The following is a 112,135-nucleotide window of genomic DNA, read 5'->3' as shown; positions in this document are numbered from 1 at the left end:
GGGTCCTCGATGTCGGGCTGGGCGCCCATCAGCGCCAGCTCGTCGAGGTCGACGGCGATGGTGTTGGTCGCGGGGCAGTAGGAGACCGGCGGACTCGGTCGCGCGTTCGTGCAGGCCGGGGGGTCGAAGCTGCGCTGCGGCGGGTTGGCGGGTGTGAAGAGGATGTCCATCGCGTCCATGACGGCCCCTACCGACTCTTCGGAGACGGGCCATTCGCCGGTCTCGTCCTCCTGCAGGAGCACCGGCAGATCGCCCCGGCGTTGGCCGATCTCGCGCATGTCGATGGCCGCGCAGGCCGACGGGCCGTCGGTGAAGCCGAACTGGAAGGCCGACAGGCGTTCGAACGCCGAACCGTGTTCGTCGACCCCGACTTCGGGGTCGTACTCGCTCAGCAACGGATCCCGGAACGCGATGACGGACGCCAACACGTTGTTGAGCCCTTCGCCGGTCGACAGCGTGAATCGCGGCGAGTCGTCTTCTGCGACCCAGCGCATGTAGGCGCCCGCCAGACAGTCGGCCTGCTGTTCGGACACCAGCGTCGGGGTGTCGTCGTCGACCAGGCCCGCCTGCCTCTGCACGGCGTGGCCGTATTCGTGGGCGAGCACCATCGTCACTCCCATGTCGCCGAACTCCTGCCGCAGACTGGGCAGGAGCTCGCCGCGATCCCATCCGATGGTGTTGTCGGTGGTGCAGTAGCCGGCGTTGACCAAGGCGTAGGTGTCGGTGTCGCAGAACCCGGTGCTGTCGAATCCGTTGGCGTCCCAGGAATAGACGCGGTCGACCGGCTCGAACCGGCCGTCGAACGCCGCGCCGTAGGCGCCTTCCCAGAACTCTTCGATGTCGCTGATCGCCTGGCGGGCCAGCTCGTCGGAGTCACTCCCGTTGGTGCCCACCACCACTCGCGTCGGATCGCGCGCGTCCGGCCGTAAACCGGTGGGGCCGTCGGTCGCAGGCATGCCCGCGACACGGAACGGATCGTTGAACACCGACACGGGTTCGCCGCGAAGGGTTGTGGTGCATCCCGTGATGACGAGCACCGCCGACATCGCGGTCACGGCGCCCCGCACGTGTCGTCGATTCATGGACGCCGCCTTTCACGTCGAGGCGGCCGCAGGGCGCGCACTGAACCGTTGTCAGAATAGAAAACAATCACCGCGCGCGGAGACGTTCGAGCGCCTGACGCACGCGGTTCGAGTCGGTCGTCGCCCAGAACGGTGGCAGAGAGGCTCGCAGGAATCCGCCGTAGCGGGCGGTGGCCATCCGCGAGTCCAGCACGGCGACCACGCCGCGGTCGTCGACGGTGCGCAACAGCCGACCCGCACCTTGGGCCAACAGCAGCGCGGCGTGGCTGGCGGCAACGGCCATGAAACCGTTGCCCCCTCGGGCAGCCACCGCCCGTTGCCGCGCGGTCAGTAGCGGATCGTCGGGGCGCGGGAACGGAATCCGGTCGATGAGCACCAGCGACAGTGACGGGCCGGGCACGTCGACGCCCTGCCACAGCGACAGCGTGCCGAACAGCGACGTCTCGGGCTCGTCGGCGAACCGCTTGACCAACGCCGACGTGGTGTCCTCGCCCTGGCACAGCACCGGAGTGTCCAGCCGCTCCCGCATGATCTCGGCTGCCGCCTTGGCCGCACGCATCGAGGAGAACAGACCGAGGGTGCGGCCACCCGCCGCGGTGACCAGCGTGGCGATTTCGTCGAGTTGTTCGGCGGACCCGGTGCCGTCACGTCCCGGCGGCGGCAGATGTGCTGCAACGTAGAGGATGCCGGACTTCGCGTGCTCGAACGGGGATCCGACGTCGATGCCCTTCCACTCGGTCTCCCCGCCCGTCAGCCCCCACGCCGATGCCATCGCGTCGAACGTGCCGCCGATCGTCAGCGTCGCCGATGTCAGAACGGTCGTGGTGTTCTCAAAGAGCCTGGTGCGCAACAGACCCGACACCGAAAGCGGGGCGACGCGCAGTATGGTCCGCACCGCTGCGCGCGTGTCCTCGCGTTCGATCCACACCACGTCCGTGCGGTCGGGGATGGCGGGCAGGAAGGAGTCGAGGACGCGGGAGGCGGTGTCGCCGATATCGGTCAACGCCGTGACGGCTTCGGTGCGCGCGGACGCGGCCGCCGGGTCGCTCGGCGCGGTGTCGATCGTCGACCGGGCCCGGTACGCGGCGTCGCGCACCGCGGTCAGGTAGGTCGCCAATTCGTCGTCGAGGACGTCGATGCGGCCCGGCTCGGTGTCGTGGATGGCCGACGACAGCGTCGCCGTCGACGCCTCCAGCCGTTGTGCCAGTTCCTGGTCGACCAGGCGCGCGGCCCGGCGGTGGGCGATGCCGAGCGAGGTCGCGGACAGCTCACCGGTGGCCACCGACGTCACGCGGTCGACCAACTCGTGCGCCTCGTCGACGACGAGCAGGTGGTGTTCGGGGAGTACGGCGGCATCGGAGATCGCGTCGATGGCCAGTAGAGCGTGGTTGGTGACGACGACATCGGCACGGCCGGCTTTCTCCCGTGCCTTTTCTGCGAAACAGTCGGTGCCGAACGGGCACCGGGCCACTCCGATGCATTCGCGCGCCGACACGCTGACCTGTGACCAGGACCGGTCCGGAACGCCCGGGGTCAGCTCGTCGCGGTCGCCGGTGTCGGTGTCCGACGACCAGGCGATGAGCCGCTTCACATCTCGACCCAGGGCACTGGTCGCCACCGGTTCGAACAGATCTTCCTGGGACCGGTCCTCGGGCTCGGTGACACCGCCGGCCGAACTTCCGTTGTGAATCTTGTTCAGGCACAGGTAATTCCCGCGGCCCTTGAGCAGGGCGAACTCGGGGGCGCGCGGCAGCATGTTGGCCAGCGATTCCGCCAGCCGCGGAAGGTCGCGGTCGACGAGTTGACGTTGCAGCGCGATGGTCGCCGTGGACACCACGACGGGGTCGTCGGCGTCGACGGCACGTGCGAGCGCGGGCACGAGGTAGGCCAGCGACTTCCCGGTGCCCGTCCCGGCCTGGACGGCAAGGTGCTCACCGGTGTCGAAGGCATTAGTGACGGCCTTCGCCATCTCGACCTGGCCCGCGCGTTCGCGTCCACCGAGGGCCGCGACGGCGGTGGCCAGCAACTGGGTGATGTCCGACGTGGTGCCCACCTACGCGCCGGGAGGGATCAGCCGCGTCGGCACGGCGGGTTCGCCGCGGGACAGTTTCAACCCGTCCCACGGCAGGCTCGTCAGGCCGTCTCTGACCCGGGCGCGGGCCGCGCCGAGGCCCAGATCGGCGACCGGTTCGCCATGCCGTATCAGTGGAACGGTCAGAACTCGCGCGGTGAGGCCGTCGGGGTCAGCCGGCGGGCGCTCGTAGGGGAAGACGACCTCTTCGACGATCGTGCCGGTCGCCTTGGCCATCCGCATCGCCTGTTTACGTCCGCCGTGAGACTGCTTGTGGCTGCTGCGCTTCTCCACCGGAAGGCCGTCCACCTCGGTCAGCTTGTAGACCATTCCGGCCGTCGGGGCGCCGGAACCGGTGACCAGCGACGTGCCGACGCCGTAGGTGTCGACCGGTTCGGCCCGCAGCGCGGCGATCGCGAATTCGTCGAGATCGCCGGAGACGACGATCTTCGTCTCGGTGGCGCCGAGGTCGTCGAGCTGAGCGCGCACCTGGCGCGCGAGCACGCCGAGGTCTCCGGAATCGATGCGCACCGCACCGAGTTCCGGGCCGGCGACCTCGACGGCCGTCGCCACCCCCGCGGTGATGTCGTAGGTGTCCACCAGCAGCGTCGTGTCCACACCGAGCGCCTCGACCTGCGCCTGGAACGCCGCACGCTCGTCGGGGCCGTCACCGGTGGTGTACAGCAGTGTGAACGCGTGCGCGCTGGTGCCGAGCGCCGGGACCCCGTAGTCGCGCTGGGCCTGCAGATTGGACGATCCGGAGAAGCCGGCCAGGTACGCCCCACGAGCGGCGGCGACGGCGGCGTGCTCGTGGGTGCGCCGCGAGCCCATCTCGATCAGGTGGCGGCCCTCGGCGGCGCTGACCATGCGGGCGGCGGCGGATGCGATCGCGGTGTCGTGGTTGAAGATCGACAACGCCAATGTCTCCAGGACGACACATTCGCCGAACGTGCCGTGCACCGAGAGCACCGGTGAACCCGGGAAGTAGAGCTCGCCTTCGGCGTATCCGTCGACATCGCCTCCGAATCGGTACTCGGCCAGGTACGCGAGCGTCTCGGCGTCGAGAAAGTCTGCGAGCGAAGCCAGCGCCGCATCGTCGAATTCGAACTGCGCCAAAGCATCCACGAACCGTGCGGTGCCTGCCACCACGCCGTAGCGGCGGCCTTCGGGCAGTCGGCGCGCGAAGATCTCGAAGGTGGTGCGTCGGTGCGCGGTGCCGTCGCGCAACGCGGCCGCGAGCATCGTCAGCTCATACTTGTCGGTGAGCAGGGCCGGGGATGCGGCGGTCACACCGTCACCGTAGTAGCTCGAAGTGCCGGATATGCGTTGGCTATCCTGAACGACATGGTTACGCCGGCGAAGGCTCGACCGGGGACTCGCGAAGAGCGGAACGTCAAGTCCGTCGCGACTGAAGACGCCGCCGTCGACACGCCCTGGGTGACCATCGTGTGGGACGACCCGGTGAACCTGATGACCTACGTGACCTACGTCTTGCAGAAGCTGTTCGGCTACCCCGAGGCGCACGCGACCAAGTTGATGCTCCAGGTGCACAACGAAGGCAAGGCCGTGGTCTCGGCGGGCAGTCGCGAGGCGATGGAGATCGACGTGACCAAGCTCCACGCCGCCGGGCTGTGGGCCACCATGCAGCAGGACCGCTGACAGACACGTGCGTAAGTGGAAGCGGGTGGACACTGCCGATGGAGCGCGTTTCCGGTCGGCCATCGCACCGCACGAGGCGGCCCTGTTGCGAAGCCTGGCCACTTCGGTGGTGGGAATGCTGGAGGAGCGCGAATCATCCGCGCCCGCAGATGAACTCGAAGCGATCACCGGCATGCGTACCGGCAATTCGACGCCACCCGAAGACGACACGATGAAACGGTTGCTGCCGGATTTCTACCGGCCGCAGACCGAGCACCCCGCCGGCTCCAGTGCCGCCGAGAGCCTCAACAGCGCACTGCGCGGCTTGCATGAGCCCGACATCATCGATGCCAAACGCGAAGCGGCGCAGACACTTTTGGACACCATGCCGGCGCAGGGCGGCAAGTTCGAGCTGAGCGAGGACGACGCGCACGCGTGGGCCGCCGCCGTAAACGACATGCGCTTGGCGCTGGGCACCATGCTCGCGATCTCACCGGAGGGGCCCGACGAACTGCCGCCCGACCATCCGATGGCCGGGCACCTCGACGTCTACCAGTGGCTGACCGTGCTGCAGGAGTATCTGGTACTGGGACTGATGGGGAAGTCGAGATGACCTCGATCACCGACGTGGCCGGCATCCGGGTGGGGCAACACCATCGCCTCGATCCGGACGTGACGTTGGGTTCGGGTTGGGCCAGCGGTACAACCGTCGTCCTGACGCCGCCGGGCACCGTGGGAGGAGTCGACGGCAGGGGAGGGGCGCCCGGCACCCGAGAGACCGACCTGCTCGACCCGATCAATTCCGTTCGGCACGTCGACGCCGTGGTACTGAGCGGCGGCAGCGCCTACGGGCTGGCGGCCGCCGACGGGGTGATGCAATACCTCGAGGAGCAGGGTCGCGGCGTCGCACTGGACGGCGGCGTGGTCCCGATCGTGCCCGCCGCGGTCGTGTTCGACCTCCCAGTCGGCGGTTGGCAGTGCAGGCCGACCGCGGAGTTCGGCTACCAAGCGGCCGCAAGCGCGGGGACCGAGGTGGCGACCGGCACCGTGGGCGCGGGCACGGGAGCGCGCGCCGGTGTGCTCAAGGGCGGTGTGGGCACGGCTTCGATGCAACTGGATTGCGGCGTCACTGTCGGCGCGCTGGTGATCGTCAACTCCGCGGGCGAGGTCTTCGACACGGCGACGGGCCTGCCCTGGCTGGCGTACCAGATCGAGGAGTTCGGGTTGGTCCCGCCGCCCGCCGACCAGATCGCCGCCTACGCCGACCGACACCAGGAGTTCAGCCCGCTCAACACGACGATCGCCGTGGTGGCCACCGACGCGGCAATGAGCCCCGCGGCCTGCCGACGGGTCGCCGTCGCCGCACACGACGGCTTGGCGCGCACCATCCGGCCGTGCCATACGCCGCACGACGGGGACACGGTGTTCGCGCTGGCCACCGGTGCCGTCGAGGTGCCGCTGGATCCCACGACCCCGGCGTCGATGACGCCTGAGATGCCGCTGATCACGCGGGTGGGCGCCGCCGCGGCGGACTGTCTGGCCCGCGCGGTGATGATCGGGGTACTGGCCGCCGAGTCGGTGGCCGGAATACCGGCGTACCAAGACATGTTGCCTGGAGCGTTCGAGTAATCGCGAAATTGCATTCCAGCAGCCGTTTACTCGATTTTTCGCTGCTGGAATACAGTTTCGTGCAGAAAGGGGTAGCTGCTGTGTTGGTGATCCGAGCGGATCTGGTCGACGCCATGGTCGCCCATGCCCGCGCCGACCATCCCGACGAGGCCTGCGGGGTGATCGCGGGACCGGAGAACTCGGACCGTCCGGAGCGCTTCATCGCGATGACCAACGCCGAGCGCTCGCCGACGTTCTACCGGTTCGATTCGATGGAGCAGCTGCGGGTGTGGCGGGAGATGGACGACGCCGACGAGGTCCCTGTCGTGATCTACCACTCGCACACCGGGACCGAGGCCTATCCCAGCCGCACCGACATCTCACTGGCCCAGGAACCCGACGCCCACTACGTGCTGGTGTCGACCCGCGACCCCGAGGAGCACGAACTGCGGAGCTACCGCATCGTCGACGGCGTCGTCACCGAGGAACCCGTCAAGATCGTCGAGCAGTACTAGAAAGGCTTCACCGATGGCAGTCAACGTTTCCATCCCGACCATCCTGCGCACCCACACCGGAGGGGAGAAGCGCGTCACCGCGTCGGGCGACACCGTCGCGGCCGTGATCAGCGACCTGGAGGCCAACTACTCCGGCATCTCCGAGCGCCTGATGGACAAGGACAACCCCGGAAAGCTGAACCGGTTCGTCAACATCTACGTCAACGACGAGGACGTGCGGTTCTCGGGCGGGCTCGACACCACGGTCGCCGACGGCGACTCGGTGACGATCCTGCCCGCAGTGGCTGGAGGGTAACGGGCGTCTGATGGCGCGATACGACTCGCTGCTCGACGCGCTGGGCGGTACCCCGTTGGTGGGCCTGCGCCGGCTCTCACCGCGCTGGGACGAGGCGTCCCATGTGCGGCTGTGGGCCAAGCTCGAGGACCGCAACCCCACCGGCTCCATCAAGGATCGGCCGGCGCTGCGGATGATCGAGGAGGCCGAACGGCAGGGCCTGCTGCAACCCGGCGCGACGATCCTGGAGCCGACGAGTGGGAACACCGGCATCTCGCTGGCGATGGCGGCCCTGCTCAAGGGCTACCAGATGATCTGTGTGATGCCGGAGAACACCTCGATCGAACGCCGCCAGCTGCTCGAGTTGTACGGTGCGCGGATCATCTACTCGCCCGCCGAGGGCGGCTCGAACACCGCCGTCGCCCACGCGAAAGAGCTTGCGCTGCAGAATCCTTCGTGGGTGATGCTCTACCAATACGGCAATGAGGCCAACTCGCAGTCGCACTACGAGGGCACCGGCCCCGAATTGCTCGCAGACCTGCCGGAGATCACCCATTTCGTCGCGGGCCTCGGCACCACCGGCACCCTGATGGGGACCGGGCGGTTCCTGCGCGAGCGCAAACCCGACGTCAAGATCGTCGCCGCCGAACCGCGCTACGGCGAGGGCGTCTACGCACTGCGCAACATCGACGAAGGGTTCATCCCCGAGTTGTACGACCCGGACGTGCTCACCACGCGGTACTCCGTCGGCTCCTACGACGCGATCAGGCGCACCCGCGATCTGGTTCAGGTGGAGGGGATCTTCGCGGGCATCTCGACCGGCGCGGTGCTGCACGCGGCGTTGGGCATGGCGGCCAAGGCGGTCAAGGCCGGCGAGCAGGCCGACATCGCGTTCGTCGTCGCCGACGCGGGTTGGAAGTATCTGTCGACCGGCGCGTACGCCGGTAGCCTTGATGACGCCGAAGACGCGCTCGAAGGGCAGCTATGGGCATGACCGGATATCCGGGGACCACACCGTCGCAACCGCGCAAGCGGCCCGCGTGGGTGATCGGCGCCGTAACCGTCTTCAGCTTCGTCGTGCTGCTGTGGGTCATCGAACTGTTCGACTCGTTGTCGAACCATCGCCTCGACGACAACGGCATCCGGCCACTGGAGTCCGACGGGCTCGTGGGCATCCTGTTCGCCCCGCTGCTGCACTCGAACTGGGACCACCTCATCGCCAACACCGTTCCGGCCCTGGTGCTGGGCTTCCTGATGACGCTGGCGGGGATGTCGCGATTCATCTTCGCGACCGCGATCGTGTGGATCCTCGGCGGTCTGGGCACGTGGCTGATCGGCAATGTCGGCATGCACTGCCCGTACGTGGGGGTGCGGTGCGAGGCCAACCACATCGGCGCTTCGGGGCTGATCTTCGGTTGGCTGGCATTCCTCATCGTGTTCGGGTTCTTCACCCGCAAGGCCTGGGAGATCATCGTCGGCGTCATCGTGATGCTGGTCTACGGCAGCGTTCTGCTCGGCGTACTGCCCGGCACGCCGGGGGTGTCGTGGCAGGGTCACCTGAGTGGGGCGGTCGCGGGCGTCATCGCGGCGTATCTGCTGTCCGGTCCGGAGCGCAAGGCTCGCGAGAAGCGCAAAAGCGTGACGTCGAACCCGTACCTGCCGTCGTGAACCCGGCCGTGTCGGCCGAGGCACCCGTCGGCGTCTTCGACTCGGGTGTCGGCGGGCTCACGGTCGCTCGCGCGATCATCGACCAGTTGCCCGCCGAGAATATCGTCTACGTCGGCGACACCGCCAACGGGCCGTATGGGCCGCTGTCCATCCCGCAGGTCCGCGCACACGCCCTGGCGATCGGCGACGATCTCGTCTCGCGCGGGATCAAGGCACTCGTCATCGCCTGCAACACGGCGTCGTCGGCCTGCCTGCGCGACGCCCGCGAACGCTATGCACCGGTGCCCGTGATCGAGGTGATCCTGCCCGCGGTGCGCCGCGCGGTCGCGACCACCCGCAACGGTCGCATCGGTGTCATCGGCACCGCGGCGACGATCGCGTCCGGTGCATACCAGGACGCGTTCGCGGCGGCCCGCGACACCGAGGTGATCGGTGTGGCCTGCCCGCGGTTCGTCGACTTCGTCGAGCGGGGGGTGACCAGTGGGCGCCAGGTGCTCGGGCTCGCCGAGGGATACCTCGAACCGCTTCAACGCGCCCACATCGACACGCTCGTGCTGGGCTGCACCCACTACCCGATGCTGTCGGGTCTGATCCAGTTGGCGATGGGCGAGAACGTCACGTTGGTGTCGAGCGCCGAGGAGACCGCCAAGGACTTGCTGAGGGTGCTCACCGAACTCGATTTGCTGCGGCCGCACGACTCCGCGCCGCCGCAGCGGATCTTCGAGGCGACGGGCGACCCGGATGCCTTCACCACCCTTGCCGCACGGTTTCTCGGCCCGACGCTCGACGGCGTTCGACCTGTTCAACGTCACGTCAGCGCGCAGAGATGACTTCGGTCGCTCAAACCGGCCATGTTTTCGTCAACTATGGACCGGGCATGGCAAGCTAGTGACTGTGCGAATCACCGTACTCGGTTGCTCCGGCAGTGTTGTCGGGCCTGATTCGCCGGCGTCCGGATATCTCGTCACAGCACCCGACACCCCGCCGTTGGTGCTCGACTTCGGCGGTGGCGTGCTCGGTGCGCTGCAACGCCACGCCGATCCCAACGACGTTCACGTGCTGCTGTCGCATCTGCATGCCGACCACTGCCTCGATCTGCCGGGCCTGTTCGTGTGGCGGCGCTACCACCCGTCGCCGGCGCAGGAACGCGGAATCATGTACGGCCCGGCCAACACCTGGGCCCGGCTCGGTGCGGCGTCGTCGCCCGAGGGTGGGGAGATCGACGATTTCTCCGATGTCTTCGAGATCCGCCACTGGGTCGACAACGAAACGGTCACCATCGGCTCGCTGAACGTGACACCGAAATTGGTTTGCCACCCGACCGAGTCCTACGGCATGCGCATCACCAATCAGGACGGTGCCACGCTCGTCTACAGCGGGGACACCGGCTACTGCGAGCAACTCATCGACCTCGCCCGCGGCGCCGACGTGTTCCTGTGCGAGGCGTCCTGGACGCACTCGCCGGACCGGCCGCCGAGACTGCATCTGTCGGGTACGGAGGCGGGCCGCGCCGCCGCCGAGGCCGGCGTCGGCGAGTTGCTGCTGACCCACATTCCGCCGTGGACGTCGCGCGAGGACGTCATCAGCGAGGCCAAGGCCGAGTTCGACGGTCCGGTGCACGCGGTCGTCTGCAACGAGACGTTCGACATCGTGCGCGCGACGGCGTGATGGTCTCAAGCGATGGGGTCGGAGTCAGCCGATAGGGTTGGCTCGTGTCCCGAAGAGAAGACGGCCGGCTTGACGACGAGCTGAGGCCGGTCCGCATCACCCGCGGTTTCACCACCCATCCCGCCGGTTCTGTGCTGGTGGAATTCGGCGAGACGCGCGTCATGTGCACGGCAAGCGTCACCGAGGGTGTGCCGCGCTGGCGCAAGGGCTCTGGAAAGGGCTGGCTGACAGCCGAATACGCGATGCTGCCCGCCGCAACGCACGATCGGTCCGATCGCGAGTCGGTCAAGGGCCGTGTCGGTGGCCGCACCCAGGAGATCAGCAGGCTGGTCGGCCGGTCGTTGCGGGCGTGCATCGACCTCGCCGCGCTGGGCGAGAACACGGTCGCAATCGACTGCGACGTGCTGCAGGCCGATGGGGGTACGCGAACGGCCGCGATCACCGGGGCCTACGTCGCGCTTGCCGACGCGGTGACCTATCTGTCGGCGGCGGGCAAGCTCTCCGATCCGCGACCGCTGTCGTGCGCGATCGCCGCGGTCAGCGTCGGCGTTGTCGACGGGCGCATCCGCGTCGACCTGCCGTACACCGAGGACTCGCGCGCCGAGGTCGATATGAACGTCGTGGCCACCGACACCGGCACTCTCGTCGAGATCCAGGGCACCGGTGAGGGCGCGACGTTCCCGCGCTCGACGCTGGACAAGATGCTCGACGCGGCGATGACGGCGTGTGAGCAGATCTTCGAGATCCAGCGGGAGGCGTTGGAGTTGCCCTATCCCGGGGTGCTGCCCGAACCGAAGGACCCGCCAAAGAAGGCGTTCGGAAGCTGACCGAGCTGCTGGTGGCCAGCCGCAACCCGAAGAAGCTGGCCGAGTTGCACCGGGTGCTCGCGGCGGCGGGGGTGTCGGGGCTGACGCTGCTCTCACTTGACGACGTGCCCGCCTTCGACGAGGCGCCCGAAACCGGGGCGACATTCGAAGAGAACGCGTTGGCCAAAGCACGCGATGCTCACCGCGCGACGGGCCTTGCGGCGGTCGCCGATGATTCCGGGCTGGAGGTCGCGGCGTTGAACGCAATGCCCGGGGTGCTCTCGGCGCGGTGGGCGGGCCGGCATGGGGACGACGCCGCGAACACGGCGCTGCTGTTGGCGCAGCTTTCGGACGTACCCGACGAGCGGCGCAGCGCGGCGTTCGTGTCGGCCTGCGCGTTGGTGCACTCGGCCGGTGAGGTCGTGGTGCGCGGGGAGTGGCCGGGCAGCATCGTGCCCTCACCGCGCGGGGAAGGCGGGTTCGGCTACGACCCCGTTTTCCTGCCCGCCGGGTCGACGCGGACCGCGGCCGAACTCGACGCCGCCGAGAAGGATGCGGCCTCGCACCGGGGCCGTGCCCTGAGGGCACTGCTGCCCGCGCTGCGGGAGTTGGCCGCCCGAACCTGATCTTGTGCGCGAGATTCGGCCCTGCGATCACAAGCTCAGGCTGCGCAAGGAAATTTTGTATAGCTCAACTAAGCGGTAGCATCCCCGGGGTGCGCCGCCCCTCCGCCCAAGCCGACGTCGGTAGGACGCGGCACCCGGCGATCGTCGTGGCGGTGCTCGCGGCGGCGGGCATCAGCGTGTCGCTGATGCAGACGCTCGTCATCCCGCTCATCCCCGAACTTCCCACACTGCTGGACACCAGCGCGTCCAACGCATCGTGGGTGATCACCGCGACGTTGCTCACCGCGGCCGTGGCGACCCCGATGTTCGGCAGGCTCGGCGACATGTACGGGCCCAAGCCCATCCTGATCATCTGCGCCGTACTGCTCACGGTGGGATCGTTGATCGCGGCGACGACGACATCGCTGGTCCCGGTGATCGTGGGCCGCGGGCTGCAGGGCTTCGGAATGCCGATCATCCCGCTGGGCATCAGCGTGATGCGCGCATCGGTGCCGGCTCATCGGGTCGGCACCGCGATGGGTTTGATGAGCGCATCGCTGGGTGTCGGTGGGGCGCTTGGGCTTCCACTGTCGGCGATCATCGCCGATCGCTTCGACTGGCACGCGTTGTTCTGGTTCGGCGCCGCACTCGGGGTGATGTCGGCGGTGTCGTTCGCGGCGCTGGTACCGCGGCTGCCCTCGGTTTCCGCCGACCGCTTCGACGCGCTGGGCGCGATCGGTCTCGCGGGCGGGCTCGTCACGCTTTTGCTGGGCATCTCCAAGGGCGGTAGCTGGGGCTGGACCAGTGCGATCACCGTGACGATGTTTACCTCGTCGCTGGTGATCTTCGGGTTGTTCGCGCTGTGGCAGTTCAGGACCGTCGCCCCCATCGTCGATCTGCGCACGACGCTGAAACGGCCGGTGCTCACGACGAATCTGGCATCGATCGCGGTTGGCTTCTCGCTGTTCGCGATGTCGTTGATCGCGCCGCAGATCCTCGAGCTGCCCGCCGGCTCGGGTTACGGCCTCGGCCAGTCGCTGTTGCAGACGGGTCTGTGGATGGCGCCCGGCGGACTGGCGATGATGTTGACGTCTCCGGTGGCGGCTCGGATCGCCGATGTGCGCGGTCCACGGTTCACCCTGTTCGTCGGGTCGACGGTGGTGGCCGTCGGCTATCTGTCGGGACTGGTCCTGATGAACAGCGCGTGGCAGCTGTGTGTGTTCAACGTGATGGTCAGCGTCGGCGTCGGTTTCGCGTTCTCGTCGTTACCCGCGTTGATCAACGCGGCAGTCCCGGTCTCGGAAACGGCCGCCGCCAACGGGATCAACGCGCTCGCGCGCTCGCTGGGCACATCGATTTCCAGCGCGGTGATCGGTGCGGTGCTCACGGTGATGACGACGACGGTGGCTGGACACGACGTGCCGTCGTTGGCCGGTTTGCGGGTCGCGCTGTTGATTGCGGCAGGTGCGGCCGTCGTCGCCGCGCTCACCGCGCTGGCCATTCCGAAGGCCGGTGCGGTGAACGAGTCAGCACCCGATCTGGTGCTGACTACAGGCCGTAGCGGTCCTTGATCTCCCTGGTCTGGACCTGCTCGACGATGATGCCGACGAGCGGGATGGTCCCTGCCAGCAGTACGCCGATCGTCTTTCCGATCGGCCAGCGCACCTTGACCGCGAGGTTGGCGGTGAAGAGCAGGTACACGAAATACACCCAGCCGTGGACGACCGCGATCCAGTTCAGGCCCTCGACGTGGTAGACGTACTTCATCACCATCTCGTAGCAGAGCGCGATGAGCCAGATGCCCGTCGTCCAGGCCAGCACCCGGTAGCCCAGAAGTGCCTTGCGGACGTTGTCGGCGGAGGTGATCGGCGGTTCGGTCATGTGGCCGGGTGTTCCTTGTCCTTCTCGGCGAGCTCGGCCAGGTAGGCGTTGTACTCGCGCAGTGCGGGGTCGTCGACGTCATCGTCGGATGGGGTTGTGGCTGAGGGCTTTCGCGGAAGCAGGTCCTCGGGGATCTCGGTGATGTCGCTTCTGGCCGGCTCGGGTGGTGCTTCCTCGTAGCGCACGAACTTGTAGTAGGCGTACACGACGAAGCCGGCGAACAGCGGCCACTGCATCGCGTAGCCGAGATTCTGGAAGCTGCCCGAGGCCGACTCGAAACGGGTCCACTGCCACCACGCCAGCGCAAGGCAGCCGACGGCGCCGACGATCACCAAAGCGATGAGCGCCGGCCTCCTACGTTGCGTAGTGGACACCTTCCAACGGTACCGCGACGTCCTTCGGCCCGACGAACTCATCGAGGCGGGCCGACCGGCGGCGGGTAGCATCGACACGCGTCGCGGGCGTGGCGCAATTGGCTGACGCGCCGGCTTTAGGTGCCGGTGTTCGAGAGAACGTGTGGGTTCGAGTCCCACCGCCCGCACCAGCTCACGTCGTGGCGAAGTACTTCTGTCCGCCGCTCGGTATGCGCCCGAATCCGGCTTTCAGCAGCGGCGCGAGGATCGCGACCGGCAGGCTCATGGCCCTCTTCGGTTCGATGGCGACCACCCAGGTGAAGCTCGTCTGGCCGCCGTCGGCGTCGACGATGTAGTCCTCGGCGAAGCGTTTGAACAGCGGCAGCGTCGACTCGTAGACGTAGAAGGACTTTTGATGGCCCTCATCCCAACCGAAGAAACGCTCGCGCAGGATGGCGCCGCCGGGAGCGGTCACTTCGCGGGTGGTCCCGACTCCGAACGGGCGCGGTGAGGTCCAGGTGACGTTCTTGACCGCAGGGCCCCACGCCGCCAGCGACTCGTCCGACGTCAGCGACTGCCATACCTGCTCCGGCGTCGCGGCGTAGCGCTTCTCGTAGCGGAAGACATGAGGCGCCGAGACCAGAAAGTCAGCGTCGGCGGACAGCAGCGGATACCAGCGGGCCATAAGTGGCCATCATCGCAGGCTTGTACCGGCGCGCGTCAGTCGTCTGCGCTCTGCTTGCCGAAGCAGACCAGGCTGGCGGTGAAGCTGATTGCGGCGACCGCTCCCGCGACGGCGGCCAGCGGTGCGTCGGAGGCGCCCCAGCTCGACAGGCTCACCGCGACCGCGATGATCGCGGTGAAGATGAGAAAGAGGCCTGTCGTGGCGATCGCCTCGGCGGACGGGTCGTCGGCGGGGGCGAGAGCGTGCTCGCGCATCGAGGTCTCCTGGTGGCTCGCGGAATCGGTTGCGCAGAGGTTGCCCACTGGCAACGCCGGTGAAACCCGCGGCTTCGAAGATGCGGCTCAGCCCGCCTTTTGGACGGTGAACCCATTGCGTTCGGCCAGCGACTGCAGTTGCCGCAGTGCGAACTGGCGTGCTCGGCCGGTGTCGGGAATGTAGATGCCGGCCCATACCCCGACCGCGCCGGGCGTCCGGCACGCCTCCTGGGCGCAAAGCCAACGACGGGGGCATGTCCGGCACAACTCCTTGGCGCCCTCGTCGGCCCCGAGGGCCCACCGGTCGGGGTCCTGAATGCAGGCGCCGAGTGCCGTGTTCTGGGGTGTGTTGACCGGAACGGGGTGCGCCGTCCGGCCGTTCGGCCGCGCGTCGACGGGCATCTGCGTTTCCTTTCGGTCGGGGCAAGTTCTCGTCGGTGAGACCGACAATACGCATGTATCGGTTTTTACGGTACACGCGTATTGGCTACTGTGAGGGGGTGGGCACTTTAGGCTTCGGGTTCTGATGACGGCCTTACAGTCAGATGAACAGGTCCCCGGCGCCGGGACGCGTTCGAGCGTCGACCGGATTCGCAACGCTGCCCTCAAGTGCTTTGCAGCGCGTGGCAGTTCTGCTACGTCGTTGCGCGCGGTCGCCGCGGAAGCCGGCGTCTCACTGGGACTGGTACAGCATCACTTCGCAACCAAGGCGAACCTGATCAAGGCGGTTGACGACCACGTGCTCGGTGTGATGGCCGAGGCGTTGACGCAACCGATTCCGCAACCGCCGGCCGACACCATCGCTGACGTCGGTAGCCGGGTGACATCGCTGGTCGCCGGTGAACCCGACGTAGTGGCGTACGTCGGCCGGGCGCTGACCGACGGGAGCTCGCTCGGCGCACAGCTGTTCGACTCGCTGGCGGCCATCGGTGCCGAACGGTGGAGGGTGCGCGCAGAGCAGGGTTTGACGCGACCGGACCTTGACCCGATATGGGGCACGCTGAACCCGCTGGTGCTGGCCCTCGGGGCGTGGGTGCTACGCGCCCATATCGAACGCCATCTCCCCGAACCGCTCGAGACGCCCGAGCAACTGCAACGGTGGCAGAACGCGACTGATTCGCTACTGCGTGACGGGCAGATGCGCCACGATTCGTGACGCTTCGTTACAGCGAGGTACTGCCGATCCGCTTTCGGTAGCTCGTCGGCGTCTCCCCGCAGAACTGGGCGAACGCCCGCGTGAAGGAGCTGAGGCTGTCGAAGCCGACCGCCGACGAGGTCTCCTGCACCGACTGACCGGGTGCGGCCAGCAACGCCATGGCTTTCAGCATGCGGGCGTGCAGAAGGTATGTGCGCCACGACAACCCGACCGAATCCTGAAACAGCCGCCGCAGCGTGCGCTCCGAAACCGAAACCGCCCTGCTCACCTCTTCGGCGGTCACACCGTCGAGATGCTCCTTGGTGTAGGCCATGGCGGCGGCGACGATCGGATGCTCGGACGTGGGCAGGCTCAACGGCGCCTCGTGGTCGAGCGCCTCGGCCACGAGATTGGCCAACGTGCGGAAGAACGCCTCGGAGACCTCCTCGTCCTCGGCGGGCCCCGGCCGCCGGTCGATCGGCCAACGCAACGCGTAGATCATCATCTCGCGGATCAGCGGGGACACCGCGAGGATGCGCGCGCGGTCGCCCGCGTGCGCGATCAACTGTGGATCGAACATCACCGCGACGGTCCGGACGTCTGGATTCATGGTCGCCTGATGTTCGAGACCCACCGGAATCCAGGCGGCCTGCTGGGGCGGCAGCAGGTAGTGCGCTGAGTCGGTCTCCACCTCGACGACCCCGCCGAGCGCGTACTCGATCTGGTGCACATCGTGTGAGTGCCAACCGGTGATCAGCGCATCGCCCTCGTACAAGTAGCTGCCCCCCAGCGCTCGCCCACCGCGCCGAAGGTCGATGATGCGCCGCTTCGCGCCGACCGCCAGGTTGGCCGGTTGGGCAAAACCTCTGTCCGATAGCGCAGAGACGGTCACAGGGCTAGACGGTACTACTGGGGTATGAACGTTGACGACTTGATCCTGGTGAGCATCGACGACCACGTTGTGGAACCGCCCGACATGTTCCTTCGGCACGTGCCGGCCAAGTACAAGGACGAGGCGCCGATCGTGGTCACCGACGACAAGGGTGTCGACCAGTGGATGTATCAAGGTCGGCCCCAGGGCGTCAGCGGTCTGAACGCCGTGGTGTCCTGGCCGGCCGAGGAGTGGGGACGCGATCCCGCTGGCTTCGCCGAGATGCGGCCCGGTGTGTACGACGTGCACGAGCGCGTGCGCGACATGAACCGCAACGGCATCCTCGCGTCGATGTGCTTCCCGACGTTCACCGGCTTCTCAGCGCGCCATCTCAACATGCACCGCGAAGAGACCACGCTGGTGATGGTCTCGGCCTACAACGACTGGCACATCGACGAGTGGGCGGGTTCGTATCCGGACCGGTTCATCCCGATCGCGATCATGCCGACGTGGAGTCCGGAGGCCATGTGCGACGAGATTCGCCGTGTCGCGGCCAAGGGCTGCCGTGCGGTGACAATGCCGGAACTGCCGCACCTCGAGGGTCTTCCGAGCTATCACGACGAGGAGTACTGGGGTCCGGTGTTCCGCACGCTCTCCGAAGAGAACGTGGTGATGTGCCTGCACATCGGGACCGGCTTCGGTGCGATCAGCATGGCGCCCAACGCCCCGATCGACAACCTGATCATCCTGGCCACCCAGGTGTCGGCGATGTGCGCGCAGGACCTGCTCTGGGGGCCGGCGATGCGCAACTACCCGGACCTGAAATTCGCCTTCTCCGAAGGCGGTATCGGCTGGATACCGTTCTACTTGGACCGCTCTGATCGGCACTACACGAACCAGAAGTGGTTGCGGCGCGACTTCGGCGACAAGCTGCCGTCCGACGTGTTCCGCGAGCACTCGCTGGCCTGCTACGTGACCGACAAGACGTCACTGAAGCTGCGTCACGAGATCGGCATCGACATCATCGCGTGGGAATGCGACTACCCGCATTCCGACTGCTTCTGGCCCGACGCGCCCGAGCAGGTGCTCGCCGAACTCAACGGGGCAGGCGCATCGGACTCCGATATCAACAAGATCACGTGGGAGAACTCCTGCCGGTTCTTCAGCTGGGATCCGTTCAAGCTCACACCGAAGGAGCAGGCGACCGCGGGTGCGTTGCGCGCCAAGGCAATCGATGTCGACGTGTCGATCCGGCCGCGCAAGGAGTGGGCTCGGCTCTACGAGCAGAAACAACTCGCCAAGGCGTGAGACCGGGCGTGCACGCACACCGCTGGCGTTTGGTCAGCGGCGTGCGTCACCGTCACGCGGCGGGTCGCCCAACCGCAGCCTCAGCACCGAGGCGATTATCGACGCCGCCCCGATGCCGACGAAAAGTACGCTCAGTATGAGAAATATCAGGCCACCGTGCGCGAAGAACGCGTATCCGCGCAGCACACCGAGCACGAGGGCAAATATCCCGCCGAGGATCAGCCACCGCGCCTGACGGACAGTGGGCGGTACGAGGCTGTTCACCAGATCAGGCCGCGGACCATCTCGGCCGGCGGGATCTCCTCCATCGAGATCAGACCCGCGGGGGCCCGGCACACCCAGTCGATGACGTTGACGACGCGAGCAGCGGTGGAAACGCAACCCGCTTCGGTGACGTCGAGCACCGGGTGCGACAGCAGCGTGTTGACCTCCACGCGCGGCTCACCCTCGATGATCACCTTGTGCACGCCGCTGTGTCCTTCAGGCGGGTACTCCCAGTCGGGTGCGGCCGCGGGGGTGAGTCGCGTGGTGTGTTCCACGGTGATGAGGGGCGCACCGTTGCGGAAACCTTCGGCGGCGAAGCGCACACCTGCCAGCCCACCGGGTTCGACGGTCATCATCTTGCACTCGATGCGCTGATCGGTGTACCAGGGCTCGAAACGCTCGGTGACGTCATCGAGTTCGAGGCGGAGATGATCGGCGATGTTGCGCACCAGCCCGCCGAACATCGTGGTGACGACGCCCGGCAGGAAGGCCATCGCCGGCTCGTCGCCCGGTTTGCTACCGAATCCCATTGCGGTGCCGGTGTACTCGTAATCGTCGTAGTTCCCGTAGTCGAAGACTTCCTGGACGGTGACCGACTCCGCACGGGTGACCAGGCTCAATGCTGACAGGACCGCGGTGTCACCCGAGTACCCCGGGTCGATTCCGTTGACGTACAGCGAGGAATTACCTTCAGTGCAAGCCTGTTCCAACGGCGTGCGCAGCCAGTCGTCGATCTGGTGCGGTGTCACCAGCCACACCATCGACGTGCCGACGACGTTGATTCCGGCGGCCAGGAAGCGCGACATCTGCTCGATCGCTTCCATCGGCCGGGTCTCGCCCAGCGCGGTGTAAACCACGCAATCCGGCTTCAGGGCGATCAGCGCGTCGATGTCGTCGGTGGCGATGACCCCGGTCGGTTCGGGCAGGCCGCACAGTTCGGCGGCGTCGCGCCCCACCTTCTCGGGGTTGGCGGCGTGCACCCCGACTAGTTCCAGGTCGGGTCGCCCGATGATGGCTTTCAGCGAATGCTGTCCAACATTACCGGTTGAAAACTGGACCACTCTTCGCATTTCAAGCCTCGATCAGTAGTCGGGTATGGGCAGCGGCAGATTGTTCGAGTCTATTCCGCCGTCGACGTGGAAGATGGCGTTGGTCGCATAGCAGTCCTTGGTCGAGAGGTAGACGCAGAGGCGACCGAGATCCTCGACGTCGCCGAGCCGATGCAGCGGAGTGAGCGAGAGCATCGTGTCCAGTGCCCCTGGCATCATATCGAGGCCGCTTTGCAGTCCCTCGGTTGCGAATGAGCCGAGTGCGATGGCATTGACGCGGATCTTCGGTGCCAACTCCTGGGCCATCGCCCGGGTGAGCGCTTCGAGCCCACCCTTCGCGACGCAGTACGCGGTAAGCGCGCGGATGCCGAAACGTGCTGATCCCGAGGAGATGTTGACAATGTTGCCATGTCCGGCCTCGATCATGTGACGGGCGGCGAGTTGACTCATGATGAACGCTGACGTGACACACCAGTCGAAGGTGTGCCGGAAGTCCTCGTCGGTGATATCGAGAAACGAGCCGAACGTCGAACCACCCACATTGTTGATGAGGATGTCGATGCGCCCGAACTCATTCATCGCCGTGTTCACCACACGTTCGCCGTCTGGACGGTTGATCGCGTCGGCCACCAGGGCGAGTCCTTTACCGCCGCTTTCCTCGATGCCTTTGATCGTCGCGACGATGTCGGATTCGGTGCGTGCGGTGCCGACCACTGTCGCACCCGCTTCGGCCAGCACCCTGGCGATACCTTGGCCCACGCCCTTGCCGGCTCCGGTGACGATCGCCACCTGCCCATCGAGATTGAACTGCTCCAACGCCATTGAGCCTCCTCCGTCAAACTGACCGCAGTCAATCACAAATGTGAAGCCAACGAAAGTATTGATATCGTCGACGTATGGCAGTGGTAGACAAGCCATCGGCGCGCGAGGCCAAGCGACTACAGACGCGAGAGCGACTGATGGGCGCGGCCATCGCCGAGTTCAAGCGGGCGGGAATGGCCGATGCCGACGTGGGAGCGATCGTCGCTGCTGCCGGAGTTGCCCACGGCACCTTCTTCTTCCACTTTCCGACCAAACAACATGTGCTGCTCGAGTTGGAGCGCCGCGAGGAAGAACGCATCGCCAAACAACTCGGCCGGTACGCGGATTCCAAACGCACCCTGCCCGCGATTCTCAAAGAGGCCGTCCGGTTAGTACTCGGGCTGGAACGTCGTCTCGGTGCTGAGTTGTTCAAAGACTTCATCGCACTGCACTTCTCGCAGAGCCGACCGGCCGACGAGAGCCAGGAACACCCTGTCATCGTCAGGGTGGCCCGCGAGATTGAACGCGCCCAAAAGGCCGGCCGAGTGGCCCCCGACGTCAATCCGATGAACAGTGCGGTGTTCTTCCTGCTGGGCCTGTACGCACTGCTGACCACCACGACCCAGTGGCCGACCCAGAGCGCGATGCTCGACGACTACATCGCCAGGACATTGCGCGGTATCGAGGTGCGCTGACTGGTTGACTTGAGTCAGCCCCACTGACAAGCTCATGGGCACTTACCGGTTTCAGGAGGTGCCTGTGAATTCGCCCGCAATGACCGCAACCGCAAGCGGGCTGGACGAGCATGCGGAGGCCTCGCGGCTGGCGCAGCGCCAGGCCGACAAGTGGCTCATCTCGGGCAGTGTGCTCATCGGCACCGCAGCGCTGGGAATCTTCGGGCTGCCCCTGTTCCTGCGCGGAGTGTGGCTGCTGCGCAGGGCGCACCGAAACGGGCTGTCGGTGCGGCCGATGTTGGTGACGCTGCTGGGATACTGCGTGATCGTCGACGCCGCGATCAACGTGTTCGGCTGGGCCCTGGACCTGGTAGCCCACCACACGATCCTGGCCCGAGTGTTGTTGAACGGCTGGGGGGCGATGTTCGACGCCGGATATTTCTGGCACTACAACGAACTGTGGATCGGCGGTGCGGCCGGACCGGGGGAGAAGGCGCTCGAAGTCGGCCTGATCCTCACGGTGTTCTGTATGCGCATTGCCGCCGGCATCGGCTTCTTGCAGATGAAGCGCTGGGGCCACCAGTGGATGATCATCACCTGCTGGATGGGCGTGGTGATCTGGTGCGTGTACGTGTTCAACATGACGATGTATGCCGACGTCCGCTACGCCGGGGTGATCCTGCCGGTCGTGGGTTGGTGGATCTACGACATCTTCTACATCACCCCGTTCCTGGCGATTCCGTACCTGCATTCGGTGAACAGGGAAATCTTCACCGACTAAGGCTCGGCTGACTGAACTCATTGACTTCAGTCAGTGCATGGGATACAAAGAGCGAACCATGACATCACAGGTGAAGGTGTCGGCGCGTCAAGCTCAACGGCTGCAGACGCGCGAACGCATCCTCGGCGCGGCGGTCACGGAGTTCACGAAGTCCGGAATGGCCGGCGCCGACGTCAACATGATTGCCGCGGCGGCCGGTGTCGCGCACGGCACGTTCTTCTTCCACTTCCCCAGCAAGGAGCACGTGCTCCTGGAGTTGGAGAGCCGCCAGGAGGCGCGCATCGCCGCGGAGTTCGCGGAGTTCCTCGAACACCGCCACGATCTGGTGACCACGTTGACCGCAGTGGTCGACCTGGTGACCGATCTGGAACACCGCTTCGGCCCAGTGCTCTTCAACGAACTGCTGGCGCTGCACTTCTCGCCGACGAGGCCGCACAAAGACGATTGGACCGACCATCCGGTGATCGTCCTGCTGGTGCGCGAACTGGAACGCGCCCGCGGCGACGGCGAAGTCCATCCGGAGGTCGACGCCTTCTACAGCGCGACCTTCTTCCTGCTCGGCATCTACGGCGTGCTGACCACCACCGACAACCCGAAGACCCGAGAGATCATGCTGGCCAAGTTGGTCTCGACCGCCATGCGCGGCTTGGAAGTGCGATGACGGGTTCGTACAGGCAACGACACAACAACCGAGGAGTTCGACGTGTGGGCTTGGATATGGGAGATCTTGCGTTACGTAGGTGCGTGGGGCGGCGCCGCGCTGGTCATCTGGTTCTGGTATTGGATGTTCTCCAGCCTCGGCACGTTCTAGGGCAGCGATGACTGATCTGTCCGACGCTCACGCACTGGCGGTCGAACGCAGTTGCGCCGTCACCGCTGTCGCACTGAGCGGCCAACGCCGCGAGGGGGTGCGCCTGGTGACCGGTGAGCATCGCCAATTCAGCTTGAACCCGGGACTGGATCACGTGCTGGTGCCGTACCCGTCTTTGGCCCGCGACTGGACCCGCAGAACGCTGACATGCGGTGTGGCGCTTCAGTGTTCACCGTCCAAGGAGCGTCTCGCCCACTACCGGCTCAACGAACTCACCGCGCGCGAGCTTCGTGCGCTCACGCTGGTCGAAGCCGGCGTCGCATTGGGCTGGGTCGCGGCCAACTGGCCCGGGCTGGTGGTCGAAGCGCGGCGATTGCTGCCCGATCTCGAAATGCTGCCCGACGATATGACGGCCGACGCGATGCTCGAACACGCGATCTCGTTGTCGCGCAACGGTCAGCCGGTCGGCGACGTCCCGGGTGTGGTGGGCAGGCTGCCGCTGGCGTACACGGTGCCGCAGGGCCTGTCGGACAAACTGCGGCGCAGCTTCGGCCGGATGCCGTGGACCACGACGCAAAAGCGGCTGCCGCGTCCGTACTCCGTCCCCGTCGGCGGCGACGGGGGGGTCCGCAACCCCAACCTGCCGCCGCCCAGCCGCCCCCAGGACAACGACCTCGATCTCACCCCGGATCACCGGCCCGGCATTCCCTACCCGGAATGGAACGAATGGACAAAGAGTTTCATGCGCGACCACGTTGCGGTGCTCGAACGCGCTCAGGCCAGCCGCAACCGCCAACCCGGAACGGTGTCGGCCGATCTGCGCAAGTGGTTCAGCGAACACACCCACCGCTCAATGAAGAACCGTCTCGAAGACGGTTCCGACCTGGATGTCGAGCAGTATGTGAGCCACTACATCGACCTGACCACCGGAGAGGCCGTCGAACCGCGCATCTTCCGCGAACTGCTGCCCAGCAGCCGCGACGTCACCACCGCGCTGCTGTTGGACGGCAGTTCGTCGCTGGGCGTGCACGGCGGCCGGATCTTCAAACTCGAATTGGCCTGCGCCGACGCACTGTCGCGCGCGATGACGCTCGCCCGAGAACGACATGGCATCTTCGTGTTCACCGGCAACACCCGGCACCGGGTCGAGGTCAACTGCCTCAAGGACTTCGAGGATCGGCGCTTCGTCCCGCCCAGCCGCCTCGGCCTGTCGACCGGTGGCTACACCAGGCTCGGTGCACCGCTGCGGCACTTGACAAGCCGCCTGCTGGCGCAGCCCTCCGAACGTCGCCTGCTGATCGTCATCGGGGACGGCCTGATCTCCGACGAGGGTTACGAGGGCCGTTACGCGTGGGCCGACGCCGCCCACGCTGTCGAGGAGGCCAACGACGCGGGCGTCTCGATGTATTACGTCGGTGTCGGACCCACCCGGGTCGACCCGCTGCCCGAGGTCTTCGGACCTCGCCGCTCCCAACGCATCCGGCGCGTCGAAGACCTGCCGCGGGTGCTCGCCCACGTCCACCGCGAACTTGTCGCCGCCTGAGCGCACAACCAACCGAAGGAGCTCGAGCACCGATGACCACCGACACCTACTACTCGAACAGCAACGAGGTCCAGTTGTTCGAGCAGGCTTACCACCAGCGCCTGCCCGTCATGCTCACCGGGCCGACGGGTTGTGGTAAGACGCGGTTGGTCGAGCACATGGGGGCGCTGCTGCGCCGCCCGGTCGTCACGATCAGCTGCCACGACGACCTCACCAGTTCGGATCTCGTCGGCCGGTTCATGGTCACCGGAGGTGATGTGGTGTGGACCGACGGACCGCTGACCCGGGCGGTCAAGGCCGGTGCGATCTGCTATCTCGACGAGGTCGTCGAGGCGCGCCACGACTCACTTGCCGTGCTGCACTCGTTGACCGACCACCGGCGCACGCTCTACCTGGACCGGGCCGACGAAGTCGTCCAGGCGCCGGAGACCTTCATGCTGGTGTGCTCGTACAACCCCGCCTACCGAAGCTCGCTCAAGGAACTCAAGCCGTCGTTTCGGCAGCGGTTCGTCACGCTGCCGATGAGATATCTCCCGCCTGACCGTGAGGCCGAGGTGATCGTCGCCGAAACGGGCATACCGCTGCCGGCGGCGAGCCGGCTCGTCGCATGCGCCACTGCGATCCGCACCGCCGACGAAGCGTTTCACTTCGAGCCGCCGTCTACTCGCGTGCTGGTCACCGCCGCGCACCTGATCGCCGCGGGCGCAACCGAATTGGATGCCGCCGAAGCCTGCATTCTCGCACCGCTGTCCAGCGACGGTGCGGTCACCGAAGGCCTGCGTGAAGTGGCCGTGGCCAGCCTGGCCGCCGCCAACAACTCGAGCAACCCGAACTGAGAAGGGAGTTCAGATGGACCCCAAGGAGAAGCAGCGCAAGAAGGCGCTCATCATCCTGCAGATCGTCATCTACGGCTATCTGCTGGCGATGTTCCTCATCCAGCTCTACATGTCATTCGACCGGGGATGGTGGTCGCTGTGACCGCGACCGCCACAGTCAGTCTCGAAGACCACCACGAAGAATCGCGGGTCGCGCAACGCCGGGCCGACAAGTGGATGATCGTGGGCGCCGCGCTGATGGGCATGTGGGCGCCGGGCCTGATCGGTTTCCCCATCTTCATGCGCGGGGTCTGGCTGCAACGCCAGGCCGCACGCGCGGGCCTCTCGGTGCGACCGATGATCGTCACCCTCATCGGATACCTGGTGTTGATCGACGGCATGCTCAACAGCCTCGGCTGGGCGCTGGACTTGGTGGCCAACCACACGCTGATCAACCGGGTGTTGATGATCGGTTGGGGTCATATGTTCGACGCCGCCTACTTCTGGCACTACAACGAGCCGTGGGTCGGCGGTTCCGCGGTGCCGGGCGAGAAGGCGTACGTCGCCGGCCTGATCCTGACCGTCTTCGCGATGCGCTGCGCCGCGGCGATCGGCTTCCTGCAGATGAAGCGCTGGGGCCACCAGTGGATGATCATCACCTGCTGGATGGGCGTGGTGATCTGGTGTGCCTACGTGTTCAACATGACGATGTATGCCGACGCCCGGTACGCCGGTGTGCTGTTCCCGGTCATCGGGTGGTGGCTCTACGACATCTTCTACATAACCCCGTTCCTCGCGATCCCGTATCTCCACACGGTCAACCGCGAAATCTTCTCGGACTGAACAAAAGGAGCACGTCATGACACCACCTGCGAGCCCATCGACAACCGATGAGAAAGACCCGGCCGAAGACCTTCCCCCGGGCACCACGCCGTACTACGCGCGGATGCACAAGTACATCAAGCGCGCGGTCCTGGTGTGCTTGATAGCACTCGTCATCGAGGGCGCGTTCACGTTGCCGTTCATGGCGGTGTGGTACGGGTACCCGACCCTGAGCCTCACCGAGATCTGCAGCGGCCTGCTGAAGGTCCGCTACTCCGACGACACGCTCGAGTGCAAGGTTCCCTATCCGCCGCTGGGTCCGCCTGAAGGCGCCGAAGGCAAGGACACCGCACGCGACGAGTGGGGGATCCAGCCGGTGCCGAAGTACGACCGGATCGGGTTCCGCGAGCTCGTGCGGATCCACGAGGAAAGCGAAGCCCGCAAGGCCGCCCAACAGCAGCAGGAAGATTCGGCTCCGTGAGCGGTAAGTCGGCGGCCGAACACGCGGACAACTGGGATCTTCGGCACGAGGATTTCAACAACAACGCCTTCCTCTACGACGTCTACGCCGTGATGCGGCAGAAGTCGGCGTTCGCCCATACCGACCACCCGTTCCTCTCCGCGACGCCCGGCGGCGCATGGGTGGCGGTGCGGTACGCCGAGTGTTACCGGATCCTGCAGGACTGGCAGCACTTCTCGAGCAATCCGACACCGGAGGCGTCCGAGCACCTCGCGGGCGATCTGGTCATCACGCTGGATCCGCCGCGGCAGCAGAAGTTCCGCAGGGTTCTCAACCCGTACTTCTCGCCGGCCCGGATGAAGGCGCTGCGACCGCAGATTCGCGAGGAAACGGACCGGTTGATCGACGGCTTCATCGAACGAGGAGCAGGGGATCTGGCCGAGGTGGCATGGCGGCAGCCGGGCATCGTGTTCTTCAAATATCTCCTTGGGATGCCGATCGATGACGTGCCGCTGTGCATCGAGTTGACGGACACCGCTCTGAACGGGGTCACCGAGGACTCGCGGATGGCTGCCTGGGGCGGGCTTTATCAACATATTTCCGACGCGGTCGCAGCGCGCAGCACTGTTGCCGCGCAGGACGACATGATCGATGTGCTGCTGTCGGCCGAGATCGACGGGGAGAAGCTGTCGTTCGCCGACGTCGTCTCCAATGCGATGTTGCTGGTGCAAGCGGGTCTCGAGACCACCGCGAGTGCAATGTCATTCGCGTTTCACTATCTGGCCACTCACCCCGAGGAACGCGACCGGTTGGCCGGGGATCGCGAGAGGCTGCCGCGTGCTGTCGAGGAGTTCATCCGGTTCGGGGGCTCGATACACGGGATTCCGCGCACCGTCGCGAAAGAGGTTGAGCTGGGCGGACAGACGTTCCGGCCCGGCCAGTCGGTCATCGTCAACTACGCCTCCGCGAATCGGGATGAGCATGAGTTCCCTGATGCCGGCCGGTGTGTCCTCGACCGTCGCGAAAACCGCCATCTCGGCTTCGGTGCGGGTGTCCATCGATGCCTCGGCTCGAATCTGGCACGCTTGGAGTTTCAGGTCGGCCTCGAACAGGTGCTGGCGCGGATGCCGGATCTGGCCATCGACCCGGATGCCTCGCCACACTTTCACGGAAGTTCGGTCACGCGCGGTTTCCGTTCGGTGCCCGTGGTCTTCAGCCCCGCCGAACGGTCGGCGGCATGACGTATCGGATCGTCCAATGGACGACGGGAAACGTCGGCAAGCGATCTGTCCGCGCCGTCGCGATCAATCCGCAGCTGGAGCTCGTCGGCTGCTATGCGTGGTCGAAGGACAAAGTCGGTCGCGATGTGGGGGAGCTGTGCGGCATCGACGCGCTCGGCGTGTCCGCGACCGATGACGTCGACGCCCTGCTGGCGCTGGATCCGGATTGCGTTGTCTACAACCCGATGTTCGCCGATGTGGACGAGATGGTCCGGATTCTGCGCGCGGGTGTCAACATCGTCTCCACGTCCGAGTTCATCACCGGACACTTCTTCGGCGACGACCGCGACCGCATCGTCGAAGCCTGTCGGGACGGCGGCTCGACCATCTTCGGCAGCGGAATCAACCCCGGGTTCATCCAACTCTTCGCCGTCGTTTCGGCCGGGCTGTCCGAACGCGTGGACAAGGTTTCGGTCGTGGAGGCCATCGACACCACCATCTACAACTCGCCCGACACCGAGAAGCCGATGGGCTTCGGGTATCCGATCGACCATCCGGACCTCAAGTCGATCACCGAGAAGGGTTCGGCCATCTTCCGCGACGGTGTCCTGCTCGTCGCTGACGCACTCGGCGTCCAACTCGACGAGGTCCGCTGCGACGTCGCATACGCCCAGACCACCGCTGACCTCCAACTGCCCGGCGACTGGTTGATCGCCAAAGGCTGTGTCGCCGGAGTCGATGTCGGCTGGAAAGGAATCATCGGCGGCAAGGAGGTCATCGAAATCCGCGGCCGGTGGCGCAAAGGCCAGACACTCGAACCGGATTGGGAACTCGACATGGGCTACACCGTGGAGGTTCAAGGCACACCCACGATCAAGACCACCCTGAGTTTCCTTCCTCCGGAAGGCTTCGCCGGTGAGACCATCGACGACTACATCATGCTGGGCCTGTCGATCGTCGCGATGCCCGCGATCACCGCGATCCCGGCCGTCGTGGCCGCGCCACCGGGCATCGCGACCTACACCGATCTGCCGCTGCTGCTCCCGAGAGGAGTCCTCAATGTCTAACCGGAAGTATCGCGTGATCCAGTGGATGACCGGCGACGTCGGCCAGGTCGGAGTTCGACACTTCGCCCAGTGCCCGGTGTTCGAACTTGTCGGTGTGCTGGTGCACAGCAAGGACAAGGTCGGCAAGGACGCGGGGGAGATCGCCGGCATCGGGGAGACCGGGGTCATCACCACCGACGACGTCGAGGCGGTCATGGCTCTCGATGCGGACTGCGTCTTCTACACCCCGGTGATCATGGATGTCGACACCGTGTGCCGGCTGCTGCGGTCGGGCAAGAACGTCGTCACCACAAGCGGATTCTTCCATCCCACAGAGCATTTCCGCGAAGCTGGCGACAAGATCCGCTCCGCGTGCGTGGACGGCGGCACGTCGTTTCACGCTGGCGGCATCCACCCCGGCTACGCCGGTGACATCCTGCCACTCACGCTCGCTCGGGTCGCCTCCCGCGTCGACAGGGTCGAGGTGTGGGAGGTCGTCAACGTGCTCACCGATGCGCCGATGGACCACATCGACTGGATGGGATTCGGCAAGGACAGGGACAAGTTCCTCTCGGAGCCGACGATCCTCGGGCTCGGCGTACCGTTCTTCGCCCAGTCGATGCACATGGTCGCCGACGGTCTCGGCGTGACCATCGACGACGTGACCGCCGACGTCAACGCCGCGACAGCCACCCGCGATATCCCGCACGACGAGGGCGCTATCCCGCGCGGAACCGTGGCCGCACAACACCATACGTGGACCGCGATGGTTGACGGCGCGCCGCTGATCGTGTTTCACGCCATCTACCTGACCGGCGGACCCGACGAACTCGATCCGCCGTGGGACTGGGGCCGGACGCGGTACCGCATCGTCATCGAGGGAGATCCGCCGACCGAGCTGACGATGCACGGGCGGGTGGCCGCGGACGGCACCATGACCCACCCCGGATACACCTGGACGGCGATGGGCGCGATCAACGCCATCCCCGATGTCTGCGACGCGGCGCCGGGTTGGCTGACCCATGTGGACCTGGGCCTGATCCAACCGCGCGGGCTGGTGCGCAGATGACGGCCAGTGCGGAGCCGCGCTTGCACCACGTCGTGTTCGCGGTGGCGCCGGAACGTCGCGCCGAGGCGGCCGCGTTGTTCACCGAGCTCGGGTTCGCCCTTCAGGAGGCCGAACTGACCGAACTCGGTGTGCGCGTACATCTGGACTGGGATCGCGGCATCGAATTGATCAGCCCGGTACCCGGATCGACCGCTTCGGTGGCAGCGCACGTCAACGAATTCCTCGAGCGTCACGGCGACGGGGTGTACACCGTCGTGCTGCGGGTGCCGGATGCCGCGGAGGCCGAGTCCGTCGCGCAGCGCTACGGATCGAGTATCCGTTTCCGACAGGGATTCTCGGGAGAGGGTTCATATCTCGACGAGATCGATCTGTCGGTTCTCGGTCTCCCAGTGACGCTTCTGGCCACCAACGTGTCATGACCGAGGTACCCGGCTTGACGCAGGTCCTCTACGAGGATCTGCCGATGGCGCGCGACCGCGGCGAGGGTTGGGCCAAGCTGCGGGGCCTCGGGCCGGTGCTCTACGGCGAGGGCTGGTATTACTTCACGCGGCGCGACGATGTGCTCGCGGCACTGCGCGATCCGGAGACGTTCTCGTCGAGGACCGACTACGACGACATGATCAGCCCGGTGCCCCTGGTACCCCTCGGGTTCGATCCCCCCGAGCACACCCGTTACCGCCGGCTCCTGCATCCGTATCTCAGCCCGCAGACACTGAGCGCGCTGCTGCCGTCGCTGCAGGCGCAGGTGATCGACATCATCGACGAGATCGCCGGGCGCACCGAGTGTGAAGTGATGGCCGATCTCGCAGTCCCGTACCCGTCGCAGGTGTTCCTCACGTTGTTCGGCCTTCCGCTCGAGGACCGCGAACGCCTGATCGCCTGGAAGGATGCGATCATCGCGGTCAGCCTGGCCACGGATCCGACCAGTGTGGATCTGACCCCGGCGGCCGAGCTCTTCGGCTATCTCACCGAAGCCGTTCAGACACAGCGGGAGTCGCCACGCAACGGCATACTGTCCGACGTTCTACACGGCGAGGATGCGCTGTCGGATGCCGAAGCGACGGGGATGTCGCTGGTGTTCGTCCTCGCGGGCCTCGACACCGTCACCGCCTCGATCGGTGCCGCGATGCTGGAGCTGGCCCGGCGCCCGGAGCTGCGTCGGCACCTTCGGGACAACCCCGACGACGTCGGCGCCTTCGTCGAAGAGGTGATCCGGTTGGAACCCGCCGCGCCGGTGCTCGGGCGTGTGACCACCCGGCCGGTGACGGTCGCGGGGGTCGCGTTGCCCGCAGGGGCGCAGGTGCGGCTCTGTGTCGGCGCCATCAACCGCGACGGTAGCGATCCGCTTTCCGGCGACGATCTGGTGATGGACGGCAAACTGCACAAGCACTGGGGTTTCGGCGGCGGCCCGCACCGGTGCCTGGGCGCTCACCTGGCCCGGATGGAGCTGCGACTCGTCGTGACCGAGTGGCTGACGCGCATAACGCAGTTCGACCTCCGCCCGGGCTATGTTCCCGAGATCGCCTGGCCCTCGGCGACGTGCGCGCTTCGCGAACTGCCGCTCATGATCGGGAAGACGCCGTGACCGTCGAGGCCGGGCGGCCCAGCGTCTTCGACGCCGGGTTGCCGACGCTGACCTACGACATCACCGCGACGCCTCAGGAGATCTACCCGCAGTTCCAGGCAGCGCAGAAGCAAGCGCCGGTCGCGCTCGGCCCGATCGGACCGGAGGTGCTGTCCTACGAACTGGCCAGGACCGTTCTGCGCGACCCGCGTTTCGGGATTCCGCGGGGCATTCACCTGTCGGCGCACGGCATCACCTCAGGGGAGCTGTGGGACAGGGTGACTCGCAGCATCCTGAACATGGACGGCGATGAACACCGCCGGTTGCGTGGTCTGGTTTCCAAGGCCTTCACACCACGGGCGACCGCTCGCATGGACCCGACGATCCACACCGTCGTCAACGAGCTCATCGACCGCGTCGCGGACCTCGGCCGGTGCGAGTTCGTCGACGACATCGCGAGGCCCTACTCGATCCCGGTCATCTGCGCCCTGCTGGGTGCGCCCAGGCAGGACTGGCAACGGTTTTCGCGCTGGGCCGAGGACATCTTCAAAATCGTCAGCTTCGACTGCGATCTCGTCGAAGAGGAACCGACGATCCTGCGGGCCTGGGACGAGTTCGACGGCTACATCGACCAGATGATCGCCGATCGGCGCGACGACCTCACCGATGATCTGCTCTCCGAACTCATCCGCACCGAGGACGACGGCGACCGGCTCGACGCCGGCGAGCTGCGCATGCTGGCCTTCAGCGTGTTGATCGCCGGCACCGACACCACCCGAAGCCAGCTCGCGGCGTCCATGCAGGTGTTGTGCGAGCACCCCGAGCAGTGGGAGCTGTTGCGGGACCAGCCCGGCCTCGCGATGCGCGCCGTTGAGGAGACCATGCGCCACTCCCCGTCGATGTGCAGCACCGTCCGAAGTGCGCTCGACGACGTCACGGTCGGCGGAGTCACGTTTCCCGCCGGAACGTTCATCATCGTCAACACCTACGCCGCCAACCGCGATCCGACCGTCTACGACGACCCGGCCCGCTTCGACGTCACCCGTAGCGATCCGCCGCCCATCCTCACCTTCGGTGGCGGCGCGCACTACTGCTTGGGGGCCAACCTCGCCCGGCGCGAGCTCGGCGAGGCCTTGGTCATCATCGCGCGACGCATGCCGAACCCGCGCATTGCCGGACCGGCACCGTGGAAGCCGCTGCTGGGTATGAGCGGACCGACGAGCCTGCCGATAGAGTTCGGTTGATGCGGTACAGGATCGATCCCGACGTGCTGCACGGCGTCGCCCAGCAGGTCGTCGGATTGCCCGTGGACAGCGGCGAACTCACCACGCGCGCCGTCGAACTGCTCGCCGACGCGTACCCCGACCTCATCGATGCGACACCGGGACGATGGGTGGCGAGCAAAGCGGGCGGCATCCTCGGCAAGGTGCGGTTCGTGTACTTCAGCCCACGTGAGTACATCGTGATCTTCGGTTCACCGACGGGCACGCAGGGTTTCTCCGGTCGCTACAAGCGGGTGCAGATCCACAAGTTCCTGATGGCGGGCCGGATCGACTCCTACGACCTCGAATCCGACGACAACACCGCAATGGCGTTGCTTCCGGGTGAGCGGACATGCTTGGAGAAGGGGCAGGCGCGGGGCCTGACCATCCATCCCGGGTCGTGGCACATCGAATACGGGCGCGGTGCAGTAGCGACGACTCTGCCGTTCGCGATGGTCGACACGCTGCTGGTGTCACTCGAATTGGACTCGGTCCGCCGTTCGACGGTCGAGTTCTCGCGGTTGATCCGTCGCCGGCCGCGTCCACGCGCCCGGTAGGAAGCAGGCCGGTATCGCCGAGATCACCGAAACCGCAACGAGATAGGCCACAATCGAGTTGCTCGTTCTGGTCGCCGTGTACAGGGCAGTGGCGATCGTCGGAGCGAACGCCGAACCCACCACCTGGGACAGGGTGTAACCGATCGACACGCCGCTGTAGCGGACGTCGGGATCGAACGCGAGGCTGAACAGCGAGCCGGTCACGCCCGCGGCCGGCGCCATCGCGAGGCCGAAGACCAGCAGGAGCGCGGCACCGAAGAGCACCGCGCTGCCCGTGTTGATCAGCGCGAACGCCGGGCCGATCGAGATGCCCATCAGGATCACGCCTGCCAGGAAGACGGGTTTTCGGCCCAGCCGGTCAGAAAGCGCCCCGAACATCGGGTAGGTCGCGACCGCTACCACCGCCGCCACGGCCACCCCGAAAAGCGCTTGCGTGCGGTCGATCCCGGCGACGGTCGTGCCGTACGACACCAGGTAGGCCACGCAGATGTATGCGAACACTCCTTGAGACAGGTACGCCCCGGCGACCAGCAGTATCTGCTTCCAGTGCCTGCGGAACGCGTCGGCGATCGGCATGCGCACCACTTGTTCGCGCCGCCGCAGAGCCGCGAAGTCCGGGCTTTCCGATATGGAAAGCCGGATCACCAGGCCGATGACGATGAGCAGCGCGCTGGCCACGAAGGGGATGCGCCACCCCCACGCCAGGAACTGGTCGTCGGGGAGTCGTGACACCGCCCAGAAGGCCAGCGTCGCGCATGCCGTCCCGGCGGGCGCACCCATCTGAGGGAACGCCCCGTAGAGCCCTTTGCGGCGGTCCGAGGCGTGCTCCACGGCCATCAGCGTCGCACCGCCCCACTCGCCTCCGACCGCGAAACCCTGCGCGAGCCGCAACACGGTCAACAGGATCGGGGCGGCGAGGCCGATCTGGGCGTAGGTCGGCAGAAGCCCCATGAGCACCGTCGCGGTCCCCATCACGAGCAGCGAGTAGACGAGCATCTTCTTGCGCCCCAGCCGGTCCCCGAAGTGACCGAACACCACGCCACCGAGCGGGCGCGCGACGAACCCGACGCCAAAGGTGGCGAACGACAACAGCAATCCCGTGGCAGGGGATACGGCGGGAAAGAACAGTTTCGGGAACACCAGCGCGGCGGCGGTGCCGTAGATGAGGAAGTCGTAGAACTCGACCGTTGTTCCGATGAAGCTGGCCAGCCCGACGCGCATCGGCGAGACCGGTGAAGACACCGTCGACATGCATCGATTGTGTGCCATCCCCGATTTCGGTGCACCCGGTTGCGATGAGCGCGACCAAATACGCCGAAATCGCCCCACTTGTGTGCGTTATGTGTGCACCGTTGCCCGCAACGGCTGCCGCGCGGTTTCCCGCATCGTCAAAAGTGTCGCAATGCTGATCACGGCCGCGGCGATCACGTAGTAAGCCGGGGCGATCTGGTTGCCCGTGCGGTCGACGAGCCATGTCGCCACGTACGGCGCGGTACCGCCGAAGACGGCCACCGACATGTTGTATCCGATGGAGTAGCCGCTGGAGCGGACTCTGGTGGCGAACAACTCGGCGCCGGCGGCCAGAGATGCGGACACAAACACCGACTCCAGCGCCGCCAGGGCGGCGTGGGCGGCGACGGCAGCGGCCAGCGAGCCCGAATTCAACAGCAGGAACAGCGGATACGCGAAGACGGCGAAACCGATTGCGCCCGAGTACAGCAGCGGCTTGCGTCCGATCCGGTCGGACAGCGCGCCGAGCGGCGGGATCAAGATGATCGCCACGATGCTCGCGACGGCGATCGAGACGAAGGCGTCGACCTTGGTGAACTCGAGAGTCTCGGTGAAATACGTTGGCAGGTAGGTGAACACGATGTAAAAGCCGACGTTGTGAATGACGACCAGGCCGGCGATCTGAAGGATGGGGCGCCACGAGGTGCGCAGCGCCTCGCGCAGGGGCGACGTGGCTACCTCGCCTTTCTCGCGCAGGCTTTCGAACTCCGGCGTGTCGCTCAACTGCAGCCGGATGTAGAGGCCGACGACGCCGAGCGCACCGGCGATCAGGAAGGGGATCCGCCAACCGTAGGAATCCATCGCCGATTCGGACAGGACGGTCTCGAGACCGGTGACCGTCAGCGCCCCCAGGAGGAAACCGACGACCACCGACCACACCAGGAACGACACGATGAAGCCGCGGTGTCTGTCGGTGGCGTACTCGGCGAGGAAGCAGGCCCCGCTGCCGTACTCGCCGCCCGCCGAGAAGCCCTGCAAACACCGCAGAAACAGCAAGATCAGCGGTGCCGCCACGCCGATCGACTCGTAGCTCGGGACCAGGCCGATGACCAGAGTCGAGGCCGACATCAACAGAATGACCAGCGCGAGAACGCGTTGGCGGCCGATCCGGTCGCCGAGTGGACCGAAGACGAAGCCGCCCAACGGCCGCATGAAGAACGCGGCGGCGAAGACGGCGAAAGTGCTCAGCAGCGCGGCGGTCTCGTCACCCGGGGGGAAGAACTTCTCGGCGATATAGGTCGCCAACAACCCGTAGATGGCGAAGTCGAACCACTCCACGGCGTTGCCGATCGACGCGCCGGTAACCGCTTTGCGAACGGCTCGGGGTTCCGCGGTGCGCACAGCCATGCCGCTGTATTCCCCACCGGTCCACCTCTTTAACCAGGGTCGGCGATGGGTGTCCACAGGTCGGTGGGCGCGGATCGACCGCGCAGCGTTTCCGACCCGCGCGCCTCCCAGCACCGTCGTTCCGGTCCGCCGGCGCGCTCGAGCGCGCGGCCCGAGCACAGCGCTCGCGTGGGAAACTCCTTGGCGCGGTCGGCCAGCCGTGCCGCTTCGTTGACCGCGTCCCCGACGACGGTGTATTCGTACCGGTTCTCGGCGCCGATGTTGCCTGCGAACACCGGGCCGGCCGACACCCCGATCCCGAAGTCGAGCTGCAGGCGTTGCAGGTCGGTGACCAGCACGCGTGCGGTCGTCAGCGCCGCCGCCGCCGGATCATCGACGCGCAGGGGAGCGCCGAACACGGCCAGCGCCGCGTCGCCTTGGAACTTGTTGATCAAGCCGTGCCGCTGGTCCACGGCCGCGACGACGACGCGGAAGAACTCGTTGAGCAGTTCGGCGACCTCGGCCGGCTCGTGGGTGACCGCCAACCGGGTCGACCCGACCAGATCGATGAACAGGACAGCGACGTCGCGTTCGTCGCCTGACAGCGATTCGTTCTCCTCGACGGCTCGCCGGACCACGTCCTCGCCGACGTGGCGGCCGAACAGGTCGCGCAGCCTGTCACGCTCGCGCAGCCCGGCCACCATGCTGTTGAAACCGCGTTGGAGGCGGCCGATCTCGGACCACTCATAGACCTCGACGGATCGCTCGATGTGGCCGCGCTCGACCTCTCCCATCGCGGCGACGACTTCTTGAACGGGGTCCGAAATCGACATCGAGGTCAGGATCAGCGAGCGCAGACCGAGCACGACCGCCACCAACGCGAGCACGATCAGCGCCAACTCGATCGGAGCCGTCTCTTCGATCAGCCATCCGTTGTCCCGCATCACCAACAGCGCGGCGATCGCCACACCCGGAAGCGCCGTGCACACGGTCCACATCAGCAGCAGCCGTGCCCGAACGCCGGGAGCTGTCAATCGCGATGTGCTGGAATCCGGTGCCACGCTGGCCAATACGGGTCGTAACGTCCGCAGCGTGAACAGGAAACCGGTGCACACCGTGGCGATCGTTCCAAAGAGCATCGCCGATCCGATCACCGCCAGCGCCTCGGATCCGGCGTTGAGGTTCAGCGGGACCAGGACCGCGGCGGTGAGGATCCACGGTGCCACCGTGGCCGCGGCCTGGCGACGCATCATCCTCAGCGTCGAGTGCCGTTCGTCGGCGGTGGGACGGCGCCCCTCGCGCAGATACCGCAGCGCCGGGCGCAAGATGTAGGCGGCGCTGAAGCCGACCGTGGCGGTACCGACGGTGAGCAGCGCTGCCGCGGTGATCGCATTGCCGAGGGTGACCACGCTGCGCCCGGCCAGCAGCCCGACGATCACGATGACCTCGATCGCCGTCAGTAGGTAGGCAGACGCAAGGCCGGCCACGTACCGGGTGAGCAGGCGGCGTGGCCTCACCCAGGGAAGGTATCAGTCGCTCGCAGGTAGCGGCTTGGCTTCCTTGAGAGACAGCGGCGTGGTGCCCACGCTCAGTGTTCCGGTCCCGGCTTTGGTCACCAGGACCTCGGCGCCGTTCTCGTCGACGTAGCGCTTACCCATCGCGTTGCCGCCGGACAGTTCCGGGTCCATCTGGGCGTCCGCGGACTTCTCGGCGTCCAGGGGCACCATCGGAACGCCGCCCGCACGCAGGTCGTCGAGGCTGTCCGAGCTGCGCACGACGATGACCTGGGTGTCACACACCTGGCTCTGCAGTCGCGTTCCGTTCTTGATCATGCTGGGCTCCTTGCTATTTGGTGGCTGTCAACTCGGCGATCAGTTCTCGGCGCAGCACCTTGCCGGTCGCGTTGGTCGGCAACTCGTCGCGGAACACGACGCGGTCGGGCGTTCGCGATCCACGCAACTGGCGGCGCACATGCTCACGCAGTTCGTCGGCGTCCGGGGTGGCCGGGCCGTCCGGAGTGTCGGCCGGGACCACGACCGCGACGATGATCTGTCCCCACTGCGGGTCCTCGGGCCCCACCACGGCACAATCGCGCACCGCCGGATGCTCGACCAGGACGTCCTCGATCTCGGCCGGTGCGATGTTCTCGCCACCGCGGATGATCGTGTCGTCGGAGCGCCCACCGATGAACAGGTAGCCGTCCTCGTCGAGCATCGCGATGTCCTTGGTCGGGAACCACCCGTCGGCGTCGAGCACCGATCCGATCTCGGTGTAGCGGCCGGACACCTGGTCGCCGCGGACGAAGAGTTCCCCGGTCTGCCCGGGGCCGAGCACTTCGCCGTCGGCGTTGCGGATCTGAACCTCGATCCCCGGCACCGGCTGGCCGACCGAGCCCAGCCTGCGCAGCACGGACTCGACGGACGAGGCGAGCGCCTCGCGGTGGTCATCGGGCCCGAGCACGGCGATGGTCGAGCTGGTCTCGGTCAAGCCGTAGGCGTTGACGAAGCCGACCTCCGGCAGCAGCGAAAGCGCCTTGCGCACCAATGGAAGCGGCACCTTCGAGCCGCCGTAGGCCAGGCTGCGCAGGGTCGGCAGCGACACGCTGTCCGACTCCAGGGCAGCCACGATGCGGTCCAGCATCGTCGGCACGACCGTCGCCGACGTCACGCCCTCATCGCGCACCAACCGGATCCATTCGTGGGCGTCGAACTGCGGCAGATACACCATCTTTCGGCCGGCGTACAGGTTGGACAGCGCCGCGCTGACACCGGCGATGTGATACGGCGGAACACAGATCAACGCGGCGTCGCCGGCTTCGGCGGAGTCGAACTCCACCGTGCCGGTGATATAGCTGGTGAGGTTGCTGTGCGTCAGCTCAACGGCTTTCGGCCGCGACGTGGTTCCCGACGTGAACAGCACGACCCCCACGTCCTCGGGGTCGGGGAACTCCGCGGCCGGCTCGGCGGTACGCGCGGCGTCGAGGAACTCGTCGGACCCGATCACCTGCTTGCCCGCGCCGGCCACCATCTCGCGGTACTCGGCGTCGGCGACGACGAGGGGCTGGGGGAGGCGATCGATGAGCTCACGAAGCCCGTCGGCGGACAGCCGGTAGTTCAGCGGCGTCACCGGCACCGCGGCGCGCGCGGACGAGAACAGTAGCAGGGGCAGCATCGCCCCGCCCATGCCGACGTACGCGACGTGCGACGCGCCGGACGCCGCGATGACGCCGGCCCCGCCGTCGGCCAGGGCGCTCAACTCACCTGTGGTCAGCCGCAATTCACCCGACACCACGGCGGTGCGGTCCGGATTGCTCGAGGCCATCTCGAGCAGCAGTGAGATGCTCATGACTTGTCGACGAAGATATCAAGGATGGGGTCGTCCCCACCGCCGTAGCGCGACAGGTCCGTCACGCCGGATTCAGCGAGTAGTTCGGAGTCGATGAAGCATTTGCCGTTCACATCGGCCGCGGGTCGGGACAGGATCAGCGCGGCCGCGTCGCCCATGATCTGAGGGTCGCGCGACCGCTCCAGCATTTCTTGGAAGCCGGGAGCGTTGGCGACCGCGGAGGTCGCGATGTAAGTCTCGGGCCACAGGCAGCTGAATCCGATGCCGGCCCCACCCCGTTCCTGGCGGAACTCTTCAGCCCATCCCAGCGAGAGCAGGGTCATTCCGTACTTCGACAGGGTGTAGGAGGGGTGGGCGCCCAGCCAGTGCGGGTTCATGTTCAGCGGCGGCGCCAGCGTGATCACATGCGCTCCCGGCTGCTCGGCTCCTTCGGCGCGCGCCGCCGACTTGCGCAGATACGGCAACGCTGCCTTGGTGAGCAGGAACGTGCCGCGGACGTTGATGTCCATCATCAGGTCGAACTTCTTGGCGGCCAGTTGCTCGGTGGGTTCGGTGGCGATGGCGCTGGCGTTGTTGACCACGACGTCCACGCCGCCGAAATGCTCGACGGCCGCGTCGACCGCGCGCTGCACATCCTCTTCTTTGCGGACGTCGCCGACCACCGCCACGCCCTTGCCGCCGGCGGCCTCCACCTCGGCGACTGCGGTGTGCACGGTGCCCGGCAGCTTCGGATGCGGTTCGGCGGTCTTGGCCAGCAGCACGACGTTGGCCCCGCGCCTGGCCGCGGCGAGGCCGATCGCGAGACCGATGCCGCGACTGCCGCCGGAGACGACGAGTGTGCGGTCAGTGAAGGCGGACATGGACCTCCTTTGTCTGCGACCAGCGTCGCCCCACGATGCTAGCCGACACCGGACGTGGCCGGTATTAGCGTTCTCATTTTACGCAAGTGCCATATTCGCTGTGTACCGCGCCTTCGGCACCTTTTACCGCCGGGTCACGCCCTGTCCTCGGTGCACGTTTCCGGCGTGCGGTATTGGCATTCTCATTTTTTGCAAGTACGTTATCCGTGATGAGCGAGCCAGTACAGACCCCGTCGGGGCTCCCGCTCGAGCCGGTTTATGGGCCAGCGGACAGGGTGACGGAGCCGCCTCCGCCCGGCACCTATCCGTTCACGCGCGGAAACTTCGCGACGGGCTACCGCGGCAAGACGTGGACGTTTCGCCAGTACTCGGGGTTCGGTACGCCTGAGGAGTCCAATCGGCGCTACCGCTACCTGCTGGACCAGGGCGGCACCGGGCTGTCGGTGGCGCTGGATCTGCCCACGCAGTGCGGCTACGACTCCGACGACCCCGAATACGGCGAGGAGGTGGGCCGCGTCGGTGTCGCGGTCGACACCCTCGCCGACGCGGAGATCCTCTTCGACGGCATTCCGCTGGACAAGATCAGCACCAGCTTCACGATCAACGGCACGGCGGCCATCCTGCTGGCGTTCTACGTCGCCGCCGCGGAGAAGAAGGGGGTGCCGCGGGCCAAGCTCACCGGCACCATCCAGAACGACATCCTCAAGGAGTACGCGTCGCGCGGGACCTGGATCTGGCCGCCCGAGCCGTCGCTGCGCCTAATCGCCGACACCATCGAGTTCTGCGCGGCCGAGGTGCCCAAGTTCAACGCGATCTCGGTGGCCGGGGCGCACTTCCGCGACGCGGGCGCCAACGCGGTGCAGGAGATGGCGTTCACCCTCGCCGACGGCGTCACGTACTGCGACACCGTCGTCGAGCGCGGGCGCATGACCATCGACCAGTTCGCGCCGCAGATCTCGTTCTTCTTCTACACCCACGGGGACTTCTTCGAGGAGATCGCCAAGTACCGCGCCGGTCGGCGGCGCTGGGCGACGATCGTGCGCGAGCGCTACGGGGCGTCGTCGGACAAGGCGTCGATGTTCCGGTTCGGTTGTGTGGCCGGCGGCGCATCGCTGTTCGCGCCGCAGGCCCAGAACAACCTCGTTCGCGTCGCGTATGAGGCGATGGCCGCGGTACTGGGTGGCGTGCAGTCGATGTTCACCGCGGCGTGGGACGAACCGTTCGCCCTGCCCAGTGAGGAGTCGGCCACGCTGGCATTGCGTACGCAGCAGATCCTCGCGTATGAGACCGGCGTGACCAAGGTCGCCGATCCGCTCGGCGGGTCGTACTTCGTCGAGGCGCTCACCGACGCGACGGAGGAGAAGATCATCGAGATCATGCACGATCTCGAGACCCACGGCGGCATGGTCCGTGCGATCGAGGACGGCTACCTGCAGGGTCTGATCGCCGACGAGGCGTTCAAGATCCACCAGGAGATCGAGTCCGGTACGCGACCGGTGGTGGGGGTCAACAAGTTCGTCTCCGATGAGCCGCCGCCCGAGATCGCGACCTACGAACTCGACGCCGAGGGCCGCGACCTGCAACTCAAGCGGCTGGCGAAAGTCAAGGCCGAGCGCGACGCCACCGCGGTCAAGGAGGCGTTGGCGGCGCTGGCGCGTTCGGCGGAAGGCGACGACAACCTGATGCACAAGCTGGTCGACTGCGCCAACGCCTACTGCACTGTGGGAGAAATGGTTTCGACGCTCAAGTCGGTGTGGGGCGAGTTCCAGCAGCCGGTGGTGTTCTGATGGCAGACTCTTCGACGGCCGGCCCGGTGCGGGTTCTGGTCGCCAAACCCGGGCTGGACGGACACGACCGCGGCGCCAAGATCGTCGCACGGACGCTGCGCGATGCGGGTTTCGAGGTGATCTACACCGGAATCCGTCAGCGCATCGAAGACATCGTGTCGATCGCTTTGCAGGAAGACGTTGCGCTGGTGGGACTTTCGATCCTCTCCGGTGCGCACGTGGCGCTGACCACGCGCACGGTGGAGGCCCTGCGCGCGGCCGACGCCGGCGACATCGCGGTCGTCGTCGGTGGCACCATCCCGCAGGGCGACGTGCCCAAGCTCCTGTCCGCGGGCGCGGCTGCGGTGTTCCCGACGGGGACCTCGCTCGACACCCTGGTCGACGAGGTGCGCAAGCTGACGATGAGCCACCAGTGACCTGTTCGGCACTGAATTTCCGGAGGACGAACTGACATGCGCCTTGGCGTGATGATCGGGGCCGAACGCGGCGATATGGCGCGCAAGGTGAACAAGCTGGTCTCCGATATCGAGTGGGCCGAATCGGCGGGAATGGACACCGCGTGGATGCCGCAGGTGCCCAACGACTTCGACTGTCTGACCATGGTGGCGCTGATGGCCGCCCACACCTCGAAGATCGAGCTGGGTACCGCGGTGGTGCCGCTGCAGGCGCAGCACCCGATCGCACTTGCGCGTCAGGCCCTGTCGGTGCATGCGATGGCGGGCGGGCGCCTCGCGCTCGGCGTGGGACCGTCACACCACTGGATCGTGCGCGACATGCTCGGGATTCCCTATGAGAAGCCGGCCGCCTACACCCGCGATTACCTCGAGGTGCTCAACACCGCGCTCGCAGGCCCCGGAGACGTCGACGTCGAGAACGACACCTTCACGGTGCACAACCCCACCGTCCTCGGCGCGGAGCGCCCGCTGCCGGTGCTGGTGGCGGCGTTGGGCCCGGTGATGCTGCAGATCGCCGGGGAGCGCGCCGACGGCACCGTGCTGTGGATGGCCGATGAGAAGGCGATCGGCGAGCACATCGCGCCCAAGATCAACAAGGCTGCCGCCGAGGCGGGCAGGCCCGCTCCGCGCATCGTCGCGGGCATTCCGGTGTGCCTGTGCGCGAATTCGGAGATCGAGACGGCCAAAGAGCGGGCGAACCGAATTCTCGCCGAGGCCGAGACGTCGCCGAACTACCAGCGACTGTTGGACCGTGGCGACGCGCGTGACGTGGGTGACTTGTGTGCGGCCGGTGACGAGGAAGCCATCCTGGCGCGGTTCAAACGGTTCGCGGACGCGGGAGTCACCGACCTGTCGGTGCGGCTGCTGCCGATCGGCGAGAACCGCGACGAACTCATCGCGTCGAAGTACAGGACGCGCGAGGTGATCGGCGAACTGGCCAAGGCTGTGCGGTGAGCGGCCCGCTGGCCGGTATCCGCATCATCGAGGTCGGCGTCATGCTGGCCGGGCCGTACGCCACCATGCTGTTGGCGGACCTGGGCGCCGAGGTCATCAAGGTCGAGCCGCCGGGTGGCGAGATCTCGCGGCAGGTCGGCGACAGCTACTTCGCCAGTCTCAACCGCAACAAAAAGAGCGTCGTGCTTGACCTGCGGTCGGACGCCGGGCGACAGCGACTGGGCGAACTCGTCGCGGATTCCCATGCGCTGCTGGTGAATATGAAACCGTCGGCGATCAAGAAGCTCGGCCTGACGTACGACTCGCTCAAGCGGTTCAACGAACGCATCGTCTGTGTGGCGATGACGGGCTTCGGACTGGAGGGCGGCGACGATCCGGCGTTCGACTACGTCATTCAGGCGGCGACCGGCGTCGCGGCGATGACCGGACATCCGGACGAACCGCCGACCTTGCCGGGGTACTCGTCGGCAGACAACTCGACCGGGCTGGCCGCGGCGCTGGGTCTGCTGGCGCAGATCGTGTCGGGCCGTGGTGGTCAGGTCGACGTGTCGCTGCGGGACGTGATGTTCTCCCAGTTGAACTACCGCGCGTCGGCGTACCTCAACGACGGTGCGGAACCGTTGCGCTATCCGTTCGGGGCGCACTCGTATTACGTTCCGGCGCAACTGTTCGCGACGGCGGACGGTTATCTGGCGCTGTTCATCACCCATGACGGGTTCTGGCGGGCGTTCTCGGCCGAAGCGGGTATCGAGGGTTTTCCGACCATGGCCGAACGGGCAGCCCAGCGCGACGAGGTGCTGGCAGTGGTGGCCGCGGCGTTGGCCACCGACACCGCCGCGAGTTGGGAGTCGCGGTTACGTCCGCTGGGAATTCCCGTCGCCGCGGTGCGCACACTGCCCGAAGCGTTGGAGCAGACGCCCGAGGTGGTCGTCACCGCGGGGGATTTCCGGTTGGTGCGCAGCCCGATTCAGATCGTCGGCTATGACGCCGAATACCGACCGGCGCCCCGCGTCGACGAACACGGCGATATCGCGGCTCAGTCGTCGTAGGTCACGCTGATCGTGTCGGTTTCCGGGATCGCTTGGCAGGTCAGGATGTATCCCTCTTCGACCTCGTCCTCGTCGAGGGCGTCGTTGATGCGCATCGTCGCGCGGCCCTCGGTCAGCTTGCCCATGCAGGTGCCGCAGTTGCCGGCTTCACACGAGAAGGGCGGCGACAATCCGGCTCGCCTGGCGCTTTCCAGTAGCGTCTCGTTGGCGACGCGCGACACCGATACCTTCTTGCGGTCGAGCACGATCGTCACCTGTCCTGGCTGGTCAGGCATCGGATCCGCCGTCATCTATAGCTCTCCTGGCATATCGGTTCTAACTGGGCGAGAATACCATTCTCGTTAAATGATACGCTATTCTCAAAGCTAAATCCGGCTCGGTTGACACTAGTGAGGACAGAGTGTGAGTGAGGCGATCGCGCTCGCCTTCGAGCAGCGTGAATACACGCTGTCGCAGCTGGATGCGCTGGCCGCAGGCATGGCGGCCACCCTGGAGCGGCGCGGTGTGCACGCCGGAGACCGAGTGGCGCTCATGTCGTCCAATCGCCCGGAGTTCGTCGTCGCGCTGCGTGCCGTCTGGCAGCTGGGCGCCTCGGCAGTACTGCTCAGCCCGGCGTGGCGGCGCGCAGAGATCGAGCACGCCCTCGCACTGACCCGACCGACGCACGCGGTCGGCGATCACCCGGTGCTCGCCGAACTCATGCCGATGCTCTCGCTCGACGACCCGATCGAGCCGGGGCGGCGCGAGTTCCATCCAGCCGATCCGCAGAGCGACGCGCTGTTCGTGTTCAGCTCGGGCACCACCGGCATGCCGAAGGCGGTACGTCATACCCATGCGGCGTTCGATGTCGCGGTGCGGCACTGGCGCGACGCGCTGCAGCTGTCTGCGTCGGACCGCATGCAGATCATGACGCCGCCGTCGCACATTCTGGGCCTGCTCAACATCGTCATGGCGCTCGAGACCGGCACATGGATCCGATTGCATCGGCGCTTCGACATCGAGCTCATGCTGCGACATATCGAGAGCGACCGGATCACCATCGAGATGGCGGTCGCCCCAATCGCTTTGGCGCTTGCTGCACATCCCGATCTGGAGTCCTACGACCTTTCGTCACTGCGCTACATCATGTGGTGCGCGACCCCTGTCACGGCCAGCGTCGCCGAAGCCGTCACCGCCAGGACCGGGGTGAAGTGGGTGACCGCATACGGCGCCAGTGAGTTGCCGGTGATCTCGTGCAACGACATCGACGGCAACCACCTGGACACCGTGGGCCGGCCCGTACCGGGCGTGCGCGTGCGGGTGGCGTCACTGGACACCGGTGCGGTCCTCGGGGTGGGTGAGGTCGGCGAGATCGAGGTGCAATCGGATTCGGTGATGGCGGGTTATCTGCCCTCGTCCGCGACCGCCGGAGCATTCCACGAGGGCTGGTATCGCACGGGTGACGTGGGTTTGCTCGACGACGACGGGTGGCTGCGCATCACCGACCGGTCGAAGGAAATGATCAAGGTGCGCGGTTTTCAGGTCGCACCCGCGGAGGTGGAGGCGATTCTGCACGGGCACCCCGCCGTCGAGGACTGTGCGGTGTTCGGTGTGCCCGACACCGTCAACGGTGAAGCGATCATCGCCGCCGTGAAGGTGAATACAGCTGTGCCGGAAGATGATCTGGTGTCGTGGGTCGGGGAGTTGTTGGCGTCGTACAAGCGGCCGAGCCGGGTATTCGTCGTGCCCGAGGTCCCGCGCCTGCCGTCGGGCAAGGTCTTGCGTCGAGTGCTGAAGGAGCGTTTGTGGACGTCCGTCTGACCAGTGAACAACAACAACTGAGGGCCGCCGCCGCGAGCCTGGCCGACGACCTCGGCCCCGGGTCGGTGGCCGACCTCGACGATGCGAATCGGGTTGCCAGACTGGAGAAGGCCGTGGACGCCACGGGCTTTCGCACGCTTCGCTCGGACGGCGCATCGGGGGTCGAAGTCGCGATCGTGGCCGAGGAGTTCGCCCGAAAGCTTGTCGACGTGCCGTTCATCGGGCCCGTGCTCACCGACGACCTCAAGATGCGCAGCGGTCGTGAGCCGGTTGTCGCGGAGGCGGCGGAGTCGGTGGACTTGACGAAAAGCCTTGACGGCGTAGTCGAGTCGCCCGCCGAGCTCGACGGTCTGTCCGAGGAGGACGCGGGCCGGTGGCGCGCGCTGGCGTTGACGGTGACGTGCGCCGACCTGGTCGGCGCGGCCAGAGGAACGCAGGCTTTGGCCGTCGAATACGCCAAGGTGCGCGAACAGTACGGTGCGACGATCGGCTCCTATCAGGCGGTCGGTCATCTCCTGGCCGAGAGCCTCGCGCTGATCGAGGGCTCGGTCAGCGTGCTGCGGCACGCCGCGTGGGCGGTCGACGAATTGCCGCCCGCCGAGGCGATCGAGGCGGCGCGGGTCGCCAAGATCTACTGTGCGCGCTCGGCTTTGACCGTCTGTGAGACCTCGATACAGGTGCACGGCGGAATCGGTAACACCTGGGAGTGCCTGGCCCACGTCTACCTGCGCCGGGTGCTGGCCGCCACCGAGACGTGGCCCGTGAAGTTGGAGGAGCTGTCCATTGGACTTTCGTGACTCACCGGAGGAAGCCGCGTTCCGCGAGCGGCTACGCGGCTGGCTGACCGAACAGAAGGGCAAGTACCCGACGTCGGGCGACGAGTACTGGGCCGCCCAAGGCGCCTGGCACCAGGCACTCTACGAGGCCGGCTTCTTCGGCACGTCGTGGCCGAAAGAGTATGGCGGACAAGATCTGCAGCCGGTCTACGACGTGATCGTCGACGAGGAGATCGCCAAGGCGGGGGCGCCGGCGCGGCCGAGCCTCGGCTATCTGGTGGTCGGAATGTCGCACCACGGCAACGAGGAGCTTCGCCAGCGCTTCCTGCCCGGCATGATCAACGGCACGGAGCGGTGGTGCCAGGGCTTCTCCGAGCCGGGTGCGGGTTCCGATCTAGCATCGCTGACGACGACCGCGACTCGCGAGGGCGACGAGTACGTCGTCCACGGTCACAAGATCTGGACCAGCTATTCCGACGTGGCCGACTGGTGTCTGCTGCTGGCCCGCACCGAGAAAGATGTGCCCAAGCACAAGGGCATTTCGGCGTTCATCGTGTCGATGCACCAGCCGGGGATAGAACAGCGGCCGTTGAAGATGATCAGCGGCGTCACCAAGGAGTTCGGCCAGGTGCTGTTCGATGGGGCCCGGGTGCCGGCGGAGAACATGGTCGGTGCGCCCGGTGAGGGCTGGAAGTTGGCGATGACCGTCGTCAGCCACGAGCGCGAGCCGTCGACGCTGGGGTTCTCGGCCCGCTATGGAAAGCTGGTGCGGCAGTTGGCCGCCCGCGTGGAAGGCCCGGCTCCCGACGAGCTGGCGTGGGCGTGGGTGCAGACCGAGATGCTGCGGCTGCACGTGCGCAGGCGGCTGTCCGAACAGCTCGACGGGCTGACGCACGGGCCGCAGGGCTCGCTGGACAAGCTGCTGATGACCTGGACCGAGCAGTCGGTCGGGCACGCCGCGCTGGCCACCGTCGGCACCGATGATCCCGAGTTGTTCGGGGCTTACATGTACAGCCGCGCGCAGAGCGTGATGGGCGGTACCTCCCAGATTCAGAAGAACATCATCGCTTCGCGCATTCTCGGATTAGGAGTCTAAATTGTACGACCTACCACCGGAGATCGACGTTCAGGCCGACGGTCCGTTGCGCATCATCACGCTGAACCGGCCGGACTCCCTGAATTCGGTCAACGACGACCTGCACAGCGGGCTCGCCTGGCTGTGGCCGCGGCTGGCCGAGGACCGGGAGGCTCGGGCGGCGGTGATCACCGGTGCGGGAAGGGCGTTTTCGGCCGGCGGCGACTTCGGTTATCTCGAGGAGCTGCGTCAGGACGCGGACCTGCGCGCCAAGACGATCCTGCACGGGCGCGAGATCGTGCTGGGCATGGCGCGCTGCCGGATTCCGGTGGTGGCGGCCGTCAACGGTCCCGCGATGGGGCTGGGCTGCAGCCTGGTGGCGTTGTCCGACATCGTCTACATCAAAGACGATGCCTACCTCGCCGATCCACACGTCCAGGTCGGGTTGGTCGCCGCCGACGGTGGACCGCTGGTGTGGCCGCTGGAGATGAGCCTGCTGCACGCCAAGGAGTACGCGCTGACCGGTGCGCGGATCTCGGCGCAGCGCGCCGCCGAACTGGGCCTGGCCAATCACGTCGTCGAAGACCCGCTGAGCGAAGCGATCGCCTGTGCGAAGAAGATCATGGAACTGCCGCGCCAGGCGGTCGAAAGCACCAAGCGGCTGTTGAACATTCACCTTGAGCGGTCGGTGCTGGCCGTGCTCGACTACGCCAACACCGCCGAGGAGCAGTCGTTCAAGACCGACGACTTCCGCGAGATCGTCACCCGCCTGAACGCCAAGAAGAAGTAGGCGCGAGCGTGCGTGTCTGCACACGACACGCCGCTCTTTGTCGGCATTTTGAGCACGCTCAAGGCATGGCGAGCGTGCGCCAATGACGCCTCGAAGCGAGCGAGTAGCACACCGGCACGGTATGTCGTGTGCAAACGCGCACCTTCGCGGTGGCGCGAAGGTGCGCAAACTGCTGCAAATTCGCGGCGTGTCCTGTGCAGACACGCACGCTCGCGGAACACGGAGTAAAAGAAGAAACTACTTGGGTGGGAAGCGGAGCGCTCCGTCGAGGCGGATGATTTCGCCGTTGAGATAGTCGTTCTCGATGATGCTCTGTGCCAGTTGCGCGTATTCCGTCGACCGGCCCATCCGCTTGGGGAACGGCACCTGCGGACCCCAATACTGCTCGAGTTGGTCGGCGGCCTGCCCGTACGCGGGGGTGTTGATGGTGCCCGGCGCGATGGTGACCACGCGGATACCGAGCGGCGAGAGATCGCGGGCCGCATTCAGCGTCATGCCGATCACGCCGCCCTTGGCCGCGGCATACGGCAGCTGACCGATCTGACCCTCGTATCCGGCGATCGACGCGGTGTTGACGATCACGCCGCGGGCGCCCTCGTCGAGCGGTTCGGACTTCGCGATCTCGGCGGCCGCGAGCCGCATCACGTTGAAGACCGCGGTCAGGTAGAACTCGATCGTCGTCTTGAAGCCGTCGAGGGCCAGCGGGGAGCCGTCCTTGCCGATCAGCCGGCCACCGCTGGCCGGGCCGCCGTGGGTGTCCACCGAGATCCGCAGGGGAGCCAGCGCCGCGGCCTCGGCGATCGCCGCGTTGACGGACTCCTCGGACGTCGCGTCGGTGCGGACGTAGCGCACGCCGAGTTCGCTCTCGAGCTTCTTGCCCTTGTCGTCTGCCATGTCCGCGACCACGACCTTGGCGCCCGCGCCGTGCAGACGCCGCACCGTCGCCTCGCCGAGACCGCCGGCGCCACCAACCACGATTGCCGAGCTACCCGCGATCTGCATATGGTTCCCCTTCTTGCAACTGGCACTCTCGGCTTGAGAGAATAACATTCTCATACGTCGAGACGGAGATACACATGCCTGAAGCCGTGATCGTTTCTGCCCTGCGCACCCCCATCGGCACCGCGATGAAGGGCACGTTGCGAGACACCGACGCCTACGAGCTGGCCGAGCACGTGGTCGGCGCGGCAGCCGGCGAGGTGAACGGGCTGCTGATCGACGATGTCATCCTCGGCGAGGGGCTCTACGGCGGCGGTGTGATCGCCCGCCACGCCGCGATCACCGCGGGCCTGACCTCGGTGCCCGGGCTGTCGAACAACCGGCATTGCGCCGCGGGCCAGGCCGCGGTCCAGAGCGCCGCCGCCAGCATCCGCGCCGGCATGGACCAGGTGGTGATCGCCGGTGGGGTGAACTCCGCCTCCACCACGCCGCGCTTCACCCGCCGCGCCAGCAGCGCGAAAGACGCCGCGATGCTCGACTGGTTTCCCCCGACGCACCCTGACCGCGCCGACGCGCCGAACATGGACATGTCGATCACCGTCGGCTGGAACGCCGCCGTGCGCGCGGGCGTCAGCCGCGAAGAGATGGACGAGTGGGCGCTCGGCTCGCACCGCAAGGCGATCCAGGCGATCGACGAGGGCCGCTTCAAGGACGAGATCGTTGCGATCGAGACGCCCTACGGACAGTTCGACACCGATGAGCATCCGCGTCGCGACACCAGCATCGAGAAGCTGGCCGCGCTCAAGCCGCTGCATCCTGAGATCGAGGGCTTCTCCATCACCGCAGGCAACGCCTGCGGCGCCAACGACGGCGCCGCCGTGCTGACGTTGGCTAGCGACCGGCTCGGGCTGCCCTCGTTGGGCACCGTCAAGGCGTGGGCATCCGTCGGCGTCGATCCTGCTTTCACCGGACTGGCGCCCGTCGAGGCGATCCCGAAAGCGCTCAAGCGTGCGGGTACTTCGCTCGCCGACGTCGATCTGTTCGAGATCAACGAGGCGTTCGCGGCGATGTGCGTGGCCACCGTCAAACTGCTCGACATCAACCCCGACCGCGTCAACGTCAGCGGAAGCGGTTGCTCGCTCGGCCACCCCGTGGCAGCCACCGGCGCGCGGATGCTCGTCACGCTCGTCCACGAATTGCGCAGGCGCGGCGGGGGGATCGGGGTCGCCGCGATGTGCGCGGGCGGCGGCATGGGATCGGCAACGGTCATCGAGGTGGCCTGAGCCGCCCGGCGGCGGCATCAAGCAGGCGCTCCGTAGACTGCCAGACGATGACCAGCTCAGACGATATTGCGGAGCTCATCGAGGCGGCACGCAACGGATCCGCCCGCGCGACCGGCCGATTGCTCAGCATTGTCGAAAGCCCCCGGCGCAGCGAGCTTCTCGACGCGCTCGGGCCCGTAGAGGTGCCGCGAGTGGTGGGAGTGACCGGGCCGCCGGGTGCGGGGAAATCGACGACGGTCGGTGCGCTCGTCGGCGCGTACCGTGAGCGAGGCGTGCGCGTCGCGGTGCTCGCGGTCGACCCGTCGTCGCCTTACAGCGGGGGAGCGCTGCTCGGCGACCGGATCCGCATGGCCGCCCACATCAACGATCCCGACGTGCTGATCCGATCCGTCGCCGCCCGTGGGCATCTCGGTGGGCTGGCCGCCGCGGTGCCCGCCGCGATCCGCGTTCTCGCGGCGCTGTCCTACGGGCTGGTGGTGCTGGAGACCGTCGGGGTCGGACAGTCCGAGATCGAGATCGCCGCGGTCGCCGATCCCACCGTCGTCATCCTCAATCCCGGCGCCGGTGACGCCGTGCAAGCGGCCAAGGCCGGCCTGCTCGAAGTCGCCGACATCGTGGTGGTGAACAAGGCCGATCGCGAGGGGGCCGACCAGACCGTGCGCGACCTTCGCGCCGAGAGCAGCGCCCCCGTCCTGAAACTGATTGCCGCACAAGGCGACGGTCTTCCTGAACTCGTCGACGCGATCGAGGCGCATCACCGCTCCGACAGCCCGGAACGGCGCGCCGCGCGCGCCAGGACGCAGATCTTGTCGCTGGCGCAGACGCTGCTGCGCACGCATCCGGAACTGGACCGGCTGGCCGCGGCCGTCGCCGACGGCACCGACGACCCCTACACCGCCGCCGAGCGCCTCTTCGTCGACCGGGAGCGGCCCTGAGCCTGCTCCGGTAGGTCGAGCAACCGGCGGGACATCCGAATCAACTGAGCGCGAAGCATTTCGGCGTCGAGATCGGAAACCAGGGGGTGCATCACGGCCACGCTGATCGCGCTCGACAGCACCGCCGCGTGCAGCCGGGCCTCCGGTCCGGCCTGGGTGCCCAGCAGCGCGGCATACAGTCGCTCGATGAACCGCTGGAACGGCTCATGTTCGGCTTGAAGCCGGATGATCACCGGATCGAACTGCAGCACGCTGACGACTCCGCGTCGTTCGACGGCCTGGTCGATCATCCGGTCGAGCAGGATCTCGCGTGACTTGAGGCCGTGGTCGGCCGCCTCGGCAGCTTCGAGCGCGTCCTCGAGATAGCCCATCTCGCGTTCGGTGATCGCGATGACGATCTCTTCCTTCGTCTTGAACTGGCGATACACCGCCGCCTTGGTCACCCCGATTTCATCGGCGATCATCTGCAGCGAGGTGCCGCTGACCCCGTGTTCGGCGATCAAGGCCACCGCGGCGTCCAAGACCCTGGTCTGGGCAGCGGTGCGGGTGATCGCACTGAATTTCTGCTCTGCCACCGCCATGTCGTCGAGGGTAGCCCAGCATTGACCGCTTGGTTGCCGATCGGCTACCGTTCGAGTAGCCGATCGGCAACTGACTTTGGAGCGCACATGAGACGAACTGATGGCGAGTTGATCATGCTGTGGGCCTTGCCCGCGATGGTGATCATCTGGGCGTCCGCGTTCTTCCTGTTTCCCGGCTTCCTGCATCCGATGTCACCGACGATGTCCGCGCAGGAGGTCGCAGACTTCTATCGCGACGAGACGGCCCGAATCCGCTACAGCATGATCCTGTTCAACTGGTTCGGTGTGGGTTTGATCCCGACGGTGATCCTGCTGGCGATGCAGGTACGCAAGATGGCGCACCGCACGCCGATCCTGTCCTACTGCCTGATCGCCTGCGCGGGCGGTCCACCGACGCTGTTCCTGATCGCCAACATGTTCTGGTTGTTGGGTTCCTTCCGGCCCGAGCGTGCCCCCGAGCTGACTCAACTGCTCAACGACCTCGCTTGGGTCACCTTCACGGTGCTGGTCCCGTACCTGATTGCGCAGTGTCTGGTGCTCGCCCTTGCGATCTATTGGGATCGTCGAGACCAACCGGTCTTTCGGCCATGGGTGGCGCACTTCAATCTGTTCATCGCCGCCGCATTGGTGCCCGCGGCATTCGGGGCGGTGACGTTCGAGGGTCCGTTTGCGTGGGACGGCGTGCTGTCGTTCTGGCTCAAGAACATCGCGATCGCCGTCTGGATCGTGGTGATGGGAGTCGTTCTCGCCCAGAACATCCGCCGCCAACGTGCCGAAGTCGCGGCCGCCGCATGAGCGCGTTGAGCGCACCGGCGGCGGCGCCCGATCCGCCCAAAGATTCACGGTGGGGCAGGCTGGTCTGGAACTTCCGCTATCACCCCAAGCGTGAGCTGTGGTTTGCGTGGTGGGTGATGGTGGTCTTCTACCAGTTGTACGGCGTGCTGTTCTTCCTCGTCACACGGGTGCAACCGCCGCCGAGCCCCGACTGGGACACGCCGTTGATCGTGCAGTGGTTCACCGATCGCCATCTCGGTCTGCTCAGCGGGTTCAGCGTCGTGTTCCTGATCTCGGGCATGTGTGCGCCGATGAATGCGCTTCTCGCATATTCGATGTGGCGGATGTCGGTAAGTCGTGTGTTCGCCTACTCGTACCTGATCATGTACTCGCTCGCAGCGCTGCCCGGCATGCTCGTGATGGCGATCGCGATGACCGTCGGCGCGCTCCGGCCGGACCGTGACCCCCAACTGATCGTGTGGATGTACGACTTCGCGTTCCTGTCGTTCAGCGGAACGATGGGCGTCTTCCTGGTCGGCTCGGTGGTCTGGCTGGTGGCGATCCTGCTCGACAAGAACAACGTGTTCCCGAAGTGGTTCGCGTACCTGGGGCTGTGCAATGCGCTGACCGAAGTCGTCGTCGCACCGGCCTGGATCTTCCAACGCGGCGCTTTCGCGTGGAACGGTGCGATCGCGTGGTGGATCAACATGGTCGTCTTCGTCACCTACACCGCGGCGTTCATCATGCTGCTGCGCAAGATGATCGAGCGGGAGGATTTCGGCACGGGACCGCTGCCCGATCTGCCACCGAAAGACTCAACCGAAGCCACCGAAGCGGTGGAGGCGGCCCGATGACCGACATCGTTGGCGCCGCGCCGAAACCGCTCGAGGATCAGCCCCAACGGCGAGTGCCCGGCCAGCCCGACATGTGGCTGTTCGTGTTGTTCGAGGCGCTGCTGTTCACCGGCTACTTTTCGGTCTACCTGGCCCTGCGCACGCAGAACGAGGATCTCTTCCTGCAGTCCCAAGCCGATCTTGACCTGCGGATCGGAGTCTTCAACACCATTGTCCTGCTGACGAGTTCGTGGGCGATCGCCCGGTGCGTGCAAGCCGCGCGCGGCGGTTCGTACCGTTCGGCGACGACGTACGCCTATGTGACCGTGGGTCTGGGGGTGACGTTCGTGGTGTCGAAGGTGTTCGAGTGGATTCTGGAGATCCGCATGGGGAACACGTTCACCAGCGCCGAGTTTTTCCAGCACTACTTCTTCCTCACGTCGCTGCACTGCATCCACGTGTTGATCGGCTTCATCGTGTTGGGTGTGGTCCTCTACCAGTTGCGCAGCCCGGCGCGACGCTCGCAGGAACTCGTCGAAACCGGCGCGACGTACTGGCACACAGTCGATTTCCTGTGGGTGCTGATCTTCGCAATGCTCTACATCGTGAGGTGATCGGTGAGCAACACCATGAACAAGAGACTCGTGATTGCCTGGGCGATCCTGACGTTGCTGACGCTCGTCTACGTCTGGATGGATGAAGCGGTCGACCAGAACGGCACCCTGAAGGCCAGCACCGTGGTCACCGTCAGCGCGATCGTCATCTCACTCATCAAGGTGCGCATCATCTTTCGGGAGTTCATGGAGGTACGCCACGCCCCGGACTGGCTGCGCCGCCTCACCGACGGCTGGGTGGTTCTCGTCGCCGCCTGCCTGCTGAGCAGCTACTTCATCGGAATGGCGGTAGCCTGAGCGGCACCCGACGCTGAGTGTGCGGTTTCATACGCAGCACGCCGCGACGAGCGTATCGGGTCGCACAGTCGAGCGCCACCGGGCGTGCGAGCTGTGAGTTACACGCGCGCCGAGGCGGCAAGGCCCGCGCGGTAGCCGAATACCATTGCGGGGCCGATCGTTCCACCGGCGCCGCCGTACGCCTTGCCGGTGGCTCCGCCCATCGCATTGCCCGCGGCGAACAAACCCGGGATCGCCGACCCGTTGACGTGCAGCACCCGGCCGTCGCTATCGGTGCGGGGGCCGCCCTTGGTGCCCATCGCGCCGATCGACACCGGCACGGCATAGTAGGGCGGCGTGTCGATCGGGCCGAGGGTGCGGCCGGCGGGCGTCGGCGCCTTGTCGTCGCCCCAGTACCCGTCGTAGGCGCTCGAGCCCCGCGCGAAATCCGGATCGCGATCGTGGGCGACGCCGTCGTTCCACGATCGCAGTGTGCGTGCCAAGCCGTCGGGGTCGATGCCGGTCTTCTCACCGAGCTCCACCAGGTCCTTCGACGGTGAGAACCAGTTGGGGGCGGGGCCATCCGGTTCTATGCCGAGGAATCCGTACTTCTTCAGATGCAGCGAGTCGAAGACGATCCAGGCAGGATCGTTGGCATAGCCGAGCTTGGGATCGAGATAGTGAAACGGCCCCGCCATCGAGTTGTACTCGCCGGCCTCGTTGAGAAACCGCTTACCCGCCCGGTTGACGATGATGCTGCGCGGCCGGGTCCTTTCCAGCCGGACGCTGCGGCTTCGCGGCTGACCTCCGAACGTGTCGCCGGGAAGTTGCACGATCGGCACCCACCACGCCTCGCCCATGTTGGCCAGATCGGCGCCGTGCGCCATCGCCATCCGCAGGCCGTCGCCGGTGTTGTTGGGCGGCGAGACAGGTCCGCGCATCGGCCCCCGCAGGTACGCCTCGACCAGCTTGCGGTCCCACTCGAACCCGCCGGTTCCCAGGATCACGCCTCGGCGGGCCCGCACGGTGAACTCGTTGCCGTCCTGCGAGATTCGCACGCCGGTGATGCCGAGCGGGTCGGCGAGAAGTTCGACCGCGCGCGCGTTGGTTCGCGGCGCCACACCGAGGTTCAGCAGCCCCTTCAACAGCCCGGCGACCAGCGCCGTGCCCGCGACGCAGTAGTCGCCGGATTCGTCGTCGACCGAGGCGTGGATGCGCGCGCGTGTCTCGGCGTCGATGCCGACGTTGCTGAAATCCGCCGGAAACGAGGTGATGCGGTCGCGCCACTCACCGAGCAGGCTCAAGTCGAAAGGCTTGGCGTTGAGCGAACGCCCACCGGAGGGCCGCCCACCGGGCAGCTCGGGCTTGTAGTCGGGGAACCCCTCGGCGACCTCGAAACGCAGATCACTGTGTGCCTCAACGAAATCGAGCATCTCAGGTCCGGTGCGCACGAATGTCTCGACGAGGTCGTCGTCCATGTATCCCAGCGATTGGGCCCGCAGGTAGGCCATCGCGTCCTCGACGGAAAGCTCACCGGCCGCGGCGCGCTTGTGTGCCGGGATCCAGATGATGCCGCCGGAGACCGCCGTCGTACCGCCCACGGTCGCGGCCTTCTCGTAGATCTCCACCGAAGCGCCATTGGCCGCCGCGGTCAGGGCCGAGGTCAGACCGGCCCCGCCGCTGCCCAGTACGACCACGTCGACGTCATGATCCCAATCCGTCACGTGCTGCTCCTTCCGGCTGGAGTGACCCTTTAGTTGAGGATCGTGGACAACTCGTCGGCCGCCCGGATGACCGCGTCTCTTCCGCCAGTCAGGACGTCCTCGCGGTGCGAGATGAGGTTGATACATGTCGGCGGCGCGGGTGGCCGTCGGCGCACCGGCACCGCGAGGCCGTAGGTATTCGGCTCGATCTCGCCGTGGGTGATCACCCACCCCTGTTCCCGGGTCAGCGGCACCAGGTCACGCTCGTCGGGACGAGGCGGCATGCTTGCCAGCAACGCAATTCCCGCGGCGCCCCGGTCCAGCGGATAGCGGCTGCCCTCATGGAAGGACAGTTGATAGAAGACGTTGGTCGGCACGACGACGGCGATCGCGACCTGCTGATCGCCCTCGGCGACGAGAAGGGACACCGTGCTCGAGAGTTCGTCGGCCAGGCCCCGCAGGGTCGGCAGGCTCAGCTGGCGCACGTTGTTGTCGAACGACGCCCCGAGGACCGCCAGTGCCGCGGCCGAGCGGTAGCGGCCGTCCTCGCCCTTGGCCACCAACCGGAACTGCGACAGCGTCGAGAGCAACCGGTAGGCAATGGTCCGGTGCACACCGATGTCGTCGGCGACCTGCTGGGCGGTCAGGCCGCCGGGGGAGCTGGCCACCAGCTGCAAGGCAGCCAACCCTCTGGCCAGCGTCTGCGAGCCGGGTGCCCCGTTCGGCACGGCGCTGATCGACTCCGTCTGCCGGGCCCGGCCGTGCTCGACGCGCTGTCGGGCTTCGCCCTGCTCCACCCGCTGTCGGGCTTCGCGCTGCTCCATCCGCTGTCGGGCTCCGCCCTCCGAAGGCATGGCGTCCCTTCCTCGACTTCCCTTGACATCTAGCTGCCGCGAGAGTGATGCTCTGACTATAGTGCACGTGGGTGTGCGATAAATGAGCAGAGTGCTTACAAATTACGAGAATTCGATTCTCGCGGTCAAGAGAGGGTGAGCGTGTCTGAGCCGGATTCGCTGGCGGCTTCCGCGGCCGACAAGCGTTCTGCGTCAGCGGAGTTCGAAAGCGTCTGGAGCGATCTGCAGGGCGTCTCGTTCGCTCAGGGCTACCTCGACGCCGGCGGGACCCGTACTCGCTATCTGCATGCCGGTGACACCGACAACCCGGTGCTCGTCTTCCTGCACGGCTCCGGTGGGCATGCGGAAGCCTACGTGCGCAACCTGGAGGCGCACGCCGAGCACTTCTCGGTCTGGTCGATCGACATGCTCGGCCACGGCTACACCGACAAACCCGGTCATCCGCTGGAAGTCGGCCACTACGTCGACCATCTGATGGCGTTCCTCGACGCCGTCGGGGCCGACCGCGCCCACATCAGCGGTGAGTCGCTCGGTGGTTGGGTCGCGGCGCGATTCGCGGTCGACCACCCCGACCGATTGGATCGGCTGGTGCTCAACACCGCGGGCGGCTCGCAGGCCGATCCCGAGGTGATGAAGCGGATCATCACGCTGTCCATGGCCGCCGCCGAGAACCCGACGTGGGAGACGGTGCAGGCCCGCATCAAGTGGCTGATGGCCGACAAGACCAAGGATTACGACGACATCGTCGCGAGCAGGCAGCGGGTGTACCGGCAGCCGGGGTTCGTCGCGGCGATGCGCGACATCATGGCGCTGCAGGACCCGGAGATCCGCGCACGCAACCTCCTCGGGCCCGACGAGTACGGATCGATCACCGCGCCGACCCTGGTGGTGTGGACCAGTGACGACCCCACGGCCGACGTGACCGAGGGGCGACGCATCGCCTCGATGATCCCGGGCGCCCGCTTCGAGGTGATGCCCGGATGCGGTCACTGGCCCCAGTACGAGGATCCCAAGACGTTCAACCGGCTGCACCTGGACTTCCTGTTGGGGCGGCTATGACGACGACCGACGTCGACGTCGTGATCGTCGGGGCAGGCCCGTCGGGTCTGACGTTGGCTAACATCCTTGGGCTGCACCGGGTCCGGGCGCTGGTGGTCGAGGAACGCGACACGCTTATCGACTACCCCCGCGGTGTCGGTCTCGACGACGAGGCGCTGCGCACGTTCCAGTCGATCGGCCTGGTCGACCGGGTGCTGCCGCACACTGTGCCCAACCAGATCCTGCGGTTCTTCGACGCCAACCGACGGCTGCTCGCCGAGATGGCGCCGCCCGACGCCCGGTTCGGCTGGCCCAAACGCAACGGCTTCGTGCAACCGATGGTCGATGCCGAATTGTTCGGCGGGCTGGACCGATTCGACAATGTGGACGTCCGGTTCGGGTGTCGGATGGAGTCCTGCGTCGAGACCGACGACGCGGTGACGGTGCAGTTCGCCGGTGACAAGCCGTCGGTCACGGCTCGTTACGTGGTCGGCTGCGACGGCGGCCGCAGCGCCACTCGCCGGCTGATGGGCGTGTCGTTCGACGGCACCACGTCCTCGACCCGCTGGCTGGTGGTCGACGTCGCCAACGACCCGCTCGGCCATCCCAACAGTGAGGTGGGCGCCGACCCGGCGCGCCCCTATGTGTCGATCTCAATCGCCCACGGCATCCGCCGCTTCGAATTCCTGATCCATCCTCACGAGACCGACGCAGAAGCCGACGATCCGGCGTTCGTCAGAAGAATGCTGGCGCAACGGGTCCCGTATCCCGAGCAGGTCGACATGATCCGGCACCGGGTCTACACGCACCACTCCCGCATCGCCGGTTCATTCCGCAAGGGCCGGATGCTGCTCGCCGGTGATGCCGCGCACCTGATGCCGGTCTGGCAGGGGCAGGGATACAACAGCGGTATCCGCGACGCGGCCAACCTCGGCTGGAAACTCGCCGCGGTGGTGACCGGGCAGGCCGACGACGCCCTACTGGACACCTACGACGTCGAGCGTCGCAAACACGCCCGCGCGATGATCGACCTGTCCACCATGGTCGGCCGCGTGATATCGCCGACCAACCGCAGGGTAGCCGCGTTGCGGGACCGGGTCATTCACGCCGCTTCCGTGGTTCCCTCGCTGAAGCGCTACATCCTCGAGATGCGTTTCAAGCCGATGCCGCGCTATCAACAGGGCGCCGTGTTCCATTCCGCACCGGGTGCCGGTGCGGCAGGGGCGGTCTCGCCGACGGGCACGTTGTTCATCCAGCCGCGCGTCGACACCCGCACTGAGCAGAACGTGTTGCTTGACGACGTGCTCGGGCCGGGTTTCGCGGTGCTGTGCTGGAGCAACAACCTGCGAGCGATCCTGGGCGACAACGCGTTCAACCGATGGAAGGCATTGGGTGCGGAGTTCATCGAGGCGCGTCCGATGACTCAGCTGCGCTGGCCGGGTCACGACGACGACGATGTGGTGGTGATCGGTGACAGGACCGGTGCGCTCAAGGCGTGGTTCGACACCTACACCGACTCGGTGTTGTTCCTGCGGCCCGACCGCTGCATCGCCGGCGCCTGCATCGCCCAGCGCGCCGCCGAACTGAGCGAATCTCTATTCGACGTTCTGTGTCTGACCCAGGGAGGAGGCACCGGTTCTCATGGGCACACTGGCCCTGTGCTGCATGTCGCACAGCCCGCTACTGAACCTTCCGGGACCGTCACGGGATCTCCTTGACGACATCGAGACGGCGATATCGGGTGCACGCCGGTTCGTCGCCGACTACGACCCCGAACTCGTCGTCATCTTCTCCCCGGACCACTACAACGGGTTCTTCTACCGGACGATGCCGCCGTTCTGCATCGGCACGGCCGCCCAGGGCGTCGGTGACTACGGCTCACACGCCGGCCCGTTGAACGTGCCCGAAGACGTCACGACCGACTGTGCCCGAGCGGTTCTGGAGTCGGGAATCGACGTCGCCATCTCGGCGAGCATGGACGTCGATCACGGAACGGTCCAACCGTTGCAGAACCTGTTCGGGGATGCGACGTCGGTGCCGACGATCCCCGTGTTCATCAACTCGGTGGCGACCCCGCTCGGGCCGGTGCGCCGGGTGCGGGCGCTCGGAGCGGCACTCGGCACCTTCCTCGCGACGCTCGACAAACGTGTCCTCGTCGTGGGGTCCGGTGGGCTGTCGCACGATCCGCCGGTGCCCACGTTGGCGACCGCGCCGCCCGCCGCGCTGGAACGGATCGTGCACGGTGCGCCCATGACAGCGGAACAGCGGCAGGCCCGCCAGGTCGCGGTGATGGAGGCCGCGCAGGCGTTCGCGCACGGCGAGAGCCCGTTGCAGCCGCTGAACCCGGAGTGGGACGCGGCTTTCCTCGAGCTGATCGACAGCAACCGGCTCGCCGAGGTGGACGGCTGGTCCAACGAGTCGATCGAGCGCGAGGCCGGCCATTCGGCACACGAAGTACGCACGTGGATCGCGGCTTTCGCCGCGCTTGCCGCGCACGGCCCGTACCGCACCGATCAGCGGTTCTACCGGGCGGCACCGGAATTGATCGCAGGGTTCGCGATCAGGACGGCGGTTCTGGATGTCTGACAACAAGTTCGACCACACCGTCGACGTGCTTGTCGTCGGGTCAGGTGGCGGCGGAATGACCGCGGCGCTGGCCGCCGACGCGTTCGGTCTGGACACCCTCATCGTTGAGAAGTCGACGCACTTCGGCGGGTCCACCGCGTTGTCCGGCGGCGGCATCTGGGTGCCCGGTGCCCCCTCGCAGCGCAAGGCGGGTTACGTGCCGGATCCCGACGGTGTCGTTGAGTACCTACGCCAGATCACCGGAGGCCTGGTCAGCGACGCGCGTCTGCGCCAGTACGTCGATGCCGCTCCGGAGATGATGGAGTTCCTCGAAAAGCGCAGCCCGTGGTTCGAATTCGTGTGGAAGCCGGGCTACGCGGACTACTACCCGGAGCTGCCGGGCGGGTCGGCACAGGGCAGCACAATCAACGTGCCCGCCATCGACCTGCGCAAGCTGGGCGACGAGGAGCAGCACCTGCTGCAGCCGCTCGCGCTGGCCCCGAAGGGAATCTGGTTCGCGCCCAAGGACCTTCGGTTGTTCTACCAGGTTCGCCAGAACTGGCGCGGCAAGGCCGTTCTCGTCAAGTTGATCTGGCGGATGTTCCGAGCCCGGGTTCTCGGTGACCGGATGGCGGCCATCGGCCAGTCGCTGGCCGCCCGCATGCGGCTGGCGCTCAAGCAACACGACGTCCCGCTGTGGCTCAATGCGCCGATGAGCGAACTGATCACCGACGTCGACGGAGCGGTGATCGGGGCGGTGGTGGAGCGTGACGGTCGTCAGCAGCGCATCGAAGCCCGGCACGGCGTGATCCTGGCCGCGGGTGGATTCGACCACGACATGGAGTGGCGCCGCCAGCACCTGCCGCTGCTCGAAAAGGACTGGAGCTTCGGCAATCCGGCGTCCATGGGGGATGCCATCCGGGCGGGGGAGAAGGTGGGCGGCTCGACCGATCTGCTCGACGAGGCTTGGTGGTTTCCCGCGATCTGCTGGCCCGACGGGCGGTTGCAGTTCATGCTCAACGAACGCATGATGCCGTCGCAGTTCGTGGTGAACGGCGAGGGCAAGCGGTTCATCAACGAGGCCGCCCCCTACATGGACTTCGCGCACGCGATGATCGAGGGTCACAACAGCGGGGTCACGCACATTCCGTGCTGGCTGATCACCGACATCCGGTCGTTCCACCGGTACGTGGTCGCCGGGCACCTGCCGATCCCCAAGATTCCGTTCGCGCCGGTGCCGACCGGCTGGAAGGTGCCCAAGGCGTGGCTGGAATCCGGTGTCGTACATGAGGGAAGCAGCTTCGAGGAACTCGCGGGCAAGATCGGCGTTCCGCCGGCCCAACTGCGCCAGACCGCCGAGCGGTTCAACGAGCTGGCGCGCAACGGTCACGACGACGACTTCAACCGCGGCGACTCGGCCTACGACAACTACTACGGCGACCCCACGCTGCCGAACCCGAACCTGCACCCGCTGGGTAAACCGCCCTACTACGCGTTCCAGATCATCCTGGGCGACCTGGGCACCTCCGGAGGTCTGCGCACCGACGAGTACGCCCGGGTGCTGCGCGCCGACGACCACGTCATCGAGGGCCTCTACGCCGTCGGCAACACGTCGGCCGCGGTGATGGGCCGCAGTTACGCGGGCGCCGGTGCCACCATCGGCCCCGCGATGACCTTCGGCTATGTCGCGGCCAAGCACATCGCCGAGCAGCTGTCCGGCTCTGGAATTCAGACCGGCTCTAGTACCGATTCGACACTCGATACACATCGGAAGGTAACGAAATGAAGATCTCGCTGTTCTACGAATTCCCACTGCCGCGGCCGTGGAGCGAAGACGACGAGCACAAGCTTTTCCAGGACGGCCTCGACGAGGTGGAGCTCGCCGACAAGGCCGGTTTCTCGACGGTGTGGCTGACCGAGCACCACTTCCTGGAGGAGTACTGCCACTCCACCGCGCCCGAGATCTTCCTGTCCGCCGCGAGCCAGCGGACCCAGAACGTCCGCCTGGGCTTCGGCATCATGCATCTGCCGCCGGTCGTCAACCATCCCGCACGTGTCGCCGAACGGGTTGCGACACTGGACCTGATCTCCAACGGGCGCGTGGAGTTCGGCACCGGCGAGTCGTCGTCGGTCGGCGAACTGGGCGGTTTCGGTGTCGATCCCGCCGACAAGCGCGCGATGTGGGAAGAGGCGCTGGAGGTTTCGATCCGCTGTATGACCGAGGAGCCGTTCACCGGTTTCAAGGGAGAGCACATCGAGATGCCCCCGCGCAACGTCGTGCCCAAACCGCTGCAGAAGCCGCATCCGCCCGTCTGGGTGGCGTGCACCAGGCCCGCATCGGTCGCCATGGCAGCCCAGAAGGGCCTGGGCGCACTGAGTTTCGCCTACACGGGCCCGGGGCCGCTGACCGAGCGGGTGAACGGCTACTACAAGGAGTTCGAGGAGAACGGCGCGCCGGTCACTCCGCAGATGAACCCGAACATCCTCGCCATCGGCGGTGACCTGTCGATGATGGTGGCGCCCACCGACGAACAGGCGATCGAACGGCTCGGCAAAGGCGGCGGCTTCTTCGCGTTCGGCATCATGCACTACTACATGACCGGTATGCACACACCGGGCCGGACCGGAGTGTGGAAGCGGCACCTCGAGGAGATCGAGAAGGACCCCAGCATCGTTTATGGCCCCGACCGCGGCCCGATCGGAAGCCCGGACACGGTGCGTAACTTCCTGCGCGGCTACGAGGAAAGCGGTGTCGACGAATTGATCCTGCTGCTGACCCCGCGCAGGCACGAAGAGACGATGGAGTCCATCGAGCTGATGGGCAAGGAGGTGCTGCCCGAGTTCATCGAACGCGACGAGAAGGCGCAGGCGGAGAAGGCCAAACGACTCGAGCCGATCATCGAGAAGGTCGAAGCGCGCCGGCGACCGTCGCAGGCACCCGTCTTTGACGAGAGCTATGCATTCGGCGGACTGCCCACGGGCCGCCAGAACTACACGGCCAACGAGGTGTCGCTGGCGATGGACGAGATGAACGCCGGCATCGAGGCGGCGGCCGCCAAACTCAAGTCAGGAGAAGGGTGGGCGAGCCGCAACCCCGAAGCGGACGCCAAGAGCGCGCAGTGACGGGCGCCGGCTGCAGATGAGCCATGGGCCGATTTGAGGAACTGTGGCGCTACGACGGGCGCCGTGTGGTCGTCACCGGATGCGCCTCGGGCATCGGTGCCCACGTCGCCCGTCAGGTCGCCGACCTCGGCGCCGAGGTGATCGGACTCGACATCAAACCGCCGACCGAGCGTATCGGCGAGTTCGTCGAACTCGATCTGTCGGATCAACAGTCGATCGACCGGGCGGCCGACGCCGTCGGCGACTCGGTCGACGCGCTGTTCAACGTCGCCGGGGTGTCGTCGGGGATCAAGGACCCGCTCCGGGTCGTGACGATCAACTTTCTGGGTACCCGGCGGTTCACCGAGGCGCTGGTGCCCCGGATGCGCGCCGGATCGGCGATCGCGAACGTGTCGTCGCTGGCGGCGTCGGCCTACCGGGACAACGCGCCGGTCACCGCCGGCCTGGTCGACACGGACACGGTTGAGGCGGGCATCGAGTGGTGTCGACGCAATCCCGAGGCGCTGGCCGACGGCGGCGGTTACCGGTTGTCCAAGGAGGCCATCATCCTCTACGGCATGGCACAGGTGAGCGCGTTGGGCGCCAGGGGGATTCGCATCAACTGCACCGCACCCGGGGTGACCGATACGCCGATCCTCGACCAGTTGCGCAGCGCGTACGGACAGGAGTTTCTCGATTCCTTCCGGACGCCGCTGGGCCGGGCCGCCGAACCGCAGGAGCAGGCCAGCGTGCTGACCTTCCTCAACAGCAGGGCGGCCAGTTATCTCACCGGCCAGGTGATCTGGGTGGACGGAGGCACCACGGGGGAGACGGACCTCGCGGGATCGGTACGGCGGCGTTGACGTGAAAGTCGGTACAGTGAAAGGCAATCCATGGCCAGCATGAGCGAGTTCCGCCGCGTCGCCGACGACGTGCGCAATTGGGGCCGCTGGGGCGACGACGACGAGCTGGGCACGCTGAACTTCATCACGCCCGAGAAGGTGGCCGAAGCGGCCGCGCTCGTGAAGAAGGGGACGGTAATCCCCCTCGGAGGCGACTTCGGCTCGAACGGCCCGCAGGGGGCGTTCCAGTTCCGCCCGAACCCCACCCACGTGATGACGGTGGACGGAGGCGACGCGAACACGCTGGCGCAGTACGGGCCCCAGTGGCTGCGGAACTCGGTGGCTCACCAGGTCAGCGAGTTCTTCGTGGACAACCCGTTTCGCTTCAACGACGACATGATCGTGATGCCGCTGCAGGCGGCCACGCAGTGGGACGCCATCTCCCACGTCTACTACGAGGACAAGCTCTACAACGGCTTTCCCGCGGACTCGGTGACCAGCTTCGGGGCCATCCATCTGGGAATCGAGAAGGTCGACGTCAAGGGCATCACCTCCCGAGGAGTGCTGCTCGACGCGGTCCGGCACCGCGGCGCCGACGTCTTTCTCGAACCCGGGAACCCGGTTACACCAGCAGAACTCGACGATATCGCCAAGGCCCAGGGTGTGAGGATCACGCCAGGGGACATCGTGGTCGTACACACCGGGTGGTGGACGAGGTTCCTGTCGACCGGTGACGGCTCCGAACCAGGATCCGGACTGGACTGGACCTGCGCATCGTGGCTGCACGACCATGACGTCGCCGCGGTCGCTGCGGACAACCTCATGGTCGAGGACCCCGACCCGGCCAACGGAGTCGAGGGCACGTTCCTGCCGATGCACATGATCTGCCTGCGCGACATGGGCCTCATGTTCGGCGAATACTGGGACCTCACCGGCCTGGCGGCCGATTGCGCCGCCGACGGTGTCTACGAGTTCCAGTTGATCGCACCGCCTTTGAAAGTCGTTGGCGCGGTGGGCGCGCCCGTCAGCCCGATCGCAATCAAGTAGTGGGTGAGGATATGACTGCAAGCACCAGAACCGGCGGTGCACCGTTCGTCGTGGGACTCGGCGGCACCCTTCGGGCGAATTCGTCGACCGAACGCGCCCTGCGTTATTGCCTGGCGGCGGTCGAGCAGCAGGGCGGGCGGACGCGGCTGTTCGCGGGACCCGACCTGGATTTGCCGATGTATGCGCCGCACTCGCTGGAACGCACACCCCAGGCTCTCGAACTGGTCAGCGCGCTGCGCGATGCGGACGCCGTGGTCGTCGGCTCACCCGGTTACCACGGGGCGATCTCGGGATTGGTCAAGAACGCGCTCGACTACATCGAGGATCTGCGGGAGGACCCGCGCGTCTATCTGGACAACACGCCGTGGGGTTGCATCAGTTGCGCCTACGGCTGGCAGGCGGCGGTCAACACGCTCGGACAGTTGCGCTCCATCGGGCACGCGCTGCGCGCGTGGCCGACTCCGCTGGGCGTGGCGATAAACTCCGCCGACCAGATCTGGGACGAGACAGGGGAATTGATCCACGACGCCACCCAGAACCAGCTGGACATGCTCGCCACCCAAGTGCTGTTCTTCGCCAAGGCCGCCCGGGAGACCGCGTGACCGAGCTCCAACGCAAGTCGGTGCTGGTCGACGGGATGGTGACCGGTTACCTCGAAGCCGGACAAGGCGATCCGGTCGTCCTGCTGCACGGTGGGGAGTTCGGCGCCGGCGCCGAGATCGGCTGGGAGCACAACATCGCCGCGCTCGCCACGCGTTACCGCGTGCTCGCGCTCGACATGCTCGGGTTCGGCGAATCGGCGAAGGTCATCGACTTCAACGACGGCCGCGGTATGCGGATCCGGCACATCGCGCGGTTCTGTGAAGTCGTCGGGGTGGAATCCGCGCATTTCGTGGGCAACTCGATGGGGGCCGTGAACCTGTTCGTCGACGCCACCTCCGAAGCGCCGGTGCTGCCCGCCCGCAGCCTGGTGACCATCTGCGGAGGCGGCGAGATCCAGCGCAACGAGCATTCGGCAGCGCTGTACGACTATGACGCTACGTTCGCGGGGATGCGCCGGATCGTCACGGCGCTCTTCTACGGCGCCGCCTACCCCGCCGACGAGGAATACGTCCAGCGCCGCTACGAAGCCAGCATCGCCCCGGGTGCGTGGGAAGCGCTGGCGGCGGCGCGGTTTCGACGCCCCGGCCTGGAGGCCCCACCGCTGCCGTCGAGTGCCCGCGCCTACGAGCGCATCACCGTGCCGACACTGGTGGTCGAGGGCGGCGGTGACAAACTGTTACCCCGCGGGTGGGCGGGCGAGATCGCGGGCCAGATCCGCGGCGGCCGGTCCGCGGTGATCGACGCGGCCGGGCACTGCCCGCAGATCGAACAACCGGACGCGGTCAATGAACTACTGCTCGGCTTCCTGGCCGACTCACACGAAGGGGCGGCATGACCGGCGAACTCGAGGGCAAGGTCGCGGTCGTCACGGGAGGGTCTTCCGGACTCGGTGAAGGGTTGGTGCGGCGATTCTGCGCCGAGGGCGCCAAGGTGGTCGTCGGTGACGTCGACCGCGAGGGCGGCGCCCAACTCGTCGCCGACCTCGGTGACTCCGTCCGCTTCATCGAGACCGATGTGGCCGAGGTCGAGCAGGTCACCCGACTGGTTTCCACGGCGGTCGAGGAGTTCGGCGGCCTGCACGTGATGGTCAACAACGCGGGCGTGTCGGGCAAGATGTTCCCGAAGTTCCTCGACGACGACCTCGCCGACTTCCACCAGGTGATGGCCATCAACGTCCTTGCGGTCATGGCCGGTACGCGCGACGCGGCTCGGCACATGTCGAAACACGGCGGCGGATCGATCATCAACTTGACCTCGATCGGCGGCATCCAGGCCGGCGGTGGCGTGATGACGTACCGGGCGTCGAAAGCCGCCGTCATCCAGTTCACCAAGTCTGCGGCCATCGATCTGGCCCACTACGAGGTTCGCGTCAACGCGCTCGCCCCAGGCAACATCCGGACCGCGATCGTGCGCAAGTCGGCGACGGGAGAGGACCTCCAGCGCCTCGAGGCGTTCGAGGCCAAGATCCGCGAACAGATGCGCAACGACCGCCCGTTGAAGCGGGAGGGCACCGTCGAGGACGTCGCCGAGGCCGCGCTGTACCTCGCCGGCGACCGTTCCCGGTATGTCACCGGAACCATCCTTCCCATCGACGGCGGCACCAGTGCGGGGAAGGTGATTGTCCGCAAATCGAAGCCATGACGACTTTAAATCAGTCGCTTGACTTAAGCGCTCGGGAGCGGTTGACTGTGACGGTGACCACTGCCAGAAGCGTGCGCACCGAACGGGCCAGCACCACGCGCGAAGCGATCCTGGCCGCCGCCGAGCGGCTGTTCGCCGAGCACGGTGTCTATGCGGTATCGAACCGTCAGGTCAGTGAGGCCGCGGGTCAGGGCAACAACGCCGCGGTCGGCTACCACTTCGGCACGAAGGCCGACCTGGTGCGGGCCATCGAGCAGAAGCACCGCGTCTCCACCGAGCGTCTGCTGTCGCGGATGGTCGCCGAGATCGGCGATTCGACCGATCTTCGCGACTGGGTCGCCTGCCTGGTTCGCTCACTCACCGAACACCTGGCCCAGATCGGGACCCCGACGTGGTACGCGCGCTTCGCCGCGCAGGCGCTGGCCGACCCCGGGTACCACAAGATCGTGGTCAAGGGTGCTCTCGAGTCGCCGTCGGTGCAACGCGTCGTCGACGGGATCACCCGCTGCCTGCCGGACCTGCCGCCTGCGGTGGTCACCGAGCGAAACATCATGGCTCGCAACCTGATGATGCACACCTGCGCCGATTTCGAACGTGCCTTCGCCGAGGGGACCGACATGCCGCGGACGACCTGGAGTTCCGCGGCGTCCGGGCTCATCGACGCGATCGTGGGGCTGTGGCAGGCCCCGATCACGGAGCGCCCGGCATCATGAAACTGACTGTCGACCAAGACAAGTGTGTGTCATCGGGTCAGTGCGTGCTCAACGCGAGCGACATCTTCGACCAGCGCGACGACGACGGTGTCGTGGTCCTGCTGAACGACAGCCCGGCGGGTGACCAGGCCGACGACGCCCGCAAGGCGGCGGCGGCCTGCCCCGCACTCGCCATCCACATCGAGGAATGAGAACGACCATATGTCTGAAACCTTGACCGGAACCCCCGACGTGTCCGCGGATATCCCCGAATACCCGATGGAACGCGACCCGCGCTGCCCGTTCGCCCCGCCACCGCAGATGCTCGACCATCCCAAAGGTCTGTTCCGCGTAAAGATCTGGAATGGCAGCACGCCCTGGCTGATCACCGGCTACGAGGAGGCCCGCGCGCTGTTCACCGACTCCCGAATCAGCGTCGACGATCGGATCGACGGCTTCCCGCATTGGAACGAGCACATGCTCGCCACCGTCCACAAGCGGCCACGCTCGGTGTTCACCTCCGACGCCGAGGAACACACCCGCTTCCGCCGGATGCTGTCCAAGCCGTTCACGTTCCGCCGCGTCGAGGGCCTGCGCCCTGCGATCCAGAAGATCACCGACGAGTGCATCGAAGCGATCCTTGCCGGCCCCCAGCCCGCCGAACTGGTCTCGAAGCTGGCGTTACCCGTTCCCACCGTGGTGATCAGCGAAATGCTCGGCGTCCCTTATGAAGACCACGAGTTCTTCCAGGAGCATGCGAACGCCGGGCTGGCTCGCTACGCCGCCGCGGACGCCATGCAGAAGGGCGCGATGAGCCTGCACCAGTATCTGGTGAACCTGGTCGAGGAGAAGCAGGCCAACCCGTCCGAGGACGCCGTGTCCGACCTCGCTGAGCGGGTGAACGCCGGCGAGATCAGCGTCAAGGAGGCCGCGCAGCTCGGCACCGGCCTGCTGATCGCGGGACATGAGACCACGGCCAACATGATCGGCATCGGGATCCTGGCGCTCCTCGAGAACCCGGAACAGGCCGACTTCCTGCGCAATGCCGAGGATCCCAAAGTAATCGCCAACGCGGTCGAGGAGCTGATGCGTTACCTGTCGATCATCCAGACTGGCCAGCGCCGGGTGGCGCTGGAGGACATCGAGATCGGTGGCGAGACCATCAAGGCCGGCGACGGCGTCATTTTGGACCTGGCACCGGCGAACTGGGACGCGCGCGCCTATCCCGACCCCGACAGACTCGACCTCAGCCGCGACGCGGGCCAGCAGCTCGGATTCGGATACGGCAGGCATCAGTGCGTCGGCCAGCAGCTCGCCCGTGCCGAACTGCAGATCGTGTTCCACACCTTGTTGCGGCGCATACCGACTCTGAAGCTGGCCGTGCCGATCGAGGAGGTGCCGTTCAAACACGACCGCCTCGCCTACGGCGTCTACGAACTTCCGGTGACCTGGTAGTCAGGTCCATCCCTCAGCCCGATTGGAGTGTCAACGATGTCAGCACCAACTACTTCTCCCGCCCAACCCCCAAGCAACGCCCTGTATCCACCCGAGGGCTTCGGCGCCCCCAAGCACCGCAAGGGCCACGCCACAGGCGATTTCGGGCTGCCCGCCGGCACCGAGATCTTCTCGGCGGACAATCACATCTCGGTGGCCGACGACATCTTCTACGACCGTTTCCCCGAGGAGCTCAAGGGCGCCGCACCGCGCATCTGGTACGAGGACGGCGCCTACATGGTCGGCATGAAGGGCAAGGCCTGGACGGGGGGTGACTTCGGCCGGGTGCTGATGCAGTACGACGACCTCGCCGGAGCGGCGTCGAACAACATCGAGGCCCGCGTCCGTGAGCTCAAAGAGGACGGCATCGACAAGGAACTGGCCTTCCCCAACGCGGTGCTGGCGTTGTTCCACTATCCGGACAAGGCCCTGCGCGAGCGGGTCTTCCGGATCTACAACGAGCACATCGCCGATCTGCAGGAGCGCAGCAACGGCCACTTCTATGGTGTCGGCCTGATCAACTGGTGGGACCCCAAGGGCACCAGGAGCACGCTGGAGGAGCTGAAGTCGCTGGGGCTGAAGACCTTCCTGCTGCCGCTCAACCCCGGGAAAGATGACGACGGCAACATCTACGACTACGGCAGCACCGACATGGATGCGGTGTGGGACGAGATCGAGGCGGCCGGGGTGCCGGTCAGTCACCACATCGGCGAGACGCCACCCAAGACGCCGTGCCAGCACAACAGCGTCGTGGTGGGCATGATGGTCAATGTCGACTCGTTCCGAGAGCAGTTCGCCAAGTATGTGTTCTCCGGCATTCTCGACCGCCACCCGACGCTGAAGATCGGGTGGTTCGAGGGTGGTATCGCCTGGGTGCCAACGGCTCTGCAGGACGCCGAGCACATGCTCGCCTCGTACCGGCACATGTTCAACCACCAACTCGAGCACCCTGTCCGGCACTACTGGGACAACCACATGCGCGCGTCGTTCATGGTCGACCCGCTCGGCCTGGAGCTGATCGACAAGATCGGTGTCGACAACGTGATGTGGTCGTCGGACTACCCGCACAACGAATCCACGTTCGGATACTCGGAGAAGTCGCTGAAGACGGTCGTCGATGCGGTCGGACCCGAGAATGCGGTGAAGATCGTCAGCGGCAACATCAAAAACTTCCTGGGGATCTCGTGACCACCTTTGCGCCTCAATCCACATCCTTCGTGATCCCCGACGTGCCGGACCGCGCCCGTATGTACCGGGAATGTGGGGCCCGGCTGCGGGATTCCATGCGCGACAAGGGCATCGACGCCCTGGTCTTGCTCGGCAATGGAAACGTGGTGTACGCGACCGGTGTGAGCTGGCCGCTGCTCGACGCGGGCCTTTCACACGTGGAGCGCCCGGTGGCCGTCGTGGTCGCCGACGATCCGCACCCGCACCTGTTCATGCCGCTGCGCGAAGGGTCGTCGGACGATTACGAGCTGCCCGCAGATCACGTGCACGGCCCGCTGTATCTCGAGTTCGACGAAGATGTCGAGAGGTTGGCCGAGGTGCTGGCCGATCTGGTGCCCGCGGGCGGCGCCGTCGCGGTCGACGAGTTGACCGGTGCGATGCGCCGCGCCTCGGACACGTTGTTTCCCTCCGGGCCGCCGTCGGACGCCGCGCAGGTCGTCGGGCCCGCCAAGCTGGTCAAGACACCGGATCAGATTGCGTGCGTTCGACATGCCTGCCGCATCACCGAAGAGGCGATGGTCGATGTGCAGAAGGCGCTCGCGCCCGGTGTGCGTCAGATCGACCTGTCGGCCGCGTTCGCCCGGCGCGCGTTCGAACTCGGCGCGACGGCGAACATGCTCGAGGCGATCTGGCAGGTCATGCCCACGACGAAGACCAGCGGATCGGTGTGGACCACCACGGGTGATCTCGCGCTGCCCTTGTTGACCACCGAGCGCGAACTCGAACGCGGCGACGTGTTGTGGACCGACATGAGCATCACCTATTGGGGTTACTGCTCGGACTTCGGGCGCACCTGGCTGGTCGGCGAGGAACCGTCCGACCGCCAGCATGCGCAGTTCGAGAAGTGGCGCGAGATCCTTTCGGCGGTCCTGTCGGTCACCAGGGCCGGCGCCACTTGCGGTGACCTGGCGCGCGCTGCGATCGCGGCCAACGGCGGAACCAAGCCGTGGCTGCCACACTTCTACCTCGGCCACGGAATCGGCACCAATGCCGCCGAGATGCCGATGATCGGAACCGATCTCGGCGAGGAGTTCGACGACAACTTCGTCTTCCCGGCCGGCATGCTGCTGGTGCTCGAACCGGTGGTGTGGGAAGACGGAACCGGTGGCTATCGCAGCGAGGAGATCGTGGTCATCACCGACGACGGGTACCAGTCGATCACCGACTATCCCTACACGCCCTACGGGAGGGTTTGATGGCACTCGAGATCCTGCCTGACGCGGCGCATCTGCGGAAAGGCCGCCGCCAGCGTGCACTGGCGCAGATGGAAGACAACGACATCGACATCCTGGTGCTGGGCCGGCAGGCCAACGTGCGCTATGTGACCGGTGCTCCACAGCTCTGGGTCGCGGGCACCCGCCCGTTCGGGCCGATCTGCGAGGTGGTTCGGTCGACCGGGGAGATTCACCTCAACAGCACCTGGGACGAGGGCATCCCCGACGAGATTCCCCACGACCACCTGTACGGGTTGGCCTGGAACCCGATGACGCTCGTCGAGGTGCTCAAGGCGCTGCCGGGTGCCGCCACCGCCAAACGCATCGGAACCGATTCGCTGACACCGACGTTCGCGCAACTACTGCCGATGGCGTTTCCCGCCGCAGAGATCGTCGACGCCGAACCTGCACTGAGGGCCGCTCGCCGCATCAAGACGCCGGATGAGATCGCCGTGTTGCGCGGTGCGCTCACTGTCGCGGAGACGGCACTTGAAGCGGCCCGGGCCGAGTTGGCGGTCGGGGTCAGCGAGCAGTCGCTTACCGGCGCGATGATGGAGGCCATGGCGGCGGGCGGTGTCTGCACGCCCGCCACGCAGGACGGCGCATGGGTGACCGCGAAGGACCACCCCTGGCGACGGGGGCGTAGTGACAGGAGAACCGAGGACGGCGACCTGGTCGCCTTCTCGGCGGGCGCGATGGCCGACGGATATCTCGGCGAGGTCGGCCGGACCTGGCCGGTCGGTGAGGTGAACGGTTCCGCGGTCCCTGAGCTCTACGATCGCTGGAACAGACTGTGGGACAGGTTGTTGGACGCCTGTCGACCGGGTGAGCCCGCCAGTGACCTGCTCGCAGCCTACGAGGCGGCCGGTGAGCCCCTGCCCGCGATGCCCGTCGCCCACGGCCTCGGACTCGGCTACGACTCGCCGGTGGTCACCCCTGCGCTGCGGGCCACCATCGCCGAGGAGGTCTTCGAACCCGGCATGGTGCTCGCGGTCAGCGGGTATGTCTGGCAGCAGGGCGTGGGCGCGGTCTTTAGCCGCGATGCCGTCCACATCACCGCCGACGGGCCCGAGGTGCTCACCTCCAGTCCACTTTGGAGTGGTGCGGGCGTCGGAATCGGTTGACGCGCCATGTCGGATCCCGGGAGTCGGCCCACCCCTGAGGAGATCGTGCTCTACGAGAAGGACCCGGCGACCAAGATCGCGACCATCACGTTCAACCGGCCGGAGTACCTGAATGCGCCCACGTCGGCTGCGCGGTTGCGCTACGCCGACATTCTGCGTGGCGCCACCGTCGACGACGACGTGAAGGTCGTCGTGATCCGCGGTGTCGGCGAGAATCTCGGCAGCGGTGCGGATCTGCCGGAGTTCATGGCGGGTGATGACGACGCACGGCTGGCCGAGCTGCGGGTGGACGATCCGGACGTCACCTATCCGCCGAAGGGATCGTTCCGGCACGGCGCGACGATGGGACAGTGGTACGCCAACGTCGCGGCGGGCAACCGGGCGTTGCAGGAACTCAAGAAGATCAGCATCGTTGAGGCCAAGGGGTACTGCTACGGCTGGCACTTCTACCAGTGCGCCGACGCGGACCTGGTGATCTCCAGCGACGACGCGCTGTTCGGCCATCCGTCGTTCCGGTACTTCGGCTGGGGCCCGCGGATGTGGACCTGGGTGATGACCATGGGGCTTCGGCCGTTCCAGGAGATGGTGTACACCGGTCGCCCGTTCACCGCCGATGAGATGAAGGAGTGCAACTTCCTCAACAAGGTGGTGCCGCGCGACCAGCTCGAGGCCGAGGTCGCCAAGTACGCCCACGCGTGTGCGCGGAACCGACCGGTGGACAGCGTCTTTCAGCAGAAGATGTTCTTCGAGGTGGTCAAGCAGTTCCAGGGCGAATACCTCGGGAGCCTGCTGTCGGCGATGTTCGAGTCGATGGGCGGCGCGGCGCGGCCCGACGGCGACGACTTCATGCTCGCCGATGCGATCGATGTGGGCCTCGCGGACGCCGTCAACGACAACGACGACAAGTACCCGCCCGAGTTCCGGTTGAGCAAGGCCAACCGCAGAAAGAAGGATTAGTGCCGGCGCTGGACGAGTACACCATCGTTGACCTGTCGAGCGGCATCGCGGGAGGCTACGCCACCAAACTGCTCGCCGACGGTGGCGCCACCGTGATCAAAGTCGAGTCGCCGCAGGGTGACCCGCTGCGAATCTGGTCCGCGTCGGGTGCCCGTATCGAGCCGGGAAGCGACGGGGCGCTGTTCGGCTTCCTGGCCTGCTCGAAGCACAGCGTCGTCGTCGACCCGGCCGTCGCCGCCGACCTGGACATGCTGCGCGGGTTGCTGACAGCCGCCGATGCGGTGGTGTGGTCACGCGGTTCGGCGGTCGCCGAACTCGACGAGTTCACCCCCGCCGCACTCGCCGATGCGTACGGTCATCTGACCGTCACCGCGATCACCCCGTTCGGGCTCGAGGGACCGTGGGCGGACAAGCCTGCCACCGAGTTCACCCTGCAGGCGTGGTCGGGTGGCGTGATCGGGCTGGGCCGGGGTGCACAGGATCGCGCGCCGCTGTTCGTCGCAGGTCAGATCGGGGAGTGGCTGGCGGGCGCGTACGCGGCCGCAGGTACGACGGCGGCCTCGGGTCTGGTCGACGTCTCGATCCTCGAGGCCCAGATCCTCTGCCTGACCTACTATTCGGTGTCGTTCAACGATGCGCTCGGACGTCCGTTCCGGGACCGCCGCCGGTTGACCGTGCCAGGTGTCGCGTCCGCGGCCGACGGGCTGGTGGCGTTGGGGTGCGGCACCGCGCAACAGTGGTTCGACCTGTGCGCGATGGTCGGCCACGACGAATGGATCGACGAGGGCGGTGACCTGTCGATCACCGAACAGGCCAACATCCACGCCGAGCAGATCTACGAGTGGGTGAAAGAGAACCGCGTCGAGGACATTCTCGAGCTGTCCAGCGCCTTCCGGATTCCGAACGCACCGGTTGGAAACGGCGCCACTGTCACGGATTTCGACCAGTTCGTCGAACGCGGCACGTTCGTCACCAATCCGCGCGACGGCTTCACCCAGCCCGGGCCGCCGTACCGCACCACGCCGTCGCTGCTGCGCGCGCCGCTGCCCGCGCCCCGGCTCGGCGAGCACACCGCCCTGTATCGTTCGCGAACGGTACACCAGGGTCGCGATTCCGCCGGGATCACGACCCTGGGTGGGGTTTCGCGAACATCGTTCGAGGGGCTACGGGTGCTCGACATGACGAGCTTCTGGGCCGGCCCGTCGTGCACCCACATGCTGGCGTTGCTGGGCGCCGAGGTGATCCACATCGAGTCCACCGCGCGACCCGACGGCACGCGGCTCATCGCCGGGGTGCCGATCACCGAGGAGCAGTGGTGGGAGCGCTCGCCGATCTTCTCCGGCTTGAACACCAACAAGAAGAGCGTCACGCTCGACATCCGTTCCGAGCGCGGCGTGGAGCTGCTGCGCCGGCTCATCACGACCTGCGACGTCATTGTCGAGAACTACACCCCGCGGGTGCTCGACCAGATCGGTCTGGACTTCGATGCCGTACACCGGCTGCGCCCCGACGCGATCATGATGCGCATGCCGGGATTCGGGCTCGACGGGCCGTGGCGCGACAAACCCGCGTTCGCTTACGTGATCGAGGACTGCTCCGGAATCACCTGGCTGACGGGGCATCCGGATCAGAACCCGGTCGAGCCGTATTCGGTCGGCGATCCCAACGCCGGGGTGCACGGTCTCAACGCGCTGTTGCTCGCGCTGGCGCACCGGCGACGGACGGGACAGGGGGTGCGGATCGAGGCCGCGATGGTCGACGCCGCGCTCAATGTCGCCGCCGAGCAGGTCATCGAATACTCGGCCTACGGAAATCTCCTGCAGCGGCAGGGCAACCGCGGGCCGACCGCCGCGCCGCAGAACCTGTACCGCACCAGCGAGCTCGACGAGTTCGGCCGCCCCGACGACTGGGTCGCGATCGCGGTGGCCACCGACGAGCAGTGGGCAGGCCTGGTCGATGCCCTCGGGCGGCCGGCATGGGTGACCGACGAGCTCGCCACGGCCGACGGCCGTCGGCGCAACCAGGACACCATCGATGAGCACCTGGGCGCATGGTGCGCCGACCGCATCGGTGACGATATCGTCGAAACGCTCTGGGCGGCCGGGGTTCCGGTGGCCAAGGTGATGCAACCGCACCGCGTCGGCGACCTCGAGCAGCTGGTGCACCGCGGCTTCTACGAGAAGGTCGACCATCCCGTCAACCCGCGGGCCCGACACAGCACGCTGCCGATGCGTATCGCGTCCGTCCGAAGCTTCCATCACAGCCCCGCACCGCTGCTGGGACAGCACAACCGCGAGGTACTGGCCGCGCTCGGGCTCCGCGACGACGAGATCACGGCGCTCGAGGAGGAGGGGGTCATCGGAAACGCGCCCGCGGGTCTCACCATTCGCACGACGAAGACCGGTTGACGAGCGCAGGAATGACCGCAACCAGCGCCTAAGATTGCAGCCAGGGCTGTGGGCCGGTGAACGATCCTCACCGCAATGTCGGTGCTAGGCGCGTAGTGAGTCGCTAGCCTCGACCGATGGCCATCGATCCGTCGAACATTCTGCTCACCGGCCGCGTGGCGGTCGTCACCGGCGGTGGCGCGGGCATCGGCAAGGGAATCGCCGAAGGGCTCACCGCCTTCGGGGCGTCCGTCGCGATCTGGGAGCGCGACCCGGAAACCTGTGCGGGGACGGCCTCGACGATCGGCGCGCTGGGCATCGTCACCGACGTGCGTGACGGTACTCAGGTCGACGCGGCGCTACAGCAGACCGCCGATGCGCTAGGCGAGGTGTCGATTCTGGTCAACAACGCCGGTGGCACCTTCTTCTCGCCGATGCTCGAGACCACAGAGAACGGCTGGGATGCGCTGCACAAGGCGAACCTTCGTCACGTGCTGCTGTGCACCCAGCGGGTGGCGCGCCGTCTGGTGGTGGCCGACAGGCCCGGCAGCGTCATCAACGTGACGTCGATCGAGGGTGTGCGCGCCGCACCGGGATACGCCGCATACGCCGCCGCCAAGGCCGGGGTCATCAACTACACCCAGACCGCGGCGTTCGAGTTGTCCCCACACGCCATCCGCGTCAACGCCCTCGCACCGGACCTCACCATGACCGAGGGGCTGATGCAGATCTCCAGCGGCACGTTGAACCCCGACGTCGCCCACGGCATACCGATGGGCAGACCGGGGCACGTCGACGAAATCGCTTCGGCGGCAGTGTTCCTGGCCTCCGATATGTCGAGCTACATCACCGGTCAGACGATCCACGTCGACGGCGGGACCCACGCGGCGGGCGGCTGGTATCACCATCCGGACACGGGTCGCCCGACACTGGGGCCGGTCTAGCCCGGTCGCGTCGCGAGACTACGGTTTCTGACGAAATTCGCACGCTTTTCGTCAGAAACCGCCGTCTCGGCGGAGTTCCCGTCAGTGGGTCCAGCCGGCGGCGGACTGGTCGTCGAAGGTGCGGTCGATGCGCTCGAAGCGGCGTCGAATCGAGCCGCGGGCCGCGCTGTGCGGTAGCACGTAGAGCCGGTTGGCTTCGATCGCGTCGGCGGTCAGGCGGGCCACCTCGTCGACGTTGAGGACGGAGTCGTCGCTCGGATCCGACGCCAACTGCTGCACCGAGTCCGCGCCGGACGCGGTGGCCGGGCCGTAGTCCTCGCTGCGCACGCGTTCGGTGTTGGCCAGCAGGTTGGTGTCGACGATCATCGGGCACAACACCGTCACACCGATGCCGTCGGCGCGCACCTCGCGCGACAACGTCTCCGCGAGCGCGACGACGCCGTATTTGGCGACGCAGTAGGGGCCCAGGCCGACGTTGGGAATCAGCCCGGCGAACGACGACGTGAACGCGATGTGGCTGTCGGCTTCCTGGGCGATCAGCCGGGGCAGGAACGCCTCGACGCCGTGAATCGGTCCCCACAGGTCGACGTCGATGACGAATCGCCAGTCGTCGTGGCTGGTCTGCGCGATCGGGCCGGCGTAGGCGATCCCGGCGTTGTTGAACACCAGGTGCACGTCACCGAACACGCCGAACGCCTCATCGGCCAACCGGTTGACGTCGTCGAACTTCCGCACGTCGCACACCACGCCGTGCGCGTCGACGCCATCGCCGCGCAGATCGGCTACCGCGCGGTCGAGCGCCGTCGAATCGATGTCGCTGAGCATGATGCGCGCCCCGCGTCGGGCGAACTCCTGAGCGGCGGCGAACCCGATACCGCTCGCGCCGCCGGTGATGACCGCTGCGCGTCCGTTGAACGTCTCCACCCGCCGAAGACTAGGCCGTCAGGACAGATCGCGGGGTCGATCCCACGCCGGCTCGCCCAGCCGGGCGCGGATCGCGCCCCACGGATCGGCGTAGGTTCCGGGTGTGTTCCGGTAAGCACCGCGGCGCTCGAGGAGCGCGCGCAGTAGCGGCGCGAGCGGGGTCAGCAGACGCATCACATATCGCGTCCAACCGGCATTGGCGGCGGCCTCGGCTTGCATGTCGGGCCACGAATAGTGCTGGAACTGAAGCGCTTCCTGCGCGCGGGTGGTGTCCATCCAATCGGTGACGAACCAGGTGTCGTCGCGGTCGGGGTCACCGGGCCTGCCGGGGGGTAGCACCCCGGGCAGGCCGCGGGCCGCCGCCAGCGCCGCGCCCACGTCGCCCTGGCGGATGCGGTGCGAGTCGTCGCCGGCGATCAGCAGGATCTCCCCGACGACGTCGGCGGTGGTCGCCGCGGCGAAGGCCCACGCGACATCGCGGACGTCGACGGTGTGCAGCCGGCCGTCGGTCGGTAGCAGGCTCTCGAAGTACAAGGCGTCGGCGCTCATCGGCATCGCGTTGGGATCGGTGCTCAGCACACCACCCAGGCGCAGCACCACCCACGGCAGTTTCGAGGCCCGCACGATCGCCTCGGCCTCCGCCTTGGTGCCGCTGTAGAGGTCGCAGGGCCGCATCGGGTCGTCAGCGCGCACGGGCGCCGCGGCCGTGTGCGGGTTGCGGGCACCGTAGACCGCGTTGCTCGATGCCTGGACGAAGCGCGGCGGCGCCGACTGCTGTTCGGCGATGCGCACCAGCGTCGCAGTGGCCTCGACGTTGACGCGCCGCGCCAGGCCCGGGTTCTTGTAGATCGGTGGCGGGATCACGGCGGCCAGATGAATGATCGCCTCGGGTGCGACGTCGCTGACCAACCGCTGCACCGCAGCCTCATCGGTCAGGTCGGTCCATCGCACGGTGACGCCCCGCGGCAGCTTCGCCTGTGCTTTCCTGTTCGCCGGGGTGTCCAGGTCGGCCACCACCACGGAGCGTCCGAGTTCGGCCAGCCGGCGTGCGGTCGCCGAACCGACCAGGCCGAAGCCGCCGGTCACCAATATCGCCCCCGCCATTACGCCTCCCACCTGCGAATATGACATTCTCTTTTTGCGAAAGTAGCATATTCACGTGGCGGGGAGGGCGGGTGCGGGTATGACAGGTGCGACATGAGTAGCAATGGGGCGCAAAAGCCGGAAGTCGCGAAGTGGGACCCCGCGTTCACCCGGGGCATCATCAACACGGTCGGCCCACTCATCAAGCGATACTTCCGCGCCGAGGTGCGCGACCTGGACGCCATGCCCGCGGCCGGGGGAGCGTTACTGGTGTCCAACCACTCGGGCGGCATGCTCACCCCCGATGTGCTCGTCTTCGCCCCGGCCTTCTATACGAAGTTCGGCTTCGACCGTCCCGTGTACACGCTCGGGCACGACGCCATCTTCGTCGGGCCCGTCGGCACACTGCTGCGTCGCGCCGGCGTCATCGGTGCCAACCGGGAGAACGCGGCGAAGGCGTTGCGCGAGGGTGCGGTGGTGCTGGTCTTCCCCGGAGGCGACTACGACTCCTACCGGCCGACGTTCAGCGAGAACGTCATCGACTTCGCCGGTCGCACGGGATACGTCCGGACCGCTGTCGAGTCCGGCGTACCGATCGTGCCCATGGTGTCGATCGGCGCCCAGGAGACACAACTGTTCCTCGCGCGTGGCGACTCGATCGCCCGGCGCATCGGGCTCAAGCGTTTACGCGCCGAGATCCTGCCCATCAGTGTCGGATTCCCGTTCGGGGTGTCGGTGTTCTTCCCGCCGAACCTCCCACTGCCCGCCAAGATCACCACGCGGGTGTTGCCGCCGATTAATGTGATCGAGCAGTTCGGAAAGGACCCCGACGTGAAGGAGGTCGATGCGCACGTGCGCTCCGTGATGCAGACCGCGCTCGACGAACTGGCCGCCGAACGCCGGTTCCCGGTACTGGGCTGACCGATGGCTGACGTTCTCGGACTCGTGCAGACGCTGTGGCGGGCCGGCTTGATCGCGCCGCTGCGGCCCGATAAGTACCTGCGGATGGGCGCGGCGATGCGGCGCGTGGGCATGACCGCGACGGTCGGCTTCGCCGCGGCCGCGCAGCGCTGCCCGGACCGCCCAGGACTCGTCGACGAGCGCGGCACCCTGACCTGGAAGCAGATCGACGATCGCTGCGACGCGGTGGCCACCGGGCTGCAAGCCCTACCCGGCGGCACGCCGAAAACCGTTGCCGTGATGTGCCGCAACCATCGCGGCTTCATCGAGTCCCTGGTGGCCTCAAACCGAATCGGCGCCGACGTGCTGCTGCTCAACACCTCGTTCGCGGGTCCGGCCATGGCCGAGGTGGTCGATCGGGAAGGCGCCGACGTCGTCATCTTCGACGAGGAGTTCGCCGAGATCGTCGACCGGGCCATGGCCGACAAACCCGACGCGACGCGGATCCTCGCCTGGACCGACGAAGCTACCGACGGGCTGACCCTCGATCAGCTCATCGAGTCCAATCTCGGCAAGCGGCCCGCCGCCACCGAACGCAACAGCGACATCATCCTGCTGACGTCGGGCACCACGGGAACCCCGAAAGGCGCCAAACGCGGTCAAGGCAGTGGCGGCGCAGGCGATCTCAAGGCGGTGCTGGACCGGACGCCGTGGCGCGCCGAGGAGGCCACCGTCATCGTCGCGCCGATGTTCCACGCGTGGGGCTTCTCGCAGCTGTTGTTCGCCGCGCTGCTCGCCTGCACCATCGTCACCCGCCGCAAGTTCGACCCCGAGGCCACGCTGGAACTGGTCGACCGGTACAAGGCGACCGGTCTGGCGGTGGTGCCGGTCATGTTCGACCGGATCATGGACCTCCCCGACGAGGTGTTGAACCGCTACAGCGGCAAGTCACTTCGCTTCGCGACGGCGTCAGGTTCGCGGATGCGGCCCGATGTCGTGATCAAGTTCATGGACCGGTTCGGCGACGTGATCTACAACAACTACAACGCCACCGAAGCGGGCATGATCGCCACCGCGACGCCGTCCGACCTGCGAGCGGCTCCCGACACGGCCGGGACCCCCGCCGACGGCACCGAGATCCGCATCTACGACGCTGAATTCAACGAACTTCCCGCCGGCGAGACGGGTCAGATCTTCGTCCGCAGCGGCACGTTGTTCGACGGGTACACCTCTGGCCAGACCAAGGACTTCCGCGACGGTTTCATGGCGTCGGGAGACGTCGGTTACCTCGACGAAGCCGGGCGGTTGTTCGTGGTCGGCCGCGACGACGAGATGATCGTCTCCGGTGGAGAGAACGTGTACCCGATCGAGGTCGAGAAAACGCTGGCCCAGCACTCCGATGTCAAGGAGGCGGTGGTGCTGGGCGTCGACGACGAGCAGTACGGTCAGCGCCTCGTGGCCTTCGTCGTGCTCAACGAGGGCAAGAGCGCAGGCCCCGACGACCTCAAACAGCACGTCCGTGACAACCTCGCCAACTACAAGGTGCCGCGGCAGATCACCGTCCTCGACGAACTCCCACGCGGCAACACCGGCAAGGTGGCTCGAAAGGACCTGCTCGACCTGGTCGACTAACGGGCCGCGGGGGCCGGTGCCATCGCCGTGCCCACCAAGGACAACGCGGGAAGCCCTGCCGCGGAGCGAATCTCGTCGAGGCCGTGCACCATGGCGTCGGTGGCCTCGTGGATGTCGTCGAAGGTCACGTCGTCGGACAGGATCGAGATGTCCACCTGGTCGACGTAACTCCACACCGTCATGTTGAACGCGCTGCCGGCCGACAGCACGCCGATCGAGTAGATCTCGCTCACCGGGGCGCCGCCGATGTGGCCGCGGCGGCGTGGTCCGGGCACGCTCGACACCGCGACATTCATCAGCGGGTTGTGCTTGGCTCGTTGGCTCTGCCAGCGGAGGAGCGTCGGTGTCAGTGGGGGAGGGAGGTACTCCATCAACTGTCCCTGCAACTTGGGGCCGAGCAGTTCGTAGTTCTCCTTGGCTCGCGCCGTCGCCACGGACGTCAGCCGGACTCGTTCGAGCGGATCGTCGATATGAACGGGCAGCGATACCGACAGGCCACCGATCTCGTTGCCGGTGACCCGGTCCGGGGACAGATCGGTGCTCACCGGGACCGACGCCATCAGGGGCCGGTCAGCGCGCCCGTCGTATCGCAACAGCAGTTCGCGCAGCCCACCTGCAGCGGTGGCCAGCACGATGTCGTTGAACGTCACCTTCAGTTGTTTGGCCGTCTCCTTGACCTCGGCCAGCGACAGCGACGCCGTGGCGAACGTGCGCCCCGGCGAGACCACGTGGTTGAGGAACGTCGGCGGTGTGCGGAACATCTTCGCCAGGTCCGGTTGCTCGGTGCGCTCCTTGGCACGGCGCCGCAACTTGGTGAACCCGCGCACCGCGTCGCGAGCGAGCGTGGGCAGCGCGGCGACGTTCGTGGCGTGGTCGCGCATCGCGACCTTCACCAGATCGGATCGACCCGGGGCGTCGCACACGGCGTACTCCTCGCGCTCGTTCTGCGTGCCGTCCGCGAGATCCATCAGCCGCGCAAGCAGATTCGCCGACGCCACACCGTCGGCCAGGGTGTGGTGCACCTTCCCGATGAGCGCGAACCGGTCGTCGGCCATCCCCTCAGCGAAGTGGAACTCCCACAGCGGGCGGCTGCGGTCGAGCGGTGTGCTGGCGATCCGGCCGATGACCTCGTCGAGCTCGCGGCGACCACCCGGGCTCGGCACGTGGACGCGGCGCAGGTGGTAGTCGAGGTCCACCGGGCAGTCTTCCAGCCACATCGGGTGATGCAACTTCCACGGGATGTCGACGAGCCGGTAGCGCAGGGGGTCGAGCAGGTGCAGTCGCCGGGCGATGGTCCGACGGAACAGGTCGAAGGTGAATTCACCGTCGAAATCGGCGGCGTTGATGATGGCGACCTTCAACGTGTGCGTGTGGAGGTTGGGCGTCTCGCTGTAGAGCAGCATGGCGTCCATGCCGTTGAGTCGCTTCATTTCCCCACCCCCTGCAGCCTCGGAGCCCAAGCGTCCATCGAACCACTCCGACGGCCATGATCGGGGGGTTTCGGTCGGCGGGAGCCAAGCGCGTGTCCCTGGCTATTGTTAGTTGGTCGAACGATTGGAGTGGGCCGATGAGGGCGATCGTGTGCCGGGAGTACTGCCAACCCGAAGATCTGGTGCTCGACGAAGTTCCCGATCCGACACCGAAACCCGGTGAGGTTGTGATCAGGGTGCGCGCGGCCGCGGTCAACTATCCCGACGTGTTGTTGATCGGCGGCAACTACCAGGTCAAGGTGCCGCCACCGTTCAGCCCCGGCAGCGAGATGGCCGGAGAGGTGATCGCCGTCGGTGACGGCGTCGACTGCCGCGTCGGTTCCCGAGTGACGGCGACGACATTCGTCGGCGCCTTCGCCGAGCAGGCGGTGGTGGACGCACGCGCGGTGTCGCCGATTCCTGACGGCGTCGACTACGCCGTAGCCGCGGCGTTTGGTGTCACGTATCGGACCGCGTTCTACACCTTGCGTACCGTCGCGCCGGTACAACCGGGTGACTGGGTCGTCGTGCTCGGTGCGGCCGGGGGCGTCGGACTCGCCGCGGTCGACATCGCGCGACTCCTCGGCGGCAGGGTGCTGGCCGCGGCTTCGGGTAAAGAGAAGCTCGATCTGTGCCGCGAGCGCGGCGCCGAAGCATGTGTGGACTACGACCGCGAAAACCTGCGCGATCGGATCAAGGAGATCACCGGCAAGGCCGGCGCACAGATCGTCGTCGACCCCGTCGGCGGACCGTACTCCCTGCCCGCGCTGCGCGGCCTCGGGCGGGGCGGAACCTTCGTCACACTCGGCTATGCGGCCGGCGAGATTCCATCTGTTCCGCTCAATCTGGTTCTGCTGAAGGGTATTACAGCCCGCGGCATGGAGATCCGCACCTTTGCGTCGGACTACCCGGAAGAGGTGGTACGCGACGACGAGGAACTACACGCCCTCTACGCCGAAGGCAAGCTCCGTCCCTACATCGGCGCCCGGTTTGCACTCGACGACGCCGCGGCCGCCTTACGTCACGTCGCCGAGCGCAAGGCCATTGGCAAGGTCGTCATCGACATCTAGGTCGTGCGCCTAGTCCAGAGCCGCCAGCGCGGCGCGGGTGTCGAGGTCGATGAACGCGGCCGAATACCGTTGCGCCAGCGCCAGACAGATGTCGGCGCCTTGCCACGCGTCGCCGCCGGAGAGCGTCGCCATCCAGATGGCCAGCCCGTGTGCGACCGACGCGCGGTACCGCAGCCACACTTCCTCGGCTGACGGGAGTTCGGCGGCGGGCAGAGTGAGCGCTGCGCGGTACTCATCGAGCAGGTCGCGTTCGGCCCGCCTGCGGTCCTCGATCGTCAGCGCCCCCTGCAGGAAATAGCCGAAATCCAGGGACCAGTTACCGCGTCGAGCCATCTGCCAGTCCAGGAACCCCACCTCGTCATCGGGCAGCACATAGGTGTTGCCGATGTGCGGATCGCCGTGCAGCAGGGTCGGGGCGGACGTCGAAGATCCAGTCAGGGTGCCGATGTAGCGGGCCCAGATGTCGACGAACAGGTCGGTGCCGCTGAGGCCGAGTATCTGAGAGGAGACGGTGTCGCCCAGTCGATCTCGGGCGATGTCGAGTGGCGCATGCTCGAGTCCTTCGAAGGCGACGAACGGCTCGAGCCAGTCCAGCGCCGGGTTCGCGGTCAGCCGCTCACCCCAGAACTGGCTGTGCATGCGCGCCAGTCCGCGGACGCCGTTGGCAACCTGCTCGACCGACATCGGCCGGGTGGAGTCGCGTGGGTCGGCGCCGCGCGCGACGACATCCTCCATGATCATCACAAAGTTCGAGCCGGGCTCGTCGATCAACGCGGCGTAGACGGTCGGATGGTCAAGCGGCAGCGACACACCCGAACTGAACAGCCTCGGCTCGTGGAACAGGCCGCTGGTGAGAGCGACGAGTTCGGCGTGGTCGGGGTCGACGGCCTTGGCGAACACCGTCTTCGGACCCGACCCCGTCGAATACTTCAGCGCCAGCCGCGCCCGGCGATTGGTGCCGTCGTCGCGCAGCGCGACGCTGACGTCCTCGACGGTGGCGCCCGGGAAGTGCTTCGCGAGCGCCGCCGTCATCCACCCCGGTGTGATCTCCTCCCAGCTGCGCGGAAGCGACAGCTCGGCAGCGGTCATCTGGGTGCCTACTTGAGGCAGCTGCCGCCGTCGACCGGCAGCGTCACCCCGGTGATGTAGCGGCTCTCGTCGGAGGCCAGGAACAGCACGGCGTTGGCAATGTCCTCGGGCTCGACCCAGCCGATCGGCAGCGTGTGCATCATCTGGCCGACGACCTTCATATCGTCGGGACCCGGATTCTCCAGGTCGGGACGGAACAGTTTCATGGTGCCCTCGTTCATGAACAACGGGGTGTTCACGTTGGTCGGGTGCACGGAGTTGACGCGGATGTTCTGGGCGCCGAGCTCGACGGCGAAGGTTCGCATCAGGCCCACCACACCGTGTTTCGCGGCAACGTAGTGGCCCGTGTGCGGGTAGGCCTTCAGGCCGCCGACCGAGCTGGTGAGGATGATCGAGCCACCGCGTCCACCGGCCAGGATGTGCGGCACGCCCGCCTTGACGGTCTTCCAGACGCCGGCGAGGTTGACGTCGATCATGTCGGTCCAGTCTTCTTCGCTGGTCTTGTCCAGCGTGGCACCGCCGTTGCCGATGCCGGCATTGGCAACGATGATGTCCAGCCGGCCGAGTTGCTCGACACCTGTGTCGACGGCGGACTTGAGTGCTTCGAAGTCGCGGGTGTCGACCTCGGCGGTGTAGATGCGTCGGTTGAGGCCCTTCACCAGATCGGCGGTCTCGGCAAGGTCTTCGGGCGTCGACAGTGGAATCTGCACGCTGTCGATCTGCTTGCAGATGTCGACGGCGATGATATCGGCGCCTTCCTGCGCCAGCCGTACGGCATGGGCGCGGCCCTGGCCGCGGGCGGCGCCGGTGATGAAAGCGACCTTGCCTTCAACGCGTCCGGTCATCGGTTACCTCAATTCGTTGTCGTAACAGGGGGTTTGGGTTCTATTTCGAGTTGACAAAGGTGGGCATGGTTTCCCAGCCGCGGACCGCGGTGGTCGGCGATGGGCGCGCGTTGGGCCAGTCGACCTCCCAGGTCGGGAATCTCTTGAGGATTTCCTCGAGCGCGATCCGGCCCTCCAGGCGTGCCAGCGCGTTACCCATGCAGAAGTGCGTTCCCGCTCCGAACGTCATGTGGGAGTGCAGCTCTCGGTGGATATCGAAGACGTCGCCGTCCGGCGGGAAGCGGCGATGGTCGCGGTTGGCGGCGCCCACCAGCATCAGCATCGCCGATCCCTCCGGCACCGTCTGACCGTAGTACTCGACGTCGCGCGTCACGTACCGGGCGATCTGCAGCGCCGGCGGTTCCCAGCGCAGGATCTCCTCGATCGCTTGCGGGATGAGGGCCGGGTCGGCGACCAACTCGGCGCGCTGGTCCGGATAGTCGGCGAGTGTCTTTCCGGCCCAACCGATCAAGCGTGTCGTGGTTTCGCTGCCCGCGGTGGCGATGACCGTCAGGTACATCAGCAGTTCCTCGCGGCGCAGTCGGCGACGGGTGCCGGTCTCGTCTTCGAACTCGGCGTTGAGCAGGTCGGTCATGATGTCGTCGGAGGGATGCTCGGTGCGGTAGTCGATGAATTCGGCGAACACCTCACCGCTGGCCATCAGGTCGACTGAGTCGCTCTGCAACGTCGCCTCACCGTGCTCGGTGACGCGGCGCTGGTCGGCTTCCGGTATGCCCAAGAGCATTCCGATGACCCGCATCGGCATCTGCGCGCCGAGATCGTTGACGAAGTCGAATTTGTCCGTGCCGGTCAACGGGTCCAGGCATCCGGCGGTGAACTCGCGGATCTGGGGTTCCAGCGCCTGCACCTTGCGCGGGGTGAACACCCGGGACAGCAGGTTGCGGTGGATGTTGTGGATCGGCGGATCCTCGAAAATCAGTGTGCCCGGGGGGATCTCCATCCCCGACTTGATGATCTCGAGCAACGCGCCGCGACCCGAGATGAAGGTCTGGTGGTCGATGACGGCCTTGTTGACATCCTCGAACCGGCTCAACGCGTAGAAGTCGTGTTTGGCGTTGTAGTACAGCGGGGCCTCTTCGCGCAGGCGCGCGAAGACCGCGTACGGGTTCATGTTGAGTTCGATGCTGTACGGGTCGTAGTACAACTCGTCCTGTTCCGCATCGTGCACGTCGGGATTTTCAGCGCTGATCGTCACCGGATCGCCTCTCGCCGGTCAGGTCGCGTAAGACAGTGGGCTGGCATTTGTCTCACAACTCTGGCATTCGTCATGAAGGAGTGTCAACAAGGGATTCAAATCGGAATATTTAAGCTCTTCGCTCAGAAGAATACGATTCTCTGCACCGCCTGTCAGGCGCCGTTCCGGGGCGCGGTGGGAGCGAGAACGCGATTCTCGCGCCAGAGGTGAGAACGGAGTTCTCCGCCTACTGGGCGGCAAATCCGTGCGAGACGAAGTCCCAGACCTCGTCGGCGGTGATCGGATGCGTGGTGCCGTCCTCGGCACCGTTGGACTGTGCCACGAACATGACCGTCTGCATGGTCATGGCCGCCATCCGCTTCGGGTTGATGCCCTCCCGCAGCTGGCCCGCCTCACCGGCCTCTTCCATCAGCTCGGTCAGCAGCGCGAGCAGCGGCGCGTGTGCGATCTTGACCTCGGCGGGGTGCGAGAGCAGGAGCCGAGGGGCGAAGTCGGTGAACAGCGGGCGCTTTGCCGTCGGGTCCGGACGCGAGGATTCGAAGAGCAACTGCACGGCGACCTTGAGTCGCTCGATCGGCTCGTCCTCGGTGGTGGTGGCGGCGCGGATCTGGTCTGCAGACCGACTCAGTGCGTCCTCGAAGAGGGCCAACAGCAGCTCGTGCTTACCGTCGAACTGCAGGTAGAAGCTGCGGAGCGACTGCCGCGAGCGGTCGACGACCTCTTGGACGGTGAAGTCGGTGCTGCCCTTTTCGATGATGATCGCCTGCGCGGCGTCCAGGAAGCGCTGCACGCGTTGCGCGGCCCGTAACTTCGCGGTTTTGATCGACCGTTCGACCGCGCGCTGCTTCCAGGCAGGCTCCTCGCTGGGGCTCGTCACCGGCGGCTCAGACGCCGGCCGGGTGGGGAGAACATGAACTGACTGTACCGGAGAACGTCTCGCCATTGCGGTCCTCGACCCCCTCGCGGCCAACGTGTCAGAGATTGTAACTTTCTCACGATGAGAATAGTATTCTCATTTTGGAGATAACAATAGTCCTACCAAAGATTTGATCCGGCGGGAGTCCCGTGCAGCTCACCTTCGATGCTGATGTCGAGGCGTTCCGCGCCGAATTCAACGCCTTCCTCGACGAACAGCTTCCCTCCGATGCCGTCGCCCGGGAGCGGTCGCGGTCCAGCAGCGACGTGCCGGGCTGGGCCCGCGACTGGCAACGGCTGATGTTCGACAACGGATGGCTGCTGCCGGGCTACCCGCCGGAGTTCGGCGGGCGCAACGCGACGATCCTGCAGCAGTACGTCCATCAGGAGGAGCTGGCGCGCCGGCGGGTGTATCTGACCTACAACGTGCAGGGCGTCGGGATCATCTCGGCATCGCTGATCTCGTTCGGGACACCCGAACAGCAGCAGCGCTGGGCGGTGCCGATCCTGCGCGCGGAGATCACCGCGTCGCTCGGGATGAGTGAACCGGGCGCCGGATCGGACCTGGCGTCTCTGCGCACCACCGCGGTGCGCGACGGGGACCATTTCGTCGTCAACGGGCAGAAGGTGTGGACCTCGGGGGCACACGACGCCGACGTCCTGCTGACTTTCGTTCGTAGCGATCCGAAAGCGCCCAAGCACAAGGGCATCAGCGTGCTGATGATCCCGACGGACCTCCCGGGCGTGGTGCGGCGGCCGTTCGCGTCGCTGTGCGGCACCGACGACCTGGATTTCAACGAGGTCTTCTTCAACGACGTCCGGGTGCCCGCCGAGAACCTGGTGGGACCGTTGAACGAGGGTTGGCGGGTCGCCAACGGCTCGCTCGGGCACGAGCGAAACATGCTGTGGCTCAGCTATGCGGACCGCCTGCAAGAGCTGGTCGAGGATTACCGTCCCACCTCGGCCCTTGATCGTGACCGGTATGCCGGGCTGGTGATGGACAACCAGGCGCTGCGCCTTCTCGGCTCGGTGGCACTCGCCCGTGCCGCGCGTGGCGACGAGGACGCGGCCGCGCTGTCGGTGCTCAAACTGTTCGGTTCAGAGGCGTCGCAGTCAGCGGCGGAGTACGCGCTGGCCGCCGCGGGAACGGACGCGCTGCCCGCACCGAACTTTTCGGGCCCATACAGCGCACAGCATCTGGAGCTGTACCGGTGCGGGTGGTTCGAGCGGTACGTCCGCACATTCGGCGGCACCATCGCCGGTGGCACCTCGGAGATCCAACGCAACATCATCGCCCAGCGGTTGCTGGGACTGCCTCGAAACTAGAAGGACTGCAACATGTACATCGAGTACGAGGTCGCCGATCGCATCGCGACCATCACCCTGAACCGGCCCGAGGCCGCCAACGCGCAGAACCCGGAACTGCTCGACGAACTCGACGGGGCATGGACCCGCGCGGCCGAGGACCCCGAGGTGTCGGTGATCGTGTTGCGTGCCAACGGGAAGCACTTCTCGGCCGGACACGACCTGCGCGGCGGCGGACCGGTACCGGACAAGATCACGCTGGAGTTCATCATCGAGCACGAGGCCAAGCGCTATCTGGAGTACACGCTGCGCTGGCGCAACGTGCCCAAGCCGTCGATCGCCGCGGTGCAGGGCCGGTGTATCTCCGGAGGGCTGCTGCTGTGCTGGCCGTGCGATCTGATCATCGCCGCCGACGACGCCCAGTTCTCGGACCCGGTGGTGCTGATGGGCATCGGCGGCGTCGAATACCACGGCCACACTTGGGAACTCGGACCGCGGAAGGCCAAGGAGATCCTGTTCACCGGCCGCGCGATGACGGCCGAGGAGGTCGCGGCCACCGGCATGGTGAACAAGGTGGTGCCTCGCGATCAGCTCGACTCGGAGACTAGGGCGATGGCCGAGCAGATCGCCAAGATGTCACCGTTCGCGCTGCGCCAAGCCAAGCGTGCCGTGAACCAGACGCTCGACGTGCAGGGGTTCTACGCCGCCATCCAGTCGGTGTTCGACATCCACCAGACCGGCCACGGCAACGCGCTCAGTGTCGGCGGATGGCCGGTGCTGGTGAACCTCGACGAGATGAAAGCCAGCATCCAGTAATCTTTTGTGCCGCGAGCGTGCGTGTTTGCACACAACATGCCGCCAGTTTTCGTCACTTTGCGCGCGCTCACGCGGCGCGAGCGTGACGAAGTTGTCGATCGACCCTCGCTACGAGATCCGCTGGCCGGTGTCGCACATCGTCGAAGACGATCGCGATGACGGTCCAGCCGACGTCCTGCAAGGCGAGTTGACGCCGACGGTCGTTGCGCAACACGTCGGGTTCGGTGTGCCAATCGATGCCGTCATACTCGACCGCGACGCCGAAATCGGGCCATGCGAAGTCGAGACGTCGTAGCTGTCCGTTGCCGTCGACAACCTCGTACTGCAGTTCGGGCATCGGCAAGCCACCGTCGATCATCGCAAGTCGCGCTTCACTTTCCATCGGCGACTCGGCGCGCGCGTCGGCGAGAGGCAGAAGGTCGCGCACCGCGACGATGCCGCGCCGACCGGCCTGTCGAATTGCCGCGCGCCACAACTCCGCCCGGTTGCAGGTGCCTGAGCGGAGCGCGGCGTCGAGCGTTGCTAGCGCACGCGGCCGACGCAAGGTGGGGGCCACTTCGATCGCGGTCCACGCCGGGGACGTGGCGAGCCGCCCGGCGGCCTGCACCAGCGACGCGCCGTCGCGGCGGTGCACGACCAGACCGTCTGCCTTGCGCAACTGGTGACCGGGCGGATTGAGGACGTGAAGTTCGTCGGGTTCCTCGGTGTCGAAGCCGAACAAAGCGGCCGCGGTCGACAGGCATACCGGGACCGTTGTGCCACACGAGAGGTCCAGGCCCCGCAACCGCATCTCGTCGGTCGGCTCGCCCAGACAGTAGATCCCGTGCCAGAGTCGCTCGAGATACTTGGCTTTCAGTACCGATTCGAACGTGTATCGAGGAATGATCGCCAGGATCTGGCCGCTGGTCGCCACTCCACCTTGCTCGTCGAACAACTGCCTCAGGGCGGTATCCATGACGGCAATCGTCGCGCCGACGCGTCAACACCTCGGGCGCGAAGAATGCCGTCTGTGGATGAATCTGATGTTGTGCACCGTCGCGGCTGCACGACCGTGCGCAAAGCGTCGAAATTCCGCGGCGTGTCGTGTGCAGACACGCACGCTCGCGGCAAAGGGAGCTAGAGGTGGGCCAGTCTCGGGACGGAGCCTCTGGCCCGCAGGCCGGCTCCGGCTCTCTTGGTGAGTTCGCGTGAGCTACCGAGCAATCCGTCGAGCACGAGGACTCGTTTGACGTGCCGGTGCAGATCGTGTTCGGCGGTGAAGCCGATGCCGCCGAGCACCTGCTGGCAGTGCTTGGCCGCCGTCATCGCCGCCTTGCCCGCCGCCGCCTTGGCCAACATCGCAGTGAGGTCCGCACTTTCCGTACCGGGTAGGCCCAGCGTCGCCTCTGCGCCTTCGATCGCCACGAGCGTCTCGGCCAGCCGGTGCCGGATCGCCTGGAACGACGCGATCGGCTTACCGAACTGGACGCGATCCAGTGCGTGCTGACGGGCCAGCGCCAGCATGCCCCTAGCCGAACCGACCAGCCACCAGCCCACCGCGCGACGGGCCTCGCCCATCCGCATCAACTCGCCGTCAGGCACGCGGCGCAGCGGCAGGTCACCCAGCGTCGGCTCGGTGTTGGCCGCGCGCTCCCACACCACCCAGCCACCGCCGGTGTACGGCATCGGCGGTGTGCCGCCGGGCAGTCCGCCGATGGTCTCCAGCAGCACATCGTTGAGAACAGAAGCGTGCGAACCGGTTTCACCCAGCAGCCGGAACACTAGCGGAATCGCCTGGTCGGGCGTGTCGGCCAGCATCTCGGCCCAGCCGAGTTCCGCGAGTGCCGCGTCCAACTCCGCCCCGGAGACCGACAGCATCGTCTTGCGCAGGGTGTCCTCGAGCATCGCCAGTGATTCGGCGTCCAAACCGGATTCCACTCCTCACTCCTTACCGAGATCGAGCAGGCGACGGGCGATGATGTTGCGTTGCACCTCGGCGGTTCCGCCGTAGATGCTCGCCGCCCGCGAATACAGGTACTCGGTCCGCCACGTGTTGTCTTCGAGTTCGATGCGCCCGGGCAGCAGATCACGGACGGTGTCGAAGAGCCGCTGTTCGGCGCCGGCCAGCAGCACCTTGTCGATCGACGTGTCCGCACCGAGCTTCTGTCCCTCGCCCAGCCGGTGCTGGGTGGCGCGCGAACGGCAACGCACTGTGTGCAGCGCGAGGTACACCTCGCCGAGGTCGGAATCCGACGCGGTGCCAAGGCCTTTGACTTCGTTGACGAGATCGTCGAAGCGCGAGTACAGGTAGGCGATGCGCTGCCAGAAGCAGGTGGAACGCTCGTAGGGGAGCAGGTCCATCGCCAGTTTCCACCCGTCGCCGGGATTGCCCAGCATGCGGTCCGCAGGCACCACGACGTCGTCGAAGTACACCTCGCAGAACTCGTCGACGTCGTGCATGGTGCGCAGCGGCCGAACGGAGACGCCCGGCGAATCCAGGTCGACGAAGAACGCGGTGATCGCCTCGTGATTGGGTGTGTTCGGGTCACCGGTGCGGGTGAGCAGAATGCACCTCGTGGCGTACTGCGCGAAGCTGGTCCACACCTTCTGGCCGTTGACCACCCAGTTGTCACCCTGGGGCACAGCGCGGGTCGTCAACGACGCCAGATCACTGCCCGAACCGGGTTCGGAAAAGCCTTGGCACCATGACTCTTGGCCCGACAGCAACCGCGGCACCATCTCGGCGGCCAGTTCGGGCCGCGCGTAATCGATCATGGTCGGTGTCAGCACGTCGAGCATCGAGTACGGGCCCGGATGGTCGAGACCGCGTCCGACAACCTCCTCGCCGACGATGGCGCGAAGGATGTCGGGGCCGCCCAACCCGCCGGCCGACTCCGGCCAGCCGTAGCGCATCCAGTCGGCGTCGTACAGCGCCTTGAGCACTCGCAGGTGCTGGGCTTGATGCGCGTCGAGCGAGTCGTCGTCGGCGGGCGAGGTCAGGTCGTTGGCGTCGAGCCATTCCCGCAGCGCCGTGCGGAATGCCGCGGGCTCGAAGAGCTCTGTCATCCTGCTTCCGGCCTTCCGATCGCATGTGGGCGGCCGGAGTCGTGGTCACCGCTGCGCCGAATGAACGTCATGGCACGGGTTTTCAACCGCCAGCCCTCATCGGTGCGTACGTAGGTGTCGTTGTAGTAACCGATGCGCATGTCGTGCTTGGAATGCTCGATGAAACACAGCGGCTGAGTGCCCGACGCCTTGTCGGCGTCGTCGGGGTCGAGATGCACCAGCGACGTGCCGGTCATGAACAGGCCCTTGGGTGCGGCCTCGACGAGCTCGGGGAACCGGTTGAGCGTGTAGGTGGAGCCGAACGCGCTGTACGTCCCGTCGGGGGTGAACACCGATGTCAGGCCCTCGATGTCGCCCTGGGTGATGGTGACGGCGTACTTGGCCAGCAGCTGCTGGATCTCGACGAGATCGTCAGTTCGAGTCATGTCGGAAGACCTTACCGCCCTTCATTACAAACTTGACATCCCGTGTAACCCCGATGTCGGCGAGGGGATCACCGGGGACCGCGATGATGTCCGCGAGGTACCCCTCGGCGATGCGGCCCAGGTCGGTTCTGTCGATCAGATCGGCGGCGACGACGGTGGCCGCGCGCAGCACGGCGGCGGGTGGCATGCCCCAGTCCACCAACGTGACGAGCTCGTCGGCGTTCTTGCCGTGCGGAATGGCCGGGGCGTCGGTGCCGACCGCGATCTTCACGCCCGCTTCGTATGCGGCTTTGATCGACGTACGCGCCTTGGGGAACATCTCGGCGGCCTTGTCCTGCAGCGCTTTCGGAGCCCGGGACACATCCATGGCCTCGGCGAGGCGACGCGTGGTCACCAGAAATCGGTCGTTGTCGACGAGCATCTGGATGGCTTCGTCGTCCATCAGGAAGCCGTGCTCGATACAGTCGATACCGCATGCGACGGCGTGCTTGACCGCCTCGGCTCCGTGGGTGTGCGCGGCCACCTTCAGCCCACGTCGGTGTGCCTCGTCGACGATCGCCCGTAGTTCCTCGTCCGAATAGTGTTGTGCGCCAGCCTCTCCGGTCAGCGACATCACACCGCCGGACACGCAGACCTTGATCAGCTGCGCGCCGTGCTTGATCTGGTAGCGCACCGCCTTGCGAATCTCGTCGACACCGTTGGCGATGCCCTCCTCGACCGTCAGTTCCAGCGCGCCGGGCATGAACGCGGCGAACATCGTCGGATCGAGGTGGCCTCCGGTCGGGGTGATCGCGTGGCCCGCCGGGACCACCCGCGGACCATCGATCCAGCCAGCGTCGATCGCCTTGCCCAGCGCGACGTCGAGCAGGTACCCGCCGGTCTTGACGAACAACCCGAGGTTGCGAACCGTGGTGAAACCCGCCCGCAAGGTGCGCCGGGCATTGCCGACGGCCCGCAGCACCCGCGTCGCGGGGTCGTCCTGGACCTGGGACAGGCCCGGGTTCTCGCCCCGGCCGCCCATCAGGAGATTGACCTCCATGTCCATCAGGCCGGGCAGCAGGATGGCATCACCGAGGTCGATGACATCGCCCTCGGCCGCGCCGCCGACGGCTGCTGAATTGTCGGCGCCGCCGACGCCGATAATCCGGTCGTCGTCGATCCGGACGATTCCCGGCCGGACGATCTCGCCGGCGTCGACGTCGAGCAGACCCGCGGCTTTGAGGGTCAGCATCGATGAGCCGGTTGCGTGAAGGGCATCTGCACCGTCAGACCACCGGCTCCCTGATGCAGGTGATGTAGGTGGCTCCGCTGTCGAGCACGCGCGGCTGCTTCCACACCTCGATCGGGAACGACACGTTGACCAGCGACTGCATCATGTGGATGAGAGCCTTTGCGTCATCGGGCATTCCGTCCAGCGGGAAGCGGGCGTCGCAGTACTCCATGACGGCCTCGAGGCGCTCCATGCCGGCGTCGTAGAACTCCTGCATCTCCTCCATCGTCGAGGACAGGCGCTTCTGGTAGCGCTCCTCTTCGTTGGGCAGGCACCAGTCGGTGAACCGCTCCAGGTCGGCGAATTCTTCCGGCAGCTTAGGCATTGATCGCGTCCTTCTCGCTCGCGGTTGCGGCGGCCTGTCCGTTGGTGAGGCCCTTTTCCTTCTTGTAGGCGTTCACGTGGTCCCACGCGGTCTTGTGCAGGTGACGCAGCAGCACCTCCTGGTCGCACAACGGGAAGTCCTTGACGACACGGGTGTTGATCATCGTCTGGGTGGCTTCGAGGGTGTTGGCGTCCTGGAACGCGTACTCCTTGAACGTCACGGCCGCAAGCTCGTGGGCGAGTCGCTCGCGCGTGTTCGTCGCGGGCACGAAGTACAGGGTGCACTCGAAGATGTGCTTGTCCACGTCGGTGGGCCAGTAGTGGTAGGTCAGGTACCAGCCCGGCGCCCACAGCAGCAGCGTGAAGTTCGGGAAGAACTCGAAGGAGTCCTGACCCCAGGCGTGGTGCCGCGACGGGTTGACCGCGGGCGGAAGTTCTTCGGGCAGAATGCCCTTGATCTTCGGCCGGTCCCACGGACCGAACAGACCGCTGTGCAGGATCCGTTCGATGGGCTTGACCATGTTTATGTCCTTCGGCGGGCTCATCCCGCCCCACGAGGACACCATGGAGTGCCTGCCCTTGATGTCGTAGGCCAGTGCCTCGAAGCCGTAGCTGGCCAGCTTCTCGGCCTCCTCTTTGACCGCCTGCTTCATGTGCAGGATCGGCGCGTGATAGAACTCGACGAACGCGTCGATGAACAGCTTCCAGTTCGAGTTGACCTCGGCCCGATAGGAATACGTCTCGGTCATCTCGTGGAAGGGATAACCCTCCAGCCCCTTGGCGAAGTCCCCCAGGTACTCGGTGAGTGGTTCGGCGTCGTCGTCGAAGTTGATGAAGATGAAGCCTTCCCACACTTCGCAGCGCACCGGCACCAACCCGTAGTCGGCCTTGTCGACGTCGAAGAACTCGCCCTCCTGCTGGATGAAGGTCAGATCACCCTTGAGGTTGTAGCGCCAGGCGTGGTACTTGCAGGTGAACTGGCGGCACGTGCCCGAGACCTCTTCGCCGGGGTAGTCGTTCCATACCAGCTTGTTTCCGCGATGGCGGCACATGTTGTGGAATGCGCGCACCTCGTCGCCGTCCTTGACGATGATCACCGAGGTGCCCGCACCGGCCGACGGCATCTCGCGCGTGAAGTAGCTGCCCTTCTTGGGAAGCCGCTCCACTCGTCCCACGTTGAGCCAGCATTTGCGGAAGATGGCCTGCTGCTCGAGCTTCCACTGTTCCGGGTCGATCGAATCGGTGTAATCGACCGGCGCGGTGCCCAACTCGGGCCAGTGCTCGGTCCAGCTACCCTCTTCTGGTTTCGGGAAAAATGCCACGGTGTCTACCTCTCTGCGAGATTTTCGGAGTCTGGTTCTACGCCGAAAGTGTTGATGGCCATGGCCAGTGCGCCATAGCAGCCGATGGTGAAGACGAGGTCCATCAGCTGACGTTCCTCGAGGTGTTCGGACAGGGCGGCCCACGTCGCGTCGGAGACATTGGCGCTGTCCTGAAGTTCGTCGACCGCACGCAGTACGGCCCGGTCGAGCTCATCTGACGCCTCACCGCGTTGGACGGCGTCGATGACCTCGTCCGTCAGGCCCTCGTCGCGGCCCATCTCGACGTGGTGGCGCCACTCGTACTCGCACGTGGTCAGATGCGCGACGCGTAGGACCGCCAACTCGCGCAGCCGCGGCGGCAGCGTCGACCCGTACAGCAGGTGGAAGTTGAACCGCAGGAAGGCGCGGGTCAACTTCGGATGGCGGACCATCGTCGCCAGCAGGTTGCCCGCCCGCTCGGGGTTGCGCCGTTCGGGAGACATGCTCGACAGGGCCTGCTCGACGGATTCGTCCCACTCTGCTGCGGGCAGCGGCGGCACGCGCAAGGCGTCTCCTTCCTGTGTGCTCTCGGTGATGAGAATCAGGTTCTCATATTTCGCCAATAGATTTCCACCTTTCTTGCCGATGGTCAACGTTCGAGGCCATCGGTGGTGGTCACACGGGTGCCCCGCAGGGTCTAACTGCCCTGACAGGAGGCCATAGGGTGGCTTTCGGACATTGATTCTCGTAGGGTGAGAAGATAGTTTCCTCACACTGAGCACAGTCCGGATAGTTAGCCTCGGGGGACGCGACGAAAGGAACGGGCATGAACAAGGACGACATGATCTTGATCAGCGTTGATGATCACATCGTCGAACCGCCCGATATGTTCAAAAACCACCTGCCCAAGAAGTACATCGACGAGGCGCCGCGGTTGGTGCACAACCCCGATGGTTCGGACACCTGGCAGTTCCGCGACACGGTGATTCCGAATGTGGCGCTCAATGCGGTGGCGGGCCGGCCGAAGGAAGAGTACGGCTTGGAGCCGCAGGGGCTCGACGAGATTCGGCCCGGCTGCTGGCAGGTCGACGAGCGGGTCAAAGATATGAACGCCGGCGGCATCTTGGGGTCGATGTGCTTTCCGTCGTTTCCCGGCTTTGCGGGCCGGTTGTTCGCCACTGAGGATCAGGAGTTCTCGCTGGCGCTGGTGAAGGCCTACAACGACTGGCATGTCGAGGAGTGGTGCGGGGCTTATCCGGCGCGGTTCATCCCGATGACGCTGCCGGTGATCTGGGATCCGACCGAGTGTGCCAACGAGATCCGGCGCAACGCCGAGCGGGGTGTGCATTCGTTGACGTTCACCGAGAACCCGGCGGCGATGGGATATCCGAGTTTCCACGATTTCGAGCATTGGAAGCCGATGTGGGACGCGTTGGTCGACACCGAGACCGTGCTCAACGTGCACATCGGTTCGTCGGGGCGGTTGGCGATCACCGCTCCGGATGCGCCGATGGATGTGATGATCACGCTGCAGCCGATGAACATCGTGCAAGCCGCGGCCGATCTGTTGTGGTCGCGTCCGATCAAGGAGTATCCGACGCTGCGGATCGCGTTGAGCGAGGGCGGCACGGGGTGGATTCCGTATTTCCTGGAGCGGGTGGATCGCACCTATGAGATGCACTCGACGTGGACAGGTCAGGACTTCGGGGGCAAGTTGCCCAGTGAGGTGTTCCGCGAGCACTTCCTGACCTGTTTCATCGCCGATCCGGTCGGGGTGGCCACCCGCAACGCGATCGGGATCGACAACATCTGCTGGGAGGCCGACTACCCGCACAGCGATTCGATGTGGCCCGGCGCGCCCGAGCAGCTCAACGAGGTGCTCACCGCCAACAACGTGCCCGACGACGAGATCAACAAGATGACGTTCGAGAACGCGATGCGCTGGTATCACTGGGATCCGTTCACCCACATCACCCGCGAACAAGCCACCGTGGGTGCCCTGCGCAAAGCCGCCGAGGGCCACGACGTCTCGATCCAGGCCCTGTCGAAGAAGGAAAAGACCGGCGCGTCGTTCGCCGACTTCGCGGCCAGCGCCAAGCAGGTGACGGGCAACAAGGACTAAAGAGGTCTGCAAGTATCGGAAGTTCCGGCCGCGGGGCCGGAAGGAGCGTCTTCCAGTGCGCCGGTGCGGAAGTTGCCTTCACGCGCCGGCGCACTGCTCTGCGAGACGATGACAAGAGGAGAACCACCGTGCCCGGCGGGATGAGTTTCGAGCTGACCGAGGACCAGGAGCTGATCCGCAAGTCCGTCCGTGAGTTGGCGAGCAAGTTCGACGACCACTACTGGATGGAAAAGGACCTCGCCCACGAGTTCCCGCGGGAGTTCTACGACGCGATCGCCAAGGGCGGCTGGCTCGGGATGACCATCCCCGAGGAGTACGGCGGGCACGGCCTGGGCATCACCGAGGCAACGTTGTTGCTCGAGGAGGTGTCGCGCTCCGGGGCCGCGATGAACGGCGCCAGCGCCATCCATCTGTCGATCTTCGGGATGCAGCCCGTCGTCAAGCACGGCTCCGATGAGCTCAAGGCCGAGACGCTGCCGCGGATCGTCAACGGCGATCTGCACGTCTGCTTCGGCGTCACCGAACCCGGTGCGGGCCTGGACACCTCGCGCATCACCACCTTCGCCAAGCGCGAAGGCGACAAGTACCGGGTCAACGGGCGCAAGGTGTGGATCTCCAAAGCGCTGGAGTCCGAGAAGATCCTGCTGCTGACTCGGACCACCCCCTTCGACGAGGTCACCAAGAAGACCGACGGCATGACGCTGTTCCTCACCGACCTCGACCCCGACCGCGTCGACATCCGGCCCATCAAGAAGATGGGGCGCAACGCGGTCAGCTCCAACGAGGTGTTCATCGACGACCTGATGGTGCCCGTCGCGCACCGGGTCGGCGAAGAAGGCAAGGGCTTCAAGTACATCCTGGACGGCCTCAACCCCGAGCGGATGCTGATCGCGGCCGAGGCGCTGGGCATCGGCCGGGTCGCGCTGGAGAAGGCCGTGAAGTACGGCAACGAGCGGCATGTGTTCAACCGGCCGATCGGGATGAACCAGGGCCTGCAGTTCCCGCTGGCCGACTCCCTTGCCCGCCTCGATGCGGCCGAGTTGGTGCTGCGCAAGGCCACCTGGCTCTACGACAACGGCAAAGCGTGTGGGCGCGAAGCCAATACGGCCAAGTACCTGTGTGCTGACGCCGGTTTCGGCGCGGCCGACCGGGCCCTGCAATTGCACGGCGGAATGGGTTACTCGGAGGAGTATCACGTCTCCCGCTACTTCCGCGAGTCGCGGCTGATGAAGATCGCACCCGTGAGCCAGGAGATGATCCTGAACTTCCTCGGCGAGCACGTTCTCGGGCTGCCGCGCAGCTACTGACGATGGAGTCCTGACTAATGGTCAACTATTTCGACTTGTCGGGCCGTTCGGCGCTGGTAACCGGTGCCGCCGGCGGTATCGGCTCGGCGGTCGCGCAGGCCCTGGCCCACGCGGGCGCCGCGGTGCTCGTCACCGACATCGACAAAGATGCCGCAGCTGCGGTGGCACAACGCATTTCAGCCGGCGGTGGGCGCGCCGAGGCCACCGCGCTCGACGTCGCCGATCGGGACTCCGCCGATGCCGCTGCCGCACAGGCGGCCGCTCTGGCCGACGGTGCCCTGCACATCCTGATCAACAACGCGGGCGTGACCAAGCCGGCGATGTTCGAGAAGACGACGCAAGAGTCGTTCCGCCTGTTGTTCGACATCCACGTGATGGGCGCGTTCAACGTCACCCAGGCCGCGCGGCCGCACATCCCGACCGACGGCACCGGTCGCATCGTCAACGTCACTTCGGCGGCCGGCCTGACGGGCACGCTCGGCCAGGTCAACTACTCGGCGGCCAAGGCGGGCATCATCGGATTCACCAAATCCCTTGCCCGCGAACTGGCGACCAAGAAGATCGTGGTCAACGCGCTGGCGCCGCTGGCAGCGACCCCGATGACCGAGACCATCCGCACCAATGAGAAGTTCTCGGCGAACATGATGAACCGCATTCCGATGAAACGGTGGGCGAACCCGGAGGAGGTCGCCGGCGCGTTCGTGTTCATGGCGTCCGACGCCGCGTCCTACATCACCGGACAGGTGCTGCCGGTCGACGGCGGAATGGTGATGTGAGCGCCGCAGCGCCACTGAGCGGCGTCACGGTCGTCGCGATGGAACAGGCCGTCGCCGCACCGATGTGCACCCGGGTGCTCGCCGACTTCGGCGCCCGCGTGATCAAGGTGGAGAACCCCAAGGGGGGTGATTTCGCCCGTGACTACGACGACGTGGTCAACGGCCCCGGTGGGCTGGCCGCACACTTCGTCTGGTGCAACCGCGGTAAGGAGTCGGTGACGCTGAACACCAAGGCGCCCGAGGGTATGGACCTTCTGCACCGCCTGCTGGATCGGGCGGACGCGTTCGTGTCCAACCTCGCGCCGGGAGCCACCGCGCGGATGGGCCTGGCCCCGGCCGACCTTGCGGCCCGTCACCCCAACGTGATCCCCGTCGAGATCGACGGGTACGGCCCTGGTGGTCCCATCTCCCACAAACGGGCCTACGACCTTCTCGTGCAGGCGGAGTCGGGATCGTGCGCGGTCACCGGCTATCCGGGAATGCCGGCCAAACCGGGACCCGCGATGGCCGACTTCTCGACGGGCCTGTATGCGGCGATCTCCATCCTGGCGCTGCTGGTCGGACGAGCCAGGGGCGATGTCGGGGCCGCGAGTCCGTCTGTCGCGCTGAGCCTGTTCGACGTGATGACCGACGTGATGGGTTATCAGTTGACCTACACCCAGCATTCGGGCATCGACCAGGAACCGCTCGGCGTCGGCTCACCGGCGGTCGCGCCCTATGGGGCGTTTCCGACGCGCGACGGGCAGACGGTGGTGCTGGGCACCACCAACGACCGGGAATGGCAGCGGGTGGCCCGCGAGATCATCGACCGTCCCGACCTCGCCGAGGATCCCCGCTTCGCCACCAACCCCGACCGGTGTGCCCACCGCGAGATCCTCGAGGAGGCCATCGGATCCTGGTGTGCTCAACGTGATCTCGCCGAAATTCAGAAGATCGCCGACGACGCCGGAATCGGTAACTCGCGATACAACGTGCCCAGCGAGGTCGTCGTGCACCCCCACCTCACCGCTCGGGACCGGTGGCGCACCGTCGCCACGCCCAAGGGAGACATCCGCGCGCTGCGCCCGCCGCCGGTGATCACCGACTTCGAACAGCCGATGGGGGCGGTGCCCGGTCTGGGCGAGCACACCGACACCGTCCTCGGCGAATTAGGCCTCACGGCAGAAGATCTCGCGCGGTTGCGCGCAGACGGCGTGATCGGACCCGCGTACTCGTGAGCGATGACGTGCTGTTGACCTCCGACAGCGACGGTGTGCGGACCCTGACGCTGAACCGGCCGGACCGCAAGAACGCGATCAACGCGCAGCTGTGGGAGAAACTGGCCGATGCGCTGCGGGCGGCCGCCCGCGACACCGCGCTGCGCGCATTGGTCATCACCGGGGCGGGTGGGGCGTTCTGCTCGGGCGCCGACATCGGCGTACCCGAGGACATCCACCCGCGGCACAAGCTGCGTCGGCTCACCGACGTCGCGCTGGCGCTGCACGAACTGTCCGTGCCCACCATCGCCAAGGTGACCGGGGTTGCGGTCGGGGCGGGCTGGAACCTGGCGTTGGGCTGTGACTTCGTGGTGGCGACACCGGAAGCCCGGTTCTGCCAGATCTTTTCGAAGCGCGGCCTGTCGGTCGACCTCGGCGGTTCATGGCTGCTGCCCAAGATGGTGGGTCTGCAGCAAGCGAAGCGCCTGGTGCTGCTGGCCGACATGATCGACGCCGAGGAGGCCCACACGCTGGGCTTGGTCACCTGGGTGAAGCCCACGGACAAGATCGACGGCTTCGTCGCGGATCTGGCGGCGCGCCTTGCAGCGGGCCCACCGGTTGCGTTGGCGCAGAGCAAGGCGCTGCTCAACGACGGGGCCAACGCCACGCTGCGGGAGGCGCTAACCAACGAGGCCCGCGCCCAACCGGGCAACTTCGCCACCGCGGATTCGACGGAGGCCTATGCCGCGTTCGCCGGGAAACGCGAGGCCGTATTTACTGGTCGATGGGCGCTCGGGCCCGGATCGGAGAAGAACAATGCGTGAAACCGTAATCGTGGAGGCCGTGCGCACGCCGGTCGGCAAGCGCAACGGCGGACTGTCGGAGATGCATGCCGCCGACCTGTCCGCGATCGTGCTCAACGCGCTGGTGGAGCGTGCGGGTATCGATCCCGACATCGTCGACGACGTGGTGTGGGGTTGCGTCTCTCAGGTCGGCGACCAGTCCAGCAACATCGGCCGCTATGCGGCGCTGGCGGCGGGCTGGCCCGAAACCATCCCCGGCACCACGGTCAATCGCGCCTGCGGATCCAGCCAGCAGGCGCTCGATTTCGCTGTCCACGCGGTGATGTCGGGTCAGCAGGACGTCGTGGTCGCCGGAGGGGTGGAGGTGATGAGCCGGGTGCCGCTCGGCTCGGCGCGCGCCACCGGTATGCCGTACGGCCCCAAAGTCCTGGAGCGCTACGCCGATTTCTCCTTCAACCAGGGCATCTCGGCGGAGCTGATCGCCCAGAAGTGGGGCTTCTCGCGCACCCGGCTCGACGAGTACTCGGTGCGCTCACATGAATTGGCTGCCGCCGCGCAGGACAAGGGTGCGTTCGAATCGCAGATCATGCCGGTGTTCACCGACGGTGAGCCCGTCGTCGCCGACGAAGGCGTGCGGCGGGGGAGCACGGTCGAGAAGCTCGCGGGGCTCAAGCCGGCGTTCAAGGACGACGGCGTCATCCACGCGGGTAACTCGTCACAGATCTCCGACGGTGCCGCAGCACTGCTGGTGATGGCCGCCGACAACGCCGTGGCGCTGGGCCTGAACCCGATCGCGCGCTACCGCGCTGGTGCGGTCACCGGCGCCGACCCGGTGCTGATGCTGACCGGTCCGATCCCGGCGACGGAGAAGGTTCTACACAAGGCCGGAGTAGCCCTCGACGAGGTCGGTGTGTTCGAGGTGAATGAGGCGTTTGCGCCGGTGCCGCTGGCATGGCTGGCCGAGACCGGCGCCGACGAAAACAAACTCAACCCGCTCGGCGGGGCAATCGCATTGGGACATCCACTCGGGGCTTCGGGCGCGGTGCTGATGACGCGGATGCTCAACCACATGCGCGACAACGGTATTCGGTTCGGTCTGCAGACCATGTGTGAGGGCGGCGGAACCGCCAACGCGACGTTGGTCGAACTCATCGCGTAGCGACCATCGCCTAGCGGCTTGATAGAACCCATCGCTGGCGATGGTGCCCCAACACGTCGCCTGACCTCACGGGAGGACCCGCGTGCAGAGAAACCTGTTCACCGACGACCATGAGGCGTTCCGCGAACTGGCCCGTGACTTCGTCGAAAAGGAAGTGGTCCCGCACTATCCCGAGTGGGAGAAGGGCGGCCGCATGCCCCGCGAGGTTTTCAAACAGATGGGGTCGCTGGGCATGCTCGGCATGGCCATCCCTGAGGAGTACGGGGGAGGTGGTACCTCCGACTATCGCTACAACGTTGTGCTGCAAGAGGAGGCGGCGCGCGCACTGGTCACGCTGTCGACCGTGCGCACGCAGCTCGAGGTGATCCTCCCGTACTTCCTGCACTATGCCAACGAGGAGCAACGGAAGCGGTGGTTTCCCGGACTCGCCGCCGGTGAGCTGCTGACCGCCATCGCGATGACGGAACCGGGCACCGGATCCGATCTCGCCGGTGTGCGCACCACCGCGGTCCGCGACGGCGACGACTGGATTCTCAACGGCGCCAAGACGTTCATCACCGGGGGTATGCAGGCTGACCTGGTGATCGTGGTGGCGCGGACCTCGACCGATCCCGACAACCGGCGCAAGGGGCTCACACTGTTCGTCGTCGAGGACGGAATGCCCGGGTTCACCCGAGGCCGCGAGCTGGAGAAAATGGGCTGCAAGGTCCAGGACACCGCCGAACTCTCATTCGTCGACGTCCGCGTGCCGGCGGCCAACATGCTGGGCGCAGAAGGGGAGGCCTTCAGCTACCTCGGCCACAATCTGCCCCAGGAGCGGCTCACCGTCGCGGTCGGATCGGTCGCGCAGGCGCGCTCGGCGATCGCGGCTGCCATCGAGTACACCAAGAGCCGCAAGGCATTCGGGACTCCGGTGGCGTCATTCCAGAATACGAAGTTCGAATTGGCGGCCTGCTCGGCGGAGGTCGAGGCCGCACAGGCGATGCTGGATCGCGCGGTGGCCCTGCACGTCGACGGCGAGTTGTCGGGCGCGGATGCGGCCCGCGTGAAGCTGTTCTGCACCGAGATGCAGCAGCGTGTCGTGGACCGCTGTCTGCAGTTGTTCGGCGGCTACGGCTACATGATGGAGTATCCGATCGCGCGGTTGTACACCGACGCCCGCGTTGCGCGCATCTATGCCGGCACCAGTGAGGTGATGAAGGTGATCATCGCCAAGTCGCTCGGCCTTTAGCGATTTCGGTGCACTTCGGGTCGCTGAGCGATACGTAGTGCACCGAAATCACTGGGGAAGTTGCGGTTTGATTTCTTCGATGACCCACTGCGCGTAGTCGAGGTATTCGTCGACGCCGCTCACGGGTGGCAGGGGAACCGCACTGACGGTGACGCCTTGTTGCGCGAGCCAGCCCAACCGGTCGACGATCTCGGCGGCGCTCATGCCCGGCCGGCCATCGGGGTCGTCCTGCACGGTGTGGCCTTCGCCCACCCGGTTCGTTCCCAGCCCGTGCACCACGTCGAACGGGCGTCCGTCGTAGCCCGGCTGGGACTTGATGAAGTCGAGGCGCTCGGCGATCTTGTCGGGCGGGGTGAGAAACGACCACCAACCCGACGCGTACTTCGCCGCCCTGCGCAGGGCCGCGTCGGCATCGCCACCGATCCAGATCGGCAGATGCGGCTTCTGAATCGGCTTGGGCTCGAAGGCGATGTCATCGAAGGACACATACGTGCCGTCGAAGCTGGGCGAGTCGCTGGTCCACAGTTCGACGATCGCAGCCAGATATTCGTCGGCGATGCGGCCGCGTTCGCGGAACGGCACACCGAGCAGGTCGAATTCGCGTTCCAGCCAGCCCACTCCGAACGTCACCATCATGCGGCCGCTGCTCATCCAGTCGGCGGTGGCCAGCGACTTCGCCAATACGATCGGATGTTGCAGCGGCAGCACCGTGATGCACGAATTAAGCATGATGCGCTGCGTGGCACCGGCGAGATACGCCTGCGCGACAGTCGACTGCAGATAGTGCGGACCGGACAGTTCGACGTGGTCGTTGGGGATCGCGAAATGCTCGGGCACCGCGATCATGTCGTAGCCCCACTCGTCGGCGCACTTGGCCATCCGCGTCTGGTCGGCACCCGTCACCGATGCTTCCCACGGCTGCATCATGGCCTTGAGCCGCAGCATGTGCGGGAGGTTGAACACAAGCTTCACACGGACTCCTATTACGGGATTTGGGTGCACTTCGAGTCGCTGAGCGATACGTACTGCACCGAAATCGCCCCGGGGCTACTTGAGCATGCTGCCGGCGTCGATCGTCACGGGAAGGCCCGTGACGTAGCGCGACTCGTCCGATGCGAGGAACAAAACGGCGTTGCTGACATCCTCGGGCTCCACCCAGCCGACCGGTAACACGTGCATGAACTGGGCTGCGACGGCGAGATCGTCGGGTCCGGGATTCTCCAGATCGGGACGGAACAGCTTCATGGTCCCCTCGTTCATGAACAGCGGCGTGTTCACGTTCGTGGGACAGACGGCGTTGACCCGGATCGAGTGCTGACCCAGTTCGACGGCGAACGTGCGCATCAAGCCGATCACGCCGTGCTTGGCGGCGATGTAGTGGCCGGTATGGGGGTAGGGCTTGAGGCCGCCGACCGAGCTGGTCAGGATGATCGAACCGCCACGCCCGCCGGAAAGAATGTGGGGGACCGCGGCTTTCACGGTCTTCCACACGCCGGACAGGTTGACGTCGATCATGTCGCGCCAGTCGTCTTCGCTGGTCTTGTCCAGCGTTGCGCCGCCGTTGCCGATGCCGGCGTTGGCGACGACGACGTCGAGTCGGCCCAACTGTTCGACGCCGCCGTCCACGACCGCCTTGAGTGCGTCGTAGTCACGCACGTCGACCTCGGCGGTGACGATGCGGCGGTTCAGGTTCTTGACGAGATCGGCCGTCTCGGCGAGGTCATCCGGTGTCGCCCAGGGGATGTCGTCGTTGCTGGAGATCTGCTTGCAGACGTCCACGGCAATGATGTCGGCGCCTTCTGCGGCGAGGCGCACCGCGTGGCTGCGGCCCTGACCCCGTGCCGCGCCGGTCACGAACGCGACTTTGCCCTCGACTCGTCCACCCATGTGTCCACCTTCTGGCCGCTCGAAATATTGGTCGATCGATCAGGAGCGTGGCACCGATCGGCCCACGTGTCAACAGTCGGGGCTCATGAGATGGCGCATCGCGGTGTTGCGCTCTGTGAATGCCGCGTCAGCCAGGCGGAGGCCGCGACCTGCCTGTGGTCAACGAGTCCGTCAGCGATTGCATCCAGCGCTGCATGAAGTCGCGCATCTCGTCGTGTCCGAGCGTGACGCCGACCGCGTCCTCGTTGCACAGGCTGCGCGCGATCTGCACGATCAGCATCGAAACGGCGACCGGCGGGTAGTCGTCGAGATCGACGCCGTGAGCACGCAGGGCCACGGTGACCGCGGCGGTCTCGATGTCGCGTACGCGCTCCGCATACGTCTTCAGTTCGGCACGAATCACCTTGCGGTGGTTCGCCAACGCCATGAACTCGGTGTTCAGGCCGGTCCGACGCAGATCGCTGTTGATCAGCCACAGCGTGCGCAGCGGGTCGTCATCGGTCAGCGCCGCGCGCATGTTCTCCAGGGACGCCTCCGCGCCGGCCCGCAGCACCTCGACGAACAGGTCGTCCATCGTCGGGAAGTAGTAGTAGACCAGCGCCTGTTTGACCCCGGCTTCGGCGGCCACGCGTCGCGACGTCGCCGCGGCATAACCCTCGTCGCGCATGACCTTCGCCGTGGCCTCGATGAGGCGTTGCCGTGCTCCCGCTTCGGCTGGTTTCACCTTTTCGGCGCGCGGCATCAACGACCCTCCGCCCGAATGCTTGACCCTCTGTCACGGGCCGTGATAGGCATGGCGCATCCTAACAGTTTGATCGATCGATCAGATTGATTGCGGGCGCCAGGACCGGAAGGACGGCCGTTGATGACCGATCTCGCCTCGGTGGACTACTTCTCCGACCATGCGATCAGTCAGGATCCCTACGACTACTGGGACCACCTTCGCGGGCAGGGCCCGGTGTTTCGGGAACCCAACTACGGCGTCGTCGCCGTCACCGGCTACGCCGAAGTGGTGGCGGCCTTCAAGGATCACGACTCCTTCTCGGCGGTCAACGCGATCGGCGGGCCGTTCCCGCCGCTGCCATTCGTCCCCGACGGCGACGACATCACCGAACAGATCGAGGCGCACCGCCATCTGTTTCCCATCCACGAACACATGGTCGTGATGGACCCGCCGGCCCACGAGCGGGCCCGGTCGCTGCTGACCAAACTCCTGACACCACGCAGGCTCAAGGAGAACGAGGACTACATGTGGCAACTGGTCGACAGTCAGATCGACCAGATCATCGGCCCGGAGTCCGGACAGGGGCGCTGCGAGTTCCTCTCCGAATACGCCAAGCCCTTCGCCACGTCGGCGATCATCGACCTGCTCGGCGTGCCCGAGGAGGACCGTCCGGAGTTTCTGGCCGCGCTCGGCGTCGAGGAGCGCTACGGCACGCGCGTCGGCGCGCTCGACGGCGCCCCGGTGGGGCGCGACCCGCTGCAGTATCTCGACGACAAGTTCGCCGGCTATCTCGCCGAGCGTCGCCGCGAACCGCGCGGCGACGTGCTGTCGGGGATGGCCACGGCGGTGTACCCGGACGGCTCGACACCGGAGCTGATCGAGGTGGTCAAGCCGGCGACGTTCCTGTTCGCCGCGGGCCAGGAGACCGTCACCAAGCTGCTCAGCGCGGCGGTGCAGACCCTCGGGGACCGGCCGGACTTCCAGCAGATGCTGCGCGAGCACCCCGAGCGGATACCGACGTTCATCGAAGAGGCGCTGCGCATGCACTCACCGACCAAGGTCGACTTCCGGCTCGTCCGCAAGAGCACCACGCTGGGCGGGGTGCCGCTGAAGGCCGGCACGATCGTGATGCTGTGCCTCGGCGCTGCCAATCGAGACCCACGCAAGTTCCACGATCCGCACGAGTTCCGACCGGACCGCAAGAACGTGCGCGAGCACATCGCGTTCGGTCGCGGGATCCACTCCTGCGCGGGCGCGCCGCTGGCTCGAGTGGAGGGCCGCATCACCGTGCAGAGGTTGCTCGAACGCATGCGCGACATCCGGATCAGCGAGTCGGCCCACGGTCCGGCCGGTGAGCGCCGCTACGCCTACGAGCCGACTTTTTTGCTGCGCGGGCTGACGGAGCTGCACATCGAGTTCACGCGCCGGTAGGAATCGGGCGCGCGGCGGTGATGGCCGACGGTCGAAATAGCCCTTGACCTGCTGATGTGATGGCCGTCTAAACCGATTTTGGCTGAGACGCTTGTCACAGCGCCCAAACCTACCTACTGTGTGTTCACTAGGTTGGTTGAACGAAGGAGTTCGGTGTCCGCCACGGAGTCCGCGCGGCCGTATGCCACGCTCCTCGCCAAGGGCGAGGATCGTCGTCAGCGCATCCTCGCGGTGGCCGAACGCCTACTCGCGCGCAACGGGTGGCGCAACACGTCGCTGGCCCAGATCGCCAAGGAAGCCGGGGTCACGCCCGCTGGTCTGCTGCACCACTTCGAGTCCAAGGAGCAGCTCCTCAACGCGGTGCTCGACGCCCGTGACGCCGACGACGCCATCCACGCCGACTACCGCTCCGGCGACCTCGTCACCGAGCTCGGCCGGGTCCCCGAACGCTTTGACCGCGCGCCCGAACTCGTCGGGACCTTCACCGTGCTGCTGGTGGAGAACATCGCGCCCGACGCGCCGCTGCACGACCGCCTTGTCAAGCGTTACCGCGACGCGGTCGACATCATCACCGCGATCATCGAGCGCGGTCAGCGCAGCGGCAAGTACCGCCAAGACCTCGACGCGGCCACCAAGGCCGTGGAAATCCTCGCCTTCACCTATGGAATGGAGACCCTATGGTTACTCGACCCATCGATTCAATTGGCCGAGGTGTTCAAGGGGTACGCCGAGTCGCTGGGACGCGAATTGGCGCCGCGGAGCTCGACATGAGGTACCGGCTCGACATCGTTGCCCCGACGGTGACGGACGCGGTGAAGTATGCCGGCGGCTGGATCTACGACCGGGTGATGGCCGGGTGGGACGTCACCGTGCTCGTCGGTGGTGACGAAGACGTTCGCCCGCTGACGATCCTCGGAGCCGAGACCCTCGACCTGGAAACGGTTCTCGCGGAGTGGGAGGAACGGCCGCATCCGGCCACCGTCGCCGTCGCGGCCAACATGATCGACCGCGACGCGCGGGTTCTCCAGCATGTGCGCAACGCGCTCGATCAGGGTGCGACCGAGGTGACCCTGTGGGGTGAGCGGGTGCCCGCCGAGCTCGACAGCAGCGTCGATTCCGTCGAGCACCGCCTGAGCGCGGCGGCCAGAGCGTTCAAGGCCAAGGCGCTGGCGGCAGCCGGCGATCCCGGAGCCGCCGAGGTCAGCGGCTGCGAGATGTTCCGCTGCGGGATGATGGTCTCCGTCGCCGCGGATCTGGTGCCCGCCAGCTGATTTCGGCGGGCGCCGGCCGCGTCACCGATAGTCGCTGGATTCGGCCAACTCGGCGGCCGAGCGCATCAACTCGACGATGACTGGGCCGTACGCGAGCAGCTTCGGGTTGTCGCCCGCGCGCTGGAAACCCTGTTCGAGCACGATGGCGAGCTTCCACTTCGCCAGCACCAGGTAGTAGTCGAGGTCGTCGACCTGGCGCCCCGACACCTTCGCATAGTGTTCGA

Annotated in this window: 119 protein-coding genes and 1 tRNA gene (2 of these 120 only partly in view); 78 read left to right on the top strand and 42 right to left on the bottom strand. The window is 66.4% G+C overall.

Annotated elements, in window-relative coordinates; translation table 11 throughout:
* From A5759_RS22035 to A5759_RS22025, 3 genes are all read right to left on the bottom strand, one after another.
* Positions 1–1,082 carry the 5' portion of a neutral zinc metallopeptidase gene (locus tag A5759_RS22035; RefSeq protein ID WP_068201162.1) on the bottom strand. It extends 358 nt beyond the left edge of the window, so only the first 1,082 of its 1,440 coding nucleotides appear in the window; it begins with the start codon at positions 1,080–1,082; its stop codon lies beyond the left edge, outside the window.
* A 67-nt stretch (positions 1,083–1,149) separates the two neighbouring features.
* Positions 1,150–3,135, bottom strand: coding sequence for an ATP-dependent DNA helicase (locus tag A5759_RS22030; RefSeq protein ID WP_068201160.1), 1,986 nt, complete (start codon positions 3,133–3,135; stop codon positions 1,150–1,152).
* Positions 3,136–4,443: a nicotinate phosphoribosyltransferase gene (locus A5759_RS22025; protein ID WP_068201157.1), complete on the bottom strand. Its 1,308-nt coding sequence runs from the start codon at positions 4,441–4,443 to the stop codon at positions 3,136–3,138.
* A gap of 54 nt (positions 4,444–4,497) precedes the next feature.
* On the opposite strand from A5759_RS22025, the gene clpS reads away from it, so the two are divergent.
* The 12 genes from clpS to A5759_RS21965 all read left to right on the top strand — a co-directional run bounded on the left by clpS (position 4,498) and on the right by A5759_RS21965 (position 13,506).
* The gene (clpS, locus tag A5759_RS22020; RefSeq protein ID WP_064397324.1) at positions 4,498–4,812 is read left to right on the top strand and encodes an ATP-dependent Clp protease adapter ClpS; all 315 of its coding nucleotides are present in this window, start codon (positions 4,498–4,500) and stop codon (positions 4,810–4,812) included.
* Positions 4,813–4,819: 7 nt separating this feature from the next.
* Complete coding sequence (locus A5759_RS22015) at positions 4,820–5,404, top strand: DUF2017 domain-containing protein (RefSeq protein WP_066843493.1); 585 nt, start codon at positions 4,820–4,822, stop codon at positions 5,402–5,404.
* Positions 5,401–6,420, top strand: a complete 1,020-nt coding sequence (locus A5759_RS22010; protein ID WP_068201155.1) for a P1 family peptidase — start codon at positions 5,401–5,403, stop codon at positions 6,418–6,420. Before A5759_RS22015 ends, A5759_RS22010 begins: the two co-directional genes overlap by 4 nt.
* Positions 6,421–6,479: 59 nt before the next feature.
* Positions 6,480–6,914 carry a M67 family metallopeptidase gene (locus tag A5759_RS22005; protein ID WP_255361543.1) on the top strand — a complete coding sequence of 145 codons (435 nt, stop codon included), beginning with the start codon at positions 6,480–6,482 and terminating at the stop codon, positions 6,912–6,914.
* 13 nt (positions 6,915–6,927) lie between these two features.
* Positions 6,928–7,209 (top strand): MoaD/ThiS family protein, encoded by a 282-nt coding sequence (locus A5759_RS22000; RefSeq protein ID WP_064397316.1) that lies wholly within the window; start codon positions 6,928–6,930, stop codon positions 7,207–7,209.
* A gap of 10 nt (positions 7,210–7,219) precedes the next feature.
* Positions 7,220–8,182 carry a cysteine synthase gene (locus A5759_RS21995; RefSeq protein WP_068201154.1) on the top strand — a complete coding sequence of 321 codons (963 nt, stop codon included), beginning with the start codon at positions 7,220–7,222 and terminating at the stop codon, positions 8,180–8,182.
* Positions 8,173–8,856: a rhomboid family intramembrane serine protease gene (locus A5759_RS21990; protein ID WP_068201151.1), complete on the top strand. Its 684-nt coding sequence runs from the start codon at positions 8,173–8,175 to the stop codon at positions 8,854–8,856. The genes A5759_RS21995 and A5759_RS21990 overlap by 10 nt, the downstream gene beginning before the upstream one ends.
* 8 nt (positions 8,857–8,864) lie before the next feature.
* Entirely contained in the window at positions 8,865–9,686 is an 822-nt protein-coding gene (murI, locus tag A5759_RS21985) for a glutamate racemase (RefSeq protein ID WP_068201277.1), read from the top strand.
* 58 nt (positions 9,687–9,744) lie between these two features.
* Positions 9,745–10,524: a cyclic nucleotide-degrading phosphodiesterase gene (locus A5759_RS21980; RefSeq protein WP_066843506.1), complete on the top strand. Its 780-nt coding sequence runs from the start codon at positions 9,745–9,747 to the stop codon at positions 10,522–10,524.
* Between the two features lie 44 nt (positions 10,525–10,568).
* Entirely contained in the window at positions 10,569–11,351 is a 783-nt protein-coding gene (rph, locus tag A5759_RS21975; protein ID WP_064426302.1) for a ribonuclease PH, read from the top strand.
* Positions 11,348–11,956, top strand: coding sequence for an RdgB/HAM1 family non-canonical purine NTP pyrophosphatase (rdgB, locus tag A5759_RS21970; RefSeq protein ID WP_068201149.1), 609 nt, complete (start codon positions 11,348–11,350; stop codon positions 11,954–11,956). The genes rph and rdgB overlap by 4 nt, the downstream gene beginning before the upstream one ends.
* An 89-nt stretch (positions 11,957–12,045) precedes the next feature.
* Positions 12,046–13,506 (top strand): MFS transporter, encoded by a 1,461-nt coding sequence (locus tag A5759_RS21965; protein WP_068201147.1) that lies wholly within the window; start codon positions 12,046–12,048, stop codon positions 13,504–13,506.
* Here the strand turns inward: A5759_RS21965 and A5759_RS21960 are convergent.
* Both A5759_RS21960 and A5759_RS21955 read right to left on the bottom strand, forming a co-directional pair.
* On the bottom strand, positions 13,484–13,816 hold the full coding sequence (locus tag A5759_RS21960; RefSeq protein WP_064397303.1) for a DUF3817 domain-containing protein: 333 nt from the start codon (positions 13,814–13,816) through the stop codon (positions 13,484–13,486). The genes A5759_RS21965 and A5759_RS21960 overlap by 23 nt on opposite strands.
* On the bottom strand, positions 13,813–14,190 hold the full coding sequence (locus A5759_RS21955) for a hypothetical protein (RefSeq protein WP_068201145.1): 378 nt from the start codon (positions 14,188–14,190) through the stop codon (positions 13,813–13,815). Before A5759_RS21955 ends, A5759_RS21960 begins: the two co-directional genes overlap by 4 nt.
* An 83-nt stretch (positions 14,191–14,273) precedes the next feature.
* Between A5759_RS21955 and A5759_RS21950 the strand changes: the two genes are divergently transcribed.
* Positions 14,274–14,360: transfer RNA gene (locus tag A5759_RS21950), tRNA-Leu, on the top strand.
* Between the two features lie 2 nt (positions 14,361–14,362).
* Here A5759_RS21950 and A5759_RS21945 read toward each other — a convergent pair.
* The 3 genes from A5759_RS21945 to A5759_RS21935 form a co-directional block, all read right to left on the bottom strand.
* Positions 14,363–14,854: an SRPBCC family protein gene (locus tag A5759_RS21945; protein WP_068201143.1), complete on the bottom strand. Its 492-nt coding sequence runs from the start codon at positions 14,852–14,854 to the stop codon at positions 14,363–14,365.
* Between the two features lie 35 nt (positions 14,855–14,889).
* Positions 14,890–15,108 (bottom strand): hypothetical protein, encoded by a 219-nt coding sequence (locus tag A5759_RS21940; RefSeq protein ID WP_068201275.1) that lies wholly within the window; start codon positions 15,106–15,108, stop codon positions 14,890–14,892.
* A gap of 87 nt (positions 15,109–15,195) precedes the next feature.
* Entirely contained in the window at positions 15,196–15,510 is a 315-nt protein-coding gene (locus tag A5759_RS21935; RefSeq protein WP_068201141.1) for a WhiB family transcriptional regulator, read from the bottom strand.
* 124 nt (positions 15,511–15,634) lie between these two features.
* Here A5759_RS21935 and A5759_RS21930 point away from each other — a divergent pair, with 124 nt between their 5' ends.
* Entirely contained in the window at positions 15,635–16,264 is a 630-nt protein-coding gene (locus A5759_RS21930; RefSeq protein WP_068201139.1) for a TetR/AcrR family transcriptional regulator, read from the top strand.
* Positions 16,265–16,271: 7 nt separating this feature from the next.
* Here the strand turns inward: A5759_RS21930 and A5759_RS21925 are convergent, their stop codons facing one another.
* The gene (locus tag A5759_RS21925) at positions 16,272–17,135 is read right to left on the bottom strand and encodes a helix-turn-helix transcriptional regulator (protein ID WP_068201137.1); all 864 of its coding nucleotides are present in this window, start codon (positions 17,133–17,135) and stop codon (positions 16,272–16,274) included.
* Between the two features lie 24 nt (positions 17,136–17,159).
* On the opposite strand from A5759_RS21925, the gene A5759_RS21920 reads away from it, so the two are divergent.
* On the top strand, positions 17,160–18,422 hold the full coding sequence (locus A5759_RS21920; protein ID WP_068201135.1) for an amidohydrolase family protein: 1,263 nt from the start codon (positions 17,160–17,162) through the stop codon (positions 18,420–18,422).
* A 33-nt stretch (positions 18,423–18,455) separates the two neighbouring features.
* On the opposite strand, the gene A5759_RS21915 is transcribed toward A5759_RS21920, so the two are convergent.
* The 3 genes from A5759_RS21915 to A5759_RS21905 are packed head-to-tail and all read right to left on the bottom strand — an operon-like array spanning position 18,456 to position 20,557.
* A complete protein-coding gene (locus tag A5759_RS21915; protein ID WP_068201134.1) occupies positions 18,456–18,686 on the bottom strand; it encodes a hypothetical protein in 231 nt (76 codons plus the stop codon).
* On the bottom strand, positions 18,683–19,756 hold the full coding sequence (locus A5759_RS21910; RefSeq protein ID WP_068201131.1) for a dihydrodipicolinate reductase: 1,074 nt from the start codon (positions 19,754–19,756) through the stop codon (positions 18,683–18,685). Before A5759_RS21910 ends, A5759_RS21915 begins: the two co-directional genes overlap by 4 nt.
* A gap of 12 nt (positions 19,757–19,768) precedes the next feature.
* Positions 19,769–20,557 (bottom strand): SDR family NAD(P)-dependent oxidoreductase, encoded by a 789-nt coding sequence (locus A5759_RS21905; RefSeq protein WP_066843541.1) that lies wholly within the window; start codon positions 20,555–20,557, stop codon positions 19,769–19,771.
* A 74-nt stretch (positions 20,558–20,631) separates the two neighbouring features.
* Here A5759_RS21905 and A5759_RS21900 point away from each other — a divergent pair, with 74 nt between their 5' ends.
* The 15 genes from A5759_RS21900 (at position 20,632) to A5759_RS21835 (ending at position 33,160) form a co-directional block, all read left to right on the top strand.
* Entirely contained in the window at positions 20,632–21,231 is a 600-nt protein-coding gene (locus A5759_RS21900) for a TetR family transcriptional regulator (RefSeq protein ID WP_066843542.1), read from the top strand.
* Positions 21,232–21,310: 79 nt separating this feature from the next.
* Entirely contained in the window at positions 21,311–21,991 is a 681-nt protein-coding gene (locus tag A5759_RS21895; RefSeq protein ID WP_156616988.1) for a hypothetical protein, read from the top strand.
* Positions 21,992–22,049: 58 nt separating this feature from the next.
* A complete protein-coding gene (locus tag A5759_RS21890) occupies positions 22,050–22,652 on the top strand; it encodes a TetR/AcrR family transcriptional regulator (protein WP_066843653.1) in 603 nt (200 codons plus the stop codon).
* A 157-nt stretch (positions 22,653–22,809) separates the two neighbouring features.
* Positions 22,810–24,345 carry a nitric oxide reductase activation protein NorD gene (locus A5759_RS21885; protein WP_068201129.1) on the top strand — a complete coding sequence of 512 codons (1,536 nt, stop codon included), beginning with the start codon at positions 22,810–22,812 and terminating at the stop codon, positions 24,343–24,345.
* 32 nt (positions 24,346–24,377) lie between these two features.
* Complete coding sequence (locus A5759_RS21880) at positions 24,378–25,181, top strand: CbbQ/NirQ/NorQ/GpvN family protein (protein WP_068201127.1); 804 nt, start codon at positions 24,378–24,380, stop codon at positions 25,179–25,181.
* Positions 25,182–25,194: 13 nt separating this feature from the next.
* Positions 25,195–25,323 carry a hypothetical protein gene (locus A5759_RS26495; protein WP_255361544.1) on the top strand — a complete coding sequence of 43 codons (129 nt, stop codon included), beginning with the start codon at positions 25,195–25,197 and terminating at the stop codon, positions 25,321–25,323.
* A complete protein-coding gene (locus A5759_RS21875) occupies positions 25,308–26,003 on the top strand; it encodes a hypothetical protein (protein ID WP_066843554.1) in 696 nt (231 codons plus the stop codon). The genes A5759_RS26495 and A5759_RS21875 overlap by 16 nt, the downstream gene beginning before the upstream one ends.
* Positions 26,004–26,019: 16 nt before the next feature.
* The gene (locus tag A5759_RS21870) at positions 26,020–26,463 is read left to right on the top strand and encodes a hypothetical protein (RefSeq protein WP_066843557.1); all 444 of its coding nucleotides are present in this window, start codon (positions 26,020–26,022) and stop codon (positions 26,461–26,463) included.
* Complete coding sequence (locus A5759_RS21865) at positions 26,460–27,683, top strand: cytochrome P450 (protein ID WP_068201125.1); 1,224 nt, start codon at positions 26,460–26,462, stop codon at positions 27,681–27,683. Before A5759_RS21870 ends, A5759_RS21865 begins: the two co-directional genes overlap by 4 nt.
* Positions 27,680–28,729 (top strand): dihydrodipicolinate reductase, encoded by a 1,050-nt coding sequence (locus A5759_RS21860; protein WP_068201123.1) that lies wholly within the window; start codon positions 27,680–27,682, stop codon positions 28,727–28,729. Before A5759_RS21865 ends, A5759_RS21860 begins: the two co-directional genes overlap by 4 nt.
* Entirely contained in the window at positions 28,722–29,777 is a 1,056-nt protein-coding gene (locus A5759_RS21855) for a dihydrodipicolinate reductase (RefSeq protein WP_068201121.1), read from the top strand. Before A5759_RS21860 ends, A5759_RS21855 begins: the two co-directional genes overlap by 8 nt.
* The gene (locus tag A5759_RS21850) at positions 29,774–30,196 is read left to right on the top strand and encodes a hypothetical protein (protein WP_066843569.1); all 423 of its coding nucleotides are present in this window, start codon (positions 29,774–29,776) and stop codon (positions 30,194–30,196) included. The genes A5759_RS21855 and A5759_RS21850 overlap by 4 nt, the downstream gene beginning before the upstream one ends.
* A complete protein-coding gene (locus A5759_RS21845) occupies positions 30,193–31,362 on the top strand; it encodes a cytochrome P450 (RefSeq protein WP_068201119.1) in 1,170 nt (389 codons plus the stop codon). The genes A5759_RS21850 and A5759_RS21845 overlap by 4 nt, the downstream gene beginning before the upstream one ends.
* Positions 31,359–32,585: a cytochrome P450 gene (locus A5759_RS21840; protein ID WP_068201117.1), complete on the top strand. Its 1,227-nt coding sequence runs from the start codon at positions 31,359–31,361 to the stop codon at positions 32,583–32,585. Before A5759_RS21845 ends, A5759_RS21840 begins: the two co-directional genes overlap by 4 nt.
* On the top strand, positions 32,585–33,160 hold the full coding sequence (locus A5759_RS21835) for an isomerase (protein ID WP_068201115.1): 576 nt from the start codon (positions 32,585–32,587) through the stop codon (positions 33,158–33,160). The genes A5759_RS21840 and A5759_RS21835 overlap by 1 nt, the downstream gene beginning before the upstream one ends.
* On the opposite strand, the gene A5759_RS21830 is transcribed toward A5759_RS21835, so the two are convergent.
* The 6 genes from A5759_RS21830 to A5759_RS21805 form a co-directional block, all read right to left on the bottom strand.
* Complete coding sequence (locus A5759_RS21830; RefSeq protein ID WP_156616987.1) at positions 33,077–34,411, bottom strand: MFS transporter; 1,335 nt, start codon at positions 34,409–34,411, stop codon at positions 33,077–33,079. The two genes, A5759_RS21835 and A5759_RS21830, sit on opposite strands and share 84 nt — an antisense overlap.
* Before the next feature lie 87 nt (positions 34,412–34,498).
* Complete coding sequence (locus A5759_RS21825) at positions 34,499–35,797, bottom strand: MFS transporter (protein WP_068201113.1); 1,299 nt, start codon at positions 35,795–35,797, stop codon at positions 34,499–34,501.
* 29 nt (positions 35,798–35,826) lie between these two features.
* On the bottom strand, positions 35,827–37,293 hold the full coding sequence (locus tag A5759_RS21820) for an adenylate/guanylate cyclase domain-containing protein (protein ID WP_068201111.1): 1,467 nt from the start codon (positions 37,291–37,293) through the stop codon (positions 35,827–35,829).
* 12 nt (positions 37,294–37,305) lie between these two features.
* The gene (locus A5759_RS21815) at positions 37,306–37,608 is read right to left on the bottom strand and encodes a hypothetical protein (protein ID WP_066843583.1); all 303 of its coding nucleotides are present in this window, start codon (positions 37,606–37,608) and stop codon (positions 37,306–37,308) included.
* 13 nt (positions 37,609–37,621) lie between these two features.
* A complete protein-coding gene (locus A5759_RS21810) occupies positions 37,622–39,121 on the bottom strand; it encodes a class I adenylate-forming enzyme family protein (protein WP_068201108.1) in 1,500 nt (499 codons plus the stop codon).
* A complete protein-coding gene (locus tag A5759_RS21805) occupies positions 39,118–39,981 on the bottom strand; it encodes an NAD(P)-dependent oxidoreductase (RefSeq protein ID WP_068201106.1) in 864 nt (287 codons plus the stop codon). Before A5759_RS21805 ends, A5759_RS21810 begins: the two co-directional genes overlap by 4 nt.
* 209 nt (positions 39,982–40,190) lie before the next feature.
* Between A5759_RS21805 and A5759_RS21800 the strand changes: the two genes are divergently transcribed.
* The 4 genes from A5759_RS21800 to A5759_RS21785 are packed head-to-tail and all read left to right on the top strand — an operon-like array spanning position 40,191 to position 44,226.
* The gene (locus A5759_RS21800; RefSeq protein WP_068201104.1) at positions 40,191–41,768 is read left to right on the top strand and encodes a methylmalonyl-CoA mutase family protein; all 1,578 of its coding nucleotides are present in this window, start codon (positions 40,191–40,193) and stop codon (positions 41,766–41,768) included.
* Positions 41,768–42,184, top strand: a complete 417-nt coding sequence (locus A5759_RS21795; protein ID WP_066843594.1) for a cobalamin B12-binding domain-containing protein — start codon at positions 41,768–41,770, stop codon at positions 42,182–42,184. Before A5759_RS21800 ends, A5759_RS21795 begins: the two co-directional genes overlap by 1 nt.
* 36 nt (positions 42,185–42,220) lie before the next feature.
* The gene (locus tag A5759_RS21790; RefSeq protein WP_068201101.1) at positions 42,221–43,177 is read left to right on the top strand and encodes an LLM class F420-dependent oxidoreductase; all 957 of its coding nucleotides are present in this window, start codon (positions 42,221–42,223) and stop codon (positions 43,175–43,177) included.
* The gene (locus A5759_RS21785) at positions 43,174–44,226 is read left to right on the top strand and encodes a CaiB/BaiF CoA-transferase family protein (protein ID WP_082962229.1); all 1,053 of its coding nucleotides are present in this window, start codon (positions 43,174–43,176) and stop codon (positions 44,224–44,226) included. The genes A5759_RS21790 and A5759_RS21785 overlap by 4 nt, the downstream gene beginning before the upstream one ends.
* On the opposite strand, the gene A5759_RS21780 is transcribed toward A5759_RS21785, so the two are convergent.
* The gene (locus A5759_RS21780; RefSeq protein WP_066843599.1) at positions 44,214–44,516 is read right to left on the bottom strand and encodes a 2Fe-2S iron-sulfur cluster-binding protein; all 303 of its coding nucleotides are present in this window, start codon (positions 44,514–44,516) and stop codon (positions 44,214–44,216) included. The genes A5759_RS21785 and A5759_RS21780 overlap by 13 nt on opposite strands.
* 112 nt (positions 44,517–44,628) lie before the next feature.
* Here A5759_RS21780 and A5759_RS21775 point away from each other — a divergent pair, with 112 nt between their 5' ends.
* From A5759_RS21775 to A5759_RS21760, 4 genes are read left to right on the top strand one after another with little or no spacing between them, the layout of a single operon-like run.
* Positions 44,629–46,026, top strand: coding sequence for a class I adenylate-forming enzyme family protein (locus A5759_RS21775; protein WP_068201100.1), 1,398 nt, complete (start codon positions 44,629–44,631; stop codon positions 46,024–46,026).
* Complete coding sequence (locus A5759_RS21770; RefSeq protein ID WP_068201098.1) at positions 46,011–46,823, top strand: acyl-CoA dehydrogenase family protein; 813 nt, start codon at positions 46,011–46,013, stop codon at positions 46,821–46,823. The genes A5759_RS21775 and A5759_RS21770 overlap by 16 nt, the downstream gene beginning before the upstream one ends.
* Positions 46,810–47,898: an acyl-CoA dehydrogenase family protein gene (locus tag A5759_RS21765; protein ID WP_068201097.1), complete on the top strand. Its 1,089-nt coding sequence runs from the start codon at positions 46,810–46,812 to the stop codon at positions 47,896–47,898. Before A5759_RS21770 ends, A5759_RS21765 begins: the two co-directional genes overlap by 14 nt.
* 1 nt (position 47,899) lies before the next feature.
* Positions 47,900–48,667: an enoyl-CoA hydratase/isomerase family protein gene (locus A5759_RS21760; protein ID WP_066843610.1), complete on the top strand. Its 768-nt coding sequence runs from the start codon at positions 47,900–47,902 to the stop codon at positions 48,665–48,667.
* A 237-nt stretch (positions 48,668–48,904) separates the two neighbouring features.
* Here A5759_RS21760 and A5759_RS21755 read toward each other — a convergent pair whose 3' ends face one another.
* Positions 48,905–49,669 (bottom strand): SDR family NAD(P)-dependent oxidoreductase, encoded by a 765-nt coding sequence (locus tag A5759_RS21755; protein WP_066843611.1) that lies wholly within the window; start codon positions 49,667–49,669, stop codon positions 48,905–48,907.
* Between the two features lie 74 nt (positions 49,670–49,743).
* Here A5759_RS21755 and A5759_RS21750 point away from each other — a divergent pair, with 74 nt between their 5' ends.
* Both A5759_RS21750 and A5759_RS21745 read left to right on the top strand, forming a co-directional pair.
* Positions 49,744–50,889: a thiolase family protein gene (locus A5759_RS21750; protein ID WP_068201095.1), complete on the top strand. Its 1,146-nt coding sequence runs from the start codon at positions 49,744–49,746 to the stop codon at positions 50,887–50,889.
* Between the two features lie 47 nt (positions 50,890–50,936).
* Positions 50,937–51,824 carry an ArgK/MeaB family GTPase gene (locus A5759_RS21745; RefSeq protein WP_066843616.1) on the top strand — a complete coding sequence of 296 codons (888 nt, stop codon included), beginning with the start codon at positions 50,937–50,939 and terminating at the stop codon, positions 51,822–51,824.
* On the opposite strand, the gene A5759_RS21740 is transcribed toward A5759_RS21745, so the two are convergent.
* A complete protein-coding gene (locus A5759_RS21740) occupies positions 51,779–52,405 on the bottom strand; it encodes a TetR/AcrR family transcriptional regulator (RefSeq protein ID WP_068201093.1) in 627 nt (208 codons plus the stop codon). The genes A5759_RS21745 and A5759_RS21740 overlap by 46 nt on opposite strands.
* A gap of 87 nt (positions 52,406–52,492) precedes the next feature.
* Between A5759_RS21740 and A5759_RS21735 the strand changes: the two genes are divergently transcribed.
* Genes A5759_RS21735 through A5759_RS21720 form a run of 4 tightly spaced genes read left to right on the top strand, consistent with a single transcriptional unit; the run spans position 52,493 to position 54,923 of the window.
* Positions 52,493–53,200: a hypothetical protein gene (locus A5759_RS21735; RefSeq protein WP_068201091.1), complete on the top strand. Its 708-nt coding sequence runs from the start codon at positions 52,493–52,495 to the stop codon at positions 53,198–53,200.
* Positions 53,197–54,033, top strand: coding sequence for a hypothetical protein (locus tag A5759_RS21730; protein WP_068201090.1), 837 nt, complete (start codon positions 53,197–53,199; stop codon positions 54,031–54,033). Before A5759_RS21735 ends, A5759_RS21730 begins: the two co-directional genes overlap by 4 nt.
* A complete protein-coding gene (locus tag A5759_RS21725) occupies positions 54,030–54,626 on the top strand; it encodes a cytochrome c oxidase subunit 3 (RefSeq protein WP_068201088.1) in 597 nt (198 codons plus the stop codon). Before A5759_RS21730 ends, A5759_RS21725 begins: the two co-directional genes overlap by 4 nt.
* Before the next feature lie 3 nt (positions 54,627–54,629).
* Positions 54,630–54,923, top strand: a complete 294-nt coding sequence (locus A5759_RS21720) for a cytochrome C oxidase subunit IV family protein (protein ID WP_068201086.1) — start codon at positions 54,630–54,632, stop codon at positions 54,921–54,923.
* Between the two features lie 98 nt (positions 54,924–55,021).
* Here the strand turns inward: A5759_RS21720 and A5759_RS21715 are convergent, their stop codons facing one another.
* Together A5759_RS21715 and A5759_RS21710 are read right to left on the bottom strand one after the other, a co-directional pair.
* The gene (locus A5759_RS21715; RefSeq protein WP_068201084.1) at positions 55,022–56,626 is read right to left on the bottom strand and encodes an FAD-dependent oxidoreductase; all 1,605 of its coding nucleotides are present in this window, start codon (positions 56,624–56,626) and stop codon (positions 55,022–55,024) included.
* Positions 56,627–56,655: 29 nt separating this feature from the next.
* Positions 56,656–57,459, bottom strand: coding sequence for an IclR family transcriptional regulator (locus A5759_RS21710; protein WP_231984710.1), 804 nt, complete (start codon positions 57,457–57,459; stop codon positions 56,656–56,658).
* A 141-nt stretch (positions 57,460–57,600) separates the two neighbouring features.
* Here A5759_RS21710 and A5759_RS21705 point away from each other — a divergent pair, with 141 nt between their 5' ends.
* From A5759_RS21705 to A5759_RS21615, 19 genes are all read left to right on the top strand, one after another.
* Positions 57,601–58,518 carry an alpha/beta fold hydrolase gene (locus A5759_RS21705; protein WP_231984709.1) on the top strand — a complete coding sequence of 306 codons (918 nt, stop codon included), beginning with the start codon at positions 57,601–57,603 and terminating at the stop codon, positions 58,516–58,518.
* Positions 58,515–60,215: a bifunctional 3-(3-hydroxy-phenyl)propionate/3-hydroxycinnamic acid hydroxylase gene (locus tag A5759_RS21700; RefSeq protein WP_068201082.1), complete on the top strand. Its 1,701-nt coding sequence runs from the start codon at positions 58,515–58,517 to the stop codon at positions 60,213–60,215. The genes A5759_RS21705 and A5759_RS21700 overlap by 4 nt, the downstream gene beginning before the upstream one ends.
* Positions 60,163–61,083, top strand: coding sequence for a 3-carboxyethylcatechol 2,3-dioxygenase (locus A5759_RS21695; RefSeq protein ID WP_068201080.1), 921 nt, complete (start codon positions 60,163–60,165; stop codon positions 61,081–61,083). Before A5759_RS21700 ends, A5759_RS21695 begins: the two co-directional genes overlap by 53 nt.
* Positions 61,076–62,848: an FAD-binding protein gene (locus A5759_RS21690; RefSeq protein ID WP_068201078.1), complete on the top strand. Its 1,773-nt coding sequence runs from the start codon at positions 61,076–61,078 to the stop codon at positions 62,846–62,848. The genes A5759_RS21695 and A5759_RS21690 overlap by 8 nt, the downstream gene beginning before the upstream one ends.
* On the top strand, positions 62,845–64,185 hold the full coding sequence (locus tag A5759_RS21685) for an LLM class flavin-dependent oxidoreductase (protein ID WP_068201076.1): 1,341 nt from the start codon (positions 62,845–62,847) through the stop codon (positions 64,183–64,185). Before A5759_RS21690 ends, A5759_RS21685 begins: the two co-directional genes overlap by 4 nt.
* Positions 64,186–64,208: 23 nt before the next feature.
* Entirely contained in the window at positions 64,209–65,027 is an 819-nt protein-coding gene (locus A5759_RS21680) for a coniferyl-alcohol dehydrogenase (protein WP_068201074.1), read from the top strand.
* Positions 65,028–65,057: 30 nt separating this feature from the next.
* Entirely contained in the window at positions 65,058–66,053 is a 996-nt protein-coding gene (locus A5759_RS21675) for a cyclase family protein (RefSeq protein WP_068201072.1), read from the top strand.
* A gap of 11 nt (positions 66,054–66,064) precedes the next feature.
* Complete coding sequence (locus A5759_RS21670; RefSeq protein WP_068201070.1) at positions 66,065–66,655, top strand: NADPH-dependent FMN reductase; 591 nt, start codon at positions 66,065–66,067, stop codon at positions 66,653–66,655.
* Positions 66,656–66,690: 35 nt separating this feature from the next.
* Positions 66,691–67,491 (top strand): alpha/beta fold hydrolase, encoded by an 801-nt coding sequence (locus tag A5759_RS21665; protein WP_068201264.1) that lies wholly within the window; start codon positions 66,691–66,693, stop codon positions 67,489–67,491.
* Positions 67,488–68,297, top strand: coding sequence for an SDR family NAD(P)-dependent oxidoreductase (locus tag A5759_RS21660; RefSeq protein ID WP_068201069.1), 810 nt, complete (start codon positions 67,488–67,490; stop codon positions 68,295–68,297). Before A5759_RS21665 ends, A5759_RS21660 begins: the two co-directional genes overlap by 4 nt.
* Positions 68,294–69,010, top strand: a complete 717-nt coding sequence (locus tag A5759_RS21655) for a TetR family transcriptional regulator (protein WP_068201067.1) — start codon at positions 68,294–68,296, stop codon at positions 69,008–69,010. The genes A5759_RS21660 and A5759_RS21655 overlap by 4 nt, the downstream gene beginning before the upstream one ends.
* Positions 69,007–69,201, top strand: coding sequence for a ferredoxin (locus A5759_RS21650; RefSeq protein WP_068201262.1), 195 nt, complete (start codon positions 69,007–69,009; stop codon positions 69,199–69,201). Before A5759_RS21655 ends, A5759_RS21650 begins: the two co-directional genes overlap by 4 nt.
* A 10-nt stretch (positions 69,202–69,211) precedes the next feature.
* Entirely contained in the window at positions 69,212–70,444 is a 1,233-nt protein-coding gene (locus tag A5759_RS21645) for a cytochrome P450 (protein ID WP_068201064.1), read from the top strand.
* A gap of 36 nt (positions 70,445–70,480) precedes the next feature.
* The gene (locus tag A5759_RS21640; RefSeq protein ID WP_068201061.1) at positions 70,481–71,671 is read left to right on the top strand and encodes an amidohydrolase family protein; all 1,191 of its coding nucleotides are present in this window, start codon (positions 70,481–70,483) and stop codon (positions 71,669–71,671) included.
* 59 nt (positions 71,672–71,730) lie between these two features.
* Positions 71,731–72,906 carry a Xaa-Pro peptidase family protein gene (locus A5759_RS21635; protein ID WP_197506157.1) on the top strand — a complete coding sequence of 392 codons (1,176 nt, stop codon included), beginning with the start codon at positions 71,731–71,733 and terminating at the stop codon, positions 72,904–72,906.
* Positions 72,906–74,048 carry a Xaa-Pro peptidase family protein gene (locus A5759_RS21630; RefSeq protein ID WP_068201057.1) on the top strand — a complete coding sequence of 381 codons (1,143 nt, stop codon included), beginning with the start codon at positions 72,906–72,908 and terminating at the stop codon, positions 74,046–74,048. The genes A5759_RS21635 and A5759_RS21630 overlap by 1 nt, the downstream gene beginning before the upstream one ends.
* A 6-nt stretch (positions 74,049–74,054) precedes the next feature.
* Positions 74,055–75,005: an enoyl-CoA hydratase/isomerase family protein gene (locus A5759_RS21625; protein ID WP_068201056.1), complete on the top strand. Its 951-nt coding sequence runs from the start codon at positions 74,055–74,057 to the stop codon at positions 75,003–75,005.
* Entirely contained in the window at positions 75,005–77,413 is a 2,409-nt protein-coding gene (locus A5759_RS21620; RefSeq protein ID WP_068201054.1) for a CoA transferase, read from the top strand. The genes A5759_RS21625 and A5759_RS21620 overlap by 1 nt, the downstream gene beginning before the upstream one ends.
* A gap of 116 nt (positions 77,414–77,529) precedes the next feature.
* Positions 77,530–78,336 (top strand): SDR family NAD(P)-dependent oxidoreductase, encoded by an 807-nt coding sequence (locus A5759_RS21615; protein ID WP_068201052.1) that lies wholly within the window; start codon positions 77,530–77,532, stop codon positions 78,334–78,336.
* A gap of 81 nt (positions 78,337–78,417) precedes the next feature.
* Here A5759_RS21615 and A5759_RS21610 read toward each other — a convergent pair whose 3' ends face one another.
* Positions 78,418–79,260, bottom strand: coding sequence for an SDR family NAD(P)-dependent oxidoreductase (locus tag A5759_RS21610; RefSeq protein WP_068201050.1), 843 nt, complete (start codon positions 79,258–79,260; stop codon positions 78,418–78,420).
* 18 nt (positions 79,261–79,278) lie between these two features.
* Positions 79,279–80,364, bottom strand: a complete 1,086-nt coding sequence (locus A5759_RS21605; protein ID WP_066845212.1) for an NAD(P)-dependent oxidoreductase — start codon at positions 80,362–80,364, stop codon at positions 79,279–79,281.
* A 93-nt stretch (positions 80,365–80,457) separates the two neighbouring features.
* On the opposite strand from A5759_RS21605, the gene A5759_RS21600 reads away from it, so the two are divergent.
* Both A5759_RS21600 and fadD12 read left to right on the top strand, forming a co-directional pair.
* The gene (locus A5759_RS21600; protein ID WP_068201048.1) at positions 80,458–81,264 is read left to right on the top strand and encodes a lysophospholipid acyltransferase family protein; all 807 of its coding nucleotides are present in this window, start codon (positions 80,458–80,460) and stop codon (positions 81,262–81,264) included.
* A gap of 3 nt (positions 81,265–81,267) precedes the next feature.
* Positions 81,268–82,875 (top strand): acyl-CoA ligase FadD12, encoded by a 1,608-nt coding sequence (gene fadD12 / locus A5759_RS21595; protein ID WP_068201047.1) that lies wholly within the window; start codon positions 81,268–81,270, stop codon positions 82,873–82,875.
* Here fadD12 and A5759_RS21590 read toward each other — a convergent pair.
* Entirely contained in the window at positions 82,872–84,305 is a 1,434-nt protein-coding gene (locus tag A5759_RS21590; protein ID WP_068201045.1) for a wax ester/triacylglycerol synthase family O-acyltransferase, read from the bottom strand. The genes fadD12 and A5759_RS21590 overlap by 4 nt on opposite strands.
* A gap of 137 nt (positions 84,306–84,442) precedes the next feature.
* On the opposite strand from A5759_RS21590, the gene A5759_RS21585 reads away from it, so the two are divergent.
* The gene (locus A5759_RS21585; protein WP_068201043.1) at positions 84,443–85,414 is read left to right on the top strand and encodes an NADPH:quinone oxidoreductase family protein; all 972 of its coding nucleotides are present in this window, start codon (positions 84,443–84,445) and stop codon (positions 85,412–85,414) included.
* 9 nt (positions 85,415–85,423) lie between these two features.
* Here A5759_RS21585 and A5759_RS21580 read toward each other — a convergent pair whose 3' ends face one another.
* The 4 genes from A5759_RS21580 to A5759_RS21565 all read right to left on the bottom strand — a co-directional run bounded on the left by A5759_RS21580 (position 85,424) and on the right by A5759_RS21565 (position 89,546).
* The gene (locus tag A5759_RS21580) at positions 85,424–86,503 is read right to left on the bottom strand and encodes a phosphotransferase (RefSeq protein WP_068201041.1); all 1,080 of its coding nucleotides are present in this window, start codon (positions 86,501–86,503) and stop codon (positions 85,424–85,426) included.
* An 8-nt stretch (positions 86,504–86,511) separates the two neighbouring features.
* Positions 86,512–87,348 carry a mycofactocin-coupled SDR family oxidoreductase gene (locus A5759_RS21575; protein ID WP_068201039.1) on the bottom strand — a complete coding sequence of 279 codons (837 nt, stop codon included), beginning with the start codon at positions 87,346–87,348 and terminating at the stop codon, positions 86,512–86,514.
* A gap of 40 nt (positions 87,349–87,388) precedes the next feature.
* On the bottom strand, positions 87,389–88,519 hold the full coding sequence (locus A5759_RS21570; RefSeq protein WP_231984719.1) for a cytochrome P450: 1,131 nt from the start codon (positions 88,517–88,519) through the stop codon (positions 87,389–87,391).
* 310 nt (positions 88,520–88,829) lie between these two features.
* Positions 88,830–89,546 (bottom strand): TetR/AcrR family transcriptional regulator, encoded by a 717-nt coding sequence (locus tag A5759_RS21565; protein ID WP_082961723.1) that lies wholly within the window; start codon positions 89,544–89,546, stop codon positions 88,830–88,832.
* 122 nt (positions 89,547–89,668) lie between these two features.
* Here A5759_RS21565 and A5759_RS21560 point away from each other — a divergent pair, with 122 nt between their 5' ends.
* Together A5759_RS21560 and A5759_RS21555 are read left to right on the top strand one after the other, a co-directional pair.
* Positions 89,669–90,844 (top strand): acyl-CoA dehydrogenase family protein, encoded by a 1,176-nt coding sequence (locus A5759_RS21560; RefSeq protein WP_068201036.1) that lies wholly within the window; start codon positions 89,669–89,671, stop codon positions 90,842–90,844.
* Positions 90,845–90,856: 12 nt separating this feature from the next.
* Positions 90,857–91,639, top strand: a complete 783-nt coding sequence (locus tag A5759_RS21555; RefSeq protein WP_068201034.1) for an enoyl-CoA hydratase — start codon at positions 90,857–90,859, stop codon at positions 91,637–91,639.
* Positions 91,640–91,706: 67 nt separating this feature from the next.
* Here the strand turns inward: A5759_RS21555 and A5759_RS21550 are convergent, their stop codons facing one another.
* The 8 genes from A5759_RS21550 to A5759_RS21515 all read right to left on the bottom strand — a co-directional run bounded on the left by A5759_RS21550 (position 91,707) and on the right by A5759_RS21515 (position 98,570).
* Positions 91,707–92,594 (bottom strand): type IV toxin-antitoxin system AbiEi family antitoxin domain-containing protein, encoded by an 888-nt coding sequence (locus tag A5759_RS21550; protein WP_068201033.1) that lies wholly within the window; start codon positions 92,592–92,594, stop codon positions 91,707–91,709.
* A gap of 161 nt (positions 92,595–92,755) precedes the next feature.
* Positions 92,756–93,523: an acyl-CoA dehydrogenase family protein gene (locus tag A5759_RS21545; protein WP_068201261.1), complete on the bottom strand. Its 768-nt coding sequence runs from the start codon at positions 93,521–93,523 to the stop codon at positions 92,756–92,758.
* A gap of 36 nt (positions 93,524–93,559) precedes the next feature.
* Positions 93,560–94,684, bottom strand: a complete 1,125-nt coding sequence (locus A5759_RS21540; RefSeq protein ID WP_068201031.1) for an acyl-CoA dehydrogenase family protein — start codon at positions 94,682–94,684, stop codon at positions 93,560–93,562.
* Complete coding sequence (locus A5759_RS21535) at positions 94,681–95,109, bottom strand: nuclear transport factor 2 family protein (protein ID WP_064417397.1); 429 nt, start codon at positions 95,107–95,109, stop codon at positions 94,681–94,683. The genes A5759_RS21540 and A5759_RS21535 overlap by 4 nt, the downstream gene beginning before the upstream one ends.
* Positions 95,096–96,340, bottom strand: a complete 1,245-nt coding sequence (locus A5759_RS21530) for an amidohydrolase family protein (RefSeq protein ID WP_068201029.1) — start codon at positions 96,338–96,340, stop codon at positions 95,096–95,098. Before A5759_RS21530 ends, A5759_RS21535 begins: the two co-directional genes overlap by 14 nt.
* Positions 96,341–96,374: 34 nt before the next feature.
* Positions 96,375–96,704, bottom strand: coding sequence for a hypothetical protein (locus tag A5759_RS21525; RefSeq protein ID WP_068201026.1), 330 nt, complete (start codon positions 96,702–96,704; stop codon positions 96,375–96,377).
* The gene (locus A5759_RS21520) at positions 96,697–98,025 is read right to left on the bottom strand and encodes an aromatic ring-hydroxylating dioxygenase subunit alpha (protein ID WP_068201024.1); all 1,329 of its coding nucleotides are present in this window, start codon (positions 98,023–98,025) and stop codon (positions 96,697–96,699) included. The genes A5759_RS21525 and A5759_RS21520 overlap by 8 nt, the downstream gene beginning before the upstream one ends.
* A 5-nt stretch (positions 98,026–98,030) precedes the next feature.
* Positions 98,031–98,570, bottom strand: a complete 540-nt coding sequence (locus A5759_RS21515) for a carboxymuconolactone decarboxylase family protein (protein WP_066845438.1) — start codon at positions 98,568–98,570, stop codon at positions 98,031–98,033.
* Between the two features lie 260 nt (positions 98,571–98,830).
* Between A5759_RS21515 and A5759_RS21510 the strand changes: the two genes are divergently transcribed.
* The 7 genes from A5759_RS21510 to A5759_RS21480 all read left to right on the top strand — a co-directional run bounded on the left by A5759_RS21510 (position 98,831) and on the right by A5759_RS21480 (position 106,598).
* Positions 98,831–100,126: an amidohydrolase family protein gene (locus A5759_RS21510; RefSeq protein ID WP_068201021.1), complete on the top strand. Its 1,296-nt coding sequence runs from the start codon at positions 98,831–98,833 to the stop codon at positions 100,124–100,126.
* A 140-nt stretch (positions 100,127–100,266) separates the two neighbouring features.
* On the top strand, positions 100,267–101,433 hold the full coding sequence (locus tag A5759_RS21505; RefSeq protein ID WP_066845275.1) for an acyl-CoA dehydrogenase family protein: 1,167 nt from the start codon (positions 100,267–100,269) through the stop codon (positions 101,431–101,433).
* Positions 101,434–101,450: 17 nt separating this feature from the next.
* Entirely contained in the window at positions 101,451–102,209 is a 759-nt protein-coding gene (locus A5759_RS21500) for an SDR family NAD(P)-dependent oxidoreductase (RefSeq protein ID WP_068201019.1), read from the top strand.
* Positions 102,206–103,426 (top strand): CaiB/BaiF CoA-transferase family protein, encoded by a 1,221-nt coding sequence (locus tag A5759_RS21495; RefSeq protein ID WP_082962226.1) that lies wholly within the window; start codon positions 102,206–102,208, stop codon positions 103,424–103,426. The genes A5759_RS21500 and A5759_RS21495 overlap by 4 nt, the downstream gene beginning before the upstream one ends.
* 8 nt (positions 103,427–103,434) lie before the next feature.
* Entirely contained in the window at positions 103,435–104,229 is a 795-nt protein-coding gene (locus tag A5759_RS21490; protein ID WP_082962242.1) for an enoyl-CoA hydratase/isomerase family protein, read from the top strand.
* A complete protein-coding gene (locus A5759_RS21485; RefSeq protein WP_068201015.1) occupies positions 104,222–105,367 on the top strand; it encodes a thiolase family protein in 1,146 nt (381 codons plus the stop codon). Before A5759_RS21490 ends, A5759_RS21485 begins: the two co-directional genes overlap by 8 nt.
* Before the next feature lie 82 nt (positions 105,368–105,449).
* Positions 105,450–106,598: an acyl-CoA dehydrogenase family protein gene (locus A5759_RS21480; protein ID WP_068201013.1), complete on the top strand. Its 1,149-nt coding sequence runs from the start codon at positions 105,450–105,452 to the stop codon at positions 106,596–106,598.
* A gap of 48 nt (positions 106,599–106,646) precedes the next feature.
* On the opposite strand, the gene A5759_RS21475 is transcribed toward A5759_RS21480, so the two are convergent.
* The 3 genes from A5759_RS21475 to A5759_RS21465 all read right to left on the bottom strand — a co-directional run bounded on the left by A5759_RS21475 (position 106,647) and on the right by A5759_RS21465 (position 109,227).
* A complete protein-coding gene (locus tag A5759_RS21475) occupies positions 106,647–107,570 on the bottom strand; it encodes a TIGR03619 family F420-dependent LLM class oxidoreductase (RefSeq protein ID WP_068201010.1) in 924 nt (307 codons plus the stop codon).
* A 75-nt stretch (positions 107,571–107,645) separates the two neighbouring features.
* Positions 107,646–108,485, bottom strand: coding sequence for a mycofactocin-coupled SDR family oxidoreductase (locus A5759_RS21470; RefSeq protein ID WP_068201008.1), 840 nt, complete (start codon positions 108,483–108,485; stop codon positions 107,646–107,648).
* 127 nt (positions 108,486–108,612) lie between these two features.
* On the bottom strand, positions 108,613–109,227 hold the full coding sequence (locus A5759_RS21465) for a TetR/AcrR family transcriptional regulator (RefSeq protein ID WP_068201006.1): 615 nt from the start codon (positions 109,225–109,227) through the stop codon (positions 108,613–108,615).
* 123 nt (positions 109,228–109,350) lie between these two features.
* On the opposite strand from A5759_RS21465, the gene A5759_RS21460 reads away from it, so the two are divergent.
* The 3 genes from A5759_RS21460 to A5759_RS21450 all read left to right on the top strand — a co-directional run bounded on the left by A5759_RS21460 (position 109,351) and on the right by A5759_RS21450 (position 111,911).
* Positions 109,351–110,640, top strand: a complete 1,290-nt coding sequence (locus A5759_RS21460) for a cytochrome P450 (RefSeq protein WP_068201004.1) — start codon at positions 109,351–109,353, stop codon at positions 110,638–110,640.
* A gap of 153 nt (positions 110,641–110,793) precedes the next feature.
* Positions 110,794–111,411: a TetR/AcrR family transcriptional regulator gene (locus A5759_RS21455; protein ID WP_064397130.1), complete on the top strand. Its 618-nt coding sequence runs from the start codon at positions 110,794–110,796 to the stop codon at positions 111,409–111,411.
* Complete coding sequence (locus A5759_RS21450) at positions 111,408–111,911, top strand: hypothetical protein (RefSeq protein ID WP_066845303.1); 504 nt, start codon at positions 111,408–111,410, stop codon at positions 111,909–111,911. The genes A5759_RS21455 and A5759_RS21450 overlap by 4 nt, the downstream gene beginning before the upstream one ends.
* A 21-nt stretch (positions 111,912–111,932) precedes the next feature.
* Here A5759_RS21450 and A5759_RS21445 read toward each other — a convergent pair whose 3' ends face one another.
* Positions 111,933–112,135, bottom strand: the 3' end of a protein-coding gene (locus A5759_RS21445; protein WP_197506155.1) for a phosphotransferase family protein. The gene runs 790 nt beyond the window's last position; the window shows 203 of its 993 coding nt (coding positions 791–993); the start codon falls outside the window, past its right edge; its stop codon occupies positions 111,933–111,935.

It is taken from the genome of Mycobacterium sp. 852014-52144_SCH5372336, assembly GCF_001665615.1.
Taxonomy (GTDB): domain Bacteria; phylum Actinomycetota; class Actinomycetes; order Mycobacteriales; family Mycobacteriaceae; genus Mycobacterium; species Mycobacterium neumannii_A.
Note: the sequence above shows the minus strand (reverse complement) of the source record. Positions and strands in the feature narration are given on the sequence as shown.

Coding starts and splice junctions, on each gene's coding strand:
- A5759_RS21640 (WP_068201061.1), top strand. CDS start 70,481: ATGTCAGCACCAACTACTTCTCCCGCCCAACCCCCAAGCAACGCCCTG.
- A5759_RS21725 (WP_068201088.1), top strand. CDS start 54,030: ATGACCGACATCGTTGGCGCCGCGCCGAAACCGCTCGAGGATCAGCCC.
- A5759_RS21500 (WP_068201019.1), top strand. CDS start 101,451: ATGGTCAACTATTTCGACTTGTCGGGCCGTTCGGCGCTGGTAACCGGT.
- A5759_RS21850 (WP_066843569.1), top strand. CDS start 29,774: ATGACGGCCAGTGCGGAGCCGCGCTTGCACCACGTCGTGTTCGCGGTG.
- A5759_RS21805 (WP_068201106.1), bottom strand. CDS start 39,981: ATGTCCGCCTTCACTGACCGCACACTCGTCGTCTCCGGCGGCAGTCGC.
- A5759_RS21635 (WP_197506157.1), top strand. CDS start 71,731: ATGTACCGGGAATGTGGGGCCCGGCTGCGGGATTCCATGCGCGACAAG.
- A5759_RS21755 (WP_066843611.1), bottom strand. CDS start 49,669: ATGCAGATCGCGGGTAGCTCGGCAATCGTGGTTGGTGGCGCCGGCGGT.
- A5759_RS21555 (WP_068201034.1), top strand. CDS start 90,857: ATGTACATCGAGTACGAGGTCGCCGATCGCATCGCGACCATCACCCTG.
- A5759_RS21900 (WP_066843542.1), top strand. CDS start 20,632: ATGGCAGTGGTAGACAAGCCATCGGCGCGCGAGGCCAAGCGACTACAG.
- fadD12 (WP_068201047.1), top strand. CDS start 81,268: ATGGCTGACGTTCTCGGACTCGTGCAGACGCTGTGGCGGGCCGGCTTG.
- A5759_RS21740 (WP_068201093.1), bottom strand. CDS start 52,405: ATGGCGGTGGCAGAGCAGAAATTCAGTGCGATCACCCGCACCGCTGCC.
- A5759_RS21540 (WP_068201031.1), bottom strand. CDS start 94,684: ATGACAGAGCTCTTCGAGCCCGCGGCATTCCGCACGGCGCTGCGGGAA.
- A5759_RS21910 (WP_068201131.1), bottom strand. CDS start 19,756: ATGCGAAGAGTGGTCCAGTTTTCAACCGGTAATGTTGGACAGCATTCG.
- A5759_RS21960 (WP_064397303.1), bottom strand. CDS start 13,816: ATGACCGAACCGCCGATCACCTCCGCCGACAACGTCCGCAAGGCACTT.
- A5759_RS21665 (WP_068201264.1), top strand. CDS start 66,691: ATGGTGACCGGTTACCTCGAAGCCGGACAAGGCGATCCGGTCGTCCTG.
- A5759_RS21685 (WP_068201076.1), top strand. CDS start 62,845: ATGAAGATCTCGCTGTTCTACGAATTCCCACTGCCGCGGCCGTGGAGC.
- A5759_RS21460 (WP_068201004.1), top strand. CDS start 109,351: ATGACCGATCTCGCCTCGGTGGACTACTTCTCCGACCATGCGATCAGT.
- A5759_RS22000 (WP_064397316.1), top strand. CDS start 6,928: ATGGCAGTCAACGTTTCCATCCCGACCATCCTGCGCACCCACACCGGA.
- A5759_RS22010 (WP_068201155.1), top strand. CDS start 5,401: ATGACCTCGATCACCGACGTGGCCGGCATCCGGGTGGGGCAACACCAT.
- A5759_RS21750 (WP_068201095.1), top strand. CDS start 49,744: ATGCCTGAAGCCGTGATCGTTTCTGCCCTGCGCACCCCCATCGGCACC.
- A5759_RS21615 (WP_068201052.1), top strand. CDS start 77,530: ATGGCCATCGATCCGTCGAACATTCTGCTCACCGGCCGCGTGGCGGTC.
- A5759_RS21800 (WP_068201104.1), top strand. CDS start 40,191: ATGAGCGAGCCAGTACAGACCCCGTCGGGGCTCCCGCTCGAGCCGGTT.
- A5759_RS21830 (WP_156616987.1), bottom strand. CDS start 34,411: ATGTCGACGGTGTCTTCACCGGTCTCGCCGATGCGCGTCGGGCTGGCC.
- A5759_RS21745 (WP_066843616.1), top strand. CDS start 50,937: ATGACCAGCTCAGACGATATTGCGGAGCTCATCGAGGCGGCACGCAAC.
- A5759_RS21600 (WP_068201048.1), top strand. CDS start 80,458: ATGAGTAGCAATGGGGCGCAAAAGCCGGAAGTCGCGAAGTGGGACCCC.
- A5759_RS21990 (WP_068201151.1), top strand. CDS start 8,173: ATGGGCATGACCGGATATCCGGGGACCACACCGTCGCAACCGCGCAAG.
- A5759_RS21730 (WP_068201090.1), top strand. CDS start 53,197: ATGAGCGCGTTGAGCGCACCGGCGGCGGCGCCCGATCCGCCCAAAGAT.
- A5759_RS21690 (WP_068201078.1), top strand. CDS start 61,076: ATGTCTGACAACAAGTTCGACCACACCGTCGACGTGCTTGTCGTCGGG.
- A5759_RS21450 (WP_066845303.1), top strand. CDS start 111,408: ATGAGGTACCGGCTCGACATCGTTGCCCCGACGGTGACGGACGCGGTG.
- A5759_RS21930 (WP_068201139.1), top strand. CDS start 15,635: ATGACGGCCTTACAGTCAGATGAACAGGTCCCCGGCGCCGGGACGCGT.
- A5759_RS21880 (WP_068201127.1), top strand. CDS start 24,378: ATGACCACCGACACCTACTACTCGAACAGCAACGAGGTCCAGTTGTTC.
- clpS (WP_064397324.1), top strand. CDS start 4,498: ATGGTTACGCCGGCGAAGGCTCGACCGGGGACTCGCGAAGAGCGGAAC.
- A5759_RS21660 (WP_068201069.1), top strand. CDS start 67,488: ATGACCGGCGAACTCGAGGGCAAGGTCGCGGTCGTCACGGGAGGGTCT.
- A5759_RS21780 (WP_066843599.1), bottom strand. CDS start 44,516: ATGACGGCGGATCCGATGCCTGACCAGCCAGGACAGGTGACGATCGTG.
- A5759_RS21655 (WP_068201067.1), top strand. CDS start 68,294: ATGACGACTTTAAATCAGTCGCTTGACTTAAGCGCTCGGGAGCGGTTG.
- A5759_RS21920 (WP_068201135.1), top strand. CDS start 17,160: ATGAACGTTGACGACTTGATCCTGGTGAGCATCGACGACCACGTTGTG.
- A5759_RS21860 (WP_068201123.1), top strand. CDS start 27,680: ATGACGTATCGGATCGTCCAATGGACGACGGGAAACGTCGGCAAGCGA.
- A5759_RS21940 (WP_068201275.1), bottom strand. CDS start 15,108: ATGCGCGAGCACGCTCTCGCCCCCGCCGACGACCCGTCCGCCGAGGCG.
- A5759_RS21565 (WP_082961723.1), bottom strand. CDS start 89,546: ATGGCGAGACGTTCTCCGGTACAGTCAGTTCATGTTCTCCCCACCCGG.
- A5759_RS21580 (WP_068201041.1), bottom strand. CDS start 86,503: ATGACCGCTGCCGAGCTGTCGCTTCCGCGCAGCTGGGAGGAGATCACA.
- A5759_RS21585 (WP_068201043.1), top strand. CDS start 84,443: ATGAGGGCGATCGTGTGCCGGGAGTACTGCCAACCCGAAGATCTGGTG.
- A5759_RS21470 (WP_068201008.1), bottom strand. CDS start 108,485: ATGGGTGGACGAGTCGAGGGCAAAGTCGCGTTCGTGACCGGCGCGGCA.
- A5759_RS21675 (WP_068201072.1), top strand. CDS start 65,058: ATGGCCAGCATGAGCGAGTTCCGCCGCGTCGCCGACGACGTGCGCAAT.
- A5759_RS21650 (WP_068201262.1), top strand. CDS start 69,007: ATGAAACTGACTGTCGACCAAGACAAGTGTGTGTCATCGGGTCAGTGC.
- A5759_RS21465 (WP_068201006.1), bottom strand. CDS start 109,227: ATGCCGCGCGCCGAAAAGGTGAAACCAGCCGAAGCGGGAGCACGGCAA.
- A5759_RS21695 (WP_068201080.1), top strand. CDS start 60,163: ATGTCGCACAGCCCGCTACTGAACCTTCCGGGACCGTCACGGGATCTC.
- A5759_RS21845 (WP_068201119.1), top strand. CDS start 30,193: ATGACCGAGGTACCCGGCTTGACGCAGGTCCTCTACGAGGATCTGCCG.
- A5759_RS21525 (WP_068201026.1), bottom strand. CDS start 96,704: ATGCCTAAGCTGCCGGAAGAATTCGCCGACCTGGAGCGGTTCACCGAC.
- A5759_RS21710 (WP_231984710.1), bottom strand. CDS start 57,459: ATGCCTTCGGAGGGCGGAGCCCGACAGCGGATGGAGCAGCGCGAAGCC.
- A5759_RS21680 (WP_068201074.1), top strand. CDS start 64,209: ATGGGCCGATTTGAGGAACTGTGGCGCTACGACGGGCGCCGTGTGGTC.
- A5759_RS21505 (WP_066845275.1), top strand. CDS start 100,267: ATGAGTTTCGAGCTGACCGAGGACCAGGAGCTGATCCGCAAGTCCGTC.
- A5759_RS21530 (WP_068201029.1), bottom strand. CDS start 96,340: ATGCTGACCCTCAAAGCCGCGGGTCTGCTCGACGTCGACGCCGGCGAG.
- A5759_RS21645 (WP_068201064.1), top strand. CDS start 69,212: ATGTCTGAAACCTTGACCGGAACCCCCGACGTGTCCGCGGATATCCCC.
- A5759_RS21890 (WP_066843653.1), top strand. CDS start 22,050: ATGACATCACAGGTGAAGGTGTCGGCGCGTCAAGCTCAACGGCTGCAG.
- A5759_RS21935 (WP_068201141.1), bottom strand. CDS start 15,510: ATGCCCGTCGACGCGCGGCCGAACGGCCGGACGGCGCACCCCGTTCCG.
- A5759_RS21535 (WP_064417397.1), bottom strand. CDS start 95,109: ATGACTCGAACTGACGATCTCGTCGAGATCCAGCAGCTGCTGGCCAAG.
- A5759_RS21700 (WP_068201082.1), top strand. CDS start 58,515: ATGACGACGACCGACGTCGACGTCGTGATCGTCGGGGCAGGCCCGTCG.
- A5759_RS21550 (WP_068201033.1), bottom strand. CDS start 92,594: ATGGATACCGCCCTGAGGCAGTTGTTCGACGAGCAAGGTGGAGTGGCG.
- A5759_RS21510 (WP_068201021.1), top strand. CDS start 98,831: ATGAACAAGGACGACATGATCTTGATCAGCGTTGATGATCACATCGTC.
- A5759_RS21885 (WP_068201129.1), top strand. CDS start 22,810: ATGACTGATCTGTCCGACGCTCACGCACTGGCGGTCGAACGCAGTTGC.
- A5759_RS21485 (WP_068201015.1), top strand. CDS start 104,222: ATGCGTGAAACCGTAATCGTGGAGGCCGTGCGCACGCCGGTCGGCAAG.
- A5759_RS21855 (WP_068201121.1), top strand. CDS start 28,722: ATGTCTAACCGGAAGTATCGCGTGATCCAGTGGATGACCGGCGACGTC.
- A5759_RS21905 (WP_066843541.1), bottom strand. CDS start 20,557: ATGGCGTTGGAGCAGTTCAATCTCGATGGGCAGGTGGCGATCGTCACC.
- A5759_RS21895 (WP_156616988.1), top strand. CDS start 21,311: ATGACCGCAACCGCAAGCGGGCTGGACGAGCATGCGGAGGCCTCGCGG.
- A5759_RS21815 (WP_066843583.1), bottom strand. CDS start 37,608: ATGATCAAGAACGGAACGCGACTGCAGAGCCAGGTGTGTGACACCCAG.
- A5759_RS21945 (WP_068201143.1), bottom strand. CDS start 14,854: ATGGCCCGCTGGTATCCGCTGCTGTCCGCCGACGCTGACTTTCTGGTC.
- A5759_RS21545 (WP_068201261.1), bottom strand. CDS start 93,523: ATGCTCGAGGACACCCTGCGCAAGACGATGCTGTCGGTCTCCGGGGCG.
- A5759_RS21670 (WP_068201070.1), top strand. CDS start 66,065: ATGACTGCAAGCACCAGAACCGGCGGTGCACCGTTCGTCGTGGGACTC.
- A5759_RS21605 (WP_066845212.1), bottom strand. CDS start 80,364: ATGGCGGGGGCGATATTGGTGACCGGCGGCTTCGGCCTGGTCGGTTCG.
- A5759_RS21570 (WP_231984719.1), bottom strand. CDS start 88,519: ATGAACCCGTACGCGGTCTTCGCGCGCCTGCGCGAAGAGGCCCCGCTG.
- A5759_RS21810 (WP_068201108.1), bottom strand. CDS start 39,121: ATGAGCATCTCACTGCTGCTCGAGATGGCCTCGAGCAATCCGGACCGC.
- A5759_RS21790 (WP_068201101.1), top strand. CDS start 42,221: ATGCGCCTTGGCGTGATGATCGGGGCCGAACGCGGCGATATGGCGCGC.
- A5759_RS21995 (WP_068201154.1), top strand. CDS start 7,220: ATGGCGCGATACGACTCGCTGCTCGACGCGCTGGGCGGTACCCCGTTG.
- A5759_RS21625 (WP_068201056.1), top strand. CDS start 74,055: ATGTCGGATCCCGGGAGTCGGCCCACCCCTGAGGAGATCGTGCTCTAC.
- A5759_RS21870 (WP_066843557.1), top strand. CDS start 26,020: ATGACACCACCTGCGAGCCCATCGACAACCGATGAGAAAGACCCGGCC.
- A5759_RS21875 (WP_066843554.1), top strand. CDS start 25,308: ATGGTGGTCGCTGTGACCGCGACCGCCACAGTCAGTCTCGAAGACCAC.
- A5759_RS21835 (WP_068201115.1), top strand. CDS start 32,585: ATGCGGTACAGGATCGATCCCGACGTGCTGCACGGCGTCGCCCAGCAG.
- A5759_RS21795 (WP_066843594.1), top strand. CDS start 41,768: ATGGCAGACTCTTCGACGGCCGGCCCGGTGCGGGTTCTGGTCGCCAAA.
- A5759_RS21590 (WP_068201045.1), bottom strand. CDS start 84,305: ATGAAGCGACTCAACGGCATGGACGCCATGCTGCTCTACAGCGAGACG.
- A5759_RS21735 (WP_068201091.1), top strand. CDS start 52,493: ATGAGACGAACTGATGGCGAGTTGATCATGCTGTGGGCCTTGCCCGCG.
- A5759_RS21825 (WP_068201113.1), bottom strand. CDS start 35,797: ATGGCTGTGCGCACCGCGGAACCCCGAGCCGTTCGCAAAGCGGTTACC.
- A5759_RS21575 (WP_068201039.1), bottom strand. CDS start 87,348: ATGACCGGACGCGTTGAAGGCAAGGTCGCTTTCATCACCGGCGCCGCC.
- A5759_RS26495 (WP_255361544.1), top strand. CDS start 25,195: ATGGACCCCAAGGAGAAGCAGCGCAAGAAGGCGCTCATCATCCTGCAG.
- A5759_RS21630 (WP_068201057.1), top strand. CDS start 72,906: ATGGCACTCGAGATCCTGCCTGACGCGGCGCATCTGCGGAAAGGCCGC.